Here is a 115,343-nt window from a genome sequence, read left to right on the forward strand (position 1 = left end):
ATATTCTGCCTGAAAAAAGAAAACGGCCCAAGAGTAGGACCGTTCGGATATCAAAAACTCGGTACACCATTCAGTCTAAACACGCTTAACTGAATGGTGTTAGCCCTGAGGCGCCTTTTTTGCGATGAGTATCGCTTACTTCTTGCTTGCAAGCGCACCAAAGCGCTTGTTGAAACGGTCAACGCGGCCGCCGCTATCAACCATTTTCTGCTTACCAGTGTAGAAAGGGTGGCAAGCGGAGCAAACGTCCAGGTTCAGGCTTTTACCTAAGGTAGAGCCAACTGTGATTTCGTTACCACAAGAACATTTGGCAGTAATATCTTTGTACTCTGGGTGAATACCGTTTTTCATGGGGACAACCTCTGAATGTGTAGGCCGTGTCGCTATCTGATCCGATGCCAGACACCACACGAATGATTCACGTTTTGTGAAGGGTGCGAATAATATAGTATCGCTTTTTTACAGGCAAGGATAACCGGAGGATAAATCACCAATGTCGACACCGACAGAACTTGCGTTGCTGCGGGTTGTGCTGCCCGTTCCGCTACGGCGAGAATTTGATTACCTCTGCCCTTTGCCCTTGCCGAAACCCGGCTGCAGAGTATCGGTGCTGTTTGGCAATCGAGCCTTGACCGCACTGGTGTTATCGCACCCCGAGGCTTCAGACATAGCTCTGACCAAGCTCAAGCCCATAGTAGCGGTGCTGGACGACACCCCCATACTGGCCGAGGCCGAGCTTAAATTACTGGCCTGGGCCACCCAGTATTACCTGCATGCACCGGGAGAGGTCTATTTTCAGGCCTTGCCCACGCTGTTGCGCAAGGGCGAAGCCGCCGCCTACCGTAGCGCACCTTATTGGCATTTGCTGGACGCTCAAGCCGAAGCATCACCCCAGGCCATCAAACAACAGCAGGCGCTCACACTATTGCGTCAGGGCCCTCTCAGCAGCGGCGAACTGCAGATCAGAGGCATTAGCAGCGCCATTTTGCAGGCACTTGCCAAAAAGCAGCTGATAGAAAAACGCGAACAGGTACCCGCAGCCAGTGACTGGCGAGGTACAAGACTGCTGGTTGCCGAAAACGACAAACCGCGCCTCACCACAGAGCAGGCACTGGCCGTCAGCGTCATTCAAAGTACGCAAGGATTCAGCCCCTTTCTGCTGGAAGGGATCACCGGCTCGGGTAAAACCGAGGTGTATCTGCAAATTATGGAAACAGTCTTGCAGGCCGGTTTGCAGGTATTGGTGCTGGTGCCGGAAATTGGCTTGACGCCTCAGACCATAGCGCGCTTTCAGCAACGTTTCAGCTTGCCGATCAGTACCCTGCACTCGGGTATGAACGAACGCGAGCGGCTGGATGCCTGGCTGTCGTGTCGAGACGGCAGCACCGCCATCGTCATCGGCACCCGCTCTGCCCTGCTGACGCCCTTTGCCCGCCTGGGGCTGATCATTATCGATGAAGAGCACGACACCTCGTTCAAGCAGCAGGAAGGGTTTCGTTATCATGCTCGGGATTTGGCCTTGCTGCGGGCCCATCAGCTCGATATTCCGATTGTACTGGGTTCGGCCACCCCGTGTTTCGAAAGTCTGCAGAATGCGGCCACCGGCAAATATCAGTTACTGACCCTGAGTCAACGACCGGGCACGGCCACCGTGGCCGAGCATGTATTGCTGGACAGCAAACACGTGCAAATGCAGGCGGGATTGTCCCCGCAGTTGATTGAGTTACTGGGGCAGGAGCTGGGCAAGGGCAATCAGGTGATGCTGTTTTTAAACCGCCGCGGCTATGCTCCGGCGCTGTTATGTCACAGTTGTGGCTGGCTGGCCGATTGCGAACGCTGTGACGCCCACTACACCTGGCACCGTCACCCTTCTCGCCTGCACTGTCATCATTGTGATCATCAGCGCGCTCTACCGCCGGTATGCCCCCATTGCGGTAGCCAGCAACTGATCGGCACCGGCCTGGGAACCGAGCAGGTCGAGCAAGCCTTGACCGGGCTGTTTCCACAATATGGCATTATTCGTATCGATCGCGATAACACTCGCCGCAAGGGCAGCCTTGCCCAGCATCTGGAAGGCATTCGCAACGGGCAATATCAGATATTGATTGGCACCCAGATGCTGGCCAAGGGGCATCACTTTCCCGATGTCACGCTGGTGGCCATGCTGGATGCCGACGGCGCCCTGTTTGCCAGCGACTTTCGTGCCACCGAGCGTTTTGCCCAGCTGTACATTCAGGTAGCAGGCCGGGCGGGCCGGGCCAGCAAACCCGGGCGTGTGATATTGCAGACCCATCAGCCGGAACACGCACTACTGCAGGATCTCGCCAATCAGGGATATCGCCACTTCGCCCACAGCGCATTACAGGAACGACAAGCCGCCGCCTTGCCGCCCTTCAGTTTTCAGGCGCTGTTTCGCGCCCAAGCCACGGACGCTCGTCAGGTACAAACATTTTTACAGCAACTGGCACAGCAGCTACAGCCCCAGCTGCCGGCGACCGTTTTGTGCCTGGGACCACTCAGCGCACAGATGGAGCGCAAGGCGGGTCAGTATCGCTACCAGTTGTTGTTACAGGCCAGTAATAGACGAGCACTGGCGGCCGCCTGCCGGTTGGCACTGGCATTAATTGATACCCAGGTATCCGCTCGCAAGGTGCGCTGGTCACTGGATATCGACCCCGTTGAACTGTGGTGAATGCGCTCCCTTTGCCTTGACGGTAGTTTTCTGCACCCGATATGAGTAGAATTTCTTCCCCTGGTTAGCTCCAACCTTGTCTTTAATTTGGTGAACTGATAATGAAAGAACATATTCAAGCTCTGCTTGAGCAAACGGTCTCTACTCTGAAACAGCAAGGCAAACTGCCTGCAGAACTGGCCCCTCGCATTCAAGTAGACAGAACCAAAGACAAGGCCCACGGAGATCTGGCAACTAACCTGGCTCTATTGCTGGCCAAACCGGCCGGGCAAAATCCCCGCGCCCTGGCACAATTGCTGGTAGACAACCTGCCCGCTTCCGAGCTGGTGGCCAAAACCGAGCTGGCAGGCCCCGGCTTTATCAACTTTTTTCTCGACAGCAACTGGCTTGGCGGTCAGGTAGACGCCATGGTCGCCAACGACCGCGCCAATGTGCCCGTGGTAGACCAGCCCAAAACCATAGTCGTGGATTACTCGGCCCCCAACGTGGCCAAGGAAATGCACGTCGGCCACCTGCGTTCCACCATTATTGGTGATGCCCTGGTACGCACTCTGGAGTTCCAGGGCCACAAGGTGATCCGCGCCAACCACATCGGCGACTGGGGCACCCAGTTCGGCATGCTGATTGCCCATCTGGAAGAACTGGAGAAAGCAAACCCAGAGGTTGCCAACTCGGGCTTGTCGGATCTGGAACAGTTTTATCGCGAGTCCAAGCAAAAATACGATGCAGACCCGGTGTTTGCCGAACGGGCCCGCAACTATGTGGTGAAGCTTCAGGGCGGTGACACCTATTGCCTGGCCATGTGGCAGAAACTGGTCAACATTACTCTGCAGCATAATCAGGCCGTGTACGATCGACTCAATGTGTCTTTGACCCCGGATAATGTGATGGGCGAAAGCATGTATAACCCCATGCTGGCCGGCATCGTCGAAGACCTGCTGCAGCAAGGGCTGGCGATAGAAGACGAAGGTGCCATAGTGGTGCGCCTGGACGAATATAAAAACAAAGACGGTGACCCCATGGGGGTGATTATCCGCAAGAAAGACGGCGGTTACCTCTATACCACCACCGATATTGCCTGTGCCAAATATCGTTATGAACAGCTGGGTGCCGACCGCGTGTTGTACTTTATCGATTCGCGTCAGCATCAGCACTTGATGCAGGCCTGGAGCATAGTGCGCAAAGCCGGTTACGTTCCAGAGTCAGTCAGCCTGGAGCACCATGCGTTTGGTATGATGCTGGGTAAAGATGGCCGTCCGTTCAAAACCCGCTCCGGTGGTACCGTGCGCCTGGTCGATCTGCTGGACGAAGCACAGGAAAGAGCCGCCGCCCTGCTGGCCAAGAAAGACACGGGTTTAAGCGAGGCAGAAAAAAGCGAGATTGTGCGTCGCGTGGCCATGGGTGCCGTCAAGTATGCGGACTTGTCCAAGAGCCGCACCACAGACTACATCTTCGACTGGGACAACATGCTGTCGTTCGAGGGCAATACCGCCCCGTATCTGCAATATGCCTACACCCGCATTCAGTCTATTTTCCGCAAGTCCGGTATCGTCACCGACGCCAACCTTCAAGGCCAGGTGATTATTCAGGCCCCGGCAGAAGAAGCGCTGGCACAAAAGCTGGTGCAGTTTAACGACACCATTAAATCCGTGGCCGACAAAGGCTTGCCGCATTTGATGTGTCTGTATCTCTATGAGCTGTCTGGCGCCTTTATGAGCTTTTATGAAGCCTGCCCCATCAACAAGGAAGGGGTGAGCCCTGAAGAGCGCAGCAGCCGCCTGCGATTGTGTGCCGCCACCGCCAAGGTATTGCAGCAGGGCCTGTCACTGTTGGGTATTGATACCATGGAGCGCATGTAATCCATGGCCAGGGATTACGTTAGGCGCAGCAAACCCACCGCCAAGAGCAAAAAACGCCCCGCCAAGGGCGGTAACCGCAGTCGTGCACCGCAGCCGCGGCGGGTCCCCGTGCTGCCGATTATTTTGCTCATTATGGTCGCGGGGGCCCTTGGCTACCTGATCTATATCATAAAGGGAGCGGCCGACAGCCGCCCTTCTGATGGTGTGCCTGTGGCAACACAGGCCCCGGCCTCCACGTCGCAGGCACCGCGCCCAATCGTAAATCCTATCGATCAGAAACCGGTCGAGAAATGGACCTACATCGAGCAGCTGGAAAACAAGGAAGTAGTGGTACATGTGCCTGAAGCTCAGGAATCCACCCGCCCTTATCTAGTACAGTGCGGTTCTTTCCGCTCTGCGGCACAGGCCGAGCAATTGAAAGCCAAAATTGCCTTTCAGGGGCTGGTGGCTGAAGTTCGCCATAAAAGTGACAGCTCCTGGTACCGCGTAATCCTGGGTCCTTACGACAGCAAACGACTGGCTGAACAGCACAGACACAAGCTGATCAAGGCAAAAGCCGTGAGTGATTGTGCAATCTGGTTCTGGGAGGGTTGATCTCGCTTACTGCCGTCCCCATTTCGTTGTTAGTGACATTTTTGCCAGCCAGGCTGGCTACACAGTCAAGTGAGGTTTTTAGTGACAACGATCGTTTCAGTACGCCGTAATGGCAAAGTGGTTATCGGCGGTGATGGCCAGGTTTCTCTGGGTAACACCGTAATGAAAGGCAATGCCCGCAAGGTACACCGCCTGTTTAATGGCAAGGTGCTGGCCGGTTTTGCCGGTGGCACCGCAGATGCCTTTACCCTGCTGGAACGCTTTGAGGCCAAGCTGCAGGCCCACCAGGGCAACCTGGAGCGGGCTGCCGTAGCGCTGGCGAAAGACTGGCGCACCGATCGCTCCTTGCGTCGGCTAGAGGCACTGCTGGCAGTTGCCGACGACAAAAACTCCTTCATCATTACCGGTAACGGCGACGTGGTGCAGCCCGAGCAGGATTTGATTGCCATCGGCTCCGGGGGCTCGTTTGCCCAGTCTGCGGCTCGCGCCCTGCTGGAGAATACCGAGCTGGAAGCCGACGAAATCGTCAAAAAAGCGCTCACTATTGCCGGCGAAATCTGCGTGTTTACCAACGGCAACCAGACCATCGAAGAGCTGGATTACAACCACTGATTTGCTTCGGACAGCATGCTGTTGCTGTCCGCACCATAGGATTTGATTATGTCTGACATGACACCAAGAGAAATCGTCCACGAGCTGGACCAGCACATTGTTGGCCAGTCTGACGCCAAGCGCGCGGTGGCCATCGCCCTGCGTAATCGCTGGCGTCGCATGCAGCTCACTCCCGATCTGCGCCAGGAAGTCACGCCCAAGAACATTCTGATGATAGGCCCGACCGGGGTGGGGAAAACCGAAATTGCCCGTCGCCTGGCCAAACTGGCCAATGCGCCCTTTATCAAGGTAGAAGCGACCAAGTTCACCGAAGTCGGCTATGTGGGTAAAGAAGTAGACAGCATCATTCGCGATCTGACCGATGTGGCCATGAAAATGACCCGCGATCAGCAGATCAAGAAACATCGTCATAGCGCCGAAGAAGCCGCCGAAGAACGCGTGCTTGATGCCTTGCTGCCTAACCCCCGCAACAGCTGGGGCGAAGAAGAAAAGGCTGATAACAGCAACAGCCGTCAGATATTTCGCAAGAAACTGCGCGAAGGCCAGCTGGACGATAAAGAAATAGAAATTGACGTGTCGGCCCCCCAGATGGGCGTGGAAATCATGGCGCCCCCCGGCATGGAAGAAATGACCAATCAATTGCAGGGCATGTTCCAGAACCTGTCCGGCAACACCAGCAAACAGCGCAAGATGAAAATCAAAGACGCGCTCAAGCTGCTGATCGAAGAAGAAGCCGCCAAACTGCTGAACCCGGAAGAGCTGAAAGAACAGGCCATTCATGCGGTAGAAAACCACGGTATCGTCTTTATCGATGAATTTGACAAAATCTGCAAACGCGGCGAAAGCTCGGGCCCGGACGTATCTCGTGAAGGGGTTCAGCGCGATCTGTTGCCGCTTATCGAAGGCAGCACCGTCAATACCAAACATGGCATGGTGCGCACCGACCATATGCTGTTTATAGCGTCGGGCGCGTTTCAGGTGGCCAAGCCATCCGACTTGATCCCCGAGTTGCAAGGTCGTTTGCCGATTCGAGTCGAGCTGTCTTCGCTGAATACCGATGACTTTGAACGTATTCTGACCGAACCGAATGCGTCCTTGACCGAGCAGTACAAGGCATTGCTGGCCACCGAAAACGTGACGGTCGACTTTACCAAAGAAGGCATTCGTCGCCTGGCAGAAGCCGCCTGGCGGGTAAACGAAAGCACCGAGAACATTGGTGCACGTCGCCTGCATACGGTCATGGAACGCCTGCTGGATGAGCTATCATTCGAAGCCTCCGACAAGCCAGGTACCACAGTGGTGGTTGATGAAGCCTATGTGGATCGTTATCTCAAGAACCTGGTGGAAGACGAAGACCTGAGCCGTTACATCCTCTAACTTTCCCTGGTTACGGGAGCGGTCACACGATTGTGATTGAAAACCGCTCCCATCGCTTTATACTTGAAGTCACCTTGTTTCCAGATGTGGCTGATTCCATGGAATACAATACTTCAGAATTGTGCGATACCTATATTGATATGGTGGACGTGGTTGAACCCATGTTCTCCAGTTTTGGCGGCCGTAATTCGTTCGGCGGCACTATTTCCACCATCAAATGCTTTGAGTCCAACGGCCTGATTGCCGAGGCGGTCAAGGAAGACGGCGTGGGCCGGGTGTTACTGATTGATGGCGGTGGCTCGCTGCGTCGCGCACTCATTGACGCCAACCTTGCCGAAATCGCGGCCGAAAACGGCTGGGAAGGTATTATCTGCTATGGTTGCGTACGCGAAGTGGATGCGCTGGAAGACGTGGACATTGGTATTCAGGCACTGGCTTCCATTCCCGTGGGTGCCGATGATAACGATATTGGCGAACAGGAAGTACCGGTGAATTTTGGCGGTGTTACCTTTTTACCTGCCGACCATGTCTATGCCGATACCACGGGCATTATTCTGTCACCCGAATCATTGGATATAGAATAAAAAACAGCGGTCAGCCGCGCATAACAAAAAGGCCAGCCCCAAGGGGCTGGCCTTTTTGTCGTTATCAACCCTGGGTTACGGCTGATACAGATTACGCCGGCATTGTCGACGCTATAATTCAAGCGCTCTCTTCTACCTGATCAATCTTGCCCAGCAACACACGCAGGCGATCTTGCCAGGCTTCATGCTGCTGCTTCAGCTGCTGGTTTTCCTGATCCAGCTGGCTGTGGTTTTGCTTGAGCTGCTGGTTTTCTTCACCCAGTTTGCCATTCAGCTCTTTCAGCTCTTCCACTTCCATTTGCAGCAAGTCAATGGCATCGACGGCAGCTTGAATTTTTGTTTCCAGTTTTTCCAATACATCAAAAGACATGCACTCACCCCTAACTCACGGTTATCCGGCCCACTGGCCCCTCAGCGATCGAGGATACAGCGGCCTTTGTCAGACAACAAGTAGCCGCTACCATTGCAACGTCGATTAGATTAAATTTATTTCGATTGCGTCAGTTAACGTCTCAGATATTCTGATTCATATCCAGTGATGGCTTGTCCGAACAGGGTCTGCCTACCACTCGAGCCGGTACCCCAGCCACTGTGGTATGAGGAGGTACTGCCTCCAGTACCACGCTGCCGGCGCCAATTTTAGCCCCGCAGCCCACCTCGATATTGCCCAGAATCTTGGCACCGGCACCAATCATGACCCCTTGTCGTATCTTGGGATGACGATCGCCGCCCGCTTTGCCGGTTCCTCCCAGAGTGACGCTCTGCAGAATAGAGACATCGTCTTCAATCACGGCGGTTTCTCCCACCACTATGCCGGTGGCGTGATCAAACATGATTCCCTTGCCAATGCGTGCCGCCGGGTGCACATCAACCCCGAACACCACCGATATCTGATTTTGCAGATAGGTGGCCAGGGCCCGACGGCCATGACGCCACAACCAGTTGGCAACCCGATAACCCTGCAAGGCATGAAACCCTTTTAAATACAGCAAGGGCGTCGAAAACAGATCCACTGCCGGATCCCGCTCCTGTACCGCACAAATATCGGTGGCGGCCATATCAAGAATACCCGGCTCCGCATCCACCACACTTTCTATGACTTCACGCAGGCTGATGGCCGGCATCACCGAGCTTTCCAGCTTGTTGGCCAGAATAAAGCTCAGTGAGCACTTAAGGGTGTCATGATTCAGAATGGTCGAATAATAAAAGCTGCCAAGCATAGGCTCTTCCACGATCATCCACCTGGCTTCTTCGCGGATGCGTAACCAGGTACTCGCTTGAATGCCGTCTTCCATGGGTTAAACCTTGTCTTTTATGAATTGAGGTTCGCTCATATGCTGAGCTGCAAACTGTTGGGGTGTAACCGATATCGGGTCCATATGAATTATAATATCGGAACGAGAACGTAACTGATCGGCGCGAATGGCGACCGAGTCGGTTTTTCTGATCACATAACTTTGGAACAAAACCAACCCCAAAGTCAATAATAACGACACTCCCATCAGACCCGCCACCGCGGTAGCAGCCACGGCGGCGATAGTGACCAGTCGAGCATAAGAGGCGGTTGACTGATCGACATCTTCTTTCATTTTTTACTCCCCAAGGCCTTACTGGCCGCCAACGAAATCCTGCTGGCGCCATGCTTCATAACTGATGATAGCCACGGCGTTGGAGAGATTCAGACTACGACTGTCTGCCTGCATCGGAATACGAATGCGCAGCTCTGGGGCTATCGCTGCCAGTACCTCGTCCGGCAGGCCACGGGTCTCGGGCCCGAACAACAGCACATCCCCCGCTTGATAACTTGCCTGGTGATGAGGCTGGCTGCCCTTGGTAGTACAGGCAAAAATGCGCTGCCCGGCGACGGCTTGCAAAAAATCGGCATAATTCTTGTGCTGAAAGATGCGGCCAAAATCCGCATAATCCAACCCGGCTCGACGCAGCCTTTTTTCTTCCAGGGTAAAACCCATGGGCTCGATAAGATGTAGCCGACAGCCGTTATTACGTGCCAGGCGCATAATGTTACCGGTATTGGGAGCAATTTCAGGTTCATAAAGCGCAATATCAAACATGGGGTTCTCTGTAATGAGTGAAGAGTAAAGGGTGAAGCGGACAAGATCATACCCAACACTCGATCTTAAAGACTAGGGGTTTTTCTGCCACGGAATACACGGAAAAAAGACCATTTCAAGGGGTGAAACGTAGCGCGATCGCCCGGTATTCCGCGGCAAGAACAGGTTTAGGTGTTATCTCGTCCTCTTTACGCTTCACTCTTTACTCTTCACCGCGTTCCGTCGCTGATAATAAATCCCTGCCGACGTTCCACTCGCCACCAGGCCCAGCCAAGAGTCACTCCCCGAGCCAGCATAAAACACAACATGGCCAACCACAGACCATGATTACCCAGCGACTGGGCCAAAAACCACACCGGAAAAAACACGCCGGCAGTAGACAGCAGCATCATGTCACGCATATCGCTGCCGCGAGTGGTGCCAATGAAAATCCCATCGAGAATAAAACACCAGCAGGCGGCAAGCGGCATGAGTATCAGCCAGGGCAGATATTCGCTGGCCTGCTCTCTTACCGCCTCTATGCTGGTAATCCAGCTGATCAGGGTATTGCCGCCCAGCGCAAAAAACAGCACAAACAGTATCGCCACCACGCCGCCCCAAAACACATTCAGGGCACAGGCAAGGCGAAATGCAGCCCGGTTTCGTTCGCCAACCGCCTTGCCCACCATGGCTTCCACCGCGTAGGCAAACCCGTCCAGGCCAAAAGAAATAAACATCAAAAAGTTCATCAGTACCGCATTGGCGGCCAGTACATCATCGCCGAGGCGGGCGCCCTGAAACGTCATAAAGGCAAAGGTCAGCTGCAGACACAAGGCACGGATAAAAATATCCCGGTTCAGCCCCAGCAATCTTTTAAATGCCGCCACATGCAGAACCCGCTGCCAAAAGCCTGCCACAGGCCGGAGGTGACGCTGTTTCATCGTGCGCCATACCAGCCAGGCACCCAGTGCCGAGGCCAGGTAATCCGCGAGCACAGACGCGGCCGCCGCCCCTTTCACCTGCCACCCCAGGCCCAGCACAAACCAGACGTCGAGCAGAATATTGGCCCCGTTACCCAGGATCAACAACAACATGGGTGCCCGGGCATTCTGGTTGCCCAGTAGCCACCCCAGTAACACCAGATTGGTCAGCGCAGCCGGGGCGCTCCAAATCCGGACCATGACATATTCACGACCATAAATTTGCACCTCGGCGCTGCCGCCCACCAACCAGAATGCCAACTCGGTCAACGGCTGTTGCAGCAGTAAAATACCAAGCGCCAGCCCCCAGGCCAGCAAACAACCTCTTGCCAGCACCTGCAATAGACGTTCGTTGTCTGCGGCGCCCACCGCCTGAGCGGCCAGCCCGGTAGTCGACATCCGTAGAAAACCCAGCAACCAGAATATCAGGCTGATAACGGTGGCCCCAACTGCAACGCCACCTAAATAATAGGAATGCTCCAAATGACCAATGACAATGGTATCAACCAGCCCGAGCAACGGCACTGTGATATTGGATAACACCATGGGCAACGCCAGCACGAACACCTGACGATGACGCGCGGCGTTAAAGAAAGAGGACCACATAATTAACTCTTACAAAAGATGGTTAAGTGCGAAGGGAAATCGGTGAAGAGTAAATAGTGAAGAATAACGAGGCCAACAGCCATCTTCAGATGCGGCGCACTTTCTGGAGTCTTGGCATCATATCGTCCTCTTTCCCCTTAACCGTTCACCCTTCACATAGATGAAGCTAGTCGCGCCAGCGCGCCACTATGCCCGAGAAGTTTTTGACCAGTTCGGGGCCATTGACCAGGGGCATTTCACTTTGCTCATCGAAATCGGGTCTAAAGGAGGCATGCAGCTGCCCATTGGGATTGATCAGGGCAACAGAAGCAGAATGATCAACCAGATAGTTGTCGGCATCGCGATTGAAAATACCGTAAATCAGCCCCAGTTGCTGTACTGCGGGCATTAACCGATCATGTTCTGCGGTGACCGCCACAAAGTCTGGATTGAAATATCGGGTATAGGCCTTGAGCCGTTCGGGCGTATCCCGGGCGGGGTCGGCGGATACAAAGACAACCTGTACCTTGTCGCTGATTGCCGTTAGCTCGGGATAAATCCGTGCCAGATCCGACAAGGTGGTCGGGCAGATATCGGGGCAATGAGTATACCCCACGAAAACCAGACTCCAGTGATCGTTCAGATTTTGCTCGGTAAAGGGTTGTTCATCGGTATCGGTCAGGGTAAACGGGGTCAGGCTACGGGGCTCGGGATAGATCACCACCGCCTCGGTCAGATTATTCTTTTTATCTGCGTACCAGTAGGCACCACTCAGGGTGCCCGCCACCACGAGAGCCGCTGCCAATAACCATATCCATCTGCTTGTCTTAGCCATAATCTATCCAGTGGTCCGCCAGTAGCAACACAAACAGCCACATCAGGTGACTAATTGAGAAATGAAAGCATTGTAGAGCGGTTTGGGCAGAAGGTCTAAACTTCAACCGCCAGGCCCACTGGAGAAAGCGTAAATTAAGCAGACTGACCCCCACTAGATAAAGTGGCCCCGACATGCCCACTACCCAGGGCAGCAAACAGACCAGGGTGAGCAGCAAGGTATACAGCAGCACACAGGTTTTACTGAACTCGATGCCATGGGTTACCGGCAACATAGGGATACCGGCCTTGGCATAATCATCTCGCCGGTGAATGGCCAGCGCCCAAAAATGCGGCGGCGTCCAGGCAAAGATAATCATCACCAGCAACAGTGCGTGGCCATGAAACTCGCCGGTAACGGCCGTCCAGCCCAGCAGAGGCGGCATGGCCCCCGCCAGGCCTCCGATTACGATATTCTGCGGCGTGGCACGCTTGAGCCATACCGTATAGATCACCGCATATCCCAGTAAAGAAGCCAGCGTTAGCCAGGCAGTCAGTGCATTTACCCATACCAGTAATATCGCCAGCCCCAACCCCGACAAGGCAAAGGCAAATGCCAGCGCCGAGCGGCTTTGTACCCGCCCCTGTGCCACCGGTCTGTGATGGGTGCGCGCCATTTTAATATCGATACGCCGGTCCAGCACATGGTTGATGGCCGCCGCCCCTCCTGCCATCAGGCCAATGCCCAAAGTAGCGGTAAATACCCGCAGCACGCTCGGCACCGTATCGGTAAGAAACATGCCCACCACGGCGGTAAGTAAAATCAAGGCCACTACCTTTGGCTTGGTAAGCGCAAAGTAATCCTGCCAGCCTAGGCTCCAACGTGTGGAAAATAACGCGCTTCTAGCCATACCCCCTCCCTTGCATACCAGACTCGTTCTGCCACTCCCGTTAATGTTAATAACAAGAGCGCGGCACCGGCGTTATGGGCTACCGCCACCGGCAACGGCAAGTGCAACACCACATTCGCTACCCCCAGCGTCAATTGCAGCATCACCCCCAGCGCCAGAAGCACGCCCCAGCGTCGTAACAAGGGTTGCCGCCATAATCGCCAGGCCAGAGCGAACAATATCAGCGCCGTTACCACAGCCCACAATCTATGAGTAACATGAATGGTGATGCGCTCTGCAGCACTCAGCACACCGTATTGATAACTCTCGGCGGGTACGCCATGGGGGTGAAAGGCACTCCACTGCCACTGATTCAGCCAATCTCCCTGGCACACCGGCAGCTCAACGCAGGCCATGGCCGCATAGTTGGCGGCAGTCCAGCCGCCCAGGGCGATTTGCAACAGTAACGCCATCAGGCCCAGCAACAAGCAGCCGCCTACCTCAGATCCGCGATACACTGCTTGCCGGTTTCCAGTGCGCATCAACAACCAGAACAGCAGCGCCAGCAAGGTAAAGCCGCCCAGCAGGTGCCCCATGACCACAAAAGGCAACAGATTCAGGGTAACCGTCAGCATGCCTAAGGTGGCTTGCCCACACACCAGCGCCAGCAGCCCCCAGGTCAATACTCTGTAGCGTCGATTGGCAGTGCGCAGCGACCACAGCGCCATCAGCAAGATAGTGATCCCCAGAGTACCCGCCGCATAGCGGTGTACCATTTCGTTACGCGCCTTGATGAACTCGACGGGCTTGTCGGGAAAACGTAGTGCCGCCACATCATGCTCTTGTGCCGAACTGGGAACATAATTGAAACCGTAGCAGCCCGGCCAGTCGGGGCAACCCAGGCCGGCATCTGTGAGTCGGGTATAGGCTCCCAACACCACCACCACCAGGGTAAGAACAAAAGCAAACAGAGTCAGACGACGCATGGTGCCCTCCTAGCCCGCACGTGAATATTTAAGCAGACGTCGCAAGTCGCTCAGCAACGCCTTGCCCATCACCGCCTGCGCTTTATCGGCATCTACCTGGGTATCGGGCAACGCATAGCGCATGATCAGCAACCCCGGCGGATCGGCTATATACACGTACCCCGCCTCCAGGTCTTGGCTGGCAGGCAGCTGTACTACGGCTACTCGGTCACCATCCCGGCCCAGGGCAGTATCAATATTGTTCAGCAAGGGAACAGCGGCTATGCATGTCATGCAATCCGGGGTGATCGGCAATATCAAACGCCACTGCTTATCGTCGCTTATCTGCCCCTGCACCCATTCACCGTGGCTGTTGACGCCAGGCGTAAACCAGCCTTGCTTCAAGGTCAGCCAGGCCAATACCACCGGCAGTAAAAACACCGCCAGCAAGGCCAGCACGGTTTTCCTGGGGCGGGAATGATGACGGGGTTCAAGTTTCTTATGCTTCATCATGCTGCCTCCAGTAATACCAGGCAGCGGCAACCCACACCGCCAGTGTCATGGCAAACCACTGAACCGCATAACCAGTGTGTCGCTCAGGGCCCATAACCACCGGCTGCCAGCCACCTTGCTCAGCATCCATCTTTAATACGAAAGGCAATACCGGCTCCCCCCAAATCTGCGCCAGCAAGCTGGGGGCAAGTGCCGCAACCACGGGATGAGAGGGATCAAACAAGACTTCGCCCAAAGCCAAAGGGGGAGCATAGGGGCGAACAATATGCCCGGTTAACTGTGCTGCTGCCGGGAGGGGAGCCACCGAGGGTAATTGCTGTCTGCTCGGTGGCGCCGGCCACCACCCCGAGTCTACCGCCAACAGGCCATGACGGGTTTGCAGCGGACGAACCAGACGATAGCCCGCTCGGCCTCCCTCAATCTGATTATCCAGCCAGATATCTCCGCCAGCCAGAAAGTGTCCATTGACGGCAAGTTGATAGCCAAAAGGAGCCTCAATAGCCAGGGCGTCACTCAAGCTTAATTCAAGATCATGGCGCTGCTGCCACTCCAGTAACAACAATCTTTTTTCATCGGCGCGCGATAACTGCCATATCCCCATGGCAATCATCAGCAAAGAGATCATCGCCGTCAGTACCAGCAAACCGCCACTTTTTCCTATACTCAACATTCAGTCTCTCCCGGAATGCATCCATGCTATTCAAGCTACTGATTGTATTGTTACTGCTGTTCATGATCGGCAACCTGTTCTGGGGGCTTAAAGCCATGCTCTCGCAACAGGATCCACGATTGATGAGTCGCTATATCGGTCGGCGTTTAATATTTGCCGTACTCATAGTGCTGCTGTTGATCATTGCCCTGGCCGCAGGATGGGTGGTCCCTCACTCCCCCCTGATGAAGGTTTCATAAGAGCCTTTATAGAATATAGACAAAAATAAACAGACAGAGCCAGACCACGTCCACAAAATGCCAATACCAACTGCTGGCCTGAAAACCAAAGTGCTGCGCCGGCGTAAAATGCCCCTTGCGCACTCTTAACCACATAATGCCCAGCATCAAGGTGCCCAGAGTCACATGGGCACCATGAAAGCCGGTCAGCAAGAAGAAGGTATTGCCATAAATACCCGAGTCCAGTCGCAGGCCCAGTTCCTGGTAGGCATGCACATATTCCCACACCTGCAAGGTCAAAAAGACCATCCCCAGCAGCACCGTCAGCCCCAGCCACTGGCTCAGCCGTGACCGTTTATTATCAAGCAGGGCCAGATGCGCCAAATGCGCGGTCACCGACGAGGTGAGCAGAATAAGGGTGTTGATCAGCGGCAGGCCGAACCAGCCCATGGCCGTAGTTTCTATGCCACCCGGCGTGCTCAGCAATGGCCAGCTGGCGCTAAAGTCCGGCCACAGCACGGCATTGGTCATGGCATTGTTGCCCGCCCCTCCCAGCCAGGGCACTGACAGCATTCGCGCATAAAACAAGGCGCCGAAGAAGGCACCAAAAAACATCACCTCCGAGAAAATAAACCAGCTCATGCCCAGGCGAAATGAGCGATCCAGCTGCTTGCTGTACAGCCCGGCGCCCGACTCTTCAATCACATTACTGAACCAGCCAAACAGCATCACCGTCATTACCAGGGTGCCGGCAGCGAATACAACAGGCCCGGCAATGCCACCCAGTTCGGCGATCCAGAGACCTGCCCCCCCGGCCAGCAAAAACAACCCCAACGCCCCCACCAACGGCCAGGGACTTTGGTCCGGCACATAATATGGCTGAAACTTGACCGACATGTTCGCCTCCTTGGCTCAGCTGCTGCTGGCGCGTTCCGTGATGTCATAAAGGGTGTAGGAGAGAGTAAATATCTCTATATCCGCCGGCAGGGCCTGATCCACATAAAAACGCATCGGCATCACGGCTTCACTCCGCCCTGCAAGAGGCTGCTCTTGAAAGCAAAAGCATTCTGTTTTGCGCAAGTGATTGGCCGCTCGCCCGGGCGAGACCGACGGAATCGCCCGCAGTATGATGTCGCTACTGCCGGGATTGCTGACGGTAAAATCTACCTGATGCATCTCGCCGGGGCGCACCTTCAAGTGGCGCACCGAGGGTGTAAACTCACCGCTCAGGCCACTGCTTTGATAAGTAACGAATTCCACCGTAATCAGTCGCTGATCATCCACCACCAGAGACTCGGCCACGGGCCGGTTGGCGGTTTTGCCATTCAGGCCCGTGATGTCACAAAAGACGTCATACAGGGGCACCAGCAAAAAACCGAAGCCGAACATGGCCACCGCCAACAGCGCCAGCTTGAGCGCCTTGTTACCGTGTATCATGGTCTGTTACCTCCGGTGGGGTGCTGAAGGTGTGATAAGGCGCGGGCGAAGGGACTGTCCATTCCAGACCGTGAGCACCTTCCCAGGGACAGGGTGCGGCTTTTTCTCCGCCACGAATGCACTTGACCAGCAAGACCACAAAAATCAACTGCGACAGGCCGAAGGCAAAGCCACCTATGCTGACCAGGGCGTTAATATCGGCAAACTGCAGCGAATAATCGGGAATTCGTCTTGGCATGCCGCCCAGCCCCAGAAAATGCATGGGGAAAAACAACAGGTTTACCGAAATAACCGAGCACCAGAAATGCCATTTTCCCAGCCGCTCATCAAACATGTGGCCGGTCCATTTCGGCAACCAGTAGTACACTGCAGACAACACCGAGAAGATGGCACCCGTCACCAGTACATAATGAAAATGCGCCACCACAAAATAGGTATCGTGGTACTGAAAGTCTGCCGGCGTAATGGCCAGCATCAAGCCGCTAAAGCCGCCGATGGAAAACAGCACGATAAAGGCAATGGCAAACAGCATGGGCACTTCAAAACTCAGCGAACCCCGCCACATGGTGGCTACCCAATTGAATACTTTTACCCCCGTTGGCACCGAAATCAGCATGGTGCAGTACATAAAGAACAACTCCGCCGCCACCGGCATGCCCACGGTAAACATATGGTGCGCCCACACCAGAAAGCTCAAGCCGGCGATAGATGCGGTGGCGTACACCATGGAAGCATAGCCAAACAGGGGTTTGCGGCTAAAGGCGGGAATAATGGCCGAGATAATGCCGAAGCTCGGCAATATCATGATGTACACCTCGGGATGACCAAAAAACCAGAAGATATGCTGGAACATCACGGGGTCGCCACCCCCAGCGGCATCAAAAAAGCTGGTACCAAAGTACTTGTCGGTCAGCACCATGGTGACGGCCCCTGCCAACACCGGCATGACGGCAATCAGCAAAAAGGCGGTAATCAGCCAGGTCCAGCAGAACATGGGCAACTTCATCCAGGTCATGCCTGGCGCCCGCATGTTCCAGATGGTCACTATGACGTTAATGGCGCCCATGATGGAGCTGATACCCATAATATGAATGGCGAAAGCAAACAGGGCCGTGCTGTCGGGGGAATAGGTCGTAGAGAGCGGCGCATAAAAGGTCCAGCCAAAGTTGGGGCCGCCACCCGGCATGAACAAGGATGACAACATCAGCACAAAGGCAAAGGGCAGGATCCAGAAACTCCAGTTATTCATCCGCGGCAGTGCCATGTCCGGTGCCCCTATCATCAAAGGCACCATCCAGTTGGCCAGGCCGACAAAAGACGGCATCACGGCGCCAAAAATCATGATCAGACCGTGCATGGTAGTCATCTGGTTGAAAAAATTCGGCTCGACCAGCTGCAGGCCAGGTTGAAACAGCTCGGCCCGGATCAGCATGGCCATCAGGCCACCAATAAAAAACATGCACAGACTGAACAGCAGATACAGGGTGCCGATATCTTTATGGTTGGTGGTAAACAACCAGCGTTTGATGCCTTTGGCCGGACCATGATGCGCCTGCGCCTCGTTGTGGCTCAGATGATCATCGGCGGTATTGGTTCTGTTTAACGGTGTCATCCCTGCCCCCTATTGTCCTTGTCTGGCTTGTTCAATATCGCTGGGCTGTATGACATCTTTGGTGTCATTGCCCCAGGCGTTACGCTCATAGGTGATCACCGCCGCCAGCTCTTTCAGTGACAGCTGCTTGTTGAAACTTTGCATGGCGGTGCCGGCTTTACCGTACAGTACGATATGAATATGAGCCGCTTTATCCTTTAAGATCAGCTCACTGCCTTTAAGCGCGGGAAAAGCGCCAGGTATGCCCTCACCATTGGCCTGATGGCAAGCCGCGCACACCTTTTGATAGGTCTGCTCGCCCAAGGCCATCGACTCATCCATGGACATTTGCATGGCCAGCAACTCCTGCTCGGCGGCCTTGGCTTCTGCCTGCCTGGTCTGGGCGTTCGCCAGCCAGTCATCAAACTCGGCTCCGGTGCGGGCATCCACCACTATCGGCATAAAACCATGATCTTTACCGCACAGCTCGGCACACTGACCGCGATAAATGCCGGGCTCGTTAATTCGGGTCCAGGCCTCGTTGATAAAGCCGGGAACCGCATCTTTTTTCACCGCGAACGCGGGCATCCACCAGGAGTGAATAACGTCATCGGAGGTAATCAAAAAGCGGATTTTTCGATCGGTGGGCAGCACCAGGGGGTGGTCGACTTCCAGCAAGTAGTTTTGGCCCTTGGCAACCTGCCCCTGAATTTGCTGCGGCAAGGTACCCAGCAAGCTGTAGAACTCGACGCCCTGGTCAAAATAGCGATAATGCCACTTCCACTGGGAGCCGGTAATTTGCACCGTAAGGTCAGACTCGCTGGCGTCTTCCATCGCGATCAGCGTTTTGGTGGCGGGCACCGCCATGGCAATCAGGATCACGAAGGGAATGATGGTCCAGAGAATTTCGATTTTGGTACTTTCATGAAATTGGGCGGCCTGGGCACCCTTGGACTTTCGATGGTGAATGATGGCCCAGAACATGATGCCAAACACCACAACTCCAATAACGGCGCAGATAATGAGTATGGTCATGTGCAGCCCATACACCTTCTGACTGATATCGGTGACCCCTTCGGTCATATTCAAACGCGTTTGCGCTTGTATTGGCAGGGCTGTCAGCAAAGACAGCAGCAGAAGAATCGGCTTCACCACGCACCCCCAAGTTTCATCCTGAATTTTGGCGTACTTTTCTTGTAAGACTGTGCTGAGCGGACTCATTCATCATCGATCCGGCTCACAATAAGTAAAGCACCGAAAATGGAAAAGGAAAGAAAAAGACGGCAGACAAAGCGGTAAGCCCTCAACCGTTGGCTGTCAGAGTGGCTCCACACTTGAAGTGAAGGTGATTTTGGGGAATGAATTTATTCGATAGAGGCAGCAGCCCCTTTGAACAACGGGCCGCGGAAGAACTGCAGCTCAACAGACAGAACAGTGAGGCAGCCAGGCTACCTCATTCAGAATACGACAAAAAAACTTAAAAATCGGAATTGCGGATCACGCCCACCGCCAAGCCTTCGATGATCAATTCCTGGCTGCGCAAGTCGATTTCTATAGGAGAAAGCTCTTCGTTTTCGGGAAGCAGACTCACTTTGCTGCCTTTACGCTGAAAGCGCTTTACCGTTACTTCGTCGTCCAGTCGCGCGACCACTACCTGACCATTGCGTACTTCCTGGGTTTTGTGTACTGCCAGCAGGTCACCGTCCATGATGCCGATATTCTTCATGCTGGTGCCTTTTACCCGCAACAAGAAATCGGCCGCAGGATGAAACAGTGCCGGATCCAGCTGATAATGGCTTTCAATATGTTGCTGAGCCAGTATCGGCTCGCCCGCCGCGACCCGGCCGATCAACGGCAACCCCAGATCTTCTTCTTCCTCGGCCAGACGAATACCACGAGACGTGCCCGGCATCATGGTGATCACGCCCTTTTTGGCCAGCGCCTTAAGGTGTTCTTCGGCGGCGTTGGCCGATTTAAAGCCCAATGTGCGGGCAATTTCGGCACGTGTCGGCGGCATGCCGGTTTGCAGAATATGCTCTTTGATAATGTCCAGTACCTGAGACTGGCGAGGTGTAAGGGCTTTCATATCGGACCTGTTTTTTTATACAGTTAACTGTCAGTATATCCAGTAAATTCAACAGAGCAAGTACAAAATCCCGCGGCTGCAGCCTCAAGACATCCGAGGTCTGATCTGATAATCTTGCCCACCGCATAAATATTGGGGTTTCAGTTATATGATGTTCGGCTCTGCTGTTATTCGCCGCATGTTTCGTCCGTTGATTGCCGCCTTGGTCAATCATAAAAGTCTGCCTGTCGATCCCGTGACCGAGTTGGCCATCGAGCTTGGGCAGCCTATTGTTTATATATTGAAAACGGCGTCTATTTCGGACCTGCTCACCCTGGAGCTGAGTTGCGAAAAATTAGGTCTGCCCAGCCCTTATTCGCCCTTGCAGATTGCAGGCCACTCCCTGCCCCGTGTTATTTGCCTGGACAAGCCGGCCGGCCTCAGTCGCCGCTCACGCACGGCGACCCCTTATCTGGCGGAGTTCAACCAACTGCTGGCGGCACAAAAACAGCAGCCCACGGCCATTCAACTGGTGCCGGTCAGCCTGTTCTGGGGCCGAGCTCCGGGTCGAGAAGGTGACACACCCTCTTCACTCAGCATAGTACGCAGTCGCTCCCCTAATGCATTACGCAAGGCATTGATTGTCTTACTAAAAGGCAGAGAAAACCGGGTGCGCTTCAGTGCGCCGCTTTTATTGCCCCAATTGCTCGATCGCTCGATGGCCGACCCCAGGCTGGCCCATAAGCTGGCCCGTATTGCCCGCATCCATTTCAGTCGCCAGCGACTGGCCGCCACCGGCCCCAAACTGCCAAACAGAGACTTGCTGCTGAACCAATTGCTGCAAACCGACGGGGTGATGCAAGCCATAGAGGAGCACAGCCAGCAGCAGCAACAAGACGCCACCGTGTCTCGTCGCCAGGCTCAGGGATATATGAATGAAATTGCCTCCAATTTTTCCTATCCGCTGATCCGCTTTGGCGACCGGCTACTCGGCTGGCTGTGGCACAAACTCTATCGCGGCCTGTCGGTAACCGGTGCCGAACGGGTGCGGCAACTGGCTCAGGAAGGACATGAGCTGGTTTATTTGCCCTGCCATCGCAGTCACATGGATTATCTGCTGTTGTCTTATGTCATTTATCACCAGGGCATGGTGCCGCCCCATATCGCCGCCGGCATCAATCTGAACTTTTTTCCTGCCGGCCCCTTGTTCCGTCGCGGTGGTGCCTTCTTTATTCGTCGTACCTTTAAAGACAACAAGCTTTATGCCTGCGTGTTTCGGGAATACCTCAACTTGCTGTTTCGACGAGGTTATGCGGTGGAGTATTTCGCCGAAGGCGGCCGCTCTCGCACCGGTCGCTTGCTGCCTGCCAAGCCCGGCATGCTGTCGATGACCCTGGATGCCGCCATGCAACACAACGAACGCCCCATCACCTTGATCCCTGTTTACCTGGGCTACGAACACGTGATGGAAGTGGCCAGCTACCATAAAGAACTGCAAGGCGGCAGCAAACAAAAAGAAAGTGCCTGGCAGCTGCTGGGCATCCTTCGCAAGCTGCGTAACTTTGGCCGCGGTTTCGTCAACTTTGGCGAGCCACTGCCACTGGCCGAATGGTTAGCTAAAGAAAGCACTCCCCAACATACCGCTCGCGAGCTGGTGGCCCCGCTGGCGCGCGAAGTCATGACCCGTATCAACGCCGCCGCCGCAGTAAACGGCCTGACGCTGAGTGCGACGGCACTGCTCACCTCGGATCGCCATGCCCTCACGCGCCAGCAACTGCAGCAGCAAGTACAGGTTTATCTCGACTACCTGCGTCTGTGCCCCTATAGCCGGCAGGTGGTGATACCGGAGCAAGATAGCGAGCAGTTATTGGAGCAGGCGTTAGAACTGGGCAAGTTTGAGCGGGAAAATAACAAGCTGGGCGAAGTTATCTACCTGGATCGGCGCCAATCGGTGTTGTTGAGTTATTATCGCAACAATATTCTGCACCTGTTCGCGCTGCCGGCATTGTTGGCCACCGTGATAGAGCGCCACGAAGGCATAGTCACCAGCGAGTTATTGCGTCGCTTGCAGCGCCTGTATCCACTGCTGAAAGCAGAACTGTTTCTTAATGTGCCATGCGAGGCGTTATCGGCCCAAATCGAGACTCAGTTAGCGGCATTAGAGCAACTGGGTCTGATCCGGTTTCACCATCAGGGCTGGTGGGTTGATCCCCAGCAGCAACTGCAATTGCTGTTGCTGGCTCGTATTATTCGGCCTTCATTGCAGCGCTACGGCGTAGTGGTAGCCTGCCTGAAATACGGCGTAGCGCGCCAGCAACTGCAGGATGACAGCCAGCAGCTTGCCGAATATCTGGCCATGCTACACGGTATTCAGGCACCCGAGCTGTTCGACAAGACACTGTTCAAGATGCTGGCCGATGCCCTGGAAGCCGAAGGCTATGGGTACCAGCATCAGACCGAAAATGATGAGCTGGAGCAGCTGCGCAGCGCACTGTATCCCTTGTTACCCAGTGCCGTGCGCCGCAGCCTGCAGTAGGGAAGCATTACAGCAGCGTGAGTACGATGCCGGCAAACACCAGCATGCCCACGTAGTTGTTGTTCAAAAAGGCACTGAAACACGGCATGCGTTCCCGGTCGCGGATCAGCCGCTGCTGATAAACAAACAGGCCCGCAGCCCCCAGCAGGCTCCAGTAGAACAATGCCCCAAGCGCAAAGGCCTGACCGGCGCAAACCAGTAATATCAGCGTGGCTAACTGCAACAGGCCAACCATTAACTTGTCGCGCCGGCCAAACAGAATGGCGGTGGATTTAACGCCGATGCGCAAGTCGTCGTCCCGGTCGACCATGGCATACATGGTGTCGTAGGCAATGGTCCAGGTGAGGTTGGCGGCAAACAACAGCCAGAGCCCCAGCGGTAAACTGTTGCTTTGCGCAGCAAACGCCATGGGAATGGCCCAGGAAAAGGCGATACCCAGAAACAGTTGCGGCAAATGGGTATAACGCTTCATGAAAGGATATAGCGCCGCCCAGCCCAGGCCCGCAACCGACAGCGTGATGGTCAGGGCATTGGTGGTCAGTACCAGCAAGAAAGAGATGAGGACCAGCAGGACAAAAAAGCCCAGCGCCTGGCGCTCGGTCAACTCCCCCGTCGGCAGAGGTCGCCCCTGGGTTCGTTTGACATGACCATCAATATGGCGGTCGGCATAATCATTAATCACGCAGCCGGCAGAGCGCATGGCAAACACCCCCACCACGAACACCAGCAATAACCAGAGAGAGGGCTGGCCGTTACCGGCAATCCAGATAGCCCATAAGGTTGGCCACAATAGCAATAAAGTACCGATGGGCTTGTCGAGCCGGGCCAATGCCATATAGGCACGCCAACGAGGGCGCGTTGCAGTTGTTGTCATTCGTTTTACTCTCTGTATATCTGAGCGGCGGGTAAAAACAATTCGGTAACCAATACGCTGGCCTGAGGAATGGCCAGCAATGAGCGCCTTGCCCAGGGCAAAGCCGCCGGGGAAAATGTTTGGGGGCACATAGATGACAAGGACACTCCAGGCGTCTCTTGCCCCGCACTTTGCTGCTGCCCCAACTGCTGCCATTGGCTGGCAGTTAACTGGGCAAACTCAAAATCACTGCGGGTAAGGCGGGGGTGTTCAAACAACAACTCGCCCAGGGCGCGCTGGCCCAGGCCACCCAGAGCAGGAACGGCCTCTGCGGCCGAAGAAGAATACAGCGAGCTGGCGTAGATCCAAGGTTGTTCGTCGCACAATAACAGCACTTCACGACAATGAGCCTGCTCCACACCCAGCCAGTCGGCTTGCTCGGGCGCTAAGCTCACCTGCGCGCGCGTACGCTGCAACTGAACGCGAAAATGCCGGCAGCACAGGCGCAGGCGTTCGGTCAAAGAACCGCTATCCTGCAGCCAGTGGCACAACTCAGGCTGAGATTCGGGCAGCCTGGTAGACCAGTTCCAGCCAGCATCTTCGGTCAGGATCACGACGGCGTCCTGTTGTTGGCGTTACCAGCGCCATCTTTTAATTGCAGCTTTAATCCTGAAAAACACGTATTCACTTGACCGGCCCACACTTTGTTTAAACAATACCCACATTATTCTGTTAAAAAGGCGTATTAATGCTTCGTTTACTCGTACTTTGTATCTTATTCACCGCAGGCCTTGTTCAGGCACAAGAAGCGGCTCCCGAAGGGCCTTTATATTACACCATAGCGCCCGATATTATTACCAACTACCAGAATTCGGGGCAAACCCTGGGCTATGTGCGGGTAACGGTAGATTTGATGTTGGAAAGTGCGGATAAGATGCCGTTGGTGGAGCAGCATATACCGCTGTTGCGTGATGCCATCAATAACCTGCTGGCCGAACAGAATGAGCAGGAAATCCGCTCACTGGAGGTACGCGACCAGTTGACAGAGCAAGGTTTGCAACGGCTTAACGACTTGTTGCTGAAAGAAACCGGTGAAACGCCGCTTCGCCGCCTGCTGTTCACCAAGTTTCTATATCAATAAGCCACCGCTGACAGGCAAGGGCTCGACTCAAGTCACCGCTCTGGTTCGATCAAACCAGGCTTGCAGCAGACCAATCAAGCCCCCTCCCAGGTGAGCCAGATTGGCGACCGGCCCCAGGGCACCGGCAAACCCCAGTATCAGCCACACCACCATGAAAACCGCCATGCCATCCGGCAAGCCGATACCACCCGCGGGGTTGAGACGACCCGAGAGCCAAACATAGGCAAGCAGCGCATATACGACGCCAGACAAACCGCCAAACTGCGGGCCACTGGCCAAAAACTGCATCAAGTTGGGCAACAGTGCCGATATAAGCAGTAATAACAACAGCTTGCCATGCCCGCGTCGCCGCTCCACCATGCCAGCCAGATACCACCACCAAAACAGGTTGAATACCAGATGCATCAGGGAGAAATGCAGCAAGGCGGGGGTAAAGCCACGCCAGAATTCGGGGCCCAGCAATAACGATAACTGTGGTGGAAAGGCCAGCAGCCCAAACATGGGCAGCCCAAGCCAGCTCAGGCCGTAGACCGTCAAACAGGCAAGTAGTACCAGCATATTCAGCGGGCCGGTACGGCTAAGTACATCGCGCAGCAGACCGGGTTGTGCAGGTCCCTTGGCAAACTGCACCTGGGTATCGCCCTGTCGCCAGGCGGCATCTTGATAGCGAGGATGCAACGGCTCGGCAATAAAACGCTTCACCTCTAGCTGGGCCTGCTGCCAACGAGACTCGTCCACCAGCCAGAGGCTGACATTGTGCTCGTCATCCAGCGTGAGCTCGCATTTCAGGCCCATGCCGGCCAGATAATCCACAAATGACTGGGCGCGGCGCGGGTCATCCAGCACCAGCAGCAGCTTCATTACTGCGCTACCACAGGTTGGGTGCGTCGCCAGGCTTCAAAACCGCCATCCAGGCTATACACTTCTTCAAAGCCTTGATTAATCAGATACTGGGCCGCGCCCTGGCTACTGACGCCGTGATAACACATCACGATAACCGGCGTCTCGTAATCAACCTCATTGGTGAAGGTGACCAGACTGTCGTTGGTTAAATGAAAAGACTGTTCAACATGCGCCTGAGCAAATGACTGGGGATCGCGAATATCCACCAGTCGGGCCTGACCTTCCGCCAGCAGGCGATCGGCCTCGGCAACAGAAATATGAGCAAACTGCTCCATGGGTAACTCCTTACATTAATTTTGGCCAGTTTACCCAATCTCATCCCACTTGGCATTAGGCGGAGTTTGGTTATTGGCACTCGGCCTGACGACGGGCGATGGTACGCTTTAAGCCGTACATGTAAGTCAAAGAAAGACGGAGTGCTTAACTTACGGCGAACTGCGTAAGGCTGACCGCTATGTTTTATACTTAGCCCCCCAGGTATGCCTGTCGTACTTGTTCGTTTACCAGCAGGGCGGCACCGGTGTCGGCCAGAATGACGCGGCCGTTTTCCAGCACATAACCCCGGTCGGCCAGTTGCAGCGCCTGATTGGCATTTTGCTCGACCAGAAAGATAGTCATGCCCTTTTCGGCACGCAGCCGCGCTATGGTGGTAAAAATCTGCGCAATGATAATGGGCGCCAGACCCAGTGAGGGTTCATCCAGCAATAACAATCGGGGCTTGCTCATCAGGGCCCGGGCAATGGCCAGCATTTGCTGCTCGCCCCCCGACATGGTACCGGCCCGCTGATGCATCCGCTCCTTGAGTCGCGGAAACATTTCATACACCTCGGCCAGCAAACCCGCATGTTCGCGCTTATCAACGAAAAAAGCGCCCATATACAGGTTTTCTTCCACCGAGAGCCGCGCGAAAATTCGCCGCCCTTCCGGCACTATGGCGATGTCTTTACGCATAATGGCCGCCGTATCCAGGCTGGTGAGATCCTGTCCCTCAAACATCACCCGTCCCTGAGACGGCTTGGGATCACCACAAATGGTCATCATCAGGGTGGTTTTTCCGGCGCCATTGGCCCCAATCAGGGTCACTATTTCCCCCTGCTCGATATTGATGGTGACCTTTTCCAACGCCTGAATTTTGCCATAACCGGCAGTCACATTATCCACATGCAGCATATTCAGGTTTCTCCCAGGTAGGCTTTGATCACATCCACATTATTCCGCACCTGCTCTGGCGTGCCTTCTGCCAGGGGCCGCCCCTGATTCACCACATAAATATAATCGGAGATATCCATCACCAGCTTCATGTCGTGTTCAATCAATAAAATGCTCACCCCTTCGTTATCTCGCAGGTCGCAAATCAGCCGATTCAACTCATGAGTTTCATTCGGATTTAGCCCCGCCGCCGGCTCGTCCAGCATCAGCAATTGCGGCCGCGCCGCCATGCAACGGGCAATTTCCAGCCGCCGCTGCTGGCCATAAGACAGGTTATCTGCAGTACGATTGGCAAACTCGGTGAGCTGGACTTTTTCCAGCCAGTAATGCGCCAGCGCCAGCCCTTCCCGCTCCGAGCGGCGAAAAGCGGGGGTTTTAAACAGCCCCGCCAGAAAGCCGGTATTAAGATGATGATGCTGCGCCACCAGCAGATTTTCGAGCACCGTCATCTCCTTGAACAAGCGCACATGCTGAAAAGTACGCACCATGCCCAGGCGCGCAATTTTATGGCCGGGCATGCCGGCAATGGCCTGCCCCTTGAATTGCACACTGCCGCCGCTGGGCTGATAAAAACCCGACAAACAGTTGAATACCGTGGTTTTTCCGGCACCATTTGGGCCTATCACCGAGACAATCTGTCGCTCCTGCATGCTCAGCGCCACTTGATCCACCGCCACCAGACCGCCAAAGCGCATGGTGAGATCGGAAACCGTTAATAAAGCCGTCATGATTTTAGCTCCATATGTGGCCGGTGCATCGGCAACAGCCCCTGAGGCCGCCAAATCATCATCAGCACCATCAACAAGCCAAACAGCAACATGCGGTATTCGTTAAATTCGCGGGTCAGCTCCGGCAATATGGTCATCACTATGGCCGCCAGCACCACCCCAATCTGGGACCCCATGCCCCCCAGCACCACTATGGCCAATATGATGGCCGATTCGATAAAGATGAAGGACTCGGGGCTGATAAAGCCCTGACGGGCCGCAAAGAAACTGCCGGCAAAACCGGCAAAAGCCGCGCCTATGGTAAAGGCACTGAGTTTGATCAGCGTTGGATTCAGCCCGAGCGAGCGGCAGGCAATTTCATCTTCACGCAAGGCTTCCCAGGCTCGCCCCAAGGGCATGCGCAGCAAGCGGTTGATCACGAAGATGGTAAATATCACCAGGATCAGCGCCAGCAAATACAGAAAAATCACCTTGTGGCTGGAGTTATAGGCAATATCAAAAAATGCATGAAAGGTATTGTCGCCGCGACGCTCAAATTCCAAACCGAACAAAGTGGGTTTGGGAATACCGGCAATGCCGTTGGGGCCACCGGTGATCTCGGTCATGTTGTTCAGCAGAATACGGATGATTTCGCCAAATCCCAGGGTAACGATGGCCAGATAATCGCCCCGCAGCCGCAGCACCGGAAACCCCAGCAGAAAACCGAATAACGCCGCCATACCACCGGAGATTAACAGGCAGGTCCAAAAATCCAGCCCCAGATAGGCATTAAGCAGTGCATAACTGTAGGCACCCACCGCATAGAAGGCGACGTAGCCCAAATCCAGCAAGCCAGCCAACCCAACCACCACGTTAAGCCCCAGTCCCAGCATCACATAAATCAGGGTCAGGGTTGCCAGATCCACGGCCCCGCGCGATCCCATGAAGGGCCAGACAAGCAGGGTGGCCAGCACCAGTACGGTCACCATGCGGTACAGCCCGGGCCGCTCTTCCGGTGCTGGCAAGGCAAAACCGCCCTTGCGCTGTGACCAGTACTGAAACGGTTTGCGCAACTGATGGTGAAACAGCTGCACCAAAAACACCAGACCAGCGCCCAGCGCCAACCATTCCCAGGCCTGGTCCATGCGATTGCTGACGATGAGTCGGGTGCCCTCGGTTTCCAGTCGAAAACCCAGCAGCCAACCGGACAGTAATAAAAACAGCAGGGCGGCAATAACCGCCGGTTTTAATCTGCTCATACTTTTTCTACCTCCGGCTTGCCTAAAATGCCGGTCGGCATAAACAGCAGCACACCAATCAGCAGCCCGAAGGACACCACATCTTTATATTCGGTGCTGAAATAAGCGCCGGTCATGGCCTCGGTCACGCCCAGCAAGAGGCCACCAATCACGGCCCCGGGAATGCTGCCAATGCCACCGAGTACGGCGGCGGTAAAGGCCTTCAGCCCAGCCATAAAGCCAATATAGGGATTGATCACGCCGTAGTAAGAACCCAGCAAGACGCCGGCAACCGCAGCCAGGGCGGCACCAATCACGAAGGTAAGCGAAATGACCATATTGCTGTTGATGCCGAGCAGGTTGGCCATTTTAAGATCTTCGGCACAGGCGCGACAGGCGCGCCCCATACGCGAGCGCGAGATAAACCACGACAGCAAGGTCATGGTGATCACGGTCACCACAAAAATAACCAGCTGCATGTAAGACAGCGAGGCCTGAAAGCCGCTATCGCCAAAGGTCCAGCCACCGGAAATCAGTCGGGGCATGGCGATATCTCGCGAGCCCTGGAACAGACGCATCATGTTCTGCAAGAAAATCGACATGCCGATGGCGGAAATCAGCGCTATCAGTCGCTTGCTGCCACGCAATGGGCGATAGGCCACGCGCTCTATGGAGTAACCATAAACGCTGGTTAAAATAATACTGACCAGAAAGGCGGCGGTGAGTAACAGCAGGGTGCTGTCGATGCCCACCATCATGAGCCCCGTCATCACCATGAAGGAAGCGTAGGCACCAATCATGTACACCTCGCCATGGGCGAAGTTGATCATGCCGATAATGCCATACACCATGGTGTAACCGATGGCGATGAGTGCGTAGGTGCTGCCTATGGTCATGCCATTAAGCAACTGCTGAATAAAATAAAGTGCAGGCTCAGACATACAACCTTCCTTGTCGTAAGAGCGAGAGAGACCCTTGATTTCAGGGTAGTACTGGCACCCTGGTTGGTGCACGAATATATAAATAAAATAGTGCCGGCTCGATAACAGCGACTCGAGCAACCCATGGCTGAGCCGCTTAATCGAGGACGAGATAATGCAAACGCGTCCAGGTTTACATCTGAGTTGAAGTACCGTCTTTATGCCATTCAAATACACCAAATTCGAATCCCATAAGGTCGCCTTTTTCATCCCAGGACAAAGGCCCCATCACGGTATTGACCGGCTCGGCGCGCAGCGCTTTTGCCACGGCCGCCGGATCGGTACCGGCACGCTTAAGACCTTCGGCAATGGCTTCCACCGCCGCATAGGTAGTCCACACAAAAGGACCACTGGCATCTTCACCCTTGGCCTGAATGGCCTGCACGACATCCACGTTTGCCGGATCCAGGTCATACTTTTTCGGCAGGGTGACCAGCAGCCCTTCCGAGGCTTCACCGGCAATAGAGGTAATGTCTTTGTGCCCCACGCCTTCCGGCCCCATGAAGCGGGCGTTAAAGCCTTTTTCGGCAGATTGGCGCAAGATCAGCCCCAATTCCGGGTGATAGCCACCGTAATAGACAAAATCGACTTTATCGCGTTGTAGCTTGGCCACCAGAGTAGAAAAATCCTTGTCGCCCGAGGTCACCCCTTCGTAGGCCACCACGTCTACACCCGCTTCTTTCAGTGCATCGCGCACGCTGGAGGCCAGGCCTTCACCGTATTGTTTTTTATCGTGGATAATGGCGATGCGCTTGGGTTTGACCTGCTCCATGATGTAGCGCGCCGCTGTTGGGCCCTGATCACTGTCCAGCCCTATGGTGCGCATCACAAATTCCAGATTACGCTCGGTGATCACCGGGTTGGTAGAGGCTGGCGTGATCATGAGAATGCCTTCGTCGTCGTATACATCCGAGGCCGGCAAGGTACTGTCGGAGCACAGGTGACCGACCACAAACTGGATGCCGTCGTTCACCACCCGGTTTGCCACCGCTACCGCCTGCTTGGGGTCACAGGCGTCATCATATTCCACCGCCTCCAGGGTATAGTCCCCGAGCGTGCCAGACTTGTTGAGCATTTCGACCGCCATACGGCCGCCGGTAAATTGCATGTCACCATATTGCGCCACCGCGCCGGTAATGGGCCCGGCAATACCGATTTTAACGGTCTCTGCCGAGGCCGAAAATGCCACACCATAACCCAGGGCAATCGACACCGCCGCGGTCACCGCTTTTTTGTTCCATGTGATCATTTCGCTTCCCTCTGTCCATTGAGTTGTTGCGCCGAAGAACTTCGGACTGTTCTTTTTCTAACCTGAGTGTGCCACTTTAACAAGCAAAATGTGCTGCGTATGACACCGGTTAGAGCAGAAATAGAAGAAGTGTGAAGCAAGGCGCAATTACAACAAGGATAGCCAAACGGTCAAGCACGACAAGTCAGCGCGATAAATACAAAAGGCCGGCTAAGCCGACCTTTTGTCATCAACATAAGAGAGCAGATTTTCAGGTCCAGTCGAGGATCACCTTGCCGGACTGACCCGAGCGCATGGTGTCAAACCCCTGCTGAAAATCATCCACCTTGAAGTGGTGGGTGATCAGGGGGCTTAAGTCCAGGCCTGACTGGATCAGACTGGCCATCTTGTACCAGGTTTCAAACATTTCCCGGCCATAAATACCCTTAAGTACCAGCCCTTTGAAAATAACCTGGGTCCAGTCAATCGCCATATCCGATGGCGGGATCCCCAGCATGGCCACCTTGCCACCATGGTTCATTTTATCGAGCATGTCGCAGAAGGCTGCCGGTACACCAGACATTTCCAGCCCCACATCGAAGCCTTCGGTCATGCCCAGTTCAGCCATCACGGTATCCAGCTTTTCATTGGCCACATTCACTGCCCGGGTCACGCCCATCTTGCGCGCCAGATCCAGCCGATATTCGTTCACATCGGTGATCACCACATGGCGAGCGCCCACATGGCGAGCCACCGCCGCCGCCATAATACCAATGGGGCCGGCACCGGTAATCAACACATCTTCGCCCACCAAATCGAACGAAAGCGCGGTGTGTACCGCATTACCAAAGGGGTCGAAGATGGCGGCCAGATCGTCGGATACTTCGTCCGGCAGTTTAAAGGCATTGAATGCCGGGATGACCAGGTACTCGGCAAAAGCACCTTCGCGGTTAACACCTACACCCACCGTATTACGGCACAGATGAGTACGCCCGGCGCGGCAATTACGGCAGTGGCCACAGGTAATATGCCCTTCCCCCGAGACACGATCGCCTACCGCAAAGCCCCGCACTTCCTGGCCCAGAGCGACCACTTCGCCAACATATTCATGCCCCACGACCATGGGCACGGGTATGGTGTTTTGCGACCATTCATCCCAGTTATAGATATGAATATCGGTACCGCAAATAGCGGTTTTGCGAATTTTTATCAATAAATCGTTATGACCCAGCTCCGGCTCGGGTACGTCTGTCATCCAGATGCCGGGTTCTGCCTTCAGTTTTGCTAATGCTTTCATCATGGTTTCCTTAAATCACACCCAGCTCTTGGCCGACTTCAATAAAGGCGGCAATGGCCTTGTCCAGCTGTTCGCGACTGTGCGCCGCCGACATTTGGGTACGAATACGAGCCTGGCCTTTTGGTACTACCGGGAAGGAGAAACCAATCACGTAAATGCCGCGTTCGAGTAGCTTGTCGGACATTTGGGCGGCCAGGGCCGCATCACCCAGCATGACCGGAATAATGGCGTGATCTTCACCCGCCAGGATAAAACCGGCCGCGCTCATCTGCTGGCGGAAATAGGCGCTGTTTTCTCGCACCTTTTCGCGCAATTCACCGCCGTTTTTCAGCATGTCGAGCACTTTAATGGATGCGGCCACAATCGCCGGCGCCACCGAGTTGGAGAACAGATAAGGCCGTGAACGCTGGCGCAGCCAGTCGATCACTTCTTTTTTACCCGAGGTATAACCGCCAGAAGCGCCGCCCAAGGCTTTACCCAGGGTGCCGGTAATAATATCAACCCGATCCATCACCTGGCAGTATTCGGGAGTACCGCGCCCTTGCTCCCCGACGAAACCAACGGCATGGGAGTCATCCACCATCACCATGGCATTATATTGCTCGGCCAAGTCGCAAATGGCACTCAGATTGGCAATCACGCCGTCCATCGAGAACACACCGTCGGTGGCAATCAGTTTAAAACGCGCACCGTCGGCCTCGGCCTGCTGCAGCTGTGCTTCCAGCTCGGCCATGTTGTTGTTGGCGTAGCGATAGCGTTTCGCCTTGCACAGACGCACGCCATCGATAATGGAGGCATGGTTGAGCGCATCGGAAATAATGGCATCATCAGGCCCGAGCAGGGTTTCAAACAGGCCGGCATTGGCGTCAAAACAGGAGGTATAAAGAATGGTGTCTTCCATCCCCAAGAAGGCAGACAGATCGGCTTCCAGTTGCTTGTGCAAATCCTGAGTGCCACAGATAAAGCGCACCGACGCCATGCCGAAGCCATGACTGTTCAGCCCTTGCTTGGCCGCTTCGATCAACTCGGGATGATTAGCCAGCCCCAGGTAATTGTTTGCACAAAAGTTGATGACCTCTTGCTGCCCCACTTCTATGGCAGCACTTTGGGCCGAGCTGATGATACGCTCTTGCTTGAAGAGTCCTTCTGCTTTGGTTTGCGCTAATTGTTCGGATAAATGAGCATAAAATGCCGCTGACATAGTGAACTCCCGCTATCAATCTGGCTATCTGAGGGTTAATCAGACCATTTTACTTCTTAATAACCAAACTATCACAGCAAATTCTGTCATCAACCACTATTTGTGAAAGGGATCACTGGGTTTGGCTGCCAGCGCCTGATAATGTGCCATCAGCTTTGCCAGTTCGAGTCCCTGCTCGGGATGAAAATAAGGCTTGAGCAGCAGCAACACCCGGGACACACCTTCATAGAGCACAGACTGACTGATATGAGGGGTAAGCGATTGTGCAGACTGATAGCTCACCCAGAACGACACCAACATGCGAAGCATCTCGGTAATGGGCTCTATTTCACTGTCGGGAATAGCCAGCACCTGTTGTTTGTTCAGCTCGCGCAGTAACGACTGCAGATTGAGGGCCAGTTCCTGCTGCACTACCAGATATTGCCGATGCAGTTCGGGATCACGCTGCAAAATATCGTTGAGATTGGCGTAGAAAAAACGAAATTCCCACATCACATAGAAAATCGCATCCAGATAATGAAACCATACCGCCGGACTGGCGCTGGCAGGACCATTGATCGGGGTGAATCCCTTGCGTAAATGTTCGCTATATTGCAGAAAAATACGGTGAATAATGTCGTTTTTATTACGAAAATGGTAATAAAGGTTCCCAGGGCTCATGCCCAGATGAGCGGCAATATGATTGGTGGTGACATTGGCTTCACCTTGCTCATTGAATAACTGTAATGCGGCAGAAACGATGCGTTCTTTGGTTTTCATCAGCTTAACCAAATGCTTAAAAGTTGTTTACTGAAGCATAACACAGGCTGGCGGGTTAGTTTTCTGCCTGGTAAGCGTGATAAACTTTACGTTCAATTTAGTTCGTTTTGCCGGACAGCTTCCGGCCAACAAGAGGCATACAGCGATGATCATTGTGACTGGCGGCGCCGGCTTTATCGGCAGTAATCTGGTAAAAAACCTTAACGATCAAGGACGCACCGATATAGTGGTTATCGATGACCTCACCGATGGCACCAAATTCGTTAACCTGGTCGACCTCACCATTGCCGACTACCTCGACAAAGACGAATTCATTCAGCGCATTTTTTCCGGCGACGAGTTCGAGGAATGGGGCGGCATTGAAGTCATCTTTCATGAAGGCGCCTGCTCGGCCACCACAGAGTGGGACGGCAAGTTTATGATGGAAAACAACTATCAGTATTCCAAAGACTTGCTGCATTACTGTGTTGAGCGGGAAATTCCGTTCATTTATGCCTCTTCTGCTGCCACCTATGGTGGACGCAACGACAACTTTATTGAAGAACCACAATACGAGCAGCCGCTCAACGTCTACGGCTACTCCAAGCAACTGTTCGACCAGTATGTTCGCCAGTTGCTGCCCGAGATCAGTTCCCAGGTCGTAGGGCTCAAGTATTTCAACGTCTATGGCCCTCGCGAACAGCATAAAGGCGGCATGTCTAGCGTGGCCTTCCACCTCAATACCCAGCTGCATAAAGGCGAAAATCCCAAGCTGTTTGAAGGTTGCGACGGCTTCCCTGACGGCGGCCAGATGCGCGACTTCATCTATGTAGAAGATGTGTGCAAGGTTAACCTGTGGTTCTGGGAAAACCCAGAAGTGAGCGGCATTTTCAACTGCGGCACCGGCCAGGCCGAACCTTTCCAGAACGTCGCTGAAGCGGTCATCAAACATCACGGCAAGGGTAGCATCGAATACATCCCCTTCCCCGAGCAGCTAAAAGGTCGTTACCAGAGCTTTACCCAGGCCGACCTCACCAAACTGCGCGCCGCCGGTTACCCCCACAAATTCAAGACAGTGGCAGAAGGTACCAGTGAATACATGGCTTGGTTGAATAAATAAGGATCAATATGAATAGTCATCGCCACAGTGTTGCCCATATCTGTCTCTCTAAAGGCTGGGGTGGATTGGAAATGTATCCGGCACGTGTCAGCAAGTACTTACCAGAACAAGGCTGGCAAGCGGTGGCTATTTGTCTTAAAGGCGGCAAGGTAGCACAATCCTTTCATAACTTGGGGATCGATGTTTTTGAAGTCAATAGCCAGGCAAATGCTTTTATCAGTCTCAAAAAGATAGCTAATTGGCTTAGAAGTAAAAAGATATCGGTACTGCATTGCCACAAGTCCAGCGACCTGCGACTGGCGACCTTGCTAAAAAAGCTCACTGGTTGCCGGATCATTTTTACAGAACATATGGGTGTTACACGTCCGAAAAAAGACCTACTGCATCGTTGGATATATAGCCACGTAGATCAAGTGCTGTCTATCAGCGACGTCACTTTGGCTCGCAACCTTAATGCCCTTCCTGTTCAAGCAGATAAAATACAACGACTTTGGCTAGGAACAGAATTTCAAGCTCCAGATAGAGAAATAAACGACATCAAGCAAGAACTTGGACTATCTGAGCAGCGGCCCATCATTGGTCTCCCAGGGCGGCTCAGTCCAGGCAAAGGCCATTTGGTACTGCTTGATGCCTTTAAGTTATTGCACGACGACGATGAATTTAAAGATGCAAAACTACTGATTGTTGGTGGATTAACCGCACAAGATGGAGCCGATGAAAATTTTGTCAAAGAGCTGAATAGCAGGATAGACAGTTATAGTTTAAATAATAAAGTCGTTTTTTCTGGCTTTCGGTATGATATGCCTAATCTGCTGGCGATCATGGATGTGGTATGCATTCCTTCGCAAAATGAGGCTTTTGGTCTAACCGCTATTGAAGCGATGGCTGCCGGAAAGAAAATCGTTGCAGCTAACTCAGGGGCTCTGCCGGAAATTATTGCCGATACAGGCCTGTTAGCATCCCCCGACTCGGCCGAAAGCTTTGCTTCGGCAATTAAAGACATTCAACAAGAGAATCATCATGAGATCGCTAACCTTGCTCAGAGTAGAGCTAAAGAGATATTTAGTATACATGCTCATGTGCAGGCTCTATCCAAAATTTATATTAATTAGCCCATCATATTCCATATAAGAATCACTAAAGCAACACCACTGACACTAAGAATATATTAACTAAAGTCTAAGATAAGTTAATCATTACTTAGTATAGATAAATTCACATTTCAACGTATATCACCAGTACGAAACACAATAATTATCAAAATATGTTATATATCCAATGAGAAACGCAATATGAACATCAATCAATGTGACGTTGTGGTTTTGTGCTTATCACACTTTGCTGGTGGCATGGAACTCGATGCGATAAAAATGACTAAAGGGCTTACTCATGCTGGCATTTCAACACTACTAGTATGTAAACATGGCAGTTTTATTTCTCAGCAGGCAAGTCTGGCTGGCATTAACTATCAAGAAGTGAGATTCAAGACTAAATTCAGCATCGGTTTAATATCGAAATTACGAGAAATAATAATAAAACAAAAAATTAAAAATATTATATTTCTCGGCACCTCAGAAATAAAATCAATTTATTTTTCACTGATAGGGTTAACTAAGGTCAAGTTAATAGTAAGATATGGAACTACTAGATCCAGTAGTAAAAAGGATTTATTGCACCGCTGGCTTTACAGTAGGGTAAACTATCATTTATGCATTAGCGAACACTTACTTAAAAATGTAGAAAAAATAATCCCTATATCTGATAAAGCTAATTCAGGTGTCATTTACACTAGTACTAACTTTATGTCAACGCCGCCGCAAAAACCAACAAAAAAAGCCATACATATAGGTAGGATAGCACACGGGAAGGGCCAAATTGATGCTTTACAGGCAATTGAAAACACAGACATCCCCTTAAAACTGGTCGGCACAGGAGATGATAAAAATTACCTATTAAAGCTGAATAATGAAATAAAAAACAGAAACCTAGAGGGTCAAGCAGAGCTAATTGGGTACCACCCACAACCACAAGAATTATTTCATGATGCTTCTATTTTTTTATTCCCAAGTCACGGAGAGGGGCTATCCAACGCCCTTATAGAAGCTTTAGGCAACGGCTTAATATGTATTGTATATGACAACACGGTCTTCCCAGAGTTTAAAAAATTAGGGTTTCATATACACTTAGCCAGAGACAGGGATATTGAACACCTTCGAGAACTATTTAATATAATCTTAATTAATTTCAATCAAGAAATTGAGCTAGCATCTAGCAACATTTTATTGGCTAGAGCGATTTTTTCTCAAAAAAATGAAATTAAGAATCTTTCAGACATTCTCATATAATAGTATCGTGTCTGCCTGATTATCTGTATTACATAATGCTGGTACTCTATGAAAATTTTGATTGTAGGCCCTTCCTGGGTCGGAGACATGGTGATGTCCCAAAGTCTGTACATCACCCTAAAACAACAGCACCCCGAGGCAGAGCTGCATGTGATGGCGCCGGCCTGGTGCTGTACGCTACTGGAGCGGATGCCTGAAGTAGACAAAGCCATAGTGATGCCACTGGGACATGGTGACTTCAAGCTCGCCGAACGCTTCCGCCTTGGCCGGCAACTGGCCACCGAAGGCTATGACTGGGCCATAGTACAGCCCAACTCCTTGAAATCGGCGCTAATACCGCTGTTCGCAGGCATCAAAAAGCGCACAGGCTGGAAAGGCGAGTCACGTTACGGATTACTGAATGATCTGCGCAGCAACAAAACCGACTTTCCGTTGATGGTCGAACGCTATGCGGCACTGGCTTATCCCAAAACAGACATGAAAGACAGCCATTGCATACCGGCGATACCCTGGCCAAAATTACAAATCGATCTGGATAATCAGCAGCAAGCTTTGAGTGAGCTAACGCTAGATGTTCAAAAGCCCATCGTCAGTCTGTGCCCGGGCGCTGAGTTTGGTCCCTCTAAACGCTGGCCGGAACAACACTACGCAGAGGTTGCCCGGCACCAGATAGAGCAGGGAAAGCAGATATGGATATTTGGCTCGGCCAAAGACATTCCGGTTGCCGAGGCCATTCGCCATTATTTACCCGCAGCACTGCAAACGCATTGCCACATTCTGGCAGGCAAGACCTCGCTGCATCAGGCCATTGATCTGATGGCGTTAAGCGCCACTGTCGTGTCTAATGATTCAGGCTTGATGCATATCGCAGCCGCATTACAACGTCCTTTGGTTGCGATTTATGGTTCAACTTCACCTAAATACACCCCGCCGTTGGCAGAAAGGGTGGCGATTGTTCATACCGATATTGAATGCCGCCCCTGCTTCAAGCGAGAGTGTCCATTGGGCCATTTAAAGTGTCTGAAGGAGCTGCCCGCAGAAAAGGTCCTTGCCGCTATAGCACGACTGACGTCGCCAGAACATATGATCGACAGCCTTCGGTAACCTCATGATTTATCGCTTTATATATAATCTGCTAATACATCTGTTCAGCCCTTTACTACTGGCACTGCTGTATTGGCCTAAAAAAGGCAAGCCCGGCTTTGGTAGCCGCTGGCCGGAACACCTGGGCTGGGTGCCCGCCTCACGGCAAGAGCGACCCGTTTGGTTACATGCGGTCAGCGTGGGCGAGATGATTGCCGCCACCGCCGTGATTAAAGCGCTTAAGGCCGAACAGCCAGAGCTGCCTATTTTGGTCACCACCACAACTCGTACCGGCGCCGATCTGGCGGAAAAGTTGGGGGATGTAATCGAGCACCGCTATGCGCCGCTGGACTTTCCTTGGGCTGTGGCCTTGTTCTTGCGCCGCATTCGGCCGCGGGCACTGCTGATTATGGAAACCGAGCTCTGGCCCAACTGGCTGGCAGCCTGTGGAAAGCGGCACTTGCCGGTCATGGTGTTGAATGCCCGACTGTCGGCGCGCTCTGCGGCGCGATACCAACGTTTTCATGGCATATTCCGGCTGTTATCAACCAATATCAGCCACATAGCCTGTCAGCACCAGGATGATGCCGAGCGCTTTGTCGCTTTGGGTCTCTCCCGTGAAAAATTGAGCGTGACTGGCTCTATCAAGTTCGATATTGATTACGACGACGATATTCGTCACCAGGGACAACTGCTGCGTGAACAACTCGGTGTTGAGCGACCAATATGGATTGCCGCCTCGACTCATGAAGGGGAAGACGAGCAATTGCTGCGGGCACATAAGATGCTACTGCAAAGTCAACCTGAAGCCCTGTTGATACTGGTGCCACGCCATCCGCAGCGGTTCGACCAGGTTGCGGCATTGATTACGCAGCAACAACTCACCGTGAGCCGGCGAACACAGGCAACGCTTGCAGACGTTCAGGTCTATCTGGGTGATACCATGGGCGAGCTACCGATCATGCTGGCGGCAGCCGATGTGGCGTTTGTAGGCGGGAGCCTGATCGAACGTGGCGGTCATAATCTGCTGGAGCCTGCAGCACTGGGCAAGCCCGTAATCACAGGGCCTTCGGTGTTTAACTTCAATGATATCTATCAGCGACTGTCAGAAAATAACGGGCTGATTACCGTGCATGACAGCCATACGTTGGCCGAGTCATTGGCCCACCTTTTTAAAGACAAAGCGTATCGTTTGCGCGTAGGTCAACAGGCATTGCATGTGGTAAACAGCAACAAAGGAGCGATAGATAAAACACTCCTGCAGATCTCACGTTTTACCTAATCACAATGAGTGGAGATATCTCCACTCATTGTCGGTTTCTGCCGTTCGATAAAGAGCGGCTTGCTTAAAGCTGTTTTGACTTGTAGCTATTCAACAGCGTACGCCAGTCGGCTTCTTGCCAGTGAAATTCAGGGTGTAGCCCTTTCTCTTTGCGAAAAGAGCGTAACAGCCGATCCATGTTTTCCCGGGTCCAGGTACTGGGCTGGCGAAAGTGGCATTTATCGAAGTCGATCAGCCAGACCTTACCGTCATCATCAAGCAATATATTGTGGCTATTCAAATCGGCGTGATACAGACCGGCTTCATGGAATTGGCGAATGGTTTTACCCACGGTTTGCCATTCGCTCTTGCTCAGCGCTCTTTCTTTTAAAATAGCCACCAGATCACGAGAGTTATTGATGCGGCTCAAGATGATATCGGCACGATAAACGAGGTTGGAGCGCACCATACGCGCCGCACAAGGCCGGGGAACGGGCAAGCCACGACGATACAGCTTGGCCAGCACGGTAAATTCGGCCATGGCGCGGCTTTTAGACTCGGCAACGTGCAAGAAGGTATCTTCCATTACCCGGCCAATCATGCCGCCACGGTAGTAATGACGAAGTACCTTGTGCCCCACGGCATCTTCGACAAACCAGGTGGTATTGCGCCCAACGGCCTTGCCCCTGATAGCATTCTGTTCACGCCAGTAATCAATCTCAAAAAAATCACGATTAAATGCGCCAAAACACTCCGGGTCGTACCAGATAATTTCAGAACCGTGCTCTATTCGTTCCACTGCCGTCTCCGCCCAAGCCGAAAAGACAGATTTTACATGGCACGTCAGCCTTTGCATAATGCTGGGATCAGATCCTGGAGATTTAATATGGCATTGCTAAGCTCGGCTCCCGCCAGCCTTTGTTTATTACGCTTGTCCGCCATTGGCGATTGCTGTCATGCCATTGCTTTGGTGCAGGCAATACAGCGCCAGTGGCCTGACACTCGCATTACCTGGATAACCGGTAAAATTGAGGCCAAATTGCTGCAGTTAGTGCCAGGTGTCGAAATCATCGTATTCGATAAAGCCGCCGGTATGGGCGCCTACCTCGATCTCTGGAAGCAACTGCGCGGCCGCAAGTTTGATGTGCTGCTGCACATGCAGGCCGCGCTGCGGGCCAGTATTGCCAGTCTGGGCATTCGCGCCACACATAAGTTAGGATTTGATCGCCAGCGCGCCAAAGATGGCCAGTGGCTGTTTACCAATCACCAGGTGACCGCCACCGGCGAACATGTGGTGGATGGATTTATGGCTTTTGGTCAGGCGCTGGGGTTGACCGATGTTAAGCCCCGTTGGTCGCTGACTGCTCCCGAGGAGGCACAGAGATGGGCGCAAACCTATGCCCAGCAGCAACCGCTGCTACTGATATGCCCCGCCGCAAGCAAGGCGTATAAAAACTGGACCGCCGAAGGCTACGCCGCTCTGGCCGATCATGCGCATCATTTGGGTATAAAAGTGATATTAATTGGCAGCCCGGCACGACAAGAACGGGAATTAGCCGCCAGCATCGAGCAATTAACGCATAATATCGCTCATAACCTGGTGGGTAACACCAGTCTGCCGCAACTGCTGGCCTTAATTGAGGTCGCTCGCCTGGTGGTAGCGCCGGATACCGGACCTACTCATATGGCGACCTTAATGGGTACCCCCGTACTCGGCTTGTACGCCCATCACAACCCCAAGCGCACTGGGCCCTATTATTGTCGCGACTATGTGGTCAGCGCATACGACGAGGCCTTGCTGGCAGAAAACGGCAAAACCGCCGAGCAGCTCCCCTGGCGTACTAGGGTAAAAGACGCCAACGCCATGCAACGCATCGGTATCGACCAGGTAACAGCGCAATTTGACCGTATAATCCATGATTTTAACTTGCTGCAGGAGCCTTCTTGATGAGTACTCGCCCTACCCTGGCCGCCGTATTGATTGTTAAAAATGAAGCAGAAAATCTAGCCGATTGCCTGGCCACTCTGGATTGGGTGGATGAAGTAGTAGTGCTGGATTCAGGCAGCACAGATGACACCCAGGTGGTGGCAGAAGCCGCCGGCGCACGCTTTTTTGTGAATGACAGCTGGCCCGGCTTTGGTAAGCAACGACAAATTGCCCAGGCCCATGTGCAGTCGGATTGGGTACTCTGGGTCGATGCCGACGAACGCGTTACCCCAGATCTTAAAACCAGCATAGAAGCCATTCTGGCCAAGCCAACCGTCAATACAGTTTACTCGGTAGCGCGGCTATCCTGGGTCTTTGGCCGCTTTATACGCCATTGTGGCTGGTATCCGGATCGGGTGTTACGCCTCTACCCCAAGGCACTGACCGGCTATAACGATGCCTTGGTACATGAAAAAGTCGAGATCAGGAAAGGGATGAAAGTAAAGAAGCTCAAAGGCGACTTGCTGCACTATACCTATCGTGATTTAGAGCATTATCTGGTGAAGTCTGCCGGCTATGCCGCCGCCTGGGCCGAACAACGCCAGCAAAGAGGTAAACAAGGCTCTCTGGGCCGGGGCCTGTTGCACGGCGTGGGCTGTTTTATGAAGATGTATATTCTTAAAGCCGGTTTTCTGGATGGCAGGCAAGGACTGCTATTGAGCCTGCTCTCGGCTCATTCCACCTTCGCTAAATATGCAGATTTATGGATCAAGACAAAAACCCGCGGGCCCAGGGAGTAACGGCAGCGGCCACCTCGGCGATATCCACCTGGCTCATATCTTCTACTTCGACATTCGCTGGGGGATGAAACGCCAGGTGGCGTCCTTCACTGTTTAATGGCCGCCAGCGTAATGGAGTGGCAGAGCGGCGCAGTGGGAAAAAGCCCACGGTCGGCACATCCAATGCCGCCGCTATGTGCAATGGCCCCGTGCTGCCGGCCACAAACAGGCTGCCACAGGCCAGCAGCCGGCAGAAATCGGGCAACGCCAGATCATGTGCCAGTGCCACGCGCTGCCCGACCTGGTCCACCACCTGTTGCGCCAACGCCTGTTCACCTGGGCCGGCGGTCAAAATCGGCTGTAACCCGGGGTAAGTCTCCCACAAGCGCGCCAGCAAGTCGGCATATTGCTCCACAGACAGGTTATTGGCCGAGCCGCCACTGCCGGCGTGTATCAACAACCAGGGCTTGCTGGCATCCACATCCAGCTGCCGTGCCAGCTCGCTCTTGAACCGGGCGAGCTCAGCCTCATTAAAGGTGAGATATGGGGGCTTTGGCTCTATTATCGTTATTCCGTTGTGCTGTAAAAAAGCCCGCACCAGATCCAGATTGTATTCATATTCCGGCTTGGTCGACTGGGAACGACGCTGAGTGACTCTGTGGTTATACAGCAGCTGGGCCAGCTTGGTCGCCGGTGCCCAGCGCTGCACTATACGCGCCTGCCACATCAGCTTGGCGTTGCGAAAATTGGAGAACAGGCAGATAACGGCATCGAAGTCACCGCATTTAAGCTGTTCGAGCAAGTTTTGCTGAGCCGCCGAATTGGCTGATTTGCCGGGATCTATCATCACCTGATCAATACTGGGGCAAAGCTCGGCCAATGCCTGGGTATACCCGGGCACCAGAGCGGTAACATGGCAGTCGGTAGAGGCTTTAAGCATGGCAAATGCCGGCCACGCCAGCATAAAATCACCAATTTTATCGTTACGCACTACCAAGATTCGTTTCATCACTTCGCTCTCCCACTGGCCGTTATGCGGTACTATTCTACCCTAATCTTTCTCTCTGTCGTTTGTTAATAAGGATGCAATATGAGTACCAGGGTCATTTATCCCGGCACCTTCGATCCCATCACCAATGGTCACCTGGATTTAATTGAGCGTGCCTCGCTGTTGTTTGACGAAGTCATTGTGGGCGTGGCTTTTAGCCCCAGTAAGCGCCCCATGTTTGACTTGGAAGAAAGAGTGACGCTGGTAAAGCAGGTAACGCAGACACTGGGTAATGTAAAAGTGGTGGGGTTTTCCGGCCTGCTGGTCGACTTTGCCAAGCAGCATCAAGCCAGGGTACTGATCCGGGGCTTGCGGGCCGTCTCCGACTTTGAATATGAGTTTCAACTGGCCAATATGAACCGGCGCCTGATGCCGGAACTGGAAAGCGTGTTTCTGACTCCGGCAGAAGAAAACTCGTTTATTTCTTCTACCCTGGTCAAGGAAGTGGTGATTCACGGCGGCGACATCAGCCAGTTTGTACCCGAGGCCGTCACCCAGGCCATCGCCTTGAAGATAGCGCCCAGCGTCTAGCATAGAGGCGGACAAGTGCGAAATAGCCCTGGTTTGAGTCTATGATCTTGTCTCGCTCTCTTTGCCCCTTACCCATAACTCTTCACCGTTTCGGCTGACACAGCGGACAGAAGACGGTGCTGCGCCCACCCATGCGCACTTCTTGCAGCATGGCGCCGCAAGCAGAGCAAGGCTGGTCGACTCGGCCATATACCTGCAGCTCTTGCACGAAGTAGCCGGGCTTGCCGTCGCTGCCGGTAAAGTCTTTCAGGGTGGTGCCGCCCTGAGTAATTGCCCGTGCCAGCACCTTTTTAATTTCGCCCGCCAATGCCAGATACTGGGCAGGCCCTACCTCATTGGCGGCGCGCTGGGGGTGAATACCGGCGCTGAACAAGGACTCGTTGGCGTAGATATTCCCCACCCCCACCACTACATGGTTATCCATAATAAACTGCTTGACCGCAATTTTACGCTTGCGACTGCGCTGATACAGATAATCACCATCAAAGTCGTCGGTCAGCGGCTCAGGCCCCAACTTGGCCAGCAAGGGGTGCTGTTCTACCGGTTCTCTGGTCCATAACAGGCAACCAAAACGACGGGGGTCATTCAGGCGCAGCAGCTTGCCGTTACCCAGCTCTATATCGACGTGGTCGTGCTTGCCGACCGGGCTGCCGTGCGGCAATACTTTTAAATTGCCCGACATGCCCAAATGCAAAATGGCGGTACCCCAGTCGGTTTCCAGCAGCAGATACTTGGCACGACGACGGACTCCGGTAATGGTCAGCCCGACCATGTCCTGAATTTCACCCGGAATCGGCCAACGCAAGCTGGCATTACGCACCACCACTCGCATCACTGTTTCGCCCAACATGAAGGGAGTGATCCCCTGACGACTGACTTCTACTTCTGGTAACTCAGGCATTCACACTCTCCTATCGGCTCAATGGCAGTATATCCAAGATTGCGGGCATAAAAAAACCCGGCCGGAGCCGGGTTTTCAAGAACACAAAATCTTATTTGATTTTGCCTTCCTTGTAGATCACATGCTGACGTACAACGGGATCAAACTTCTTGATTTCCATTTTTTCAGGCATGTTGCGCTTGTTCTTGGTCGTGGTGTAGAAGTGACCAGTACCAGCGCTTGAGTTCAGGCGGATCTTCTCGCGAATACCTTTAGCCATTGGTTAACTCCTTAAACCTTTTCGCCACGGGCACGCATGTCAGCTAAGACAACGTCGATACCCTTTTTGTCGATAATACGCATACCTTTAGTGGTAACGCGCAGTTTTACAAAACGCTTCTCGTTTTCAACCCAAAAACGGTGAGTTTGCAGGTTAGGCAGGAAGCGACGCTTGGTAGCGTTTTTGGCGTGTGAGCGGTTGTTACCAACAGCTGGCCGCTTACCAGTTACTTGGCATACTTTAGACATGTCAGTCTTCTCCAAAACTTACTTTTGCTCGAGCAATTAATCACCCCGTTGGCCGTCTATCGGGGCAAAATAAGGCGGCAATTTATACAGCATACTGAGCGCAAGATCAACAAAAAGCCAAAAACGCGACCATTAAAGCCAGCCACGTTCGGCAAAAGAAACGGTTTCGCCATCACCCACCACTAAATGATCCAGCACGCGTATATCTAACAACCCAAGGGCCGATTGAATGCGTTCGGTAATCATGCGGTCGGCCCGACTGGGTTCGGCGACGCCGGATGGGTGATTATGCACCAAAATGACCGCCGCAGCACCCCGTTTTAGCACCAGTGAGACAATTTCACGCGGATACACGGCGGCAGCGTCTACTGTACCAAAAAACAGTTCGTGAAACTCCATCACGCGGTGTTGATTATCGAGCAATAACAGGGCGAATACTTCTCGGGGCTGATCCCGTAATCGCGATTGTAAAAATTGCCGGGTCAGTTCGGGACTGGTCAGGGCATGCTCGCGGATCAGTTTTTCATCCAGAAACCGGCGCATCAGCTCCAGACTGGCCTGCAATTGCACGTATTTCGCCAGCCCCAGTCCCGGGCCGGAACAAAAACTGTGCTGATCCGCTAATAACAACTGGCGCAAAGAACCAAATTGATTCAACAAAGCACGAGCCAGCGTCACCGCATCCATGCCTTTGGCGCCGGTGCGTAAAAAAATGGCCAGCAATTCGGCATCCGACAGGCTGTCCGGCCCTCGATTGAGCAATTTCTCTCTCGGTCGCTCTCCCTGAGGCCAGTCTTTAATGCTCATATCACCTCCTTGTCGCAATAATGGTTCAGCAACAGTCTCGGCCTGTCGCTTTGTCATGATTACGACTAAGCCTAGCCTAAAGCCAAGCCGGCGCCGCAAAGGCTGTTTTTATGATAATCTTGCCGCTCTGTCAGCAGGTGGAAAACAGTGATGTATTTAACAGGAAAACGCATTTTAATAGGGATTAGCGGCGGCATAGCGGCCTATAAAAGCGCCGAGCTGGTGCGTCGCCTCAAAGAACGTCACGCCGAAGTACGGGTGGTCATGACAGAGTCAGCCAAGGCATTTATTACGCCGCTGACCCTGCAGGCCGTCTCGGGTGAGCCGGTATCCGATGCCTTGCTCGATCCCGCAGCCGAAGCCGGTATGGGACATATCGAACTGGCCAAATGGGCCGATCTGGTACTGATAGCCCCTGCCAGCGCCAATACCCTGGCTCGACTCAGAGCCGGGCTGGCCGATGATCTGCTGACTACGCTCTGCCTGGCCACACCGGCAACCCTGGCCGTGGCGCCGGCCATGAACCAACAGATGTACCGCCACCCCGCCACGCAAGAGAACCTGAGCGTGCTGGCCCAACGACAAACACGAATATGGGGCCCCGCACAGGGCGCCCAGGCCTGTGGCGATGTGGGTCCGGGTCGCATGTTGGAGCCCATGGAGCTGGTGGCGCTTATCGAGCAGCATTTTGCTCTCGAATTCCCGCCACAGACGCAGCCATTGGCCGGCATAAAACTGATGCTCACCGCCGGCCCCACGCGGGAAGCGCTGGACCCGGTGCGTTTTATTTCCAACCATAGCTCGGGCAAAATGGGTTTCGCACTGGCTCACGCTGCCGCACGGCTGGGCGCCGAGGTCACGCTGGTCAGTGGCCCGGTTGCATTAGCCACGCCGACGGGGGTAACCCGTATTGATGTGGAAAGTGCCGCCCAGATGCATGCCGCCGTGATGCAGGATATCGCCCGGCAGCACATTTTTATCGCCTGTGCCGCCGTGGCAGACTATGCCCCCAAAACGGTGGCCGAGCATAAAATTAAAAAAACGCAGTCCGACGCCATGGTCATAGAACTGACCAAAAATCCCGATATTGTGGCCGACGTTGCGGCACGGGAAAACAAGCCATTTACGGTCGGCTTTGCGGCCGAGACCCGGGATCTGGAACAATACGCCCGTGACAAGCTCAACCGCAAAAAACTGGATATGATAGCGGCCAACAACGTGGCCGCGGCCGGGCAGGGCTTTAACAGCGACAGTAATGCGCTGACCGTGCTCTGGCCAACAGGGAAAACCGAATTACCACTGGCCGGCAAATCCGAGCTGGCTATCCTTCTTCTCACCTTGATTGCAGAAAAATATCATGACACCCATAGAGCTTAAAATTCTTGACCCTCGTGTAGGCACCGACTTCCCGTTACCGGCCTACGCCACCCCAGGTTCGGCCGGTTTGGACTTGCGCGCCTGCCTAGACGCACCCCTGACCCTGGAACCCGGCGACACCCAGCTGTTGCCTACCGGCATGGCGATTCATATTGCCGATCCCGGCCTGTGCGCCACCATACTGCCACGCTCGGGCCTGGGCCATAAGCACGGCATCGTACTGGGCAATCTGGTGGGTCTGATTGACTCTGACTACCAGGGCCAGTTAATGGTATCCTGCTGGAACCGTGGGTCGGCGCCTTTCACCATAGAGCCGGGTGAGCGCATTGCACAACTGGTTATTCTGCCCGTGGTGCAGGCCCAATTTACGCTCGTGAACGAGTTTGACCAAAGCGAACGGGGAGAAGGCGGTTTCGGCTCTTCCGGTCGCCAATAACCGAGTGACGCGTATCCATGGCCAACATCCAAGTCAAAAAAAATCGTCGTGAACAAATCCTGCAAGCACTCGCCCATATGCTGGAAACCAGCCCGGGGCAGCGCATTACCACCGCCAAACTGGCGGCCGAGGTTGGCGTATCCGAAGCGGCGTTATATCGTCACTTTCCCAGCAAGGCGCGCATGTTTGAGGGATTAATCGACTTTATTGAAGAGACACTGTTCTCTCGAATCAATCTGATCCTGCAGGATGAAAAAGACTGTGCCTTACGGCTGCGCTACATCATGCAGCTGATACTGGGCTTTTGTGAACGTAATCCCGGCATCACTCGGCTGCTGAATGGTGATGCCCTACAGGGTGAACACGAGCGGCTGCTGGCACGTATTAATCAATTGTTTGAACGATTGGATGTCCAGCTCAAGCAAGTGATGCGCGAGCGGCGATTATACGAAGGCGAAGGCTTTGCTACCGACGAAAAAGTGCTGGCCAATCTGCTGCTGGCCTACCTGGAAGGCCGTATCAACCAGTATGTACGCAGCCAGTTTCGCCTTAAGCCCACACTGAATTTTGACAGCCACTGGCAGCTACTGCTGCCACAATTATCCACACTGACCACCCAGTCTTAATGGTCGGGCACTCTATATAACAAGAGGTAAACCGATGGAAACTGACATTCTCAGCCCAGATATCGTCAATCAGGCTCAAAGCTGGATCAGTAATAATCAGGAGCTGATTATTCACTATGCGGTAAACATTACCGCGGCAATTCTGACTCTGGTGATCGGCTTTATCGCGGTGGGCATACTCACCGGCGGTGTGAACTCGGTCATGAAAAAGCGCAATGTGGATAACACCATTTCTGATTTCGTGACCAGCCTCATCAAGTACGGTCTGCTGGCCTTCGTGATTATCGCCGCTCTGGGCCGAGTCGGGGTACAAACCGCCTCTTTTATCGCCATTATCGGTGCTGCGGGTCTGGCCGTGGGCCTGGCGTTGCAAGGCTCACTGTCCAACTTTGCCGCCGGGGTATTATTGATCGGCTTTCGTTTCTTCAAAGCCGGTGACTATGTGGAAGCCGGCGGCACCGCCGGTACCGTACATTCGGTACAGATTTTCACCACCATATTGATGACCCCCGACAATCGCATGATAGTGGTACCCAACGCCAAGATCCTGAACGACAACATCATCAACTATTCCAAAGAGAAAACCCGTCGACTCGACCTGGTCATTGGTGTGTCTTACAGCGCCGATTTGAAGCTGACCAAAGAAGTGCTGACCCGCATCATCAACGAAGACCCTCGGGTACTCAAAGAGCCAGAGTGTCGTATTGCGGTCAGTAACCTGGGCGCGTCTTCGGTCGATTTTATCGTTCGCCCCTGGGTTGAGGCCGGTGATTACTGGGCACTCAAGTTCGACTTGTTGGAGAAAATAAAGAACGAGCTGGACGCCAACAACATCGGCATCCCATTCCCGCAGATGGATATACATGTAATCAATGACAAGGTGGCATAAGCCTTAGCTCACCACATCAAGTAAAAAAGCCGCGAGTTTGCGGCTTTTTTTATGAAATATTTATTATAATGACCGCTTGATTTTCAGCCTGAGTGACCTATGTACCAACCCCGAATTCGCCTGCTGTTTCGCCTGCTCTGGGTACAAATAGCATGGCTGACACTGATTTTACTGGGTGCTCGCTACCTCATGTTTCAGCAGTTTACCGACCCCCAGATGCTGGCTGAACGGGCTGATGATGTCCGGCGCATGTGGATAACCGGGATCAGGTATGATTTACGCATTGCCGGCATGGCATTGGCACCCTTGTTACTGACCGGTTTATTGCTAGCTGCCTGGCATAACGGCTGGCAAGTCTGGCGGCGCCTGGTTCCTTTCTTTATCGCACTGATCAGCCTTATCGTGGCGGCGGCGGCCATCGGTAATTTCTATTATTACCAAACCTATCATCATCATTTTGACGTGTTCGCCTTTGGGCTGTTTGAAGATGATACCACAGCGGTGCTGGCCAATATGGGCCAGGACTATCCAGTATTGGAAGCCAGCCTGGCCGCCTTGCTGGCAGCCCTACTACCCAGCCTGCAGGCTCGGTTCCAGTTGCGCTCGGTGCCGGCCAAACGCTCTTGGCCCTGGTCGCTGTTTGTGGTGTATTGCCTAGTTGGTATCAGCATCGTATTTGTGTTTGCCCGTGGCAGCATAGGCACCTTTCCACTGCGCCGTGGCAATGCTCAGGTTTCCGAATTAACGGTGCTGAACCAACTCACGCCCAATGCACTGATGGCGCTGGACTGGGCCAGAAAAGATAAAAAAAGAGACGTCGCCTTTACACCTGCCAGTATTGAACAGGGCCAACAGCTGCTGCAGACGTTGCATTTTTCTTCTATTGATAACCAGACTCCAGCCAACGATTATCTGGCTCGGCATAAACCCCATGTGGTGATGGCGCTGATGGAAAGTCTGGGCAGCAACATGCTGGCGTTTGATCAACAAGGTGATAATGACCTGCTGGGCCGGCTGCGCCCCCACTTTGCTCAAGACTTTTTGTTCAAACGGTTTCTATCGCAAGACAATGGCACCGCACCTTCGCTGGCCGCCCTGTTTTTCAACAGTCCGGTACAGAATATCAGTCATTCTTCCGCCCAGCATGTCGATCTGGATACCCCCTTCGATATCTACAAGAAAGCCGGTTATCGCATTATTTTCATCTCTCCCGGCAACATGATGTGGCGTAACCTGGTGAATTATCTGCCGTTGCAGGGGGTGGACAAGGTTTACGATCAGAATTCACTCTTGCAGCGTTACCCAGAAGCAGAGCAATTCATGACCGACTGGGGGCTGCCAGATGAATATGCCTATCGCCTGGCCGAAACCCTGCTGGCCGAAGCCGAGACGGATCAGCCGCTGTTTATCAGCATCTTAAGCGTGACCAATCATCCGCCCTACGTCACCCCCAATACCTACCGCCCGCAGCCCGTGGCCGTGACGGCGAAATACCGGCAACACATTGAAGACGGCGCCATTGAGCCACACAACATTTTAACCACCTTCCAGTATGCGGCGGATGCACTGGGTGGCTTTATCGACCATATCAAAGGCTCGCCTCTGGCGCAGCGCACCCTGATTGCCGCGAGCGGCGATCATCAAATGCGCCGCGTGAAGGCGTTTTATCCCGATGAACAGGTGCTGGATCGGGGAGTGCCTTTTTATCTCTATGTGCCGGAGGCCATTCTGGCGCACAGTAACTGGCATTTTGATCCGCAACGCGTGGGATCCCACAAAGATATCATGCCCACCTTGTATCATTACAGTCTGTCGCAACAGCCTTACTTGGCGTTAGGCGGACGTAACATACTGGCTCCTGTTGACGACCCGGCACGGGCCTTTGGTTACAACGTACTGCTATGGATTGATCAGGAAGGGGGGTATGTCTTGAACAAGCAGCCGGTGTTTTACCCCTGGCAACAAGGCGAAGCGCTGCTGTTAGACAATGAGCTCAGTCAGCCGGTGACCGCCAAGCAGGCGGCGCGCCTTGCTGCTTATCCGCAGCTGTTGCGCTGGCACATTAATCAGCAAGTAAAAGGCAGTACGCCTTAAGCGACACGAACAAAAGGGTTCGCGATAAGCGACCGTCTGGCAGCAGTATCAGTCATCTGTCTGAGCTCGCCGCCAATCCGATTTCATAAAGTGTTATTCAAGCTGGTAAAGTCGGCCACGGGTTGGCCCTTGCGTAAAAAAATAAAAGGTTAGCGCGGCTCTACTGACGGCTAAACGTATTTAACTCGAACAAGATGTCACCGCGTAAGGTCACCAGACCCTGGGTATCCATTTTGCCAATTAAAAGGGTATGAGAATGTATGAGTAAACATCCCAAGCAACTGCAAAAGCTGTTGTTGTTCCAGCTGGCAGGCCAACGTTTGTTTGCCTTGGGCACACTGAAAATTCGCGAAATCATGCCACTTCCCCGGTTAACCCGACTGCCCAGCAGTCAGCACACTGTGATTGGCACGGCCACCTTTCGCGGCGCAGCTGTCCCTGTTATCGATATGGCCGCCGCCATAGGCTACCCGCCGCTGACGGGTGAAGATCGTGCCAACGCGTCGGTCATAGTGACCGATGTACATCGCAAAGAAATCGGATTTCTGGTACGTAACGTACAGCGTATCGTTGAAACCGACTGGAAAGAAGTATCCCCCCCGCCCAAGGCGCTGGGCAGAAATGCCTTTATTACCGGGCTGGTGAACATAGACGAACAGCTGGTTCAGCTATTGGATTTGGAACTGCTGCTGGCCAGGGTCTATCCGGAATCTCTACGCAGCCAGGATGTACTGTTGAATGATATGGAAGTTGAAACCCTGCGCGGATTATCCATTTTGCTGGTAGATGACTCGGTCGTTGCCCGAAAACAGCTGTGCGATGTGCTTGATCGTAAAAACATCGATTATCAGGTCACTCACGATGGTAACGATGCCTTGGCACGCATGATCACCGCCAATGACAACGGTAATCCCATCGATATTTTGGTGAGTGATATTGAAATGCCGGGGCTGGATGGATACGAGCTGGCGTTTCAGGTGCGTAACAACGCTCGACTGCATCAACCCTGGATTATCCTGCACTCATCGTTAAGCAGCGAGATGAGCCTCAGCTATGCCGAACAGGTGGGCGCCAACCGGGCGTTAACCAAATTCGATGCCCACGAATTGTTACACACCATGCTGGCCGCCGCAGCCGGACGAAAAAAGCAGCAAGAGTAACGTGTGAAGAGCAAAGGGGAAAGAGTGAAGAGGACGAACCTAAAACTGACACAATTTCTTTGAAGTAACTGTGTCCTAGTTTGTTCCCTTCACCCTTTACACATCACCCGTTACAGTATTTGCTAGTTAAATGCCGTATTGCTGACGATACGCCTGAACTTGTTCAAGGTGCTTAACCATGGCCGGCTGTTCACCTAAATACTCGACCAGATCAGCCAGGGTAATAATGGCGGTCACCTCGGCGTTGTAATCGCGTTCCACTTCCTGAATGGCCGACAGCTCGCCCTTGCCCTTTTCCTGGCGATCCAGTGCAATCAGCACTCCAGCCAGTTCAGCACCGTTGGCCTGAATAATATCCATCGACTCACGAATCGCCGTGCCGGCGGTGATCACATCGTCCACCAGCATGATACGCCCCTGCAGGGGGCTGCCGACCAGATTGCCACCTTCACCGTGATCTTTGGCTTCTTTACGGTTAAAACAGTAGGGCACGTCCTGATCGTGTACTTCGGCCAGCTGCACTGCCGTGGCGCTGGCAATGGGAATGCCTTTATAAGCCGGGCCAAACAGTACGTCATACTGCACATTGGCATCAACCAGAGCGGCGGCATAAAACCGGCCCAAACGCGCCAGATCACGGCCACTGTTAAACAAGCCGGCATTGAAGAAGTAAGGACTGCTACGGCCCGACTTAAGAGTGAATTCGCCAAATTTAAGCACTTCTTTGGCCATGGCAAATTCAATAAACTCACGCTGATAGGCTTTCATCAATTTTTCTCTCAATTATTTAGCCAGTGTCTCATACGACCATCACGGGCTTTAAACATTAGGTGAAGAGTAAAGGGTAAAAAGGACAAACCCTAATCAAACCCAAAACCTGTTTTTGCCACGGAATCCACGGACGAACACGGACCAAGAGCGAGATACTTATCTTTAATCATCTCTTATCAAGCCAACGTTCTTTTCGGTTTTAATCTTAATTTTTCCGTGGGTTTCGTGGATTCCGTGGCGAATAAATCTTTAGTCTTATCGTTAACTTATCGCTGGCCCAATCGCCTGACGCTGATGAGCCACCAACTCGTCAATGGACTTGCGAGCCAGAGCCAGCATGGCCAGCAACTGCTCATGAGTAAAAGGGGCCGCTTCTGCCGTGCCCTGCACTTCAATCATGTGGCCTTCGGCAGTCATGACCACGTTCATGTCGGTTTCGGCAGTGGAGTCTTCGGTGTATTCCAGATCCGATACCGCCAGACCGTCTACCATGCCTACCGAAATAGCGGCGACCAGGGTTTTCAATGGATTGGTTTTGATCATGCCCTGCTCTTGCATCCAGCTGATGGCGTGGGCCAAGGCCACACAGGCACCGGTAATGGCCGCGGTGCGGGTGCCGCCGTCGGCCTGGATCACGTCGCAATCCACGGTAATGGTGTATTCACCCAGCTTGTTCAAATCCATGGCGGCGCGCAGCGAACGACCGATCAGACGCTGAATTTCCATGGTACGACCGCCCTGCTTGCCCTTGGCGGCCTCACGATGCATACGGCTGTGCGTGGAACGGGGCAACATGCCATATTCTGCGGTCACCCAGCCCTGGCCTTTACCGCGTAAAAAACGGGGCACGCCTTTTTCTACCGAGGCGGTACACAACACCTTGGTGTGGCCAAACTCGACCAGCACAGAGCCTTCGGCATGACGGGTATAATTAGAAGTAATGGTAACGGGTCGGATTTCATCAACCGCGCGGCCGCAGGCTCGTGTAGACATGGCATTCTCCAATAGGGGTAAAATCGTGCCGCCCGGCGGGCGAAACGCCGCCATTATAAAGAAACTGCCCGCCCATTGCATGCGGCCAACCATTGGCGCTTGCCTGTGGCTGTGTCAAACTCGGGCTATTAATGGGCAACACACATCGAGAGCCACATGATCCACAGCATGACCGCCTATGCGCGACAAGAATTCAAACAAGACTGGGGTACCGCCGTCTGGGAAATTCGCTCCGTCAACCAGCGCTACCTGGAAACCTACACACGTTTACCCGAACAGTTTCGCAGCCTGGAGCCTTTGGTTCGCGAAAAACTGCGCGCGCGCCTGCAACGCGGCAAGGTGGAGTGTGGCCTGCGTTTTGAGAGCAACCTGGCCAACCAGGGCCAGCTGCAAATCAATAAATCACTTGCCCAGCAGCTGATTGCAGGTGCCGACTGGGTCATGGAAGAAGCCGGCCAGGGGTCGCTGAATCCGGTAGATATTTTACGCTGGCCAGGCGTGATGGAAGCCCAGGCCCAGGATATGGATGCCTTGAGCAACCAACTGATTGCCTGTCTGGACAAGGTCATCGATGATTTTCTGGCGGCCCGCGCCAGCGAAGGTGAAAAGCTGAAAGAGCTGATTGAGCTGCGCCTGGCGGGTATCGAGCAAGAAGTGGACAAGGTTAAAACCGAGATGCCGGCCATTATGGCCTGGCAGCGCCAACGCCTGCAGGACCGCTTTGAAGAAGCCAAAATTGAACTCGAACCCCAGCGTCTGGAGCAGGAAATGGTTTTGCTGGCACAAAAAGTCGACGTGGCCGAAGAGCTGGATCGCCTGGTCACCCACATTGGCGAAACCCGCAAGATCCTGAAAAAAGGCGGCGCCTGTGGCCGGCGTCTGGATTTCATGATGCAGGAGTTCAATCGCGAGTCCAATACCCTGGGCTCCAAGTCGATCAGCACCGACATCACCAACTCCGCGGTCGAGCTGAAGGTACTGATCGAGCAGATGCGAGAACAAATTCAAAACATCGAATAGTTTTTTCACCCGTCCAAGAATGTCTTAGAAGCCCTGTTATTTGCTTGTAAATACAGGGCTTTTTTATTTTTCCCGTCCAAATCGGTTTGCAGATGTCCGTTACCAACTACCTGTTTAGTGGTGGGCAGAATGGTGGGCAGCCCCCTCATTTTGGCTCAATAAGCGTTTTGCGGTGAGCAAATTGGTGGGCAGTAAGTTACCCAATTTTCGCATTTAACTCGCCACCACAACAGGTTAGCTGCTGATTCAATAAGCAAATCGGTGGTGGGCAGCCATTATTGCCCCCTCCATTATTTCAGCAACTATGGAGTAAACATGGGAAAACTCACAGCAAAACAGGTTATTGCATACAGCAAAGCCGACCCAAAAAAATATTCAGATGGTGAAGGGTTATACTTTTGCGTCCGCAAACAAGGCTCGCCTTATTGGATGATCCGCTACACCACAGCCAAAGGAAGACGAGAAGCAACCTTGGGGCAATTTCCTTTAATGTCGTTGGCAGACGCTCGAATTGCCGCTGCTTATTTTCGAAAAGAAGTACGTGACGGCATAGATCCTCTTCTAGAAAAACAGAAAATCGAGTTACCTGACATTGAAACCGTAGATCAACTGTTCCATGACTGGTATCGAACCGATCTGAGTAGACGACTGAAGCATCCCAAGATTCCGTATCGGGTTTACACCAAAGACATAAGCCCTGTCATTGGCATTAAGTGTATTGCTGAGGTAACTGCACGTGACGTGCGCGAAGTATTAGAGCGCATTCGAGAAAGTAACCGCCCTACCATTGCCAACGATACCTTGATGTACATGAAGCAGCTGTTTCGACATGCGATAAAGCTCGACTTAACGCTGAACAACCCCGCCGCAGCCTTTACCGTGGACGATGCCGGTGGCGTGGAGTCCAGTAAAGACAGGATGCTTAGCAAAGAGGAAATTCACTACGCCTTTAGTGTGTTTCATACCCATATCAATAGCTTTGGCCGCGACAATTACCTCGCTTGCTGCCTGTTTTTGGTATTGGGCGTGCGCAAAAGCGAACTTTGCGAAGCCATGTGGCGTGAAATGGATTTAACCACAGGCGTGTGGGATCTGCCCAAAGAACGCAGCAAAACCGGCGTGCCAATTAGCATCCCTTTACCGCGCCAAGCCATTGCCTGGTTTAACGAGTTGCAAATCCGCGCTTGTGGCTCGCCTTATGTTTTCCCTGCCAGACGAGCAAGCCATCGTCCACATATGGGGCCAGATACACTGAACCGTGCCATTTCTAAACTCTTTGGTCGCGAGCCAGGGCGCAAAAAACAGCCACCCAATAAAATGGGTAAACTTGAACACTTCACCGTACACGATTTACGCCGTACCTTTCGCAGCCTTGCCGCCTCTTTAGGCATTGCAGGCAACGTGGCCGAACGCTGTCTTAACCATAAGCTAAAAGGCGTTGAGGGTATCTACGACCGCCACGATTACTTTGAAGAGCGCCGTATTGCCCATCAAACCGTGGCTGATGTGATCGAACCGCTGGTGAACTTTGAGCACCCTTCACAGCACAACACAGGAGGGCATTAACATGCAATTTATGATGCGACTCGCCCCCATTACCTTTCCAATAGCCATGCTAGCAGGCCTTGGCTGGTGTATTGGCATTGCCCTACTCGAACAGTCTCATGGCATAGGCTACGCACTTACTCGATATTGCCTGACTACATTGGTGGTACTCGCCCCTTGGCTTTCGCTAAAACTCACGTTCTACGTGATTGTCAGCCTAGGACGCAAACTGGGGCTCATCCCGCCTACACGCCCAACGTACAGCCTAGATTATGAAGAATCACTCTATTGGTTCAGAGTATTGGCCTTCTTCGATGGCAAACGCAGCCGCATGCCGAAAAAGCCCATCAGGCGAAACTAACAAACTCCCCCATTTGCTCACTTACCGTGGGCAGTTGGGACAGTGGGGCAACACTTGATATACAAGCTTTAGAAGATGAACAAAAGTAATTTGAGCCGCCCCAAGGGATGGGGCAATCAGGGCTTGGATTAACAAAACAAGCCACCAAACATCAATATGACTGACGCCTCTGCATTTTTGTACGCGTCGGTTCTCATTTTAGCGTAGCGGTATGCTTCGCAAATGTGTTTCGATTGCTTCAATCATCGACTTGGTAAGTGGTAAATGCGCTTTTTCTTTCGCCCAGATTTCATGAAAGCCTGCTACAGTTTGCTTTGCAGTATCTAACACCAATTTTTCTGGCAACATGGCTTTAGCGGCTAAGTGTGATAACTCATCCAGCGTGAAATCACTGAATTTCTTGCTACGGCTAACCTTTAACGACGCACTATCATCGGGGATATAGGGAATGGTCGAAACAAAGTCATAAGCGGGCGCAATGGATGCCGTGCGCTTGTCTTTGTAAATCACAGACCAATTCTTCAAATGCATATCGGCATTGCCAATTAACGTATTGAACACCAATCTGCGTGTAAATTCTGCGATGTCCTCGTCTTGACCTTCGATGCCGATAACCTGAGCAATATTGCGCATACTCGCTTTTTTGTATTTATCTTGAGGATAGACACCAAACACTTGTGCAAAATCTTCAATGTGTACGGCTTGATCATCTGCACGATCAAAGCGCTTAATCACAAACGCCTGAGCATTTTTAAAAGCATCACCAAATTTACCAATACCCTCTGGGATATTAGCAATCTGGTTAATGGGGAGTAGCCGCGTTTCTGGTACATCCATTCCCAACATGCGAGCCAATTCCATCATCGAATATTCATTTTCTGGCACTGCGTCAAATCGAGACGACGGCAACTTCACAATCCAAGAGCCACCTTTACCGGTTGCTGGGATGGTCAAACCGCCGTTTGCTTGTTGTACGGCTGAAAACTTCAACTGCACACCCGCCAATGAAAAACGCATTGGCGATTCAATTTTCGTTTTATCGTCAATACCTTGATGCACATTAGGTGGTAAGGCTTCACCATCCGCTGGTTCAACCGTGATCGCGCCTGCTAAATCCTGCCCTAGCACCCACAATAGAAAAAATTCTCGCGCGGGGTTCACTCCGGCACGCTCTGCCAGGTAATTCCGCATCGTTTCTTCTGGTAAAAGGTTGGAGAAAAACGGGGTTAACTTGGTTTGGGTCGGTTTGAAGTTAGTCAGTAAGCCACCCAGTGCATCTTTAAAACCCAGCCCTAACACGGGCCGCGATTCGTCATGAATGTACGAATCCATAAATGCAAAAAGCGTTCTGTCATTGCCCACGTTGGTGATCGTTGCGATGGGCTCACCGTAGAGCAACACGTTGAGCGTAGAAACATGATTAGTCATCGTCGTCTTCCCCTAACTGATATGCCGGTGACATCTGCTCAGCTTCATCGCTGATACCGTTAATACCTTGGCTGCTTCGAATGATCGACTTGATGGCAGGAACTGACTTTTTAGGCGCAACCAATAGCTCTAGGTCGAGTACACGGGCAAGTGCAATTAAACTGGATATTCTTAAATCAACACCGCCAGACTCGATTTTCGAAATATGGCTTTGCGGTACACCCGACCGTGCGCTTAACTCTCTTTGGCTAAACCCCTTGCGTACCCGAGCTTCTCGAAGACTTTCTAGTATCTGCGATGTTACATAGCTCATTACGATAGGCCTTAATGCATCATTTGATAAAAATTATATATAAAAACATATCACCGTAATCCCACAAACACAAGAATGATCAGCTATTACATATCAAAAATCGCTTTTTGATATGTAATAGCTGATAAACCGTAACGCACGAGCTCACTTACTGTGGGCAGTTAGGACAATGGGGCAGCACTTGATACAGCGAGCTTTAGAAGATGGATAAGAGGAATTTGAACCGCCCCAAGGAATGGGGCAATTGGGGCCGTGCCAACAACTCCTTTCAGTCAATCAAACTACAAACTTGCAAAAGTCCCAATATGGGACTAACATCTGTTTATGAGAATTATCGCACTATCAACCTTAAAAACATTTTGGGAAGACAGCCCAGAATACATTGACGCGAAAGAGCCAACTTTAGCGTGGTATAGGCATGCATTAAACGCTGATTGGGGATCACCGTCGGATGTGAAACAGGACTTTAGAAATGCCAGCATCCTCAAAGATGGGCGTGTCGTGTTTAACATTGCCGGTAATAAATACCGATTAGTCGTTTGGATCAATTATGCCTACAAGGTGGTTTACATACGGTTTATCGGCAGCCATGCACAATACGATCAAATTGATGTGCAAACGATTTAAAGCCAAAAGGTAGTAACAAGAGGTAAATATAATGGACATCAGACCTATTAAAACAGATGCCGACTACCGCGCGGCATTAAACGACATCGAAAACCTAATGATGGCGGAGCCAGATACCATTGAAGGCGAAAAGCTGGACATTTTGGTTACGTTAGTCGAGGCCTACGAAGCAAAGCATTTTCCAATGGATTTGCCAGATCCTGTTGAGGCAATAAAGTTTGAGATGGAGCGCAAAGGATTAACGGTTAAAGATCTTGAACCCATGATAGGTAAAAGCAATCGTGTTTATGAAATCCTAAACCATAAGCGATCACTCACGCTAAAAATGATTTGGAAACTTCATGAAGGGCTAGGTATTCCAGCAGAGTCGCTCATCAAACCGCCGCAAGTTCGCGCTTCATAGCGCTGCGCATAAAAGTTATGTTGTCATGAATGACGCTCGCTACCCAAACATTTCTGCTATTGATAACAGGCTAGCTGAGCTTGAAAACGAAAAGCAGCAGCTTCTCGCATTAAGAGAGGCTTTGCATAGCGCTCAAAACGAGTGTTCACCCGTTAGTCCTTACAGAGCGCAGAGTACATACACTCACAACTTACCAAGATGGGTATAAGCACTGTCGTACTCAAAGGCGCCATGAAATCTGCCGAACGCAAGAACGCTGACAATCATCTGCAATCGGCTCAAATTGTCGTCGCAACAGGAAAATATGTGGGTGAAGGGTTTGACCTACCAAGACTGGATACGTTGTTTTTGGCCATGCCAATCGCATGGAAAGGTACATTGGCCCAATATGCCGGTCGAATTCATCGTGAATCGGAAGGAAAAACACAAGTCACCATTCACGACTATGTAGACTGCGCCCTCCCTATGCTGCAACGCATGTTTAAAAAACGCGAGAAAAGCTACAAGGCTATGGGGTACGCCCTTGAGTACATTGATGACAACAGTAACAAGCAACCTTCACTGAAGTTAGAAAACGTCCCTTCATCAAATACCAAGCCAAAATAAACAGCAGCACTTCATTAAACACTTCCCCATGCCTTTACCCCCATACGCCAAAACCACTATCCGTTTGGCTTTTGGATCGAAACGCCAAACAGGGAAATTAGCCCATTCACTGTTTGGCGTCTCGATTGAAGTCCAAAGCCGGCAGGCCTTGCCAGTACTGGTTCAAAGCAAGGTTTGGCACTTTTTATACTCTAAACCAACCTCGAATCCAAAGTACAAACCGTTTGATTTTTTAAACCCAGAATGCAAACGATCGTTTGGCGTCTCGATTTTTTTGCACTTGGCGAATGCCGCCAAACAGAGCCGCATTGGACGATATATTTCAAACAGTTAGCCGCGCACAGGTCATCATAAAAAACCGATTTGACTGGTGAGTTTGATGGCCATTTCTTTCATCTAATTCACCACTGAGTCTGCACCCGACGACTGAAAATAGACGGCATGATGAACCAACAAGGTGATAAGTGACGTGTTATGGGCAAGTGGTAACGATTGGGATAGAGAATGGATACAGCAGGTGGTCGCTTTACTGGTTGGGCATGGCGCGTTTACTCTCTACCCAGCATTAAGCCAGTGCGAGAATGCCGCCGAACGCTTAACCCGCTGGCTGACCTATCAGTTACCGCGCGTTAAACAAGCACACGCAGGCTGCCCGATTCATCAATGGCTAAATAGCATTGGCGCACAAGTGATCTTAGAAAAATGGCAAAGCCCCGAGCAATGGCCAAACCTGTATTGGCTACCTTTACCTGAGGTTGATGGCCACGCGCAAGGCGGGTTAGTTTTGTTACCAGCGCATTTATTACCGGCAGATTTTTTATCGGTATATGTGGATGGCACAATTCAAACCAGAACATTGCAAGCAAACACGCCCGCCAACGCCTGCATCTTTTGGTGCATTTCGCCTTTATCTAAAACAGGAAAGCGCGCTACCTTGCACCCCAAACAGCAAAACCGAGCTTTTTGCCTGCCCAGTTCGTCGGAGCAAATGGGTAAATCGTGCATGGGGTTATTACTGAGCGGTTTAAGAAAAGAAAGCCAAAAACGAAACGGCAGCGTGATCAGCCACCAGATTAACCTAGCGCTGCTGCACCACCTTTGTGGGCCGGAGAATGATGTGTGGATTACGAGCAAATGCTTTGGTAACGAGAACGAAACTCAACAACAAGGCTAAATAACTTGATATTTGTTTTGAAGAAAACCACAATTTCACTCAAGCTATTTAAAGCTGGTTGAGCCTTTACCTAGCGTTTTGGCTCGTGGCTGCGCCTCAGTCGCCGTTAAGACTGGGGCTTATCTCTTACAAACTACCCGAAATCACAATCTCAAGAAACGGGTAGCGGGAGGGGTGTTGTTGGTGCGATTTTAATATTAATAAAGCTGAATGGCCATCTATTCGCACCATCTCGTGTAGAACCACGAAATGGTCAGCAATACCCGTTAATACCCCTGTTCACCTGCATTAAACAAAACCAAACTTTAATAAATCCAATTATTATGTGCTAAAGGCATTCGGTTTAACAAATCACGGCGCTCTCGCCAATCGGGAAGTAGCTTGTCCATATACCCCTTGAAGCGTTCATTGTGATTACGCTCAAGCAAGTGCACCAATTCATGCACTAGGATGTACTCCAAACACTCCGGTGGCTTTTTAGCAAGTTCTAAATTCAGCCATATACGCTTCGCCTGCGTGTTGCAGCTGCCCCACTTGGTTTTCATCTTTTTGATTCCCCAATCGGCAGCTGTAACGCCGATCTTATCTTCCCAAACAGGCAATAACTCAGCGATTCGCGCTTTAAGCGCATCTCGATAATATGAGCTCAGTACCAGCGCCTTGTTCTCAAGCGTTGTTGCGGGATTGACATATAAATGCAATCGACCACGACCTAGCTTGACTTCATGCTTTCCGGAACGCTCGATAAGATTCAGACGGTAACGCCTGCCCCACAGGTAATGACATTCACCGCTAACCATTGCTCGATCAGATTGGCGAGGTTGTTTGGCAAAATCACTCTGCTGTTTCTTGATCCAAGGAATGCGGCTGATCACTGCCATACGGATTGCGGTTTCTGTCATAGATTCAGGAGCAGAAACACGCACACGCCCATCAGGTGGCAACACGCTGATATGAAGGTTTTTAATTGCCTTACGATTTAACTGCATCGCAATAGAACCAATTTCTACCTTAGGCATCAATGGTACTCTTTTTGCGCTTTTGCCAATTCCATTACACCCTGAATATCCACCTCATACCCCGTCGTTTCTTCTCGCACCGCATTGGCAATTTCTCGCTCCTTAAATCGATCTCCCACCCAATCCGCTTTTTTGGTATAACGAATGGCACTATCTATTTTGGTAGCCAGCAATTCATCTTGACCAAAATTATCGTAAAACGCGCGTTTTGGATTAGAGTCCATCGATGGCGGATATTTAGCCGCTGTCTGCTCCGGACGTACAACCTTACGAGATAGCTCGCGGATTTTTTCCAGATACTCTTGATATTCAATCGCTTTTTGGCGACGAAGCTCAATCAGCTCATCCAATAACACCGACATTTGCTCGTAATACTTAGGGTTAACCGGGTTTTCATCAACGATGGTTTTACGCACGTTATTTTCGATGGTTTCGGCCATGGCTTCCTGATTCTTGCGAATACTATCAGGCAAAGCCTCCACGGCATCAGCGCCTTTTTCGACAATGAGCTCAATAAGCCCCAGCTCTTCAAAATCCATCAGTACTTCGCTGTCATCCGCACGAATATACATATCTAACAAATGGCGCATCGCAGGCTCAAAGCGTTTCATTTCTACCAAATCGCCACTGGCCAGTTTTACTTCGTCACGTACTTTTTCAAAATGAGCCACTTCAGCTCTTATCAAGTCTACATCTTGCGCGCAATAGCCTGCATCAGGCATTTCATTGGCGATATTGGCGAACGCACGCAGCAGTTTGGCAACGTTCTGATAAAGCGTTAAACGCAGTGCTTCTTTCTCGGTGAGCTCGTCTTGGTTCAGACCTGACTTACCACAAAAATAATAAATGTAGTCTTCCGTATTGCGTGGCGCTTTTACCGGCTCACACAAGGCGCGCACCATTTCCAGCGCATTATCCAAATCGAGCTTGGCTTGCTCTAAACGATCTTTCAGCAGCCCTGCAACGTCTTCCTTGTCATAACCATCAAATGCGCCTTGAGTATAATCAGAAATCGCTTTATCCAACGAGCGGAACAGATCTTTGTAATCAATGATGTAACCATATTCTTTATCATCGCCATCCAAGCGGTTCACGCGGCAAATGGCCTGAAACAGATTGTGATCAGCCATCTGTTTGTCGATATACAAATAGGTAGCCGAAGGGGCGTCAAAGCCAGTCAGCAATTTATCGACCACGATGAGCAAACGCATTTGTCCTGGTTCATCAATAAATTGCTTTTTAACTTCTTTTTCAAACTCTTCAACCCGGTTTGCAGCCTTGTCTTCCGGTTGCTCGAAGTAATCCGCAAGCATTTTGCGGTAAATATCGTATTTAAAGAGCTTTTCCGTTAAACCTTCACCGGTTTCTTCCCCTTTAATGCTTGCAGCAGTCGGCTGAAAACTGGTGACAATAGCCACCTTACCGGCTAAATCTGTTTGGCTGAACATTTCATAAGCTTTACAAGCTTGATAGACACTAGAGCAGACCAACATCGCATTGCCGTAGCCATCCATCAGGCGTGGCTTGGTGTCCATATCCAGCAAAATGTCATTCACAATCTGCTGTAAACGCGATTTACTGGACAGCACCTTTTGCATGGTGCCCCATTTCTGTTTCAACTGGGTTTTCGCTAATCGAGATAAGCCGCGAGTTTTGGCTTCAAACCATTCATCGACCTTTTTCTGCGAAGTGACGTTTTGGTCGATGTCTCGTGCTTCATAGCGCAAGTCGAGCACAACACCATCGGCCACGGCTTCATCAAACTTATAGGTGTGAATGTAAGGGCCAAATACCTCAACCGATTTTTTCTTGTCTTTCTTCATCAAGGGGGTGCCGGTGAAGCCGACAAACATGGCTTCTGGCAGGATGGACTTCATCGCTTCGTGCAACTTGCCCGATTGAGTACGGTGACACTCGTCCACAAACACAAACAAATCGCCTTTGGCTTTAAAGTCCGATGGTAGCGATTTCTTTAACTCGGCAATAAACTCATCTGTCGCGGTATCGTTTTCCGAATCAGACTGCCGACCAAATTTATGGACTAAAGAGCACACCAACCAAGGGTTGGGCTGATTGAGCGTCGCCACCAAATCGGCACCGCTTTTGGTGCGATAAATATCTTCCTCAACACCAGTGAACACTTTTTCAATCTGCTCATCCAGCTCGGTACGATCAGTCACGATCAATACACGGGCGTCTTTGACATTTTCACGTATCCATTTGGCCAGCCATACCATAGTGAGGCTTTTGCCAGAACCTTGCGTATGCCAAATAATGCCGCCTTCACGCCTTGCGATATGGCGTTTTGCCGCTTCAATACCAAAGAATTGATTGTGGCGACAGGTCTTTTTTATACCCGCATCGAAAACAATAAAATCATGGATAATTTGCAGCAAGCGCGCTTTGTTACACACGCGGCTCAGGTGAAAATCGAGTTTGTGGCCATAAGGATTGGCAATGTCTTCCTTCCACTCAAGGTAGTGTTTTTCAGGCGTTTCAATGGTGCCGTAACGCAAGCCTTGCGTGTCGTTACCCGCCATCACCAATTGCATGGTGGTAAAAAAGTTACGGATAAAGTCTTTCTTTTGATTATCGAGATTCTGCCGAATACCCTCTGAAACCGACACCGAAGAGCGTTTTAATTCGATAACGCCCAGCGCGATACCGTTTACATAGAGCACAATGTCTGGGCGCTTTTTGTTTTCGCCTTTAATCGAGACCTCTTCAGCAAGGGCAAAATCGTTCGTCTGTGGATTCTTCCAGTCAATCAACCATACCGTCTCATTGAGATGGCCAGCGCCTTCTTTGTCTTTCACGCCGTAGCGCAGCAGGCGGTACACCTCTTTGTTGGCGTAGTAGAGCTTTTTGCCTTCGCCCAGCGCTGCTGCTGTATCCAATTGGCGAATGGCACGGTTAATCAGTGATTCGCTGACACCGCGTTTTTTTAGCCAATCGACTAAGATTTCAACTTCAATGTTTTTATTATTGGCACGATCCTGCCAATCGCCTAGGTAGCGATAGCCCAAATCGGTTTGAAAAAACTGAACGATACGGTTTTGGGTAGCTCGTTCGCGCTGGCCTACGTTACTCATAACGGCGTCCCCTGTTTAGAATCATCTTCCAGCAGCCTGAGCATTTGCTGTTCATGCGCTGCTATCTGCGCTTCATCCCAAACGCCTGCACTTTCCATAAGCTGAATCATTCTGTAAAGTTTCAAAGAGTCGATGCTCTTATCCTTAATCGCTGCCTGAAAATAACCACGTTTCTGATCTGGCTGGAAATTACTCAGGCGTGAGTTTTTGCTGTGACTGATCAAACACAAATTGCCAAAGCGGTGTAAGACCTGCTTATCCAAAGGCTCATAGGCTTCCATTGGATTTTGTGGTGAGAAGTGCTCGACAGAGCTTCGAAAAGTAAACTCAAACCGCTGAATTACCTCATCCGCACTGCGGCCTTCTGCAGTAGCTTCTCGCCAAATCAGGTAGTCAAGGTAGTTAAACACCAGGTTATTTTCGATGTTGCCATATTTAAGTCGGTCTAAGGCCTCTGCATTTTCAGCATTAAACACCGGATAGCCAGCTTCCTGAAAAATCATCTGATAGTACTCTAAGCCACCTGAAGTATTTAAAAAGCGCCCGTACACGAACTGACGTGCCAAGTCCTCCAACTGCTGCAAATAAGCGGGGGCAGTGACCTGCTCCATTTGATAAAGCAGATTCAACGCACCATTGAGCCAGTGCTTATAAACCTGTGTAGGGGTGGAAACATGAAGTGCGCTGAGTAATAGCAAAATACGGCGGTTAATTCCCTCATAGCCCCCTTCCGCTTCCTGATCAAAGGTGTTGATATAGCTTTGGCTTTTTTCATTGTAAAAATGCAGCCGCTTCAAACTCCAGCTGTCATCACCATCGGAGAACTCACGCTTGATTATGTACTGGTCAAACAGGTATTTGGTTTTAAGCAGGGCAAAAACAAAACTCTGAACATGCTTTGCTGATGGCCTCACATGCTCATCAAACTGTTTAATCAGCTGCTTGTCATCCAGTGGGATATCTTGGCCCGTCCAGATTCTCAACACATGGAGTAAGAAGTTTGAAAAGTTGATCACGCTGTTAAAGCGCTCTGGTGCTGGTTCGTTGCTACTCTGCTTTGCTGGTTGCTGATAGGTACTTGCTAAAATTGCAGCTAGGTTTTTTTCCTGATCACTGTGTTCTGTACCCTTGGGCTTATCTGAATCGTTTTTAAGGAGTTGGCAAAGCTCAGCAAAATTTGATGGTTTAAATTGCCCCCATTCATTCTTGCCAAAAATTCGGTGCCGCTCAAATGGTGTAAAGCCATATTGAATATAGCGTTCCATGTTTGCTGCTGCGTCCCAAACCTTGGTTAGCGCATTAAGGCTAGCGGCTCTTTCTTCTTTCTCTTCAAGGCGATAGAGCACATCCATCAGCCGCGCTTTTACCACTTCGTGCTTTTCAAGTTGCTCACCACGGCTGTTCATCACCTCAAAATAATGGTTCAGATCCGTATCTTGGGGGACAGGTACCCGCGTAATCTGAACCTGGTCGAATAGGCATATACAAAAGTCGTTGAGCTGAGTACCCAGTGCAAGCAAACGCTTTTCAAGCAGCTTGTAACCATTGAGTAAACTAAGGTTGCAGTCTTCATTATTCAGCTCATGCAGCGCCACACCTTGCATCAATCGATCCAAAGTGCGGGAAGAACGGGGCCTACTTTCAAAAAGCAAGTTAGGATTTTTAAACCAGTCCATGTCGACTGTTATATCGCCAGCCTTGGTCAAGCGTTGCAGGCAAATCGCCAGCAAAGTCAGGGTTGTAAATCGCTGCTGTCCATCGATCACCTCAAAGCTTTTATCCGAACGGTTAAAAACGACAAGAGTCCCAATGTAATAGGTCTTTTTAGCATTTCCATGCTGCCCCAATCCAAAATCCTGAACATCCTGAATCAATTGGTGTATTTCACCTTCTTCCCACGCATAGTTACGTTGATACATGGGCACGCAATAGCGATTCTGATCGGCCATCAATTCACGAACACTGAAGCTCAACAACTCATTATTCATAGTATTTCAGCTCCTTGAACAGGCCGACAATGGCATCCAGCTTAGTGCCCTTTACATTCTTGATGGTCTCCAAAGGATGATTCAGAACATCAACAGGATGAATGGCATTCTTGATCAGTTTGAACAGGTTGTTTTCACGAGCGTGATTGTCCATGGTGGCCAACTGCACGACCTGCATCTGCAAGCGGCAACCATAGGCCCAAACAAACAGCTTCTCGACCGCTGCTGAAATATCCTGAGTGCCAAACTTATCGATGTAGTAAATCAGCGCACAGTCAAACAGGTTGCGGATGTACTTGTCACCTGTTCGGTAGCGCGACGGATAGTTGTTGAGGACATGAATAATCGTGCTGGCTCGTTCGTCTAATACCGCACCCATAAGGGTTATCTGCTTGCCATTGCTGCCGTGATGCTCGTCATCAATCACTTGGCAGATGAGCTGCTGATAATAGTTGATCATTTCAAAAAACCGGCGACCATTAATGACCATTTGGTCCAAGTGAAACGGAAACCTCATTTTCTGACGGTCAATTTGCCGCTGATACTGGCTGTTATAATCATCGACAAAATAATGAGCGATCCGCAGTGACTCTGTATAGGGGTAAACCCCGATAGAGTCCAGATTTACCCCCTTGAAAACGGCTACCTTGTTTTTGTTAAAATGCTGGGCAGACTTACCCTCAGCCCACTGACGAATGCGATACAGGTAATTTGCGAAGGTGTTGCTAAGCGCTGTACTGTCCAGACTTTCCCAATGACTGACCGTTATTGCTTTCAGGTCAGCTTCTGCTTCAGAAAATTCCCGCAGATGGAAAGCTTTGAGCAGGTCATGTGGGTCAAGGTCACGCCCGCGCGCATTTTGTGAATCAAAAAACTGGAACGCTTCTGAAACATCTTTCAGCACAAAGCAGACCAGCTGGCAGTCATTCAACAAGAAGTATACATCCTCCTCGCTAAACGAGGATTGTGACACCGCCCGACGAGCGGCCAAAAAATTCTGATGCAGGTTGTGGTGGCTGATGTCGCTATTGAATGTTTGGCGCTCCATAAAGGCATCAATTTGAGGTGCTAACAGGTCAAGCTTTTTGTTGACATCCTCACGCACCAACTTAATACCATCCTGTTTACGCTCCACCAGAATGGCCTTGACTAACAACAACAAAGTTAGCGTCCGTTGTTGACCATCGACAATGTCCAGCGTATCAGTAGGCTTACTCTCTTGATCACCATAATGATGGTGAAAAACCACTGTCCCTAATCGGTAAGCAGACTTATCCCTATAACGACGAAGATCAGCCAGCAGGTCATTCAGATTTTTCTGCGTCCATTTGTACGGCCGCTGGTACGCAGGAATACGCAGCTCGGGGGTTGCCAGTAAATCCGCTACCGAGATGATCTTTTGATTCAGTCTGTGCATTTAACAATCCTTGTTGTTGCGTATACCGGTTCAGCTAGAACAGATTTAATCTGCATGACAAACACCCGTTAAAGACGGCTGCACTAAGCGCGTCTTACCCGTCAGCAGTTCTTGCATCATGCCTTGTTTGATTTGGCGGGTTTTGCTGAGGCGTTGTTCCAGTGCCTGAATCTCTTCGTCCATATCGGAGAGGATGGTAGCGATGGCGGTTTGTTCCTCTCTTTCACTAGGAATGGAAAGTTTCATTTTTTCAAAAGTTGTTCTTTTTATACCTTGCGCAGTAGACCCTGTGGCACTATCAGAAATATAGTCAGCAAATTTAGGCGACATAAACACTTGAAAAATAAAGAGAGGAGAATACCTTTCTTTATTTATTTGAAGCAGAATTGTCCTTTGACTAAGTATGTATTTCTTGTCATCTGGAATTAATGCGACGTTTCCTAACGGTGCTTCCATAGTAAATGCAATATCGCCTTTTTCTGGCTCACCAGAAGTCATCCAGCGCTTATAAAGCTCCTCTGAACCCAGATAGCATTCTGCACTAAAGTCAATGTATCCCTTTTTCACGTTTCCAGCTGAAAGTGCAACAATATTGCCACCTCCCCACTCCAAACCAAGTTTCTTAGGGGTGCGCCCCCTGTAGTCAATAATATTTTTAGTTAAATCGAAAACTGAAGGAGTAGCCCAATCCTCCGGTATTTCCCCCAACTCACTTGGCTTGGTGCCTTTTGGCGTCCCATCTTCACGCAAGGCGAACTGCGGCAGGCGGGTGCGGCCTGTGAGAAGTTGTTGCATGGTGGCGATTTTGATGGCCTGTTTTTTGGCGATCAGTTTTTCCAGCTCGCTGATTAGCGCATCAACATCGGATAGGGCATTGGCGATGGCGGTTTGTTCTTTTTTGGGCGGAACTAAGACAGGGCAACGATTGATAGCACCTTGATCAATAGTTGTCATGGTGGCCGTTTTTGCCTCTGCTATTAAGGCAGTTCTAGAGTGTTTCGCAATACAATTTAGATAGAGATATCTCGGTTCTAGAATCTCCGTATTTGGTCTTACTCTAATTAAATGGCTGTCAAAAACCACGTCTTCTCGTTCTGAATCGAAGATATTACAGTATGCAATTCCACTAGGAACTACAGAAGATCGTGTGAAAAAGAGGTCACCACGCTCTACTCTAAATACCTTTATTTCACCGGCGGTTGCATTGAAAAGCTCCAGGGAGTCAACATCTACTGGAGCTGCTGTATACATATCACCAACATTTATGAGGGGGACACCTTTACCCTTTCTCTTGGGTTCATAAAACAGACCATTTTGCATTGGTATTGCGGATACATCTCTAATGTTGGATAGCTGCCAATCTTCCGGAATCACCCCAACTTCCGTCTGCTTATATCCAGTTGGTACGGCATTCTTAGCCGCTTCCACCAAATATTTTGTACACACGTCTGCAACCTGATCACTCATCTTTTAACTCCTGCTGTTGCAGTTGCGCTAGGGCCTGTTCGCGTTCGCGCTCCAGCTCTCGTTTCAGCTCTTCTTCTGTCGGTAGGTAAGGCAAATATTTAGCCGCGAACAGTTGTTTCTGATCGGCCAGTACCGAGTATTTCACCACGGCTTCGCTTTTTTCGCTGCATAGCACCAAGCCAATGGTGGGGTTGTCGTCATCGCCTTTGCGCTGCTCGTCATAGAGGCGCACATAGGTATCCATTTGGCCGATATCTTGGTGTTTCAGCTTGCCCAGTTTTAAGTCCACCAGCAGAAAGCATTTAAGTTTGAAGTTGTAGAACACCAGATCAATATAAAAGTCTTCATCCTCAAAGCGGATACGCTGCTGGCGCTCCACAAAGGCAAAGCCTTTGCCCAGTTCCAGCAGGAATTGTTGCAGGTTGCTGATGATCGCCTGCTCCAGCTCGCTTTCTTGGTAGCTGTTATCTTGCAGGTTTAAAAAATCGAGAATGTAAGGGTCGCGCAGGTAGTCCTTGGCGCTTTCTGCCAAGGGTTGCGTATTGGCCTGGGCTTCGTGTTCAACCGCTGCTTTCTCTTGGCTGGCTAACAGGCGCTCGTAGTACAGCGTGCTGATTTGGCGTTCCAGTGCACGGGCGCTCCAGCTTTGGCTGATGGCCTCTTGCAAGTACCAATCACGGGCGGCGGGGTTGTCGATTCGCATTAAGGCACGGTAGTGTGTCCAACTCAATTCACTACGCACTGCGTCGTGAATTGGAAAGGTGATATAAAATTGGCGCATATTACGCAAGTTGCCAACATCAAAACCTTTACCCAAGCGTTCTGTCAGTTGCTTTGACAGCTGCTGCAACTGCTGTTTGCCGTAGGCGGCTCGGTTTTCCCCCTGTTGCTCCTCCTCAACAATCAAACGGCCAATTTGCCAGTAGCTTTGTACCATAGCGCTATTCACTGATTGGCGAACTTGGTTTCTGGCTTGTTCAATTTGCCCAGCAATCGCCTCCACCAGCTTGCTCAATCCCCTGGTGTTTAATGCTGTCATACCGCCCACTCCAGCCCCATGGCTTTTAAGTGGCCTGCCACTTTATCACTCAGGTTTTCTACCGATTGGGTGATGGTTGGCAGTGGTTCGCTGTAGCGCTCTTCCAGCTCTTTGACACGATTGGCCAGTTGCTGGGTCACGCGCTCGATTTCAGCGACGATATTGCTTTCAAGCGTTGCCAGCCATTTATCATCCACAATCAGGGATTTGATCTCTTCGATGCTGAGTTGGGGGTATTGCTTACATACCGCTAAATCGAGCGCGTCTTGCGCTTCTTTGAGGGCTTTTTTGGCTTCAAACTCGGCATCAAACAGTTTTTTAGCTTGTTTTAGCGCGGCTTTTTCATCGGGATCGGTGGCCAGTTTCAAACGTGCCGTGACTGTGGCTTTGGTGACTTTGTCTTTGTCGTTCAGCGCATCATTCAGCAAACCGTCTTCGCCACCGCCGGAGCCTGATGAAGAGTTTTCTTCCAGATAGGTTTCTAGCGCTTGGCTAGCACTATCAAGTAGCGATTGCAGGTGATCCACTTTGGCTTGTTCTTCGGCAAAAAAGCGCGCCACGATTAACGCAGGCGGGATAAGTTCAGCTTTGTATTTGGCTTTGCCAATCACTAGATCAGGTGTTTCTTTGAGCTTTTCGCCTTTATTCACCACCAATTCACGCAGTACCTTGCCCGCTGGCCAGCCGTCTTGCACTAGCACGTATACATCGTCTTGCATGGACTCCGCCCAGTAGTCCATCAGGATCTGGTAGATATCGTATTTACTCAGCAGTGAATTGTGGGAATAGCTTTCTAATAGATCTTCGCTGATACGGTGAATAATTTGTTTAGGCAATTCACTTTGTTCAATGCCTTGCAGGTTTGAACGCTGCGCCCACTCGGTAAAGGGCACTAGGCTTTGTGCGGCAAAGGTTTTGAACTCGTTATGGTTAAGGATGGTGCTTTTCACCTCGGAGGCTTTCACCAAGGCTTGGCTATAACCTTCACGGGCATTTTCAAATAACGTTGCTCGAATACTCGGGAATACTTGCCAGAAGCACTCTAAGGCATCGATGTCGCGGTTTGGAATGCCGCCTTGCAGATGGGCGCTTAAATCGTGCAGGTCTTCCGGCTCGCTGGAGTCGATATAACGGGGAATATTCAGGTTGTAGTCGTTACCGGCGATTTCACTGAGCGGCACCATGCGCGAGTAACGCGGCAGTTCTAGCTGCTTGGTAAAGACATCGACAATTTTATGAATATCTTGGCTGCGCAGGCGGTTTTTATTGCCGTCTTTGGCAAAACCTTTGCTGGCATCGACCATAAAGATTCCTTTCCTTGCCTGCGCGTGCTCTTTGTCGATGACGATAATACAGGCAGGAATGCCGGTGCCGTAAAACAGGTTTGCCGGTAAGCCGATAATGCCTTTGATATAACCTTGTTTAATCAGGTTTTCACGAATACGCGCCTCGGCATTGCCACGGAACAAAACACCATGAGGCAGAATGACTGCGCCTTTACCCGTACTTTTTAGGCTTTTAATGATGTGCAGCAAAAATGTGTAGTCGCCGTTTTTCTCCGGCGGAATGCCCCAATTGAAACGGCCAAACTCGTCGTCGTTCGGGTTAATGCCACTGGTCCAGTTTTTGTTGGAAAACGGCGGGTTGGCTACCGCAAAATCAAAGGTCTTTAATTGGCCGTTTGCCTCTTTCCACTGGGGGTCGGCAATAGTATTGCCTTTCCAAATTTTGGCGGTGGCGTTGTTGTGCAGGATCATGTTCATACGCGCCAAGGCACTGGTGGCGTTGTCCATCTCCTGGCCAAAAATACTCAAGCCACGCGGCGCTTCATCACTGGCTTTTAGCAACAGCGAGCCCGAACCACAGGTTGGGTCGTAGACGGTGGCATCTTGCGAGGTATTGCTATCAATACCAATCACTTTAGAGAGGATGCGCGATACTTCCGATGGCGTATAAAACTGGCCTTTGGATTTGCCCGATTCGGTGGCAAAGTGGCGCATCAAGTATTCGTAAGCATCACCCAGTAAGTCATCGCCATCGGCGCGGTTATCACCAAGGTTTAGCCCTTCAAAAATGCCGACTAACTTGCCCAGCCGATCAACCATCTCTTTGCCTTTGCCAAGCTTGTCTTCATCGTTGAAGTCGGCAACGTCTATCACGCCCTTTAGGTCGTTTTCTTCGGCCAAGGCGCTGATGACTTTGTTGATTTTGTCGCCAATTTCTTTGTCGCCTTTCAGGGCAACCATATCGTCAAAGCTGGCACCTGGCGGCACTACAATCATGCCGTAAGGGTCGCCTTTGTACTTATCAGAGACATACTTCATAAAGAGCATGGTCAGCACATAGTCTTTGTACTGGCTGGCATCCATACCGCCGCGCAGCTCGTCACAGCTAGCCCAAAGGGAAGAGTAAAGTTCGGTTTTCTTAATGGCCATTTGGGTTCCTTAATCTTTCATCGTCTGGCTTTTGGCCGGAATATGTTCCAATAATTGGTTTAACTCGCAGTTAAACAAACTGCACAGCTTATCGAGCGCCTCTAAGTCCACCTTAAGCGCGGTTTCTTTGTACAGTAGCGTGACGGTGGTACGGCTGAGGCCGGTTTCTCGCATCACGTCGCTAATGCGCATTTTTCTCTCACCCATTAATCGGGCTAGGTGGCAGCGGATCATGCTCTCTCCACGGTGTTTTCTTAACCATAAACTTGGGGATTTTTCACTGTTGCTTACCCTACCACGATTATGATTATTCTCAACTTATTTGAGTTAAAACCAAATAATTGAGCGAATTTGTTATTCGTTCGGTGCTGGTTGTTGGTACGCTAACGGTTCACGGGAATGCCTCTAGCGGTATTGTCTGTGTTGGACTTCAAGCATCGCTAGCTATTTATGTTGACTGGCGGTGCACTGCAAGGCGACAAGCCCACGCAGGGGTCATCGCCTTTTTAGTCATCCAAGATGCTGCCTTTCACACAGTACATTCGTGGGCGTGTGTTGTCGGGCAGGCTGACTTTGCGCTGTGGTCGGTTGCCATCGGGGACTAGGTAGCCTGCGGCCATCAGTGCTTTGGCAGCGCGATCTGGGCTTAGGCCTTCGGTGGCTTCACGCCAGCCAGTTGGGTAAAACAGGTAGAGGGTTTGTGGGCCTGTAGAATCAAGCCAACCCGCGCGTTGGCGTACTTGACTGCTGTAACCGGTTTGTTTGGGCGTAAAGCGGCTTTCGCCATGCTGCTCAATAAAGCTGCGCACCTGGCGAATCGCTTGTTGGTCTTCATTGGCGGCCACGCCACCGCGGGCAAGTATCCATTGGTTAAGCTGGCTTAAACAGGCAGCTTCGACACTTTGGGTTGGCCAATCGAGCACCTTGGCCTGAATCGCTAACAGGCCTGCACTAGCCAGTAAGGCAAACTTTTCGGCGACCCGGCGCACTTGGCCGTCGGCCTCGTCAGGCAAGCTGGCTAAAAAGCGTTGGCGTACATTTTGGAAAACGGGTCGCACCTGCGCGCTGTGCTGCGTTAAATACCGTAACCAGTCCAAGGCCAAGCAGCCGTAGTGTTGGCGACTTTGCTGTTTTAGGTGATCGGCTAAATCGGCGGCGTTCATACCATGACTCTGGTTAAACACGCCCATTTGCGCTCCGGCATCGGCACTGAGATCAATCACGCGCACTTGCTGCCCCGCTTTTACGCGCTTGCCAATACTGGCAAGGTGGCTTTCAAGCGTCACTTCGCCAGTAGATAAAAACACCAAACGCCAACGCACGGGTAAGCGCATTTCACCGTATTTGCCTGCACGGGTTTTACCTTGGCCATTGGCAAGCATGTAAGCGACATCACCTGCCTCTTTTGGGTCAACTTCGCCCATTTCATCGAGCGCCAGCAAGGCATCGTTATGCGCTAATGCTGTGCCTTCTAAACCGTTGGCCGTGGCGCGCCAACTGTGGCGCAGCTGATTAGGCTCGCCCCACACCGATAATGCCGGATACAGCGCCGCAGTTTTACCAGTACTGCTGGCACCGTAGAGGTGTAAACCAAAACCATCCACCCCACATAAATGCAATAAAGGTGCGGCCAGTGCAGCACAAACACCAACGATTAATAACGGGTTATCCAGACAATAACGGCCAACGTGCTGCCGCCAACTGTCGCTACTACCTTGTTGAATAAAGCCTTCTATCGGGTGCATGGTTTGCAGCACCATGCGCGGGTTGTTACTGTGTTCGCTTGGGTAAAAGGTGAGGCGCGGATGCACATAAGCGTGGTGATGCCAGCCAATGCAGTTCACGCTGATGGCCTTTTGCGTGGCCAGTTCGCCCATTTGTTGAATAAATAGCGAGAGCAACTGCCGCGCTTTGACACTGTTGCTTAGCCGCATGCCTCGGCTGAGTAGAATTCGGCGGTACTCGCTGCCATCTCCGGCCAATAGTTCTGCGGGCATAGCCCAATAGCGATGGCGATTGTCATCGTCTAACCAGTGCAATAAATAGCCGTAGTTGTCCCCTTGCGGATCGCGGGTGCGAGCAGCAACTTGCAGCCAAGAGCAGATTTTGACTGGGCTATCTTGCCCTGCCGGTTGCATCACCAGCCAGTTTTGCGCGTTATAGGCAAAACCAGCCGGTAATGTTGGCACTTTGCTATGCATATCACTGGAAGGTAGTTGGTTTGATGCTGATGGTTTATCCACGGCCATAAGCAGCACCGATACGGCGGGTTTCAATCCACTGGTCGATATCGCTTTCTAACCAGCCCACGGCACGCGCACCAATACGAATGGATCGCGGAAATTCACCGTTGGCCATCAGGGCATAAATGGTGCTGCGGCCAAAGCCTGTTTTGGCCTTTACCTCGGGCAAGCGCAAAATCCGCTGCTGACGCGCTGGGTGCACTGAGTTTGTGGGTGACTGTGTGGTTGGGTTCATCGTTTGCTTCCTCACTGATCTGTTAAGTTCAGTTAGGAGTTTGCCAGTGCTAAACGGACGCAGTAGGCAGATAAATGCTCAGATCGTGCAGCTTTCTGAGGGTACAGGTCGCTACTTGCCCCAGTATTTACATAATGCCCCAAGTCATAAATACCCTGTGGGCAGGGTTAATGTGCGGCTAAGTGGCGTGAATTAACGCTTTGCCCAGACTGCCCCAAAAGCCCAAAGAACAGCGTACTGCTTTGAAGTTTCCTACTCAAAACTCGGTTTTGGTGAGTCGTATGGATGGAGTGTTTATATGTCGAGTGTATCGACACACAAGAAAGACATGTCGAAAAAACAGTAAAAATCGACATGACCAGCTCAGATCTTGGCTCACATTACTTCGAGGGATGGCAATTTATTGCTTTACAACTTGAAGATAAAAGTGAAACTATAATTTCACTAAATTAATATTTAAGAAAATATAGTTTCACTATGGATACTGTCGAGCCAAAATCAAAACGCACTGCGGTCATATTCCCTAGACAAAGGAAGATGTTAAACATCTTGGGCGAAAACTTAACATTGGCGATGAAGAGACGCGGCATTACTCAAGAAATGATGCATAGTAGGACAGGGATTTCTAAGCCAACACTACGTAAAATATCAAAAGGTGATCCTTCCGTTTCACTTGGTCACTACGTTAAGGTTTTGGCAGTCCTAGGCTTGTTAGACGACCTAACCAAGGTTGCCCGTGATGACGAGCTGGGAAGAAAGCTGCAAGACATCCAATTGCTGAATAAAAAATAAGTGCAGTAGTAGCCCATATCCACATGACTAAAACTTGGCCAGCAAGGTCAGCTTCAGAGAAGAAAGATAGCTATTAAAGGGCTGTTTTATACTCAATAAGAACCAAATTACACTTTTATGCGCATAAAAATGTAAAATTCCGCACTTTTATGCGCGTAAAAGTGTGCAATACAAGTTGAGTACTCGTCTATGCGTTTTACCGAACGGGGGAATGCAGAGGTTGGAGGTCTACACAAAGTGACTTTATAGGTAACAACCTGTAGACCTTGTATTTATTGTGAATTGAAAAGTTTGTTTTACTTTCATTGAAAAAGCGCTGCATTTTCCTGTTTGCGCTGATCCAATGTCTTAGCAATTGCAGATACTGTGGTTTTGCTAACCCCTTGCTGCTGTGCCAGATACGTAAATTGGCTGATGGCTTCTGCGACTTCTTCAATGACTTGCCTTGCATCATTCCAATTCGAAAAGCCAGCACTGGTAGCAAGTTTTTGCATCACCTTAAGTGGTGGCGCTTTGCCATAACCGCCGAATGCAGTGGCGTGTTCGTTGAATGGATGTGGGCTGTAAGTAACATCGTAAAAAGGTGCAGGGTTCCATTGACCGTCATCCGCTTGCAAAAACGCCCAGTTTTTACTGTGGTCGTCTTGGTTAGACGACAGCAGGTTAAAAACGGCACGGCGAAATTGCAGCTGTCCAGCCGCTGGCGATTTACACAACTGACGGCTAGCTTTAATTAAATCAATGTAATCTAAACTTGGCGTTCGAAAGTCTGCATCCATCAGCCCGCAAGCGCTGTGCATATGCAATCGACCTGAACTGCGATTGCCGCTTAAATTGGTCTGCTCCGTGACATAATCAAAACGCTTAAGCGCCAACCAGGCAGACGCACCGCTGGTAGGTGGTGCTTCAATGAGTTGCCAAACTGGTGGTTGACACTTAGCAAGTTCTGCCATTTGTAAATAAACCGCCTCGCACACACCTTCTTCATGGCCGAGCGCGAGATTTTTCGAGGTAAATTTAATCAGCCACGCCTCATCACTAGGCTTTGCAACGGTTCGACAATGCTGAGTTTCCCCAGCAGGCATATAAATCTGTGCCTTGGGTCTTGCCCCACCCGAACTACCACCCGCGACTAATGCAGCCAACACCTGTTGAGTATGCCCATCTAACTCATCGTGATTATCATCCATATAATCTGACATTGAAGCATCGAACAGCGTTTGCGCTGCTAAGCCTAAAGTAGCTAGATCAATATCGGTGTTCGTCGTGGTTGAAAACTCAGACACCGGAGAAAAAGACAGCGACCCCATGCCTTTATCACCGACAAAGGCCAGCCGGTCCATCGCCGTTAATTGATTTGGCAAAATGCCCTTTTGCCGGAAAATACGATCTTGCAACAGCATGCCCCAGCCATCGGGCAAACAATCTCCAAATACGCCATGTACACCTTGGTGCGGCGCTTTAGGTGCGACTTGAACTTGCACGTTCGCTTGCAAGGTAAAAGGTGATAAGTTGCCAAACTGCTGCAAATAGCTGTCTGCATACTGAAAAAAAACGCCTTGTCGATTCTGCGCCAAGACCCCTACTACAACCTGCTCACCTGAGCTTAATGTACGAGTTACCATGAGTTTTTGAATGGGTTTAAAAGGCATCTTTTAGCACCTCATCAATACTAGAGGGCATAGTGACCCGTTCTTTGCTAGGTTGTGTGAGTTGATAGAGCCTCTCTAGCGAGTCAAGTGTTTGCCAAAGCAACAACAATTGGCGAAATGAAATTTGCCCGGTCAACTCAAACTTCTTAATGGTGGCCGCAGGTACGCAGCTTCGCTCTGCCAGTGCAGCGCGTGATAGCTTTGCTTTGTGGCGTAACTCCCGCAAATAAGCCGCATAAGCTTGGCTTACATCGGTATCATCAAGTAAGGTAAAATTCATCCGCAAAGACCAAATGGACACAGTTATATCCATTATAGCGAAATAAAGCAGAAAGTGGACACTATTGTATCCATAAACAAGTAGAGTGTTGAAAAATCACTCGATAAAGCCCTTCAAAACTGCTATTTTTAGACCCTAACAGCAGCATAAAAACGGCACTGTTTTTCCATTGCCAACCACTAAGATTCAGTAAAAGCCAGAGGCAAATGGTGGGCAGTTTGGTGGGCAAACAGGCATTTTTGAACGGTTTATTCTCGGTAAGTTATTGAGTTTGTTAGGGTCTAGGCCGCTACTCAATGAGCAGATCCAGAATATCGAGTGATTTATCACAATGTCGCTATGTTATAGACTCTTGCAAAGCCCTTTGACCAAGGGCTTTTTTATTGCCAATCGGCTGCAACACCTTAACTTACCGAGATAAAATCGTGTTTAACAACACCCTCCGCATACTATTACTGCTGCTGGCCACCGCTCTGCTCAGCAAGTTTTCCATTACCGCGCTTAATCCTTATTTGGCCACGCAACTGTTCAGTAGCGAAGGAGCTTACAGTTTATGGTGGGGATTACGCCTGGACATGACCGCCGCCACCGCTTTGGCCACGCCCGTCATATTACTGTTGCTGGTTATTCATCTTGGTGGTAGCCGGCCCAGCCTTGTTAAACCCCTGCTGTTTGTAGCCGGATTATGGCTGATATTGACCACCACGGCCGATGCCATCTACATGCTGGAAGCTGGCCGACACGTCACCTTTGAAGTCTTTACCGGCAGTGGTCTGGAGCAAGGGCTGATTGCCACCGCCTTGACGACCTATATTGCGCAGACGCTCACCGGATTGGGGTTAACGTTACTGCTGGCCGTCGCAATCTGGAAATTACCGCTTGGTGCCACTCCCGGCCAGGTATCGCAACCTCACGCCGCAAGGAAGGCGCGCTGGCCTGCTGCCGCTGGTTTATTGCTGGTGTGGCTGGCGGTTACCGCCACTGCCGTGCGTGGTGGCTGGAGCGATGCGCCGCAGTCGCCGATGAGCGCCTATAAAATAGGCGATCCCAATCAGGCTGCCCTGGCATGGAATGCGCCTTACGCCATTACCTATTACCTGACCAAAGGCAAAAAACGCGCCGCTCAACAACAGACTCCCCCGCCCAGCAGCCAGGACATGGCCTTGCTGGCCGAGTACCTGCGTAGTCATCACCAGCAAGCTCTCGAGTTGCCCACCAAGCAAGCCAATGTGCTGATAGTGCTACTCGAAAGCTGGCCCGCCGCCGATTTGGCAAGTTATGCCCAATCCATTCCCGGTGCGGCTCCGCCCTCGGCGGCCCCTTACTTTGATAGCTTGCGCCAGCAAAGCCTCACCACCAATGCCTTGTATGCCGATGGTTACCGTACCGTCGAGGGGATGTTTGCTTCCTTCTGCTCGTTTCCCAACCCGATTGGCGGAGGCGTTGCCGGCACTCAGCTGCAAGGTGCCGACTACTATTGCCTGCCTCGTTTGCTCAAAGAACAAGGCTTTGATACCCACTTTATTCAAGGTAGCGGCAAGGGCATAGTGGGCTCCTTTGCTCAAAGCCTGGGTTTTACCCATTCTTACGGTAAGTCCGACTATGATTTTGCCGGTACCGAGAATTACTGGGGTTATATGGATGATGACATTTACCGTTTCACCCTCGACAAGCTCGCCTCTCTCACCGGCCCTTATCTGGTGACCGTGAATACCGGCACCACTCACGACACCTATCTGCCATCCGAAGACGACTATATTTTTGGCAAAGAGAATAGAGCCGCGCTACGCCGTAACGTAATACACAGTGCCGATGGCGCCTTGCAGCGTTTTTTAACGCGACTGCCTGAAGTCTTAACCGAACCCACCCTGGTGGTATTGATGGCCGATCACACGGCATCGGTAGAGCCCAATGATCTGGAACGCAATGCCATTCCGTTTTTAATGTTTGCCACCGATGGCTCAGTGCCCACGCAAACTCGCCCCATCAGTGCCGGCCAGCTGGATATAGCGCCGACCATTATCGACTGGCTTGGCGGTCAGGTGCCTTGGTTTACCGGTCAATCATTATTGGCTGAACAATATAACGGCTTTGCGCACTATTCCGATGGCCAGACGGTGCACTGGATTGAAGGCAAGCATCTGGTGCAGTTTAACGCCACCGCCATCGACCTGGAGCACAGCAGTACCACGTGCTTTGAGATTGCAAACAATGGTTTGGCTCTGACTCCGGACAGTTGCGCCAATGAGGATTACGGTAATATGCTGCGGCGCGCACAGGCATACACCCGATATACGCAATCATTGCTATTTGCCGGTAAAACCCGTGACTTTGCAGAGTTATTGTCGAAAACTACGGAGCAATAGCCATTCGGTATTAACCGTGTTTTTGGTACATCAAGGCGGCAGAGTACAGTTTGTCTGTCGCCTTCCGCCGTATTAAAGTAACTGCCAGCCTTTCAGCCTTATCAGTATCAGAGTAGCGACCATGCACTTCACTCTCAACGATATCCAACACCTCACCAGCCCGGCGGCGTTCAAGCGGGGTGAGACCTATTTTCGCCAGGGCAAGGTGATGTATGCCAATCTGGACGAGGTGCATGAGCAGGTTATTGCCAAGGTAAAGGGCACAGAGCCTTACCCCTATGAAGTGTTCCTGTTCTGGGAAGGCAAGGCGCTGGCCTCGGACTGCAGCTGCCCGGTGGGCTACAACTGCAAACACGGGGTGGCGGCGGCACTGCAGTGGCTAAGCGAACAGCAAGCCACTGCAAACGCCGGCAACAGCTCACCCCAGTCGGCTTTGGAAAAATGGTTGACGGCATTACCCTTCGAGGTCGAGCCCCCTCTGGATGAGACTGCGTTGCAGCCGGGCCGGCATTATCTGCTGTATCAACTGGAGCAAGATCAGGGCCAGCATCGTCTTTCGATATACAAAGCCTACCTTAAAAAGAATGGCGACTGGAGTCAGCGTAAGCCCTATCTGGCCCCTTATTACGCCGCCTGGAATGTACCGGATTTTTATCTGCCGCAAGACAGCAGCGTAATGCAGCAGCTGCAACAACCGGGGCTGCAATCCTGTCATGATTTGCTGCTGACTGGGACCGCAGGCGCCCAAGTGTTAAATCAACTACAGCTTAGTCGGCGCTTGATATTGGCAGACGGTCAATTCCTGCACACGGCGCCACAGCGTACGCTCCATTGGCAATGGCAAACATCGGACACGGAACAACGCCTGCTCGCCGAGCTGGAAGGCGTAACCAACTGGGAGCCGATTGCGGTAACACCGCCTTACTATCTGGACCGAGATAATGCCATCATCGGTGAGATAGCGACCCCCTTGACCGGCTCCCAGCTCGCTCACCTATATAACATGCCACCGGTACCCAACGAGCAAATGCCCATGGTCTCCGCCCAGTTGCGTCGGGTATTTAAGCCTGAACAGCTGCCGCTGGCCAAAGAGCCGACCCTGATCACGGAAGCTACCCCCGTACCACACCTGACCCTGACGATGACACAATCGGAACACGGCGCGCCGCTCCCCGCAGCGCAGCTGCATTTCGACTATGGCCCCATTGCCCTGGCGCCTCTCTATCACGGCGCCTTCAATACCGAGTCATTACTGCAACAGCACGACGGGCAGGCCTATCTGATCGAACGCCAGGACAGCGCCGAAAAAGAGTACGCTCTCCAACTACAGGATCTGGGCCTCTGGCCGAGCGCCGCGCTCAACGATATCGGGCTAAAAGATACCTGGATGCCGAATACCGGCAATGCCGCGCAGGCACTGCGGCATTGGCAGGAATTGCTGGAGCAAGACTTTCCCGAGCTGGAACGTCGGGGCTGGCGAATCAGTGAGGCAGCGGATTACCGGTTCGAGATCCACGATGCCCGCTTCGATATCGAACTACAAGACAGCCACCATAGCTGGTTCGATTTCTCGCTCGGGCTGCAGCAGGGCGAGATCAAACTCGACACCATGGAGGTGATCGGCGCCTGGCTGCAGGCCGACATGCCAGCCGAACTGCTGCTGCCGGTCGGCGACGACTGGCTGCGGGTGGATACCCAGCCGCTATGGACCATACGCGATTTGCTGATCGAGCTGTTCGACCAGAAACTACTCGACCGCCCCATCACCCTGCCCGCCTTTCAAGCGGCGCAACTGCAGGGCCTGGAGCTGGACGATCGCCAGGCGCCGTTAACCCGGAACATGATGGCACAGCTGCAGGACTTCACCGGCCTGCAACCGGTGCCGGTGCCAGCCGGACTGAATGCCGAGCTGCGCCCCTATCAACAGCAGGGGCTGAACTGGCTGGCCTTTCTGCATCGTTACGGCTTGGGCGGCATTCTGGCCGACGACATGGGATTGGGCAAAACCCTGCAAACCCTGGCGCTGATCCAGCACCTCAAGGAAACCGACCAACTGCAGCAACCGGCCATGATACTGGCGCCTACCAGCCTGGTGGGTAACTGGCAGCATGAGGCCAGCCGCTTTACCCCCGACCTAAGGGTGCTGATTATTCACGGCCCCCAGCGCCATGCGGCCTTCGAGCAGATAGCAAACCATGATCTGGTGATCACCACCTACCCGCTGCTGCTGCGCGACGGCGAACACTACGCCCAGCAGCACTTTGGTGTGCTGGTACTGGATGAAGCCCAGGCCATCAAAAATCCCACCACCAAGGTCGCCCAACGAGTGCGTGAGCTCAAGGGCGGCTTGCGGTTATGCCTGAGTGGCACACCGCTGGAAAATCACCTCGGTGAGCTGTGGGCACTGATGGACTTCGTACTGCCCGGCCTGCTTGGTGGTCGTAGCCGTTTCAATCACAGCTATCGCCAGCCCATCGAAAACGACGGCAACCGACAGCGCCAACAAGAGCTGGGCCAACGACTGGCCCCCTTTATGCTGCGCCGCACCAAGGCCGAAGTAGTGAAAGAATTGCCGGAAAAAACCGAGATTATTCAGTACGTGGAATTGCAGGGCAAACAGCGCGCGCTGTATGAAAGCATTCGTGTGAGCATGGAAAAACGGCTGCGTACTTTAGTTGCGCAAAAGGGCATGGCCCGCAGTCACATCGAGTTTCTCGATGCCCTGCTCAAGTTGCGTCAGGCCTGTATCGACCCGCGATTGGTCAAGCTGGAAAAAGCCGCCGACATCAAGGAGCATGCCAAGCTGGACTGGCTGGCGGATGCCATTCCTCGGTTACTGGAGGAAGGCCGTCATATTCTGGTGTTCTCCCAGTTTACCGAAGTGCTGAGCTTGATCGAAGTCGAGCTCCAGCTGCGTAACATTGACTACAGCAAGCTCATCGGCAAGACCCGCAACCGCCAACCGGCCATCGACCGTTTTCAGCAAGGCAAGGTGCAGGTATTTTTAATCAGCCTCAAGGCCGGTGGCAGCGGCCTGAACCTGACGGCGGCGGATGTGGTCATTCACGTCGACCCTTGGTGGAACCCGGCGGTAGAAAATCAGGCTACCGACCGCGCCCACCGGATCGGGCAGGACAAACCGGTGTTCGTGTACAAGCTGGTGGCCGCCGACACGGTAGAAGAACGTATTCAGCAGATGCAGCAACAGAAACAGGCGCTGGCCGACGCCCTGTTCAGCGACACCGGCAGTGCCGGCCTGCCCTCGGATTCAGACAGCCTGCTGGCGCTGCTGAGCTAATACAGGGGCGAAGGAGGCAAGTTCTGGCTGCACTCCTTCCCCTCACACAGTACATTACCCCATCCCATAACCGGCCTGATGCAGGGCGCGGCGGAAATTCTGTTCTCGGTGGGGCTCAATCAACAGCCGGTTATCGCCCGCCGCCAGACACAAGCCAGCGGTCAACGGATGAGCGGCAATTGCCGCCGCTGTGGGCTCATCCCGACAATGCAGCAACAGCATGGTACCGGCCGGCATCACCGCCCGGGCATTGGCTTCGCAGCTGGCCAGCAACTGTTCGCTGTCTTGCGGTAAAAAGGGCTGGGGATCGCGCCTGGCAATAAAGTCACGCAACGGCGTCAGGCTGCCGCCGTTTTCCAGCAGGGTCAGTATTTTCTCCACCGACAACTGCCAGCCCTGCTCGTCCAGGCCATCCGCATAGCCCTCTATCAGCAACAGCTCGGCCTCACTCGGCGGTTGGTTGAACTGCAGTCGGTAACCTTTTTGCATGGTCAGCGGTGTTTGCTGGCTGGCTGACGGATCCTCATAGTCCTTGCTCAGTCCCAGACAATAGGCACCAAACGCATTCAGCCGCACATAAAGCAGGCCGTCGTACCGGCTAAGACATTGGAGATCCTCGCCACACCACACATTGTCATAGTCAGGCTCTGGGTGATCGGGGGGAGCCAACACCACATCAATCAAGCCCAGGGTGGCCGCGTATTCCAGCAACACACAGCGCAAATAGCGCCCTTGCAACATCTCCCAGTTGGCATTGTGTAGCGCGCCATAATGGCGGTCAAATATATACAGGGCCCCCATCTCCTCGGTGATCTCGAACTCATGGCCTGCGGTCAGCATAAAGCGGGAAAAATCCGGATAAGACACCCAGCCAGCCACCGGGCTCTCGGCGAGCGCCGCTGCAATCGCATGGCGGCGGTCGGGCACAGAGGTTAACCATTTTGCCCCCTTGCCGGTTTGCCCCTTGATAATATCGATGCGAGAGAACTCGTCCAGCACCTGACTATCCAGCCAGTCCAGCCACAATTGCCTCTGGATCTGATGCAGTGGGGCCGACAGTTGCTTAAGCCCCTCGGCAGTCAGCACCAGCCGACCGGCTTTTCGTCGCACCCAACGAGAGGCCTGCAACAGCATGATCCAGCCAAAGGCCTTGATATGAGCTCCCCCTGGGGCGTCTTCGCAGGGATCGTCCGGGTAGTATTCCTCCAACCGGCTCGAGAGCTTTTGCAGCAATGCTTTACCCGGCAGGCCGGTTTTATCGCTGACCTTGAGCTCTCCCTCCTGCAGCAGTACCAGCATCAATCGCAACTCTCTTGCCGCCGCTCGCTCCCGTTCAACTATTACCGTATTGGCGGGCAGCGGGGTTGGCAACTCATCGGGCTGCAACTGCGCCACTGCGGGCGGCAACACCAGTGATTTGAGCCGCTGCTGAAGCCAGTCCGGAATACGCTGCCCACCCTGATAACGTGCCGGCGGATAGAAAAACCACCCCAGTTTGTACTGCTCGGCCGGGGTGTGGTAGTAGTGATAACGCTCGGTAAACCAGGCTGGCAAGGTGCCAAACTCGGCGGCAAAGCGGCGTTCGTCAAACCAGCCATCGCTGCAATAAAGGCTGGTGCGTACCGCCTGCTGCTCCAGCGGAGAAAGAGATTGCCATACCAGGGCCAGGCCATCTCCTGATAACCAGGCCTTGATGGCTCTTGTCAGCTCCGCCTTGCGGGTCGGTGCCGTGCCGGCTGCTGGGCAGGATTTGAAGCGGGGCTTAAGCTGATCCACCGTCAGCAGATTCAGAATATCCAGAAAAGCCTGATCATTATTGTTGGCCGACACGAAGATCTCCTGTTAGTTTGGGTTATGCCATCGTTGTCGCTGCGAGAGGCCACTCAGCAGGCAGGCATGCTAAAATAAACCGAGAGCTAACTCCACAACTTGCCACAGGAGCTCCAGTGACGGCGCACAAAATACTGGCCAACCGGTTGATCAAATTCTTTGCCAACATGACCAAGATGCTGAGCTACGGCTTTCATGCCCTACTGCCCAACAAGCGCTTTACCCTGCCGGAACGATCCGGCGCTTTGATAAAAGGCAAAGACAGGCCTGTTCCCCGCATCATCTGGCAGACCAACTTCACCAACAAGGTCACCCTGCCGGTTTACCTTAATTATCTGTTCAATCGCATCCTGTCGCCGACCTTCGCGTATCGCTTCATGATCACCGAAGCCCGCGCCGATTTCATCAGCGCCAACTACTCACCTGAGATATTCAACGCCTATTCCCGTCTGCAAATAGGGGCCGCTCAGGCGGATTTCTGGCGGCTGCTGGTGCTGCAAAAGTACGGCGGTGTCTATCTGGATATTGACGCCCACGCGGTCTGGCCACTGGGCTACACCATCAAGCCAGAGCACGAAGAGCTGTATATCATTCGTCAAAAAAACGAGCTGACCAACTACTTCATCGCCAGCAAGCCCGACAATGCCAACCTGGCCAGACTCATCAGGCAGGTAATGCAGAATATTGAAGAAGACACGATTGCAGGGGTCTATGACATGACAGGCCCTGGGGTGTTCAATCAGGTGCTGGACTATCAGAACATTCCCACTACCTTTTATCGCATCACCTGTAATCAGGGCAGCTTTACCAACGAACACTTTCAATACATCGACAAACCCCAGGGCAAGTGGACCAAGGAGCAGTACAAGGTCGACGTGGTCCGGAAAACTCCCCCAGAGAGCTAAACCTTCAGCCTGCCTCGGCCAGCACAAACGGTGGCAGTATTCAGTAAAGGTATCGATTCCTTTGACAGCTTGGCTGTGCTTTTATCTTGATCAAATTGGTTAACAACTCGGTTTTAACGAGGTATTGATCAGGAAAAAACTGATAGAGCCGAAGCCACTACCTGATCATAATGAAATTTGCGTGGAGGGCACTTCCGCAGCAAGCTATAGTTACTTTTGACTGGTCGTTGTATTTACAACGGCCATTTTTTTATTCCTCATCTTCTGGTAAGATTTGCCGCCCTTGGTTCCAGCCCATGCTCGGCGCTGGCAGATAATCCCGAATGGGCACGACACATATGGCGCACTGCGGTACCTTATTTATTATTTCTTCTCCTAGTGGCGCAGGCAAATCCAGCCTGATCAAAGCCCTGCTAGAGCGTCCCAGCGCCGATGGCAAGCTACAGGTTTCAGTTTCCCATACCACCCGAGCCGAGCGGCCAGGGGAAGTGGACGGCATTCATTACCACTTTATCGACCAGCCCGAGTTTAAAGCGCTGATTGAACGCGGTGCCTTTTATGAGTGGGCCGAAGTCTTTGGTAACTACTATGGCACCTCGCGCGAATGGATTGACGAGCAGTTGGCACAAGGCATCGATATTCTGCTGGATATCGACTGGCAAGGCGCCCGCCAGATCCGCGCCCAGTCTCCCAGCGCCAAATCGATCTTTATTCTGCCTCCCAGCCGTATAGAGCTGGAACGCCGCCTGAATGCTCGGCAACAAGACAGTGCCGAAGTCATCAAAGGCAGAATGGATAAAGCCGTCTCCGAGATGTCCCATTACAACGAATACGATTACTTGCTGGTCAATGACCATTTTGATCAAGCATTAAATCGCCTGAGTGCCATTATAGAGGCCGAACGTGCCAATACTGACAAACAGGCGATACGTTACCAGGACTTGCTTTGCGGCCTACTGGCGGAATAAGCTAAGATCCATTAGAATTTTGCACCTTTTTTAATCATTGGAGTCCTTTATGGCACGCGTTACTGTTGAAGATGCTGTTGAGCAAGTTGGCAACCGTTTTGATTTGGTTCTGGTTGCTTCCCGTCGCGCCCGCCAACTGGCTACCCAAGGCAAAGATGCCCTGGTTCCGCTGGAAAACGACAAGCCGACCGTTGTTGCACTGCGTGAAATCGAGCTGGGCCTGGTTAACCATGCCGTGATGGATGTACAGGATCGCCAAGAGCAGCAGGAAATGGACGCCGCCGAGCTGGCTGCGGTTGCCGCCATTGCCGAAGGCCGCCTGTAAGCTTGCACCAATGAGCCCGTTCAGACAGAGCGGGCCCTACCTCAGAATTGCGTATTAACGATATCGTTTATCGAGGTAATATTGTATCTATTTGAATCTCTTAAAGAGCTTGCTACCAGTTATTTGCCGGCCGAACAGGTAGAGCAGCTAAAGTCTGCCTATGTGGTCGCCAGAGATGCACATCAGGGGCAAACTCGCTCTAGCGGCGAGCCTTATATCACCCATCCGGTGGCAGTGGCACGTATTCTGGGAGAGATGCATCTCGATCATGAAACCTTGATGGCCGCGCTGCTGCACGACGTTATCGAAGACACCCCCGTTACCAAGGCGATGCTGGCCGAGCAATTTGGCGACGCGGTTGCCGAACTGGTAGAGGGCGTGTCCAAGCTCGATAAAATCAAGTTCCGGGACCATAAGGAAGCACAAACCGAAAACTTCCGTAAAATGGTACTGGCCATGACCCAGGATATTCGGGTCATCTTGATTAAACTGGCCGACCGCACCCACAACATGCGCACCCTGGGTGCACTGCGACCCGATAAACGACGTCGTATTGCTCGGGAAACCCTCGAAATTCACGCCCCCATCGCCAACCGTCTCGGCATTCACAGCATTAAAAACGAGCTGGAAGAGCTGGGGCTCGAAGCGCTGTACCCCATGCGCACTCGCGTACTGCGTGAGTCGGTGCGCCGTGCTCGTGGCAACCGACGCGAAATTATTCAATCGATTCTGGAAGAAATCAGTGGCCGGTTGGATGACTCTCACATCGAGTGTGCGGTGGCGGGCCGCGAAAAGAACATGTTCTCCATCTACAACAAGATGGTGAAAAAAGAACTGCAGTTTCACGAAGTCATGGATATCTATGCCTTTCGTGTCATCGTAAAGGACATCGACACCTGTTATCGGGTGCTGGGCCAAATGCATACCCTGTACAAACCCAGGCCCGGTCGCTTCAAAGACTACATCGCCATTCCCAAGACCAACGGATATCAGTCGCTGCATACCTCTCTGGTAGGGCCCCATGGCGTGCCGGTAGAAGTACAGATCCGCACCGAATACATGGATCAAATGGCCGATAAAGGGGTGGCCGCACACTGGGCGTACAAACAAGACTCTGAGCGCTCCAACACCACCGCTCAGGTGCGTGCCGAGCGCTGGATGCAAAGCCTGCTCGAACTGCAGCAAAGTGCCGGCTCCTCGTTCGAGTTTATTGAAGGGGTTAAAACCGATCTCTTCCCCGACGAAATTTATGTATTTACTCCGGAAGGCCGCATTCTGGAGCTGCCTTCCGGCGCCACGCCCGTCGATTTTGCCTATGCGGTACATACCGACATAGGCCATGCCTGCGTAGGCGCCAGAGTGGATCGCCAGCCATTTCCGCTCAGCCAGCAACTGCATTCTGGCCAGTCCATCGAAATCATTACCGCGCCCAGTGCCCGGCCCAACGCCGCCTGGCTTAATTTTGTGGTCACCTCTCGTGCGCGCACCAAAATTCGCCAGTTCCTGAAAAACCTGCGCACCGAAGAGTCGATATTGCTCGGCAAGCGGCTGCTGAACCATGCTTTGGGCGCAAAGAATCTGGAAGATATCGCAGTAGAACGGGTAGAGCAGGTACTAAAAGACACCAAACACGCTTCTATTAATAGTCTGCTGGCCGATATTGGCCTGGGCAATGCCATGAGTGTGGTGGTGGCTCGCCGCCTGTTAACAGACTCAAACGAAGTGCCCGTAGAGCGCAGTAAAGCGCTGAAGAAAATGCCCATTCGTGGTGCAGACGACATGTTGCTGAACTTTGCCAACTGTTGTCGCCCCATCCCGGGCGATCCCATAGTGGCGCACATCAGTCCGGGCCGTGGTTTGGTAGTGCATCTGGAGTCGTGCAAGAATATTCGTGGCTACAGTAAAGAGCAGGACAAGTATCTGCCGGTGCAATGGGATATGGAGCAGGACTTTGATTTTGAGTTTAAAACCGAAATCGGTATCGAGCTCATTAATCACCAGGGTGCGCTGGCCGAGCTGGCCAACGTGATTGCCGCCACCGGGGCCAATATTCACAGCATAGCCACCGAAGAAAAAGATGGTCGCGTCTATCTGGTTGAGTTGTTGATCACCACCAAGAGCCGCATTCACCTAGCCAATATCATGCGCAAGATCCGTGTTACGCCTAACGTACTCAAGATCTTCCGGCTGCGTAAATAACCGCCAATACGCATTGAGTGCCACCCCGGGTTCGATGCAAGTTTCTTCGGGCTTAAGTGCTACACTGGCTGCTGTGTTGTTTTATCGTGAACCGTTCGGAGCCTTCTATGCTAACCCGCCTGTTGCTGATCGGAATTTGCCTGTTTATGAATGTCGCCATTGCCGCCCCGGACTTCACCACCGAATCTGAACTCAGCGATTTGGGAGGCTCGGGGCTCGCGGCCTATTGGCAGCGGCAAGCCGTGCAGGGCCAGTTCGACAGCCACGACGGTTTAAAGCTTCCCTACGCCAAGCTCTTCAACAGCCAGCACCAACAAGCCATCATACTGGTGAATGGCCGTACCGAGACCTATCTGAAATATCAGGAACTGGCCCGGGATTTATTCAACAACGGCTACAACGTATACCTTTACGACCATCGCGGCCAGGGGCTGGCTCCCCGGCTGCTGGACGATACCCAAATAGGCTATGTGGCCGACTTTGATGACTACGTGCAAGACCTTGAGCAATTTGTGCAGCAAATTGTCTTGCAAGACCCCGTCGATAATCTCTATTTACTGTCCCACTCCATGGGCGGCACCATTTCGGCGTTGTGGCTCAGCCAAACCCGGGTTCGGCTGCAGGCAGCGGCGCTGTCATCCCCCATGATGGGTATCTATCACAAGCCTCTGCCCCGCTGGCTGGTCAATGGCTTGCTGACCTTGTTTGATAACGGCTGCCGCTGGCTGAACCATAGTGCTTGTTACGCGCCGGGCCAGGCCACTTATCAAGACGAGCCGTTTAAAGATAACGTGCTCACTCACAGCGAAGTGCGCTATCAGGTGTTTCGGGATTTATACGAGCAACAGCCTCAGCTACAACTGGGCGGCGCGAGCGTTCATTGGTTAAAACAGGCCTTGCTGGCCGGTGACAACGCCATCCATCAGGCGGGGCGCATTACCATTCCGTTGTTGGTATTGCAGGCCGGTAACGATGTGGTGGTGGACAACACCGCGCAACACACCTTTTGTCAGGCGCTGGCCCACTGTGATGGCGGGCAACCCAAGGTCATCAAAAACGCATCCCATGAACTATTTATAGAGCGTGACCGTTATCGCCGTCCCGCTCTGGAAGCCGTATTGTCATTCTTTGCGCAATACCCTTAAACATAGCTGAAAGCGCTAAGCTGTCAGCGATCAGTAAAAGACAAAACAAGATAAATACTCAGCCGGGCTGATCGTTTAAAGCTGACCGCAGCCCAAAGGGCCTGGTTGTTATCTTATTATTTATGGAGCCATCTATCATGCGTCACACTGCATATTGTTCATTTTCTGTATTGGGTCTGGCACTGGCCTTAACCGCCTGCGGTACTCCCCCACCACCGCCCAAACCCACTCCCGTCGTCGTCGCCACACCCAAGCCGAAACCGGTTGAAAACGAGGTGATCAGCATTCCCGAAAGCCCCATTCAAACCTTGCCCAGCGACTGGTAATACGAGGTTCAGATATGGAACTGTTTATCGGCATTATGTCCGGTACCAGCCTGGATGGTATAGATGCCGTGCTGGTCGCCACCAATGGCCAGCAGGTTGAGCTGAAAGCCGGCACCCGCCGGCCGTTTGCCGCCTCTTTGCGCCAGCGACTGCTGAACCTGGCGGCCGGCGGCACCATTACCGCCAAACAATGGGGCGAGCTGGATACCGAGCTGGGCCAGGCCTATGCCGATATTGTGCTGCAATTGCTCGAAGAGTCGGGCACCCGGGCCACGCAAGTGCGCGCCATCGGTTGTCACGGTCAAACCGTATGGCACCAGCCTCTGGGGCCGCTGCCGTTTTCACTGCAACTGGGTGACGCCAACCGGCTGGCCGCGCAAACCGGCATAGTGGCGATTAATGATTTTCGCCGCAAAGACATGGCCCTGGGTGGTCAGGGCGCCCCTCTGGTACCGGCCTTTCATCAGCAGGTGCTGGGCAACAGCAACCAGATGCGCATCCTGGTCAACATCGGCGGTATCGCCAACATTACCGTACTGGCTCCCGGGCAGGCGGCACTGGGCTACGACGTTGGCCCAGGTAATATGCTGATGGATGTATGGTGCAAGCATCATACTGGCCAACCCTATGACAAAGACGCCGCCTTTGGTTTGCAAGGCCAGGTTGACCCGAGCTTGTTGGCGAGGTTACTGGCCGAGCCCTGGCTGGCATTACCGCCCCCCAAAAGCACCGGTCGTGAGCTGTTTGACGAAGCCTGGCTTGCTGCGCGCCTGCCCGCCACCCTAGCGCCTGCCGATGTACAGACCACCCTGGCCGAATTTACCGCCAGCGCCATTGCCAACGAGGTCAACAAATGGCCCGCCGGCGAGCTGCTGGTGTGTGGCGGAGGGGGGCATAATCCGTTATTGATGCGCCGCCTGGCCGCCCTGTTACCCCATTGGCATGTAGATACCACCAACAGCGCAGGGGTGGATATGGACGCCATGGAAGCCATGGCCTTTGCCTGGCTGGCCCATCAAACCTGGCATGGCCTGCCCGGCAACCTGCCCGCCGTCACCGGCGCCAGCCGCCCCGCCATTTTAGGTGCCATCCACTTGCCGGATTAAAAGCGGTGAAGGGTAAAGAGTGAAGCGTGAGGGATTACCCATAACACTACTCCTTCAGGTTTTGGTATTCCCCTTCACTCTTTACGCCTTGCTCTTCACATCCTGATAGGAGTATTTAATGCCCACCCCAAACTTGCTGAGTGATCTGGCCAGACTGGCTTCCGAAGGGCGTAATCCCGATACCTTGCATATCGATCGCCAATCGACGCTCGATATGCTCACCACCATGAATGCACAAGACAAGCAGGTGCCGGAGGCGGTTGCCCGCGTGTTGCCCGCCATTGCCAGTGCCGTCGATCACATAGTAACGGCGTTTCAACAGGGCGGACGGCTGATTTACATGGGGGCCGGTACCAGTGGTCGTTTGGGCGTACTGGATGCCTCCGAGTGTCCGCCCACCTTCAGCGTGCCCGCCGATAGGGTGATCGGATTGATTGCCGGCGGACCCGAGGCCATGTTTCGCGCTCAGGAGGGGGCTGAAGACAATGCCCAGCTGGGCGCCGACGATCTACAACAACTGACGTTGTCGGCCAAAGATGTGGTGGTGGGCATCGCCGCCAGTGGCCGCACGCCTTACGTGCTGGGTGGGCTGCACTATGCTCGAAGCCTGGGAGCCACTACAGTGGCACTGGCCTGTAATAGCGGCTCGGCCATTGGCCTTGCCGCCGACATTGCCATCGAGCCAGAAGTCGGCCCGGAGGTGATCACCGGCTCAACGCGCTTGAAATCCGGCACCGCACAAAAGCTGGTGCTGAACATGCTCACCACCGCCAGCATGATCCGCATTGGCAAGGTTTATCAAAACCTGATGGTGGACTTGAACGCCAGTAATTTGAAGCTGCAGGCCCGAGCGCAGCGCATAGTAATGCAAGCCACAGAGGTCAACGAAGTACAGGCGGCCGAAGCGCTGACGGCGGCAGATAACAACGTAAAACTGGCGATCTTAATGCTGCTCTCGGGGCTGGATAAAGCGGAGGCCCAGGCCCGGTTACAGCAGCATAAGGGCGTATTGAACGCAGCTTTAAGCCGTCAGCCGTAAGCTATCAGTTAAGGATAGCCATAGCGCCAAGCTCGACGTAAAACCAGCCGTCATCCTGACGCAAGTCAGGATCTTATTTGAGTGGCGTGCGCAAGCTCAGCAAGATGGGAAAATCGCGCCTCGAAGGGCGAGTGTTTCTGCTGTTCTGGTAGCTTACGGCTTACCGCTCTTTTTACGACTCCTGATCTTCGCCAAGCTGGGCGCGCAGCTTTTCTTCACGGCGCAAATACCAGCTGGCTTTGAACGAGGTCCACCAGTCGTGGGACAGCTCGCCACCGTAGGCTTCCAATAGCTCGATTACCCGCTCCAGCGTTAATACCGCCACATCGTACTCTATCTCGAGCCAATGCTTGCGCACCACTACCTTGGAAACGCCGGTTTCGTTGTTGAACTCATTGGCCAGCAGCTCGATTTGCAGCTGATTAAGATTATCCAGCCGCAGTCGCCGCCGTACCGGAACAAGTTCCGCATGGTCATCATGCTCTGAAATGGTCATCTGTTGCTCCTTGCTCTTTACGTGAGTGAGGTCGGTTGCCTGACGATAACTAAGCACCTTGTCTTTTATAAAAGCAAGGCCCAGGCGTTGCAATGCCCAGTTTGCTCAGTCAACATATTGGCTCAGCACTCGCAAAAGATCATCCACAACATTATCAAGAGGTTATCATGGACGCTACCGTTACCCTTAAAGCCACTACCACAGAGCCAGCCGTTACGCTGCCCGCCATTGGCCAGGGCTCCTGGTACATGGGCGAAGGGCTGGCCCCGCGCCGCGATGAAGTGCGCGCGATTCAGCAGGGGCTGGATTTGGGGCTGACCCTGGTGGATACCGCTGAAATGTACGCCGACGGTGGCGCCGAAGAAGTGGTGGGTGAAGCGCTGCAAGGCAGACGCGAACAGGCGTTTCTGGTTTCCAAGGTATATCCCTGGAATGCGGGCAAGCGCAGCGCCATTGCCGCCTGTGAAGCCAGCCTGCAGCGCCTGGGCACCGATTATCTGGATATGTACCTGCTGCACTGGCCCGGCAGCATTCCCTTGGAAGAAACCCTGCAAGCCTTTGAGCAGCTGCGGGCCGATGGCAAGATCAAACGCTTTGGCATCTCTAATCTGGATCTGGATGACGCTCAGGAGTGGCACGCCCTGAGTGGCCAGGACACCGCCGTCAATCAGGTGCTCTATCACCTGGGTTCTCGGGGCATAGAGCATTCGCTTCGCCCCTGGCAGCGCCAGCAAGGCATTGCCACCATGGGCTATTGCCCGCTGGCGCAGGGCGGCCGTTTACGGCGCGATTTACTGTCGCAGCCCGAGCTGCAGGCCGTGGCCAGCGAGCTGAACATCACGGTACCGCAACTGCTGCTGGCCTGGGCCATTCGCCCCATCGACGGCCAGCGTGACCTGATCGCCATACCCAAGGCGGTACAGCCCGCCCATGTGCAGCAAAACGCCGAGGCGCTCAACATAGTGCTGAACGATGACGTATTGGCCCGACTGGATAACGCCTTCCCGGCACCCAACCGCAAGACGTCACTCGATATCGTGTAACAAGCCCCTGCGGGTCGTTATACGCTTTACGCCGTACGCTGTAAGTTTAAAAAAGATGCTTGTCTTTAACTTACGGCGTATAGCTAATCATTAAACCACTTGCCCGGCGCACCAGCCGGCGCTCCAGGCCCACTGAAAGTTATAGCCCCCCAGCCAACCGCTCACGTCGACCACTTCACCGATAAAGTACAAATTAGGTACTTTTTTAGCCATCATGGTTTTGGACGACAATTCGTCCGTGTCGACGCCGCCTAAAGTTACCTCGGCGGTGCGGTAACCTTCGGTGCCGCCGGGCTTCAGTGGCCAGGCCGCCAGCAACTGCTCGATGGCCGCCACTTCTTTCGGCACATATTGCTTTAGCGGCTTGTTGGTGATTTTTTCTCGCTCCAGCAGCGTGTCTACCAGACGCTTGGGCAGATGACGGCTCAGCCAGGTTTTCAGCTCCTGATTGGGACTGTCGGCAATGCCTTGGGTCAATCGTCCGGCGGGCAGCAACTCGAAGTGTACCTGCTCACCAGCTTGCCAGTAGGACGAGATTTGCAGTACAGAAGGCCCGGACACCCCTCTGTGGGTGAACAGTAGATTTTCGGCAAAGCGGGTGCCGTCTTCGCTCTCGGCCACCACAGGTAAAGACACCCCCGCCAGCGGCTCCAGGGTCGCCTTGTCTTCCGGCTGCAGAGTAAAGGGCACCAAACCGGCGCGGGTAGGTAGTACCTTGAGACCAAACTGCTCGGCCAGCTTGTAACCAAAGGCAGAAGCACCGATTTTGGGCATCGACAAGCCCCCACTGGCCACCACCAACGACTGGCAGCTGTACTGATCGTTGTCGGTGGTGACCGCAAAACCTTCACCCAGCGAGGCCACGCTGTCGATATTGCTGCGCAACCTGATCGTCACGCCGGCGTCATCACACTCTTTTACCAGCATATCGACGATGTTCTGTGCCGAATCGTCACAAAACAGCTGACCCAGGGTTTTTTCGTGGTAGGCAATGCCGTGCTTTTCAACCAAGGCAATAAAGTCCCACTGGGTGTAACGGGCCAGTGCCGACTTAACAAAGTGCGGGTTCTCGCATAAAAAAGCGCCGGGCTCGATGAAATAGTTGGTGAAGTTACAGCGCCCACCCCCCGACATCAGGATTTTGCGGCCAATGCGCTTGCCGTGATCCAGCAACAGCACACGGCGGCCCCGTTTGCCCGCCTCGGCGGCACACATCAAACCGGCGGCACCGGCGCCAATCACTATCACATCCCACGCTTTCATTGAGTTCCACACTGTTATTATCGACAAAGCGGTATTCTAACGGTCGCACCGCCCCAACACCAAGCGGTACGCTTTACGCGGTACGTAAAAGAAAAAATATAAACTTTCTGCTTCGCAGAACCCACAGCTAAAACGTGGGGCTACAAAAGACGGTGCTTGCTTTTAAACGTAGCGCGTATGGCGCAGGGCTGTGCCCCGAGGTTATAATCTGCGCCATGAGTATACTCGCCGAACAATTTCAACAGCTCAGTACCCTGTTGCATCATACCCGCGGCGACTGGCAGCACACCCCTTTTAGCTGTAACCAACTGCCCTGGCCCGAGTTGACCCCCATGCTGATGGCGCTGACGGAAGCGCAAATAGACATCCTGGATGAAGACGAGGCCGCCGCTCTTGCCTGGCTGGCTCCCATGCGTCCACAAACGGTGGCGGCCCATGACCTGACCTTGCCCGAGCTTGCACGCGCCGCAGACTATGCCACGCCTCGCTGGAGTAATGGCATAGGTGGGCGAAAATGGGCGCAAATAAAGGATTTTGCCGCCAATGTAGCGATAGATCATCCGGTTCTGGAATGGTGTGCCGGCAAGGGGCATTTGGGACGTTTGCTGGCACAACAGGGCGCGCCTTCGGTCACGAGTCTGGAATGGAATGCCGATTTATGTGCCCAGGGCGAGCAACTGGCACAACAGCTGAAGCTCAAACACCACTTTCACTGTGCCGATGCGCTAGGCTCTGCGCCAACGACCTTGTTTCAGCCTCAACAACTGGCGGTGGCCCTGCATGCCTGTGGTGAACTGCACCTGCGTTTTTTACGCCAGGCAGCACAGGCGGGCACCCGGCAACTGGCGCTTTCTCCCTGTTGTTATCACCTGATTGAACACGATCATTATCGCCCGCTTTCCATCGCTGGCCAGCAGCACGATTTACAGCTGGACCGCCATAGCCTGCGTCTGCCCCTGCAGCAGCAGGTAACGGGAGGAGAGCGGGTGCGCCGCCTGCGCCATATCGAGCTCAGCTGGCGTTTGGCGTTTGATGAACTTCAGCAACAGATCACCGGCCAGCCTCGTTATTTACCGCTGCCTGCCTTTCCCAAACGGCTGCTTAGCGACGACTTTGCCGGTTTTGCTCGCTGGGCCTGTGCCCAAAAAGGCCTGGAGACTCCCGAATTTATTGATAGCCAGCACTGGTTGGCTCTGGCCGAACAGCGCCGATTATTGGTGAAGCGTATCGAGCTGATCCGCCATCGTTATCGCTACCTGCTGGAATTATGGCTGCTGCTGGACAGGGCACTGTTTCTTGAAGAACAAGGCTATCAGGTAACCCTGGGCACCTTTACCGCCAGCAGCAACACCCCGCGACGATACTTGTTACAGGCCAGCCTGGCATGACTTGTATCGCTATTTTAAGCATAAAACAGCGACGTTGAACGACTCTCTCTTTTCACTTGTCTTTACCGTCATTCAAAACGGACAGGAGCGCCCGTGAACGCAAAAATACGCATCTTACCGCCCAGTGCCTTCGATCTGGTGATGATGGTGCTATCCATTATCTCTGTGGTCATCATAGTCCTGCACCAGTTTGGTCCGTTTGACGCGGCAGAAAAAGAGCTGTTGCTCAAGCTCGATACCAGCATTTGTGTGGTGCTGTTGAGCCATTTTTTTTATGGCCTCTTTACCGCCCGCAGCAAAAAACAGTTTTTAGCCACCCACTGGATTGATTTTATTGCCTCTATTCCCGCCATTGATATTTTCCGCTACGGCCGGATTTTTCAGGTACTGCGCGTGTTGCGTATGCTGCGGGTGGCCAACCAGATTATTCGCCACTTGTTGAAGCACAGCGAAAGCACCATGCTGGCCTCCATGCTGCTGATTTTGCTGGTGGTATTAGGTGGCAGTGCCATTGCCATTTTAATGACGGAGGCGGGCCATGAAGGCTCGAATATAGAAACGGCCGAAGATGCCATCTGGTGGGCACTGGTGACCATTTCCACCGTCGGCTATGGTGATTATTATCCCATTACCACCGCAGGGCGCGTGATTTCCGCTGTGGTTATTTTTACCGGCGTGTCTATCTTTGCCGGTATCTCTGGCCTGGTAGCGTCTACGTTATTAACGCCCAAGGCCGAAGAAGCGGAAAAACAGCAAAGAGCCAATCAGCTGCAATATCGCAAAGACGTCAAAGGCCAGCTGGGCGCATTGCAGCAGGAAGTTAGCCAGCTCAGAGAAGAAATCGGCTCGCTTAAAGCTTTAATGCAACAAAGCGTCAAGGGCAAAGAGTGAAGGGTAAAGAGAAAAAACGGCGCCTAGCACTGTTTATCAGACTATTGGACTAGCCGGTTTTGCTTGTCTAATGGCCATTTTTTAGCCTATGCTGCGGAAGGTGTAAACTTCCATACAGCTCACGGTTTAACTGCCAATGGATTGATAGGCTTGTAAAAAAGGAGAAGCGCTATGACAGAACCCTACAAGTATAAACATATACTTGCGGCGGTCGACATGACCGAAAGCAACCGCAAGGTCATCGCCAAGGCGGTAGACAGGGCGAGGGCAAACAATGCCAAGCTGTCGGTCATTCATGTGGATGTGGATCTTAAAGACCTCTACACCGAAATGATCGATATCGACATCGACAACATTCAGGATCAGGTGGTGGCCGACGCCAAACAGCGGCTCGAAGAATACATCGGCAATATCGACTATCCGATCGAGAAAAAGCTGGTCATCTGCGGCGATCTCACTTTAAAAGTGAACGAAGCGGTCGAGCAGCACGGCGTAGACTTGCTGATCTGCGGCCATGAACAGAGCTTCTGGAGCCTGCTCACTTCGTCTGCTCGTCAGCTGATGAACACGGTGCCCTGCGATTTGCTGGTGGTTCCGCTACCCAAAAAATAACCGCTATTCAGGGCGATTGGCGCAGCCGGTCGCCCACTTCGGTTAACAACTGACGAAACCAGCCCAATGCCGGGTCAAACTCGGTTAACGGATGCTGTGCCAGTATGTAAGTACTGCGTAACGACTCGCTCAGCCGATGTTGCTGCAATGGATAATAATGGCAAAAATCCCGCGCTATCAGCTCGGGCACCATGGCCAGATAACGGCCGGTGGCCAACAGCTTGGGCAAGGCTTCAAAGCTGGGAACCCACACCGCAATATGCCGCTCCAACCCTTTCTTCTTTAGCCACTGCTCTACCAGCGTTTGATTATGCCCCCAGGTAGAGGTGGACACATGGCTCCAGCTCACCAGCTGCTCGGCAGACAAACGATCGGGCAAACCACTGTCTTGTGACGATAAGCACACCATGGGGTTATCAAACCAGGGATCGACCCGCAACCTAGGCGAAAGGTGATCGCCGTCGGCAAACGCCACCACCAAATCCATGCCGCCCCGGGACAAGCTGTCTTCATAATCGGAGTGTACCAGCTCGGTCACCGCCAGCCGGCAAGCTGGGGCGCGTTGATGCAGCAACTCCACCAGCAGCGGCACGGCGCCATGCTCAATGGAAGACGGCACCGCCAGCCGAAAGGTACGGGCAGACACCGCCGGATCAAAACTCGCCGATTGCCGCACCCCCTGCTCCAGCAACATCAGCGCCTGGCGCACCGGGGCCGCCAGCGCCAGCGCCCTTTGGGTCGGCCGCATCTCTTTGCGGGTCATCACAAACAAGGGGTCATCCAGTGCCTGGCGTAATCGGGCCAGCGCATGGCTCACCGTAGACTGGGACAAATTGAGTTGTTCCGCGGCCCGCGTCACGTTTCGGCTGTGCATCAGCACGTCGAACACTCGCAGTAAATTCAGATCGAGCCGTTGATAAAGATTATCCATCGATATTGGCCATGGTTTTATGCTGATAATTCATTTTTTTCATAAGTGATCAGACCATAGAATAGCCCTTATAGACAAGTTTATCGTCGGCGTGGTGAAGTAATTCATCTGGCAGTCGGGTTAACAAGGTTCTGGGCACGGTGGCATCATGGGGGGTACTGCCTGTCTATCGTCATTCACGAATTATTCGAGGTAATTCGAGGGTGGCGATAACAACAGAATATTAACGGCCTGACAGCGTAAGTAATCACGCTGACAACCTCTTTACGGGCATCAAGCCTTAAAGTTCTGCGTGTGGTGTAAACCACCTTGTTTAGGGACGTCATGCTCTCCTTTATGACAAACCTGAAATTGGTCCCAGGCCGGTGCATTGCACCGGCTTTTTTTATGTCTGCTTTTTAAGGTCGCTGTAAGCCTTACGCTGAAAGCTGACGGCTTACAGCTGTTGCAGGCCTTTTTTGCTATTATCGTGCCCATCTTCACTAACATCAGTCTATTCTTCATGCCTTATTTAGTTGCCGTTACCCTGCTATGGGCTTTTTCCTTCAGCCTGATTGGCGTGTATCTTGCCGGTGCCGTGGACAGCTACTTCTCGGTATTCAGCCGTATTTTAATGGCCGCCCTGCTGTTTATGCCCTTCATGTCGTGGCGTCAACCGCCTCGTCTGGCCCTGGGGTTGATGGGCTGCGGTGCCCTGCAGTTGGGGCTGATGTATCTGTTTTACTATCAGTCATTTTTGCTGTTAACGGTGCCAGAAGTGTTGATCTTCACCGTACTGACCCCCGTCTACGTCACCCTGATTTACGATCTGCTGCACCGCCGCTTTAACCCGGGTTATTTACTGACTGCAGCCCTGGCCGTTGTGGGCGCACTGGTGATCCGCTTTGACGGCTTGACCCAGGATTACCTGTTGGGTTTTGTGGTGGTACAAGGCGCCAACCTGTGCTTCGCCCTGGGTCAGGTAGGTTACAAGGTATTGATGGAGCGACACCCCCATCACTCACCGCAACACAGGCTGTTTGGTTACTTTTACCTGGGTGCGCTGGCGGTCGTCATCCCTGCCTGGCTGATGTTGGGAACCGACCAGTATCCAACTTCCAGTCTGCAGTGGGGTATTTTGCTGTGGCTGGGCCTGGGTGCCTCGGGCCTGGGGTATTTTCTGTGGAACAAGGGCGCTACCCTGGTTAACGCGGGGGCGCTGGCCATTATGAACAATGCGCTGGTACCTGCCGGTCTGCTGGTTAACCTGATCATCTGGAACCGAGATGCCGATATATTGCGGCTGGGGCTGGGGGGCCTGATCCTCCTCGCCTCGCTCTGGCTGAATGAGGCATGGATCAAACCCGCCGCCACGGAACACGACTGAAGCTCGACAAGCTCACATAATCACAACTTTGCCCGTTTTCACCATGGCAATTGGTTGCGCTGCCCTTACACTGGTTGTCAGGAAATCGTGCCAGGAGAATAATCATGTTTAAAGCACTGCTATTAGAAGAATCAGGCAAAGAAACCAAAGCCAGTGTGCAACGCCTTAACGAAAACCAGCTCACCAACGGTGATGTTCTGGTCAAGGTGGACTATTCCAGCCTCAACTACAAAGATGCCATGGCCATCACCGGCAAGGGTAAAATCGTGCGTCAATGGCCCATGGTGCCCGGCATCGATTTTGCCGGTACCGTGCTGGCCTCGGATAATCCCGCGCACAGCATTGGTGATGAAGTCATTCTTACCGGTTGGGGTGTGGGTGAAAAATATTGGGGCGGCATGGCAGAAAAAGCCTGCGTCAAAGGTGAATGGCTGGTGCCTCTGCCCGGCACCATGAGTGCCAAACGCGCCATGGCCATCGGCACCGCTGGCCTGACCGCCATGCTGGCCGTGACGGCCCTTGAAGAGGCCGGTATCAAACCGGATCAGGGCCCTATTCTGGTCACCGGCGCCACCGGCGGCGTGGGCTCCATCGCGGTACGACTGCTGGCCAAAGCCGGCTTTGATGTACATGCCGAAACCGGACGCCGACAGCACTGCGACTGGCTGAGAGAGCTGGGTGCCAGCGAAGTCATCGACCGTGCCGAGTTTGATAAAGAACCTGCGGCGCTGGAATCTCAGCGCTGGGCCGGTGCCATCGACGCCGTAGGCGGACGCACCCTGGCCAGAATTTTGAGCCAGACCCAGATGAATGGCGCCGTTGCCGCCTGCGGCCTGGCAGGGGGTGTGTCGCTGAACACCACTGTGATGCCCTTTATTCTGCGCGGCGTAAAACTGCTGGGTATCGACTCTGTATATGTTTCCAAGGAGAAGCGCATTAGCGCATGGCAGCGACTGCAAACCAGCCTGCCGCTGGACTTTGAAGAGCAGAGCGAGGTATACACTCTGGACCAAAGCATCACCGCCGCCCACGATCTGCTGAACGGCCAGCTCAAGGGCCGGGTGCTGATCCAACCCTAAAAAAGCGGTAAGCGGTCAGTTAAAAGCCAATAAAACAAAAACGTGCAGATTGGGATGAATATCTACAATCTGCACTTACTGCTGAGCGCTTCACGCTGATGGCTTACAGCTCTGTTCAGGTTTGTATGACAACCTCAGTGCAAGTGTTATAAGATAACAAAAAACTTGTTTCACGGATTACACCATGACCACTCCTGTTATCACCCATCTCGTAATGGGCTTTCTTGGCACCGGTAAAACCACGCTGCTGCGCCATCTACTGGCCAATAAACCCGACCACGAACGCTGGGCGATTCTGGTGAATGAATTTGGCGAAGTAGGCATAGATGGCGCCTTGCTGACCGAACAAGGCGCCATGATTAAAGAAGTACCCGGTGGCTGCTTGTGTTGTGTGTCTGGCCTGCCGTTTCAAATTGGCTTGAACGCCCTGCTGCACAAGGCAAAGCCGGACCGGCTGTTTATTGAACCCAGCGGCCTGGGTCACCCCAGCCGCATATTAGAGACACTGACCGCCGAGCATTATCAGAATGTCTTGCAGCTGGGAGCGACCTTTTGCGTGGTCGACCCACGCCAGTGGGTTGATCGCCGCTATCAGGAACACGACACCTATCAGGATCAGCTTGCGCTGGCCGATGTGGTAGTCGCCAATAAAACCGACCTTTGCCAGCCAGCACAGCTGGAAGCCCTGCAAGCCGGCATTAGCCAGGGACTATTCGCCGAGCAGCCCGCCCAGCAACTGGCCATGGTGAATCAGGGTCAGCTTGAGCTCGACTGGTTGCAAGCCCGCCACAACACACTACGTCACGCCGCCCAGCCCCAGGCCCATGCCGCAAACAGCCCAAAGCCGCTGATCGCCGACTCGGCTCCGCGTTTAACCCAAGCTCAGCCCTGGCGCCGTTACAGCAATCACGGTCAGGATCATTATTCCATAGGCTGGCGTTTTCTCGATGCAGTCTGTTTCGATCTGGCTGCCGTAGAAGCCTTTTGCCGGGCACACAAGGTGGCAAGGCTAAAAGCGGTATTACGCACCGAAGACGGTTGGCGCGCCTTTAATAAAGTGGACGACCAGCTCAGTGTGTATCGCCTGGCTGCGCAAAAAGAAGGCCGCATCGAGCTGATTGACGCACACCCCCTGTCCGCCCAGCAATTGCATAAAGACCTGATGCAAACCTTGCTACAGCTGTAAGCGGTCAGCTTTAAGCTGACCCATCATAAAACTGTCACTTGTTTGCCTTACCCTGCCGAGTACAAGGATGTCATTAGGGTCTGGTTGATGAGAGTATCGTTATTTTCGTGGTTGTCTTCGCTGCTGCTGATGACTCTTGCGTTGATTCTGGCCGCCAGTCTGTATTTGGCCGATCAGCGGTTGCAACAGGGGGAGCAACACCGGGCCGAAATAGAGCAGCTGCGCCGTACCGCCAACATTGACCTGTATCGTACCATCAGCGCCTATTTAACCACCGGCGATAGCAGCCTGCTGACCACAGCCGAACAACAGCTCGCCAGCATCAGCTCGGTGCTGGCTGAAGATGAAAACGCCGAGTCGGCGCAACAGGCGGTGACCCATCTTGAACAGCAACTGGTCCTGGACTTCAGGGCCGCAGGCAAACTGTCCGGCAACAACCAGCAACTGCTGCAACACGCCGAGCAGGAACTGGCCGATCAACTGAGAGCCCTGCTCCGTTATGCCGATTTGCGTGAAGCCGACAATAATCCCGCCCTGGCGGCCCAATATCAGCGTATCACCTCCGCCATGCTGGCTGCCCTGCCCAAATTGATTCACCTGCGTCAGAGCTATATCAACAGCACCAGCCCAGCCCAAAAAGCCGCCCTCGATTTTCAGCTCAACGAACTCAATCAGCTGGCCAGCCAGCTGGAGACGCTGCCGTTGCTGGGCATTTATCAGCAACCCGAGGCCGACGAATTTGCACTGCGCCAGCCCAAATCGGTAGAGGCAGGAGAGGCCCCCAAGCGCGAAGTACTGAGCCTGCTGCGCCGCTACCCCAAAGAGCTGAACAATACCGGTGATAATCTGGTGTTGCGCAATCAGGCCGCCAATGCCCTCAGCGCCAGCCTGACCACCATAGAACAGGCACTGGATTTGCTGGTGGCCCAGCAAGAAGCCACGCGCCTGGCCCATTATCGCCAGTTAACCGTCTTGCTGTTTGGCCTGTGCCTCACCCTGCTGTTGTTTGCCCTGCTGAGCTATGTGTTTCAGCGCCAGCTGGTGGTTAAACGACTGCATCAACTGAGTGATGCCTTTGCCCGCCTGCTGCAAACCGGACAACTCACCCCCCTGAGCGTCAGCCATCCCAACAGCGAGCTGGGCCAGATTGCCACCAGCTTTAATGGCCTGATTGAACAACTGCAAGGCCAGCAGCAGGCTCGAGCCGATCAGTTGCGGCATGTGTCGGCGGCGCTGGAACAGATGGTGGAAGAAGTACAGGATATTCAGCAGCATACCCAAACCACAGATCACACCATGAGCGGCAGTGTCCACATGGTGGACGAGCTGAATAATCTGGCACAACAAATGCGCCAGGCCAGCGACGACATCGCCCTGACCGCTCGCGACAATTTACACGCCATGGGAGTGAGCAAGGAAAAGGTCGAGCAGCTGGTGCACACCGCCAAACAAAGCCAGCAGGCGGCCCATACCGGCCAGCGTGCACTCAACAGCCTCACCACCTCGGTGAATGATGCGGCGACCATTATTGGCGTCATTCAGCAAATTGCCGAACAAACCAATTTGCTGGCACTCAACGCGGCCATTGAGGCAGCCAGAGCCGGTGAGCAGGGCCGCGGCTTTGCCGTGGTGGCCGATGAGGTGCGCAAATTATCCGGCAATACCCAGGGCTCGCTCAGCGAAATCAGCGATATTATGGAGCGACTGCGCCTGGCCAGCGGTGAGCTCAATCACACCATCAGCAACATGATGCACGCCGCCGAAACCCAGCATGAGCAGGCACAAACCCTGATGGCGGTCACCGAACAGGTGCGCGCCACCTCTCAGGCAACCACCTCGGTCGCCGAGCAGGGCGCCGGCCATGCCGATAGTCAGGCCGCCGAGCTGAATCGTTTCATGAATTTGATGGATGAGCTGAAGCTGCAGTCGGCCCAGGTCTCGCAGCGAGCAGGCCAGGTGGTGGAGCGAATCCGCGGCCAGGCCAGCACCATTACCGAGATGCTGCGCTGACGGCTTAACGCTAATAGCTGTGCCTTATAGCGCATTAATCGGCAGTTTAAGAAACACCTTGCCTTGCTCATCCGCAGGCGGCAGCCCGCCGGCACGAATATTGACCGGAATCGCCGGTAAAATCAGCTTCGGCATGCCCAGGGTGGCGTCTCGTTTATCACGCATGGCCATAAAGCCGGCTTCGTCTATGCCGTCGTGCACATGAATATTGCCGGCTCTTTGTTCGGCCACCGTAGTGCGACACTGATGATCACGCTCGCCGTTGGGGTAATCGTGGCACACATAGATATCTGTCTCTGGCGCCAAGGCCAGCAGGCGACCAATTGACTGAAACAGCCGCTGGCTGCTGCCACCGGGAAAATCACAGCGTGCCGTCCCCTTGTCGGGCATAAACAGGGTATCGCCCACAAACAGTACCTGTTCGTTTATCAGGTAAGCAATGTCTGCCGGCGTATGACCCGGACTGTACAGCACCCGGATTTGCAGCTCACCCACGTTAAAGGTATCCCCCTCGGCGAACAGGCCATCAAACTGCCTGCCATCGGCCGTAAACTCCGGATCCAGAGCAAAGATGTCACGAAAAATCGCCTGTACCTGAATAATATGCTCGCCAATGCCAATGCTGGCCTGCAGTTGCTCCCGCAAGAAGGGCGCCACCGACAGATGATCGGCATGGGCGTGGGTTTCCAGTATCCACTGTATCGTCAGCTGCTGCTCACGCACAAAATCGATTTGCTGTTGCGCCAGCTCGGTATTGGTGCGCCCGGAAGCCTGATCAAAACCCAGCACCGGGTCTATGATGACGCCCTGGCCACCCTGATGGTCGTAGACCACATAACTGAATGTTTCACTGTTATCGTCTAAAAACGCCTTCACCTCGGGCTTGAGTGCTTGTCTCATGATATTACCTCGCAAGTATCGTCAATAAACATTAGCACAATCTAAACTAGATATTAGCGCAAAGCGGTCCGCAGAGCCGGGCGTAAACAAAAATGCCGAAGCGTGAGCTTCGGCAATGGGGACTTATCTGTATACGAGTCTTGAAACTCGGAGGAGATTACTTGGCGTTGGCACCAATAAACCAGGCATCTTTATCGATGATACGGCTGGCTTCGGTAAACAGGTCGGCGGTGTCTTCGTCACCCGCGTCGCCGGCGGTTTTAATGGCTTCACGCAGGGTCTCGGCGACTTTTTTATAGCGTTCGGTCAGCGCATTAACATGGTCGTTGACCGCGGTAATACCGGTGGGATAAGTCTCCAACACAGAATCTTTGGCGACTCGCCCGGCAAGGCCATTGGGCTCGCCGCCCAGAATAACCACTCGCTCGGCAATCGTGTCCGAAATCTCGAGAATCCGAGTCGTGGTTTCATCCAGCAACTGGTGCACGCCAATAAAACCCGCGCCTTGCAAGTTCCAGTGGCACTGCTTGCCGGCCAGCGTCAAATCAATGACATTGGCCAGGTTGGCGTTTAGTAGTTCGATCATTTTTTGGGCAGTGTCGTCGTTCAGTCCGCTTGCGTAACGTTCTCTCATTTTTACACTCCGTATCGAAAAATGGTGATAAAACTTGTACTGCTCAGCTTATCAACCTTGGTTTTAACCTCTTGAGTCGATTCATATTAGATTACAATTTCATCCTAACAGCTTATAGCTGCATGTGAACCCCTACTACGTCATCAATATGATTCTCCTGCCAGACTGGATTTTTGGCGCCTGTCTCTTGGTCACAACTATTTGTTAAAGTTAATGTGGCTTGTCAGGCAGAGGGCACTCCTCCTCCGACTCGCCGTGGGACGTGCCATTCACCGCTTTAGCCTACTGCGAACATTCACTGGATATTCGGTCAGACTAAAGCTGTTCGTCACGGCAGCAAGCTGCCCCCTCTAGGCTCAACCGCGCCATCTGACCGCCAGGGAAGGCGGGAATGCCGATACGGCAGGAGCATTTATCGGCCCTGGCGCGGATGGTCGGCTGAGCAGACACCCTCTGCCTTCCCATTGAAACCGGTGCCGTCTGTCAGTGATGCTCACTGACAGACTCGGAGCCTAAAAAGAGGCGGCTGGGATAGTCTCAGCCGACCATCACATGACAGGTCAGCAAAGGCTCCTGCAATGCTGACACTCCCGCCATCCTTGGCGGTCGGACGTCATGTGCTGAGCGTCGCATGGATGCAGTTTAGCGTGTCGGAAGAGGCTACCCAGTTGTATCTGAGTTCTAAGCTGAGTTGTGACTAAGAGAAAGGCTGACCGCTTAAAGCTTACCGCTCCCCCGCAGGGGTAATCGCCTGCTTTATGTAAAGATCGAAGCGATTGTTCTTGGTTTCAATTTGCGCCGATGGCGATACGTCGTTCAAAAAACCGGCATAACCCGGCCGCTTGACCACCACCCGGGCACGGGCAAGTTGCAGCGCCTGGGGCAAGAGGGCATCCGCATCCAGATCCGGCCCCACCAGTGAGTGGAACACCCGCATCTCTTTTTTAACCAGCGCGGCTTTTTTCTTGTGTGGAAACATGGGGTCAAGATAGACCACATCAGGTTGCTCGGTTACATCAGCCAGCGTCTGGCCAAAGGGCAGCAGCCGCAGCCGTTCACCGACCCAATCGCCAATTTCCGCATCCTGCACCGCTCGGCGCAGGCCATCGGCCAGCAAGGCATGCACCACGGGATGACGCTCGCACAGGGTCACGGTGCACCCCAGCGAGGCCAGCACAAAGGCATCTCGCCCCAGCCCTGCGGTGCCATCCACCACGCTGGGGTTATGACCATGCTTCAAGCCCACAGCCTTGGCAATAGACTGGCCCCGGCCGCCGCCAAACTTGCGCCTGTGTGACGCAGCCCCCTCGGCCAGGTCCACATACACACCGCCCAGCCTGGGCTCATCCAGCTTGCGCAGCTCCAGCCGCCCTTCAACCAGCACCAGGGCAAACGGCGCCTCGGCACTCACACCTTGCATCGCCACCTGGAGTTGCTCGGCCTCATGCTGCAAACGGGCGTCAAGCAGCTCTATTTGCAGCGGGATTAACTGTTCAGACATACTGAATTACCATGAAAAACGGCTGGCACCTGGCCAGCCGTTATAAGCGTTAATTGAGCCTTATCGGCAACCTTAAGCTGTAAGCCATCAGCGATAAGTTAAAGCCAAAGATTAAACCCCTTGCTTCGCAGAATAAACGAAACCTGGATTTTTTCTTGAGCTGATAGCTTACGGCTGACAGCTTATAGCGGCCGAAGGCCTGAACTATTACGCAGTAATGCCGGAATGGCGTAACAGGGCATCGATCTTTGGCTCACGGCCACGGAACTGCTTGAACAACTCCATCGGCTCTTTGGACCCCCCTTGCTCCAGAATGGCATGCAGGAAGTCGCGACCGGTTTTGGCCGAGAATATACCCTCTTCTTCAAACCGTGAGAAGGCATCGCTCGACAGCACTTCTGCCCACTTGTAGCTGTAATACCCCGCCGCATAGCCGCCGGCAAAGATATGGGCAAAGCCATGCTGAAAGCGATTGAAGCTTGGCGGTGGCAATACCGATACCGACTCGCGCACCTGATCCAGAATGGCTTGCACGCGGCCTGGCTCGGCGCCGTCTTTGGCCATGTGCAGACGAAAATCGAACAGTGAAAACTCCAGCTGGCGCAGCATCATCAACGCAGAGTGAAAGTTACGGGCCGCCAGCATACGCTCCAGCATATCGGCAGGCAGCGGTTCGCCGGTTTCATAATGGCCGGAAATAAAGGCCAGCGCCTCTGGCTGCCAGCACCAGTTTTCCAGAAACTGACTGGGCAGCTCAACCGCATCCCAGGCCACACCGTTAATACCGGCGACACCCGACACGTCGACCTTGGTCAACATGTGATGAATACCGTGGCCAAACTCGTGGAACAGGGTTTCTACTTCACCGTGCGTAAACAGCGCCGGCTTGTCACCGACCGGGCCATTGAAGTTACAGGTAAGATAGGCCACCGGCTTTTGCAGGCTGCCGTCTTCACGATAACGGCGGCCCATGCAGTCGTCCATCCAGGCGCCGCCCCGCTTGTTGGCACGGGCATACAGGTCGAGATAGAAGCTGCCACGCAGCTCGCCATCTTCGCCGTAAATATCGAAAAAGCGTACATCCGGGTGCCACACTTCCACGCCAAAGCGCTCGGTGACTTTTACGCCGAACAAGCGTTTTACGGTTTCAAACAGCCCGTGAATCACCTTGTTGGCCGGAAAATAAGGGCGCAGCTCTTCATCGGAGATGGTGTATTTATGCTGCTTGAGCTTTTCGCCGTAATAAGTCACATCCCAGGCATTCAGCTGCTCAACGCCATGGTGTTCGCGGGCAAACTCGGTCAGCTCTGCCAGCTCGGCTTTGCCTTGCGGGTAAGAACGCTTGGCCAACTGGTCGAGGAAATCCAGCACCTGCTGCTCGTTGTCCGCCATTTTGGTGGCCAGCGACAACTGGGCATAGTTTTCAAAGCCCAGCAGCTGGGCCAGCTCTTGCTTGAGCGCCAAGGTTTCTTCAATCACGGCGGTGTTGTCAAATTCACCGGCGTTGGGGCCCTGATCCGAGGCGCGGGTACAATAGGCGCGATACAGCTCTTCACGAAGGCTGGCATCGTCGGCGTACATCATCACCGGCAAATAAGACGGAATATCCAGGGTGAATACCCAACCTTCCAGCTCGCGAGCCTCGGCCTGTGCCTTGGCGGCCGCCTGGGCCGACTCGGGTAAACCGGCCAGCTGGCTTGAGTCGGTGACCTGCTTAATCCAGGCCTGGGTCGCATCCAGCACCTGGTTGGAAAAACGTGATCCCAAATCCGACAGGCGGGATTTAATGGCGCCAAAGCGCTCTTTCTGTGCCGCTTCCAGCGCAATGCCCGACAGGCGGAAGTCACGCAGCGTATTGTTCACTTCTTTTTGCTGGGCAAGGCTCAACTTCTTGAAGTTATCGCGCTTGGCCAGGCTCTGATACGCCTCAAACAGCCCCTCGTGCTGGCCCATCCAGGTGCTGTATTCAGACAGCAACGGCAGGCACTCTTCATAAGCCTGGCGCAGTTCTTCGCTGTTCAGCACGCTGTTCAGATGACTGACCGGCGACCAGATACGACTCAGGCGATCGCCCACTTCTTCTAACGGCGCAACCAGGTTATCCCAGGTAAAGATGTCATCGCCGCTCAGCACGGTCTCCACGCGCTTTTTGCAATCGCTGATCGCGTGCTCCAGTGCCGGCTTTACCTGTTCGGGTTTGATCTGGCTAAACGGCGGCAGGCCGTCCATGGTCAGTAGCGGGTTCGTCATCTTGGTACCTCTTCGTGTTTTGGCCATCGACTTGCTGAAAAGCAAACGAGGAATACCTCTAAGATGGTGATAGTGACCGCAATGTTCAAGCGTTTCATGGTTATTAAGGCCAAAAGCCGGTGGAAGCGGTCAGTTAGTGACCACCTCATTCGAGGAAACATGGTGTACAATCGTGCGGTAGCTTAGGGTGTAGTCATTTCGGTCTTATCACATATCCACAATCTCACTCTTCAGGAGCATATAAATATATGGCACAGCATTTCGATTATATCGCCATCGGCGGCGGCAGCGGCGGTATTGCCTCGGCCAACCGTGCCGCCATGCACGGTAAAAAAGTCGCTTTAATAGAAGCCAAAGACCTGGGCGGCACCTGCGTAAACGTGGGTTGCGTACCTAAAAAAGTGATGTGGTACGGCGCTCAGGTGGCCGATGCCATCAAGCTGTATGCCGAAGATTACGGCTTTGACGTTAAACTGGAAGGCCACAGCTGGAGCAAGCTGGTTGAAAGCCGCCAGGCGTACATTGGCCGCATTCACCAGTCTTACGACCGCGTGTTGGGCAACAACAAGATCACCGTGATCAAGGGCTTTGCCAGCTTTAAAGATGCCCATACCCTGGTCGTTAACGGTGAAGAATACACCGCCGACCATATTCTGATTGCCACCGGTGGCGAGCCGGTTATTCCACAGATCCCAGGGGCCGAATATGGTATCAACTCTGACGGTTTCTTCGAGCTGACCGAACAACCCCAGCGCGTGGCCGTCGTAGGCGCCGGTTATATTGCCGTTGAGCTGGCGGGCGTGATGAATGCACTGGGTTCAGAAACCCACTTGCTGGTGCGCAAGCACGCACCCCTGCGCAGCTTCGACCCCATATTGACCGACACCCTGGTTGAAGCCATGGCCACCGAAGGCCCGCAACTGCATACCGAATCGGTGCCGAAAAGTGTCGAAAAGAACAATGATGGCAGCTTGACGCTGCATTTGGACAACGGCGAACAACTCACCGTGGATTGCCTGATCTGGGCCATCGGTCGTCGCCCAATGACCGCCAACCTGAATCTGGACGCCGCCGGCGTTGCCACCGATGAGCGTGGCTACATCAAGGTCGATGAATACCAGAACACCAGCGCCCAGGGCGTGTATGCCGTGGGCGATAACATCGGCTACGTAGAGCTGACGCCGGTGGCCGTCAAGGCCGGTCGCCAGTTATCCGAGCGCCTGTTCAATGGTAAAACCGACGCCAAAATGGATTACAAGCTGATCCCGACCGTGGTATTCAGCCACCCGCCCATCGGTACCCTGGGGTTGACCGAGCCCGAAGCCCGTGAGCAATATGGCGATGACCAGGTCAAGGTGTACACCTCGACCTTTACCTCCATGTACACCGCCGTAACTGCCCACCGCCAGCCCTGCAAGATGAAGCTGGTGTGCGTAGGCGAAAACGAAACAGTGGTTGGCGTACACGGCATTGGGTTTGGCATGGACGAAATTCTGCAAGGCTTCGCGGTGGCCGTGAAAATGGGCGCCACCAAAGAAGACTTCGACGCCTGTGTCGCCATACACCCGACCGGCGCGGAAGAATTCGTGACCATGAGATAAGCCATTGATTTATTGACTTAAAAGCCGAGCAATTGCTCGGCTTTTTATTTTTACCAACACCATAAAACCAAGATGATATTTCGTTGCACTGTTAAAGGTTGAATAAATAATCTTTTTGCCAAACCGATTTAGAATACGCCCCCTTCCATTTTTAAATCTATGCTGCCTATAATAATAGAGCCTCATATGGATTTAATTGTGACGCCAATGTAAAAATAATGGATGCTGACGGCATCAGATTCAAGGCCGAAGTTCAGTTTGCATTGCCATTTAATCAGTGAATTAAATAACACTTTTTCAAACCAACCTTACAGCAGGCCATTAAACACAACTAATACACGGGATAATAAAAAATGGAAAATAAAGA

At 52.8% G+C, this 115,343-nt stretch carries 109 protein-coding genes (1 of these 109 running past the window's edge); 51 read left to right on the forward strand and 58 right to left on the reverse strand.

Features of this window, described 5'->3' with window-relative positions:
- Positions 1 to 135: 135 nt before the first annotated feature.
- Entirely contained in the window at positions 136 to 351 is a 216-nt protein-coding gene (rpmE, locus tag IEW52_RS06900; RefSeq protein ID WP_188629340.1) for a 50S ribosomal protein L31, read from the reverse strand.
- A gap of 142 nt (positions 352 to 493) precedes the next feature.
- Between rpmE and priA the strand changes: the two genes are divergently transcribed.
- The 6 genes from priA to rraA all read left to right on the forward strand — a co-directional run bounded on the left by priA (position 494) and on the right by rraA (position 7,718).
- Positions 494 to 2,692, forward strand: coding sequence for a primosomal protein N' (gene priA, locus IEW52_RS06905; protein WP_188629341.1), 2,199 nt, complete (start codon positions 494 to 496; stop codon positions 2,690 to 2,692).
- A 101-nt stretch (positions 2,693 to 2,793) separates the two neighbouring features.
- Positions 2,794 to 4,551, forward strand: coding sequence for an arginine--tRNA ligase (gene argS, locus IEW52_RS06910; protein WP_188629342.1), 1,758 nt, complete (start codon positions 2,794 to 2,796; stop codon positions 4,549 to 4,551).
- Between the two features lie 3 nt (positions 4,552 to 4,554).
- Complete coding sequence (locus IEW52_RS06915) at positions 4,555 to 5,145, forward strand: SPOR domain-containing protein (protein WP_188629343.1); 591 nt, start codon at positions 4,555 to 4,557, stop codon at positions 5,143 to 5,145.
- 81 nt (positions 5,146 to 5,226) lie between these two features.
- On the forward strand, positions 5,227 to 5,757 hold the full coding sequence (hslV, locus tag IEW52_RS06920) for an ATP-dependent protease subunit HslV (RefSeq protein WP_188629344.1): 531 nt from the start codon (positions 5,227 to 5,229) through the stop codon (positions 5,755 to 5,757).
- 48 nt (positions 5,758 to 5,805) lie between these two features.
- On the forward strand, positions 5,806 to 7,134 hold the full coding sequence (gene hslU / locus IEW52_RS06925) for an ATP-dependent protease ATPase subunit HslU (RefSeq protein WP_188629345.1): 1,329 nt from the start codon (positions 5,806 to 5,808) through the stop codon (positions 7,132 to 7,134).
- Between the two features lie 98 nt (positions 7,135 to 7,232).
- Entirely contained in the window at positions 7,233 to 7,718 is a 486-nt protein-coding gene (gene rraA, locus IEW52_RS06930) for a ribonuclease E activity regulator RraA (protein WP_188629436.1), read from the forward strand.
- A gap of 118 nt (positions 7,719 to 7,836) precedes the next feature.
- Here the strand turns inward: rraA and zapB are convergent, their stop codons facing one another.
- The 10 genes from zapB to IEW52_RS06980 all read right to left on the reverse strand — a co-directional run bounded on the left by zapB (position 7,837) and on the right by IEW52_RS06980 (position 15,185).
- Positions 7,837 to 8,088 (reverse strand): cell division protein ZapB, encoded by a 252-nt coding sequence (gene zapB, locus IEW52_RS06935; protein WP_188629346.1) that lies wholly within the window; start codon positions 8,086 to 8,088, stop codon positions 7,837 to 7,839.
- A gap of 142 nt (positions 8,089 to 8,230) precedes the next feature.
- Positions 8,231 to 9,013, reverse strand: a complete 783-nt coding sequence (gene cysE / locus IEW52_RS06940) for a serine O-acetyltransferase (RefSeq protein ID WP_188629347.1) — start codon at positions 9,011 to 9,013, stop codon at positions 8,231 to 8,233.
- A 3-nt stretch (positions 9,014 to 9,016) separates the two neighbouring features.
- Positions 9,017 to 9,307: a hypothetical protein gene (locus IEW52_RS06945; RefSeq protein ID WP_188629348.1), complete on the reverse strand. Its 291-nt coding sequence runs from the start codon at positions 9,305 to 9,307 to the stop codon at positions 9,017 to 9,019.
- An 18-nt stretch (positions 9,308 to 9,325) separates the two neighbouring features.
- Positions 9,326 to 9,790: a tRNA (cytidine(34)-2'-O)-methyltransferase gene (locus IEW52_RS06950; protein WP_188629349.1), complete on the reverse strand. Its 465-nt coding sequence runs from the start codon at positions 9,788 to 9,790 to the stop codon at positions 9,326 to 9,328.
- 209 nt (positions 9,791 to 9,999) lie between these two features.
- Entirely contained in the window at positions 10,000 to 11,355 is a 1,356-nt protein-coding gene (gene dinF, locus IEW52_RS06955) for an MATE family efflux transporter DinF (protein WP_188629350.1), read from the reverse strand.
- Between the two features lie 166 nt (positions 11,356 to 11,521).
- A complete protein-coding gene (locus IEW52_RS06960) occupies positions 11,522 to 12,139 on the reverse strand; it encodes an SCO family protein (protein ID WP_229667835.1) in 618 nt (205 codons plus the stop codon).
- Positions 12,140 to 12,161: 22 nt separating this feature from the next.
- Entirely contained in the window at positions 12,162 to 13,058 is an 897-nt protein-coding gene (gene cyoE / locus IEW52_RS06965) for a heme o synthase (protein WP_188629352.1), read from the reverse strand.
- Positions 13,019 to 14,023 carry a COX15/CtaA family protein gene (locus IEW52_RS06970; protein WP_188629353.1) on the reverse strand — a complete coding sequence of 335 codons (1,005 nt, stop codon included), beginning with the start codon at positions 14,021 to 14,023 and terminating at the stop codon, positions 13,019 to 13,021. Before IEW52_RS06970 ends, cyoE begins: the two co-directional genes overlap by 40 nt.
- A gap of 9 nt (positions 14,024 to 14,032) precedes the next feature.
- Positions 14,033 to 14,515, reverse strand: coding sequence for a hypothetical protein (locus tag IEW52_RS06975; RefSeq protein WP_229667836.1), 483 nt, complete (start codon positions 14,513 to 14,515; stop codon positions 14,033 to 14,035).
- Entirely contained in the window at positions 14,502 to 15,185 is a 684-nt protein-coding gene (locus IEW52_RS06980) for an SURF1 family protein (protein WP_229667837.1), read from the reverse strand. The genes IEW52_RS06975 and IEW52_RS06980 overlap by 14 nt, the downstream gene beginning before the upstream one ends.
- A 23-nt stretch (positions 15,186 to 15,208) precedes the next feature.
- Between IEW52_RS06980 and IEW52_RS06985 the strand changes: the two genes are divergently transcribed.
- Entirely contained in the window at positions 15,209 to 15,424 is a 216-nt protein-coding gene (locus IEW52_RS06985; protein ID WP_188629354.1) for a DUF2909 family protein, read from the forward strand.
- A gap of 6 nt (positions 15,425 to 15,430) precedes the next feature.
- On the opposite strand, the gene IEW52_RS06990 is transcribed toward IEW52_RS06985, so the two are convergent.
- The 5 genes from IEW52_RS06990 to lexA form a co-directional block, all read right to left on the reverse strand.
- On the reverse strand, positions 15,431 to 16,300 hold the full coding sequence (locus IEW52_RS06990; RefSeq protein ID WP_188629355.1) for a cytochrome c oxidase subunit 3: 870 nt from the start codon (positions 16,298 to 16,300) through the stop codon (positions 15,431 to 15,433).
- Between the two features lie 15 nt (positions 16,301 to 16,315).
- A complete protein-coding gene (locus tag IEW52_RS06995) occupies positions 16,316 to 16,840 on the reverse strand; it encodes a cytochrome c oxidase assembly protein (protein WP_188629356.1) in 525 nt (174 codons plus the stop codon).
- Positions 16,827 to 18,452, reverse strand: coding sequence for a cytochrome c oxidase subunit I (gene ctaD / locus IEW52_RS07000; RefSeq protein WP_188629357.1), 1,626 nt, complete (start codon positions 18,450 to 18,452; stop codon positions 16,827 to 16,829). The genes IEW52_RS06995 and ctaD overlap by 14 nt, the downstream gene beginning before the upstream one ends.
- 9 nt (positions 18,453 to 18,461) lie before the next feature.
- Positions 18,462 to 19,583 (reverse strand): cytochrome c oxidase subunit II, encoded by a 1,122-nt coding sequence (gene coxB / locus IEW52_RS07005; protein ID WP_229667838.1) that lies wholly within the window; start codon positions 19,581 to 19,583, stop codon positions 18,462 to 18,464.
- 325 nt (positions 19,584 to 19,908) lie between these two features.
- Entirely contained in the window at positions 19,909 to 20,517 is a 609-nt protein-coding gene (gene lexA / locus IEW52_RS07010; RefSeq protein ID WP_188629359.1) for a transcriptional repressor LexA, read from the reverse strand.
- Between the two features lie 148 nt (positions 20,518 to 20,665).
- Here lexA and plsB point away from each other — a divergent pair, with 148 nt between their 5' ends.
- Positions 20,666 to 23,032 (forward strand): glycerol-3-phosphate 1-O-acyltransferase PlsB, encoded by a 2,367-nt coding sequence (gene plsB / locus IEW52_RS07015; RefSeq protein WP_188629360.1) that lies wholly within the window; start codon positions 20,666 to 20,668, stop codon positions 23,030 to 23,032.
- Between the two features lie 7 nt (positions 23,033 to 23,039).
- Here the strand turns inward: plsB and ubiA are convergent, their stop codons facing one another.
- Positions 23,040 to 23,906, reverse strand: a complete 867-nt coding sequence (gene ubiA / locus IEW52_RS07020; RefSeq protein ID WP_188629361.1) for a 4-hydroxybenzoate octaprenyltransferase — start codon at positions 23,904 to 23,906, stop codon at positions 23,040 to 23,042.
- Positions 23,907 to 23,911: 5 nt separating this feature from the next.
- On the reverse strand, positions 23,912 to 24,499 hold the full coding sequence (locus IEW52_RS07025) for a chorismate--pyruvate lyase family protein (protein ID WP_188629362.1): 588 nt from the start codon (positions 24,497 to 24,499) through the stop codon (positions 23,912 to 23,914).
- Positions 24,500 to 24,633: 134 nt separating this feature from the next.
- Here IEW52_RS07025 and IEW52_RS07030 point away from each other — a divergent pair, with 134 nt between their 5' ends.
- Positions 24,634 to 25,026 carry a flagellar basal body-associated FliL family protein gene (locus IEW52_RS07030; RefSeq protein ID WP_188629363.1) on the forward strand — a complete coding sequence of 131 codons (393 nt, stop codon included), beginning with the start codon at positions 24,634 to 24,636 and terminating at the stop codon, positions 25,024 to 25,026.
- Between the two features lie 27 nt (positions 25,027 to 25,053).
- On the opposite strand, the gene glpG is transcribed toward IEW52_RS07030, so the two are convergent.
- From glpG to IEW52_RS07080, 10 genes are all read right to left on the reverse strand, one after another.
- On the reverse strand, positions 25,054 to 25,887 hold the full coding sequence (glpG, locus tag IEW52_RS07035; RefSeq protein WP_188629364.1) for a rhomboid family intramembrane serine protease GlpG: 834 nt from the start codon (positions 25,885 to 25,887) through the stop codon (positions 25,054 to 25,056).
- Complete coding sequence (gene glpE, locus IEW52_RS07040; RefSeq protein WP_188629365.1) at positions 25,887 to 26,204, reverse strand: thiosulfate sulfurtransferase GlpE; 318 nt, start codon at positions 26,202 to 26,204, stop codon at positions 25,887 to 25,889. Before glpE ends, glpG begins: the two co-directional genes overlap by 1 nt.
- A gap of 190 nt (positions 26,205 to 26,394) precedes the next feature.
- Complete coding sequence (locus tag IEW52_RS07045; protein WP_188629366.1) at positions 26,395 to 27,099, reverse strand: ABC transporter ATP-binding protein; 705 nt, start codon at positions 27,097 to 27,099, stop codon at positions 26,395 to 26,397.
- A gap of 2 nt (positions 27,100 to 27,101) precedes the next feature.
- Positions 27,102 to 27,866 (reverse strand): high-affinity branched-chain amino acid ABC transporter ATP-binding protein LivG, encoded by a 765-nt coding sequence (gene livG, locus IEW52_RS07050; protein ID WP_308424523.1) that lies wholly within the window; start codon positions 27,864 to 27,866, stop codon positions 27,102 to 27,104.
- A complete protein-coding gene (locus IEW52_RS07055; RefSeq protein ID WP_188629367.1) occupies positions 27,863 to 29,104 on the reverse strand; it encodes a high-affinity branched-chain amino acid ABC transporter permease LivM in 1,242 nt (413 codons plus the stop codon). The genes livG and IEW52_RS07055 overlap by 4 nt, the downstream gene beginning before the upstream one ends.
- Positions 29,101 to 30,024: a high-affinity branched-chain amino acid ABC transporter permease LivH gene (livH, locus tag IEW52_RS07060; protein WP_188629368.1), complete on the reverse strand. Its 924-nt coding sequence runs from the start codon at positions 30,022 to 30,024 to the stop codon at positions 29,101 to 29,103. The genes IEW52_RS07055 and livH overlap by 4 nt, the downstream gene beginning before the upstream one ends.
- A 172-nt stretch (positions 30,025 to 30,196) precedes the next feature.
- The gene (locus IEW52_RS07065; RefSeq protein WP_188629369.1) at positions 30,197 to 31,312 is read right to left on the reverse strand and encodes a branched-chain amino acid ABC transporter substrate-binding protein; all 1,116 of its coding nucleotides are present in this window, start codon (positions 31,310 to 31,312) and stop codon (positions 30,197 to 30,199) included.
- Positions 31,313 to 31,562: 250 nt separating this feature from the next.
- A complete protein-coding gene (tdh, locus tag IEW52_RS07070; protein ID WP_188629440.1) occupies positions 31,563 to 32,588 on the reverse strand; it encodes an L-threonine 3-dehydrogenase in 1,026 nt (341 codons plus the stop codon).
- A 10-nt stretch (positions 32,589 to 32,598) separates the two neighbouring features.
- On the reverse strand, positions 32,599 to 33,789 hold the full coding sequence (locus IEW52_RS07075) for a glycine C-acetyltransferase (RefSeq protein ID WP_188629370.1): 1,191 nt from the start codon (positions 33,787 to 33,789) through the stop codon (positions 32,599 to 32,601).
- A gap of 96 nt (positions 33,790 to 33,885) precedes the next feature.
- Positions 33,886 to 34,548, reverse strand: coding sequence for a TetR/AcrR family transcriptional regulator (locus tag IEW52_RS07080; RefSeq protein ID WP_188629371.1), 663 nt, complete (start codon positions 34,546 to 34,548; stop codon positions 33,886 to 33,888).
- 145 nt (positions 34,549 to 34,693) lie between these two features.
- Here IEW52_RS07080 and rfaD point away from each other — a divergent pair, with 145 nt between their 5' ends.
- From rfaD to waaA, 5 genes are all read left to right on the forward strand, one after another.
- A complete protein-coding gene (rfaD, locus tag IEW52_RS07085) occupies positions 34,694 to 35,647 on the forward strand; it encodes an ADP-glyceromanno-heptose 6-epimerase (RefSeq protein WP_188629372.1) in 954 nt (317 codons plus the stop codon).
- 8 nt (positions 35,648 to 35,655) lie between these two features.
- Entirely contained in the window at positions 35,656 to 36,759 is a 1,104-nt protein-coding gene (locus IEW52_RS07090) for a glycosyltransferase family 4 protein (RefSeq protein WP_188629373.1), read from the forward strand.
- A gap of 180 nt (positions 36,760 to 36,939) precedes the next feature.
- The gene (locus IEW52_RS07095; RefSeq protein ID WP_188629374.1) at positions 36,940 to 37,992 is read left to right on the forward strand and encodes a glycosyltransferase; all 1,053 of its coding nucleotides are present in this window, start codon (positions 36,940 to 36,942) and stop codon (positions 37,990 to 37,992) included.
- 48 nt (positions 37,993 to 38,040) lie between these two features.
- Positions 38,041 to 39,096: a lipopolysaccharide heptosyltransferase II gene (gene waaF, locus IEW52_RS07100; RefSeq protein WP_188629375.1), complete on the forward strand. Its 1,056-nt coding sequence runs from the start codon at positions 38,041 to 38,043 to the stop codon at positions 39,094 to 39,096.
- 4 nt (positions 39,097 to 39,100) lie between these two features.
- Positions 39,101 to 40,357 (forward strand): lipid IV(A) 3-deoxy-D-manno-octulosonic acid transferase, encoded by a 1,257-nt coding sequence (waaA, locus tag IEW52_RS07105; protein WP_188629376.1) that lies wholly within the window; start codon positions 39,101 to 39,103, stop codon positions 40,355 to 40,357.
- A 64-nt stretch (positions 40,358 to 40,421) separates the two neighbouring features.
- Here the strand turns inward: waaA and IEW52_RS07110 are convergent, their stop codons facing one another.
- Positions 40,422 to 41,135, reverse strand: coding sequence for a 3-deoxy-D-manno-octulosonic acid kinase (locus IEW52_RS07110; protein WP_188629377.1), 714 nt, complete (start codon positions 41,133 to 41,135; stop codon positions 40,422 to 40,424).
- 87 nt (positions 41,136 to 41,222) lie between these two features.
- On the opposite strand from IEW52_RS07110, the gene IEW52_RS07115 reads away from it, so the two are divergent.
- Entirely contained in the window at positions 41,223 to 42,284 is a 1,062-nt protein-coding gene (locus IEW52_RS07115) for a glycosyltransferase family 9 protein (protein ID WP_188629378.1), read from the forward strand.
- On the forward strand, positions 42,284 to 43,063 hold the full coding sequence (locus IEW52_RS07120) for a glycosyltransferase family 2 protein (RefSeq protein WP_188629379.1): 780 nt from the start codon (positions 42,284 to 42,286) through the stop codon (positions 43,061 to 43,063). Before IEW52_RS07115 ends, IEW52_RS07120 begins: the two co-directional genes overlap by 1 nt.
- Here IEW52_RS07120 and IEW52_RS07125 read toward each other — a convergent pair.
- Positions 43,032 to 44,051, reverse strand: coding sequence for a glycosyltransferase family 9 protein (locus IEW52_RS07125; RefSeq protein WP_188629380.1), 1,020 nt, complete (start codon positions 44,049 to 44,051; stop codon positions 43,032 to 43,034). The two genes, IEW52_RS07120 and IEW52_RS07125, sit on opposite strands and share 32 nt — an antisense overlap.
- 81 nt (positions 44,052 to 44,132) lie before the next feature.
- Here IEW52_RS07125 and coaD point away from each other — a divergent pair, with 81 nt between their 5' ends.
- Positions 44,133 to 44,621 carry a pantetheine-phosphate adenylyltransferase gene (gene coaD, locus IEW52_RS07130; RefSeq protein WP_188629381.1) on the forward strand — a complete coding sequence of 163 codons (489 nt, stop codon included), beginning with the start codon at positions 44,133 to 44,135 and terminating at the stop codon, positions 44,619 to 44,621.
- 82 nt (positions 44,622 to 44,703) lie between these two features.
- Here the strand turns inward: coaD and mutM are convergent, their stop codons facing one another.
- From mutM to radC, 4 genes are all read right to left on the reverse strand, one after another.
- Positions 44,704 to 45,522, reverse strand: a complete 819-nt coding sequence (mutM, locus tag IEW52_RS07135; RefSeq protein WP_188629382.1) for a bifunctional DNA-formamidopyrimidine glycosylase/DNA-(apurinic or apyrimidinic site) lyase — start codon at positions 45,520 to 45,522, stop codon at positions 44,704 to 44,706.
- Positions 45,523 to 45,613: 91 nt separating this feature from the next.
- On the reverse strand, positions 45,614 to 45,781 hold the full coding sequence (gene rpmG, locus IEW52_RS07140; protein WP_071472289.1) for a 50S ribosomal protein L33: 168 nt from the start codon (positions 45,779 to 45,781) through the stop codon (positions 45,614 to 45,616).
- Between the two features lie 11 nt (positions 45,782 to 45,792).
- Positions 45,793 to 46,029 (reverse strand): 50S ribosomal protein L28, encoded by a 237-nt coding sequence (rpmB, locus tag IEW52_RS07145; RefSeq protein WP_188629383.1) that lies wholly within the window; start codon positions 46,027 to 46,029, stop codon positions 45,793 to 45,795.
- A gap of 132 nt (positions 46,030 to 46,161) precedes the next feature.
- Positions 46,162 to 46,836, reverse strand: coding sequence for a RadC family protein (gene radC / locus IEW52_RS07150; RefSeq protein WP_188629384.1), 675 nt, complete (start codon positions 46,834 to 46,836; stop codon positions 46,162 to 46,164).
- A gap of 150 nt (positions 46,837 to 46,986) precedes the next feature.
- Here radC and coaBC point away from each other — a divergent pair, with 150 nt between their 5' ends.
- From coaBC to IEW52_RS07180, 6 genes are all read left to right on the forward strand, one after another.
- Positions 46,987 to 48,213 (forward strand): bifunctional phosphopantothenoylcysteine decarboxylase/phosphopantothenate--cysteine ligase CoaBC, encoded by a 1,227-nt coding sequence (coaBC, locus tag IEW52_RS07155; protein WP_188629385.1) that lies wholly within the window; start codon positions 46,987 to 46,989, stop codon positions 48,211 to 48,213.
- Positions 48,191 to 48,649, forward strand: coding sequence for a dUTP diphosphatase (gene dut / locus IEW52_RS07160; RefSeq protein WP_188629441.1), 459 nt, complete (start codon positions 48,191 to 48,193; stop codon positions 48,647 to 48,649). The genes coaBC and dut overlap by 23 nt, the downstream gene beginning before the upstream one ends.
- Positions 48,650 to 48,666: 17 nt before the next feature.
- Positions 48,667 to 49,275, forward strand: a complete 609-nt coding sequence (slmA, locus tag IEW52_RS07165) for a nucleoid occlusion factor SlmA (protein ID WP_188629386.1) — start codon at positions 48,667 to 48,669, stop codon at positions 49,273 to 49,275.
- 34 nt (positions 49,276 to 49,309) lie between these two features.
- Positions 49,310 to 50,164, forward strand: a complete 855-nt coding sequence (gene mscS, locus IEW52_RS07170; protein WP_188629387.1) for a small-conductance mechanosensitive channel MscS — start codon at positions 49,310 to 49,312, stop codon at positions 50,162 to 50,164.
- 99 nt (positions 50,165 to 50,263) lie between these two features.
- On the forward strand, positions 50,264 to 52,258 hold the full coding sequence (locus IEW52_RS07175) for an LTA synthase family protein (RefSeq protein WP_188629388.1): 1,995 nt from the start codon (positions 50,264 to 50,266) through the stop codon (positions 52,256 to 52,258).
- Between the two features lie 260 nt (positions 52,259 to 52,518).
- On the forward strand, positions 52,519 to 53,418 hold the full coding sequence (locus IEW52_RS07180) for a chemotaxis protein (protein ID WP_188629389.1): 900 nt from the start codon (positions 52,519 to 52,521) through the stop codon (positions 53,416 to 53,418).
- A 126-nt stretch (positions 53,419 to 53,544) separates the two neighbouring features.
- Here IEW52_RS07180 and pyrE read toward each other — a convergent pair whose 3' ends face one another.
- Together pyrE and rph are read right to left on the reverse strand one after the other, a co-directional pair.
- Positions 53,545 to 54,186 (reverse strand): orotate phosphoribosyltransferase, encoded by a 642-nt coding sequence (gene pyrE / locus IEW52_RS07185; protein ID WP_188629390.1) that lies wholly within the window; start codon positions 54,184 to 54,186, stop codon positions 53,545 to 53,547.
- Between the two features lie 264 nt (positions 54,187 to 54,450).
- Positions 54,451 to 55,182: a ribonuclease PH gene (gene rph, locus IEW52_RS07190; protein WP_188629391.1), complete on the reverse strand. Its 732-nt coding sequence runs from the start codon at positions 55,180 to 55,182 to the stop codon at positions 54,451 to 54,453.
- 156 nt (positions 55,183 to 55,338) lie between these two features.
- Between rph and IEW52_RS07195 the strand changes: the two genes are divergently transcribed.
- The 3 genes from IEW52_RS07195 to IEW52_RS07205 all read left to right on the forward strand — a co-directional run bounded on the left by IEW52_RS07195 (position 55,339) and on the right by IEW52_RS07205 (position 58,108).
- The gene (locus IEW52_RS07195) at positions 55,339 to 56,202 is read left to right on the forward strand and encodes a YicC/YloC family endoribonuclease (protein WP_188629392.1); all 864 of its coding nucleotides are present in this window, start codon (positions 55,339 to 55,341) and stop codon (positions 56,200 to 56,202) included.
- Positions 56,203 to 56,517: 315 nt separating this feature from the next.
- A complete protein-coding gene (locus IEW52_RS07200) occupies positions 56,518 to 57,768 on the forward strand; it encodes a tyrosine-type recombinase/integrase (protein WP_188629393.1) in 1,251 nt (416 codons plus the stop codon).
- 1 nt (position 57,769) lies between these two features.
- Positions 57,770 to 58,108 (forward strand): hypothetical protein, encoded by a 339-nt coding sequence (locus tag IEW52_RS07205; RefSeq protein ID WP_188629394.1) that lies wholly within the window; start codon positions 57,770 to 57,772, stop codon positions 58,106 to 58,108.
- A gap of 198 nt (positions 58,109 to 58,306) precedes the next feature.
- Here the strand turns inward: IEW52_RS07205 and IEW52_RS07210 are convergent, their stop codons facing one another.
- Positions 58,307 to 59,536 carry a type II toxin-antitoxin system HipA family toxin gene (locus tag IEW52_RS07210; protein WP_188629395.1) on the reverse strand — a complete coding sequence of 410 codons (1,230 nt, stop codon included), beginning with the start codon at positions 59,534 to 59,536 and terminating at the stop codon, positions 58,307 to 58,309.
- Entirely contained in the window at positions 59,529 to 59,849 is a 321-nt protein-coding gene (locus IEW52_RS07215; RefSeq protein WP_188629396.1) for a helix-turn-helix domain-containing protein, read from the reverse strand. Before IEW52_RS07215 ends, IEW52_RS07210 begins: the two co-directional genes overlap by 8 nt.
- Positions 59,850 to 60,173: 324 nt before the next feature.
- Here IEW52_RS07215 and IEW52_RS07220 point away from each other — a divergent pair, with 324 nt between their 5' ends.
- The 4 genes from IEW52_RS07220 (at position 60,174) to IEW52_RS07235 (ending at position 62,659) form a co-directional block, all read left to right on the forward strand.
- Positions 60,174 to 60,476 (forward strand): type II toxin-antitoxin system HigB family toxin, encoded by a 303-nt coding sequence (locus tag IEW52_RS07220; RefSeq protein ID WP_001219936.1) that lies wholly within the window; start codon positions 60,174 to 60,176, stop codon positions 60,474 to 60,476.
- Positions 60,477 to 60,507: 31 nt separating this feature from the next.
- Complete coding sequence (locus IEW52_RS07225; protein ID WP_000354813.1) at positions 60,508 to 60,879, forward strand: helix-turn-helix domain-containing protein; 372 nt, start codon at positions 60,508 to 60,510, stop codon at positions 60,877 to 60,879.
- 177 nt (positions 60,880 to 61,056) lie between these two features.
- Positions 61,057 to 61,485 (forward strand): DEAD/DEAH box helicase, encoded by a 429-nt coding sequence (locus tag IEW52_RS07230; RefSeq protein ID WP_373286220.1) that lies wholly within the window; start codon positions 61,057 to 61,059, stop codon positions 61,483 to 61,485.
- 469 nt (positions 61,486 to 61,954) lie between these two features.
- Positions 61,955 to 62,659 (forward strand): hypothetical protein, encoded by a 705-nt coding sequence (locus tag IEW52_RS07235; RefSeq protein ID WP_188629397.1) that lies wholly within the window; start codon positions 61,955 to 61,957, stop codon positions 62,657 to 62,659.
- Positions 62,660 to 62,964: 305 nt separating this feature from the next.
- On the opposite strand, the gene IEW52_RS07240 is transcribed toward IEW52_RS07235, so the two are convergent.
- The 10 genes from IEW52_RS07240 to IEW52_RS07285 all read right to left on the reverse strand — a co-directional run bounded on the left by IEW52_RS07240 (position 62,965) and on the right by IEW52_RS07285 (position 77,594).
- Positions 62,965 to 63,678 carry a M48 family metallopeptidase gene (locus tag IEW52_RS07240; protein WP_188629398.1) on the reverse strand — a complete coding sequence of 238 codons (714 nt, stop codon included), beginning with the start codon at positions 63,676 to 63,678 and terminating at the stop codon, positions 62,965 to 62,967.
- The gene (locus IEW52_RS07245) at positions 63,678 to 66,770 is read right to left on the reverse strand and encodes a type I restriction endonuclease subunit R (protein WP_188629399.1); all 3,093 of its coding nucleotides are present in this window, start codon (positions 66,768 to 66,770) and stop codon (positions 63,678 to 63,680) included. Before IEW52_RS07245 ends, IEW52_RS07240 begins: the two co-directional genes overlap by 1 nt.
- The gene (locus IEW52_RS07250; RefSeq protein WP_188629400.1) at positions 66,767 to 68,758 is read right to left on the reverse strand and encodes a DUF262 domain-containing protein; all 1,992 of its coding nucleotides are present in this window, start codon (positions 68,756 to 68,758) and stop codon (positions 66,767 to 66,769) included. The genes IEW52_RS07245 and IEW52_RS07250 overlap by 4 nt, the downstream gene beginning before the upstream one ends.
- Entirely contained in the window at positions 68,751 to 70,175 is a 1,425-nt protein-coding gene (locus IEW52_RS07255) for a DUF262 domain-containing protein (RefSeq protein ID WP_188629401.1), read from the reverse strand. The genes IEW52_RS07250 and IEW52_RS07255 overlap by 8 nt, the downstream gene beginning before the upstream one ends.
- A gap of 45 nt (positions 70,176 to 70,220) precedes the next feature.
- Complete coding sequence (locus tag IEW52_RS07260; protein WP_188629402.1) at positions 70,221 to 71,642, reverse strand: restriction endonuclease subunit S; 1,422 nt, start codon at positions 71,640 to 71,642, stop codon at positions 70,221 to 70,223.
- Positions 71,635 to 72,681, reverse strand: coding sequence for a PDDEXK nuclease domain-containing protein (locus IEW52_RS07265; RefSeq protein WP_188629403.1), 1,047 nt, complete (start codon positions 72,679 to 72,681; stop codon positions 71,635 to 71,637). The genes IEW52_RS07260 and IEW52_RS07265 overlap by 8 nt, the downstream gene beginning before the upstream one ends.
- Complete coding sequence (locus IEW52_RS07270; RefSeq protein ID WP_188629404.1) at positions 72,678 to 75,116, reverse strand: type I restriction-modification system subunit M; 2,439 nt, start codon at positions 75,114 to 75,116, stop codon at positions 72,678 to 72,680. The genes IEW52_RS07265 and IEW52_RS07270 overlap by 4 nt, the downstream gene beginning before the upstream one ends.
- Positions 75,117 to 75,125: 9 nt before the next feature.
- The gene (locus IEW52_RS07275; RefSeq protein ID WP_039422734.1) at positions 75,126 to 75,350 is read right to left on the reverse strand and encodes a helix-turn-helix domain-containing protein; all 225 of its coding nucleotides are present in this window, start codon (positions 75,348 to 75,350) and stop codon (positions 75,126 to 75,128) included.
- Between the two features lie 272 nt (positions 75,351 to 75,622).
- Complete coding sequence (locus IEW52_RS07280; RefSeq protein WP_229667840.1) at positions 75,623 to 77,305, reverse strand: DUF927 domain-containing protein; 1,683 nt, start codon at positions 77,303 to 77,305, stop codon at positions 75,623 to 75,625.
- Between the two features lie 46 nt (positions 77,306 to 77,351).
- A complete protein-coding gene (locus IEW52_RS07285) occupies positions 77,352 to 77,594 on the reverse strand; it encodes a helix-turn-helix transcriptional regulator (RefSeq protein ID WP_017043889.1) in 243 nt (80 codons plus the stop codon).
- A gap of 477 nt (positions 77,595 to 78,071) precedes the next feature.
- Between IEW52_RS07285 and IEW52_RS07290 the strand changes: the two genes are divergently transcribed.
- Positions 78,072 to 78,386, forward strand: coding sequence for a helix-turn-helix domain-containing protein (locus IEW52_RS07290; protein ID WP_012518681.1), 315 nt, complete (start codon positions 78,072 to 78,074; stop codon positions 78,384 to 78,386).
- Positions 78,387 to 78,688: 302 nt separating this feature from the next.
- Here IEW52_RS07290 and IEW52_RS07295 read toward each other — a convergent pair whose 3' ends face one another.
- Together IEW52_RS07295 and IEW52_RS07300 are read right to left on the reverse strand one after the other, a co-directional pair.
- Positions 78,689 to 80,038, reverse strand: coding sequence for a type II toxin-antitoxin system HipA family toxin (locus IEW52_RS07295; RefSeq protein WP_188629406.1), 1,350 nt, complete (start codon positions 80,036 to 80,038; stop codon positions 78,689 to 78,691).
- The gene (locus IEW52_RS07300; protein ID WP_229667841.1) at positions 80,028 to 80,339 is read right to left on the reverse strand and encodes a helix-turn-helix domain-containing protein; all 312 of its coding nucleotides are present in this window, start codon (positions 80,337 to 80,339) and stop codon (positions 80,028 to 80,030) included. The genes IEW52_RS07295 and IEW52_RS07300 overlap by 11 nt, the downstream gene beginning before the upstream one ends.
- 404 nt (positions 80,340 to 80,743) lie before the next feature.
- Between IEW52_RS07300 and IEW52_RS07305 the strand changes: the two genes are divergently transcribed.
- A complete protein-coding gene (locus tag IEW52_RS07305) occupies positions 80,744 to 82,684 on the forward strand; it encodes an LTA synthase family protein (RefSeq protein WP_188629407.1) in 1,941 nt (646 codons plus the stop codon).
- 121 nt (positions 82,685 to 82,805) lie between these two features.
- Positions 82,806 to 85,982, forward strand: coding sequence for a DEAD/DEAH box helicase (locus tag IEW52_RS07310; protein ID WP_188629408.1), 3,177 nt, complete (start codon positions 82,806 to 82,808; stop codon positions 85,980 to 85,982).
- Positions 85,983 to 86,036: 54 nt separating this feature from the next.
- Here IEW52_RS07310 and IEW52_RS07315 read toward each other — a convergent pair whose 3' ends face one another.
- On the reverse strand, positions 86,037 to 87,812 hold the full coding sequence (locus IEW52_RS07315) for a hypothetical protein (protein WP_188629409.1): 1,776 nt from the start codon (positions 87,810 to 87,812) through the stop codon (positions 86,037 to 86,039).
- Between the two features lie 116 nt (positions 87,813 to 87,928).
- Here IEW52_RS07315 and IEW52_RS07320 point away from each other — a divergent pair, with 116 nt between their 5' ends.
- The 8 genes from IEW52_RS07320 (at position 87,929) to murQ (ending at position 95,825) form a co-directional block, all read left to right on the forward strand.
- Complete coding sequence (locus IEW52_RS07320; protein WP_229667842.1) at positions 87,929 to 88,717, forward strand: glycosyltransferase family 32 protein; 789 nt, start codon at positions 87,929 to 87,931, stop codon at positions 88,715 to 88,717.
- Positions 88,718 to 89,055: 338 nt separating this feature from the next.
- Positions 89,056 to 89,685 carry a guanylate kinase gene (gene gmk / locus IEW52_RS07325; RefSeq protein WP_188629444.1) on the forward strand — a complete coding sequence of 210 codons (630 nt, stop codon included), beginning with the start codon at positions 89,056 to 89,058 and terminating at the stop codon, positions 89,683 to 89,685.
- 49 nt (positions 89,686 to 89,734) lie between these two features.
- Positions 89,735 to 90,010, forward strand: coding sequence for a DNA-directed RNA polymerase subunit omega (gene rpoZ, locus IEW52_RS07330; protein ID WP_188629410.1), 276 nt, complete (start codon positions 89,735 to 89,737; stop codon positions 90,008 to 90,010).
- An 81-nt stretch (positions 90,011 to 90,091) separates the two neighbouring features.
- Positions 90,092 to 92,209, forward strand: a complete 2,118-nt coding sequence (gene spoT, locus IEW52_RS07335; protein ID WP_188629411.1) for a bifunctional GTP diphosphokinase/guanosine-3',5'-bis pyrophosphate 3'-pyrophosphohydrolase — start codon at positions 90,092 to 90,094, stop codon at positions 92,207 to 92,209.
- 107 nt (positions 92,210 to 92,316) lie between these two features.
- Positions 92,317 to 93,354, forward strand: a complete 1,038-nt coding sequence (locus tag IEW52_RS07340) for an alpha/beta fold hydrolase (protein WP_188629412.1) — start codon at positions 92,317 to 92,319, stop codon at positions 93,352 to 93,354.
- Positions 93,355 to 93,491: 137 nt separating this feature from the next.
- Entirely contained in the window at positions 93,492 to 93,680 is a 189-nt protein-coding gene (locus IEW52_RS07345) for a hypothetical protein (RefSeq protein ID WP_188629413.1), read from the forward strand.
- 14 nt (positions 93,681 to 93,694) lie between these two features.
- The gene (locus IEW52_RS07350; RefSeq protein ID WP_188629414.1) at positions 93,695 to 94,786 is read left to right on the forward strand and encodes an anhydro-N-acetylmuramic acid kinase; all 1,092 of its coding nucleotides are present in this window, start codon (positions 93,695 to 93,697) and stop codon (positions 94,784 to 94,786) included.
- Between the two features lie 118 nt (positions 94,787 to 94,904).
- Positions 94,905 to 95,825, forward strand: a complete 921-nt coding sequence (gene murQ / locus IEW52_RS07355) for an N-acetylmuramic acid 6-phosphate etherase (protein WP_188629415.1) — start codon at positions 94,905 to 94,907, stop codon at positions 95,823 to 95,825.
- A 172-nt stretch (positions 95,826 to 95,997) separates the two neighbouring features.
- Here murQ and IEW52_RS07360 read toward each other — a convergent pair whose 3' ends face one another.
- Entirely contained in the window at positions 95,998 to 96,321 is a 324-nt protein-coding gene (locus IEW52_RS07360; protein WP_188629416.1) for a hypothetical protein, read from the reverse strand.
- 167 nt (positions 96,322 to 96,488) lie between these two features.
- Between IEW52_RS07360 and IEW52_RS07365 the strand changes: the two genes are divergently transcribed.
- The gene (locus IEW52_RS07365) at positions 96,489 to 97,364 is read left to right on the forward strand and encodes an aldo/keto reductase (protein WP_188629417.1); all 876 of its coding nucleotides are present in this window, start codon (positions 96,489 to 96,491) and stop codon (positions 97,362 to 97,364) included.
- 90 nt (positions 97,365 to 97,454) lie between these two features.
- On the opposite strand, the gene IEW52_RS07370 is transcribed toward IEW52_RS07365, so the two are convergent.
- The gene (locus tag IEW52_RS07370) at positions 97,455 to 98,627 is read right to left on the reverse strand and encodes a BaiN/RdsA family NAD(P)/FAD-dependent oxidoreductase (RefSeq protein ID WP_188629418.1); all 1,173 of its coding nucleotides are present in this window, start codon (positions 98,625 to 98,627) and stop codon (positions 97,455 to 97,457) included.
- Between the two features lie 215 nt (positions 98,628 to 98,842).
- On the opposite strand from IEW52_RS07370, the gene IEW52_RS07375 reads away from it, so the two are divergent.
- From IEW52_RS07375 to IEW52_RS07385, 3 genes are all read left to right on the forward strand, one after another.
- Positions 98,843 to 100,015, forward strand: a complete 1,173-nt coding sequence (locus tag IEW52_RS07375) for a methyltransferase (protein WP_188629419.1) — start codon at positions 98,843 to 98,845, stop codon at positions 100,013 to 100,015.
- A gap of 93 nt (positions 100,016 to 100,108) precedes the next feature.
- A complete protein-coding gene (locus IEW52_RS07380) occupies positions 100,109 to 100,906 on the forward strand; it encodes an ion transporter (protein ID WP_188629420.1) in 798 nt (265 codons plus the stop codon).
- A 171-nt stretch (positions 100,907 to 101,077) separates the two neighbouring features.
- The gene (locus IEW52_RS07385) at positions 101,078 to 101,518 is read left to right on the forward strand and encodes a universal stress protein (protein ID WP_188629421.1); all 441 of its coding nucleotides are present in this window, start codon (positions 101,078 to 101,080) and stop codon (positions 101,516 to 101,518) included.
- Between the two features lie 7 nt (positions 101,519 to 101,525).
- On the opposite strand, the gene IEW52_RS07390 is transcribed toward IEW52_RS07385, so the two are convergent.
- A complete protein-coding gene (locus IEW52_RS07390) occupies positions 101,526 to 102,449 on the reverse strand; it encodes a LysR family transcriptional regulator (RefSeq protein WP_188629422.1) in 924 nt (307 codons plus the stop codon).
- Between the two features lie 502 nt (positions 102,450 to 102,951).
- On the opposite strand from IEW52_RS07390, the gene IEW52_RS07395 reads away from it, so the two are divergent.
- The 4 genes from IEW52_RS07395 (at position 102,952) to IEW52_RS07410 (ending at position 108,090) form a co-directional block, all read left to right on the forward strand.
- Positions 102,952 to 103,815: a carboxylate/amino acid/amine transporter gene (locus tag IEW52_RS07395; RefSeq protein ID WP_188629423.1), complete on the forward strand. Its 864-nt coding sequence runs from the start codon at positions 102,952 to 102,954 to the stop codon at positions 103,813 to 103,815.
- A gap of 104 nt (positions 103,816 to 103,919) precedes the next feature.
- Entirely contained in the window at positions 103,920 to 104,894 is a 975-nt protein-coding gene (gene acuI / locus IEW52_RS07400; RefSeq protein ID WP_188629424.1) for an acrylyl-CoA reductase (NADPH), read from the forward strand.
- A gap of 184 nt (positions 104,895 to 105,078) precedes the next feature.
- Positions 105,079 to 106,080, forward strand: a complete 1,002-nt coding sequence (locus tag IEW52_RS07405; protein ID WP_188629425.1) for a CobW family GTP-binding protein — start codon at positions 105,079 to 105,081, stop codon at positions 106,078 to 106,080.
- A gap of 87 nt (positions 106,081 to 106,167) precedes the next feature.
- Positions 106,168 to 108,090 carry a methyl-accepting chemotaxis protein gene (locus IEW52_RS07410; RefSeq protein ID WP_188629426.1) on the forward strand — a complete coding sequence of 641 codons (1,923 nt, stop codon included), beginning with the start codon at positions 106,168 to 106,170 and terminating at the stop codon, positions 108,088 to 108,090.
- A 24-nt stretch (positions 108,091 to 108,114) separates the two neighbouring features.
- Here IEW52_RS07410 and IEW52_RS07415 read toward each other — a convergent pair whose 3' ends face one another.
- From IEW52_RS07415 to prlC, 4 genes are all read right to left on the reverse strand, one after another.
- Entirely contained in the window at positions 108,115 to 108,990 is an 876-nt protein-coding gene (locus IEW52_RS07415) for an MBL fold metallo-hydrolase (RefSeq protein WP_188629427.1), read from the reverse strand.
- Between the two features lie 157 nt (positions 108,991 to 109,147).
- Positions 109,148 to 109,624, reverse strand: coding sequence for a DNA starvation/stationary phase protection protein Dps (dps, locus tag IEW52_RS07420; RefSeq protein ID WP_188629428.1), 477 nt, complete (start codon positions 109,622 to 109,624; stop codon positions 109,148 to 109,150).
- 724 nt (positions 109,625 to 110,348) lie between these two features.
- Positions 110,349 to 111,125, reverse strand: a complete 777-nt coding sequence (locus IEW52_RS07425; RefSeq protein ID WP_188629429.1) for a class I SAM-dependent methyltransferase — start codon at positions 111,123 to 111,125, stop codon at positions 110,349 to 110,351.
- Positions 111,126 to 111,332: 207 nt separating this feature from the next.
- Positions 111,333 to 113,375, reverse strand: coding sequence for an oligopeptidase A (gene prlC, locus IEW52_RS07430; protein ID WP_188629430.1), 2,043 nt, complete (start codon positions 113,373 to 113,375; stop codon positions 111,333 to 111,335).
- 248 nt (positions 113,376 to 113,623) lie between these two features.
- Between prlC and gorA the strand changes: the two genes are divergently transcribed.
- On the forward strand, positions 113,624 to 114,976 hold the full coding sequence (gorA, locus tag IEW52_RS07435) for a glutathione-disulfide reductase (protein ID WP_188629431.1): 1,353 nt from the start codon (positions 113,624 to 113,626) through the stop codon (positions 114,974 to 114,976).
- Positions 114,977 to 115,329: 353 nt separating this feature from the next.
- Positions 115,330 to 115,343: the beginning of an RDD family protein gene (locus IEW52_RS07440; protein WP_188629432.1), read on the forward strand. 442 nt of this gene lie beyond the right edge of the window; the window shows 14 of its 456 coding nt (coding positions 1-14); the start codon lies at positions 115,330 to 115,332; its stop codon lies beyond the right edge, outside the window.

The organism is Oceanisphaera marina, from assembly GCF_014643915.1.
In the GTDB taxonomy this organism is placed as follows: domain Bacteria; phylum Pseudomonadota; class Gammaproteobacteria; order Enterobacterales; family Aeromonadaceae; genus Oceanimonas; species Oceanimonas marina.

What these genes read in the sequence shown, in the direction of transcription:
- rpmE (WP_188629340.1), bottom strand. Translation starts at nt 351, where the DNA reads ATGAAAAACGGTATTCACCCAGAGTACAAAGATATTACTGCCAAATGT.
- priA (WP_188629341.1), top strand. Translation starts at nt 494, where the DNA reads ATGTCGACACCGACAGAACTTGCGTTGCTGCGGGTTGTGCTGCCCGTT.
- argS (WP_188629342.1), top strand. Translation starts at nt 2,794, where the DNA reads ATGAAAGAACATATTCAAGCTCTGCTTGAGCAAACGGTCTCTACTCTG.
- IEW52_RS06915 (WP_188629343.1), top strand. Translation starts at nt 4,555, where the DNA reads ATGGCCAGGGATTACGTTAGGCGCAGCAAACCCACCGCCAAGAGCAAA.
- hslU (WP_188629345.1), top strand. Translation starts at nt 5,806, where the DNA reads ATGTCTGACATGACACCAAGAGAAATCGTCCACGAGCTGGACCAGCAC.
- rraA (WP_188629436.1), top strand. Translation starts at nt 7,233, where the DNA reads ATGGAATACAATACTTCAGAATTGTGCGATACCTATATTGATATGGTG.
- zapB (WP_188629346.1), bottom strand. Translation starts at nt 8,088, where the DNA reads ATGTCTTTTGATGTATTGGAAAAACTGGAAACAAAAATTCAAGCTGCC.
- cysE (WP_188629347.1), bottom strand. Translation starts at nt 9,013, where the DNA reads ATGGAAGACGGCATTCAAGCGAGTACCTGGTTACGCATCCGCGAAGAA.
- IEW52_RS06945 (WP_188629348.1), bottom strand. Translation starts at nt 9,307, where the DNA reads ATGAAAGAAGATGTCGATCAGTCAACCGCCTCTTATGCTCGACTGGTC.
- IEW52_RS06950 (WP_188629349.1), bottom strand. Translation starts at nt 9,790, where the DNA reads ATGTTTGATATTGCGCTTTATGAACCTGAAATTGCTCCCAATACCGGT.
- dinF (WP_188629350.1), bottom strand. Translation starts at nt 11,355, where the DNA reads ATGTGGTCCTCTTTCTTTAACGCCGCGCGTCATCGTCAGGTGTTCGTG.
- cyoE (WP_188629352.1), bottom strand. Translation starts at nt 13,058, where the DNA reads ATGGCTAGAAGCGCGTTATTTTCCACACGTTGGAGCCTAGGCTGGCAG.
- IEW52_RS06970 (WP_188629353.1), bottom strand. Translation starts at nt 14,023, where the DNA reads ATGCGTCGTCTGACTCTGTTTGCTTTTGTTCTTACCCTGGTGGTGGTG.
- IEW52_RS06975 (WP_229667836.1), bottom strand. Translation starts at nt 14,515, where the DNA reads ATGATGAAGCATAAGAAACTTGAACCCCGTCATCATTCCCGCCCCAGG.
- IEW52_RS06980 (WP_229667837.1), bottom strand. Translation starts at nt 15,185, where the DNA reads ATGTTGAGTATAGGAAAAAGTGGCGGTTTGCTGGTACTGACGGCGATG.
- IEW52_RS06985 (WP_188629354.1), top strand. Translation starts at nt 15,209, where the DNA reads ATGCTATTCAAGCTACTGATTGTATTGTTACTGCTGTTCATGATCGGC.
- IEW52_RS06990 (WP_188629355.1), bottom strand. Translation starts at nt 16,300, where the DNA reads ATGTCGGTCAAGTTTCAGCCATATTATGTGCCGGACCAAAGTCCCTGG.
- IEW52_RS06995 (WP_188629356.1), bottom strand. Translation starts at nt 16,840, where the DNA reads ATGATACACGGTAACAAGGCGCTCAAGCTGGCGCTGTTGGCGGTGGCC.
- ctaD (WP_188629357.1), bottom strand. Translation starts at nt 18,452, where the DNA reads ATGACACCGTTAAACAGAACCAATACCGCCGATGATCATCTGAGCCAC.
- lexA (WP_188629359.1), bottom strand. Translation starts at nt 20,517, where the DNA reads ATGAAAGCCCTTACACCTCGCCAGTCTCAGGTACTGGACATTATCAAA.
- plsB (WP_188629360.1), top strand. Translation starts at nt 20,666, where the DNA reads ATGATGTTCGGCTCTGCTGTTATTCGCCGCATGTTTCGTCCGTTGATT.
- ubiA (WP_188629361.1), bottom strand. Translation starts at nt 23,906, where the DNA reads ATGACAACAACTGCAACGCGCCCTCGTTGGCGTGCCTATATGGCATTG.
- IEW52_RS07030 (WP_188629363.1), top strand. Translation starts at nt 24,634, where the DNA reads ATGCTTCGTTTACTCGTACTTTGTATCTTATTCACCGCAGGCCTTGTT.
- glpG (WP_188629364.1), bottom strand. Translation starts at nt 25,887, where the DNA reads ATGAAGCTGCTGCTGGTGCTGGATGACCCGCGCCGCGCCCAGTCATTT.
- glpE (WP_188629365.1), bottom strand. Translation starts at nt 26,204, where the DNA reads ATGGAGCAGTTTGCTCATATTTCTGTTGCCGAGGCCGATCGCCTGCTG.
- IEW52_RS07045 (WP_188629366.1), bottom strand. Translation starts at nt 27,099, where the DNA reads ATGCTGCATGTGGATAATGTGACTGCCGGTTATGGCAAAATTCAGGCG.
- livG (WP_308424523.1), bottom strand. Translation starts at nt 27,866, where the DNA reads ATGACGGCTTTATTAACGGTTTCCGATCTCACCATGCGCTTTGGCGGT.
- IEW52_RS07055 (WP_188629367.1), bottom strand. Translation starts at nt 29,104, where the DNA reads ATGAGCAGATTAAAACCGGCGGTTATTGCCGCCCTGCTGTTTTTATTA.
- livH (WP_188629368.1), bottom strand. Translation starts at nt 30,024, where the DNA reads ATGTCTGAGCCTGCACTTTATTTTATTCAGCAGTTGCTTAATGGCATG.
- IEW52_RS07065 (WP_188629369.1), bottom strand. Translation starts at nt 31,312, where the DNA reads ATGATCACATGGAACAAAAAAGCGGTGACCGCGGCGGTGTCGATTGCC.
- tdh (WP_188629440.1), bottom strand. Translation starts at nt 32,588, where the DNA reads ATGAAAGCATTAGCAAAACTGAAGGCAGAACCCGGCATCTGGATGACA.
- IEW52_RS07075 (WP_188629370.1), bottom strand. Translation starts at nt 33,789, where the DNA reads ATGTCAGCGGCATTTTATGCTCATTTATCCGAACAATTAGCGCAAACC.
- IEW52_RS07080 (WP_188629371.1), bottom strand. Translation starts at nt 34,548, where the DNA reads ATGAAAACCAAAGAACGCATCGTTTCTGCCGCATTACAGTTATTCAAT.
- rfaD (WP_188629372.1), top strand. Translation starts at nt 34,694, where the DNA reads ATGATCATTGTGACTGGCGGCGCCGGCTTTATCGGCAGTAATCTGGTA.
- IEW52_RS07090 (WP_188629373.1), top strand. Translation starts at nt 35,656, where the DNA reads ATGAATAGTCATCGCCACAGTGTTGCCCATATCTGTCTCTCTAAAGGC.
- IEW52_RS07095 (WP_188629374.1), top strand. Translation starts at nt 36,940, where the DNA reads ATGAACATCAATCAATGTGACGTTGTGGTTTTGTGCTTATCACACTTT.
- waaF (WP_188629375.1), top strand. Translation starts at nt 38,041, where the DNA reads ATGAAAATTTTGATTGTAGGCCCTTCCTGGGTCGGAGACATGGTGATG.
- waaA (WP_188629376.1), top strand. Translation starts at nt 39,101, where the DNA reads ATGATTTATCGCTTTATATATAATCTGCTAATACATCTGTTCAGCCCT.
- IEW52_RS07115 (WP_188629378.1), top strand. Translation starts at nt 41,223, where the DNA reads ATGGCATTGCTAAGCTCGGCTCCCGCCAGCCTTTGTTTATTACGCTTG.
- IEW52_RS07120 (WP_188629379.1), top strand. Translation starts at nt 42,284, where the DNA reads ATGAGTACTCGCCCTACCCTGGCCGCCGTATTGATTGTTAAAAATGAA.
- IEW52_RS07125 (WP_188629380.1), bottom strand. Translation starts at nt 44,051, where the DNA reads ATGAAACGAATCTTGGTAGTGCGTAACGATAAAATTGGTGATTTTATG.
- coaD (WP_188629381.1), top strand. Translation starts at nt 44,133, where the DNA reads ATGAGTACCAGGGTCATTTATCCCGGCACCTTCGATCCCATCACCAAT.
- mutM (WP_188629382.1), bottom strand. Translation starts at nt 45,522, where the DNA reads ATGCCTGAGTTACCAGAAGTAGAAGTCAGTCGTCAGGGGATCACTCCC.
- rpmG (WP_071472289.1), bottom strand. Translation starts at nt 45,781, where the DNA reads ATGGCTAAAGGTATTCGCGAGAAGATCCGCCTGAACTCAAGCGCTGGT.
- rpmB (WP_188629383.1), bottom strand. Translation starts at nt 46,029, where the DNA reads ATGTCTAAAGTATGCCAAGTAACTGGTAAGCGGCCAGCTGTTGGTAAC.
- radC (WP_188629384.1), bottom strand. Translation starts at nt 46,836, where the DNA reads ATGAGCATTAAAGACTGGCCTCAGGGAGAGCGACCGAGAGAGAAATTG.
- coaBC (WP_188629385.1), top strand. Translation starts at nt 46,987, where the DNA reads ATGTATTTAACAGGAAAACGCATTTTAATAGGGATTAGCGGCGGCATA.
- slmA (WP_188629386.1), top strand. Translation starts at nt 48,667, where the DNA reads ATGGCCAACATCCAAGTCAAAAAAAATCGTCGTGAACAAATCCTGCAA.
- mscS (WP_188629387.1), top strand. Translation starts at nt 49,310, where the DNA reads ATGGAAACTGACATTCTCAGCCCAGATATCGTCAATCAGGCTCAAAGC.
- IEW52_RS07175 (WP_188629388.1), top strand. Translation starts at nt 50,264, where the DNA reads ATGTACCAACCCCGAATTCGCCTGCTGTTTCGCCTGCTCTGGGTACAA.
- IEW52_RS07180 (WP_188629389.1), top strand. Translation starts at nt 52,519, where the DNA reads ATGAGTAAACATCCCAAGCAACTGCAAAAGCTGTTGTTGTTCCAGCTG.
- pyrE (WP_188629390.1), bottom strand. Translation starts at nt 54,186, where the DNA reads ATGAAAGCCTATCAGCGTGAGTTTATTGAATTTGCCATGGCCAAAGAA.
- rph (WP_188629391.1), bottom strand. Translation starts at nt 55,182, where the DNA reads ATGTCTACACGAGCCTGCGGCCGCGCGGTTGATGAAATCCGACCCGTT.
- IEW52_RS07195 (WP_188629392.1), top strand. Translation starts at nt 55,339, where the DNA reads ATGATCCACAGCATGACCGCCTATGCGCGACAAGAATTCAAACAAGAC.
- IEW52_RS07200 (WP_188629393.1), top strand. Translation starts at nt 56,518, where the DNA reads ATGGGAAAACTCACAGCAAAACAGGTTATTGCATACAGCAAAGCCGAC.
- IEW52_RS07205 (WP_188629394.1), top strand. Translation starts at nt 57,770, where the DNA reads ATGCAATTTATGATGCGACTCGCCCCCATTACCTTTCCAATAGCCATG.
- IEW52_RS07210 (WP_188629395.1), bottom strand. Translation starts at nt 59,536, where the DNA reads ATGACTAATCATGTTTCTACGCTCAACGTGTTGCTCTACGGTGAGCCC.
- IEW52_RS07215 (WP_188629396.1), bottom strand. Translation starts at nt 59,849, where the DNA reads ATGAGCTATGTAACATCGCAGATACTAGAAAGTCTTCGAGAAGCTCGG.
- IEW52_RS07220 (WP_001219936.1), top strand. Translation starts at nt 60,174, where the DNA reads ATGAGAATTATCGCACTATCAACCTTAAAAACATTTTGGGAAGACAGC.
- IEW52_RS07225 (WP_000354813.1), top strand. Translation starts at nt 60,508, where the DNA reads ATGGACATCAGACCTATTAAAACAGATGCCGACTACCGCGCGGCATTA.
- IEW52_RS07240 (WP_188629398.1), bottom strand. Translation starts at nt 63,678, where the DNA reads ATGCCTAAGGTAGAAATTGGTTCTATTGCGATGCAGTTAAATCGTAAG.
- IEW52_RS07245 (WP_188629399.1), bottom strand. Translation starts at nt 66,770, where the DNA reads ATGAGTAACGTAGGCCAGCGCGAACGAGCTACCCAAAACCGTATCGTT.
- IEW52_RS07250 (WP_188629400.1), bottom strand. Translation starts at nt 68,758, where the DNA reads ATGAATAATGAGTTGTTGAGCTTCAGTGTTCGTGAATTGATGGCCGAT.
- IEW52_RS07255 (WP_188629401.1), bottom strand. Translation starts at nt 70,175, where the DNA reads ATGCACAGACTGAATCAAAAGATCATCTCGGTAGCGGATTTACTGGCA.
- IEW52_RS07260 (WP_188629402.1), bottom strand. Translation starts at nt 71,642, where the DNA reads ATGAGTGATCAGGTTGCAGACGTGTGTACAAAATATTTGGTGGAAGCG.
- IEW52_RS07265 (WP_188629403.1), bottom strand. Translation starts at nt 72,681, where the DNA reads ATGACAGCATTAAACACCAGGGGATTGAGCAAGCTGGTGGAGGCGATT.
- IEW52_RS07270 (WP_188629404.1), bottom strand. Translation starts at nt 75,116, where the DNA reads ATGGCCATTAAGAAAACCGAACTTTACTCTTCCCTTTGGGCTAGCTGT.
- IEW52_RS07275 (WP_039422734.1), bottom strand. Translation starts at nt 75,350, where the DNA reads ATGATCCGCTGCCACCTAGCCCGATTAATGGGTGAGAGAAAAATGCGC.
- IEW52_RS07285 (WP_017043889.1), bottom strand. Translation starts at nt 77,594, where the DNA reads ATGAACCCAACCACACAGTCACCCACAAACTCAGTGCACCCAGCGCGT.
- IEW52_RS07290 (WP_012518681.1), top strand. Translation starts at nt 78,072, where the DNA reads ATGGATACTGTCGAGCCAAAATCAAAACGCACTGCGGTCATATTCCCT.
- IEW52_RS07295 (WP_188629406.1), bottom strand. Translation starts at nt 80,038, where the DNA reads ATGCCTTTTAAACCCATTCAAAAACTCATGGTAACTCGTACATTAAGC.
- IEW52_RS07310 (WP_188629408.1), top strand. Translation starts at nt 82,806, where the DNA reads ATGCACTTCACTCTCAACGATATCCAACACCTCACCAGCCCGGCGGCG.
- gmk (WP_188629444.1), top strand. Translation starts at nt 89,056, where the DNA reads ATGGCGCACTGCGGTACCTTATTTATTATTTCTTCTCCTAGTGGCGCA.
- rpoZ (WP_188629410.1), top strand. Translation starts at nt 89,735, where the DNA reads ATGGCACGCGTTACTGTTGAAGATGCTGTTGAGCAAGTTGGCAACCGT.
- IEW52_RS07340 (WP_188629412.1), top strand. Translation starts at nt 92,317, where the DNA reads ATGCTAACCCGCCTGTTGCTGATCGGAATTTGCCTGTTTATGAATGTC.
- IEW52_RS07345 (WP_188629413.1), top strand. Translation starts at nt 93,492, where the DNA reads ATGCGTCACACTGCATATTGTTCATTTTCTGTATTGGGTCTGGCACTG.
- IEW52_RS07350 (WP_188629414.1), top strand. Translation starts at nt 93,695, where the DNA reads ATGGAACTGTTTATCGGCATTATGTCCGGTACCAGCCTGGATGGTATA.
- murQ (WP_188629415.1), top strand. Translation starts at nt 94,905, where the DNA reads ATGCCCACCCCAAACTTGCTGAGTGATCTGGCCAGACTGGCTTCCGAA.
- IEW52_RS07360 (WP_188629416.1), bottom strand. Translation starts at nt 96,321, where the DNA reads ATGACCATTTCAGAGCATGATGACCATGCGGAACTTGTTCCGGTACGG.
- IEW52_RS07365 (WP_188629417.1), top strand. Translation starts at nt 96,489, where the DNA reads ATGGACGCTACCGTTACCCTTAAAGCCACTACCACAGAGCCAGCCGTT.
- IEW52_RS07370 (WP_188629418.1), bottom strand. Translation starts at nt 98,627, where the DNA reads ATGAAAGCGTGGGATGTGATAGTGATTGGCGCCGGTGCCGCCGGTTTG.
- IEW52_RS07375 (WP_188629419.1), top strand. Translation starts at nt 98,843, where the DNA reads ATGAGTATACTCGCCGAACAATTTCAACAGCTCAGTACCCTGTTGCAT.
- IEW52_RS07385 (WP_188629421.1), top strand. Translation starts at nt 101,078, where the DNA reads ATGACAGAACCCTACAAGTATAAACATATACTTGCGGCGGTCGACATG.
- IEW52_RS07390 (WP_188629422.1), bottom strand. Translation starts at nt 102,449, where the DNA reads ATGGATAATCTTTATCAACGGCTCGATCTGAATTTACTGCGAGTGTTC.
- IEW52_RS07395 (WP_188629423.1), top strand. Translation starts at nt 102,952, where the DNA reads ATGCCTTATTTAGTTGCCGTTACCCTGCTATGGGCTTTTTCCTTCAGC.
- acuI (WP_188629424.1), top strand. Translation starts at nt 103,920, where the DNA reads ATGTTTAAAGCACTGCTATTAGAAGAATCAGGCAAAGAAACCAAAGCC.
- IEW52_RS07405 (WP_188629425.1), top strand. Translation starts at nt 105,079, where the DNA reads ATGACCACTCCTGTTATCACCCATCTCGTAATGGGCTTTCTTGGCACC.
- IEW52_RS07410 (WP_188629426.1), top strand. Translation starts at nt 106,168, where the DNA reads ATGAGAGTATCGTTATTTTCGTGGTTGTCTTCGCTGCTGCTGATGACT.
- IEW52_RS07415 (WP_188629427.1), bottom strand. Translation starts at nt 108,990, where the DNA reads ATGAGACAAGCACTCAAGCCCGAGGTGAAGGCGTTTTTAGACGATAAC.
- dps (WP_188629428.1), bottom strand. Translation starts at nt 109,624, where the DNA reads ATGAGAGAACGTTACGCAAGCGGACTGAACGACGACACTGCCCAAAAA.
- IEW52_RS07425 (WP_188629429.1), bottom strand. Translation starts at nt 111,125, where the DNA reads ATGTCTGAACAGTTAATCCCGCTGCAAATAGAGCTGCTTGACGCCCGT.
- prlC (WP_188629430.1), bottom strand. Translation starts at nt 113,375, where the DNA reads ATGACGAACCCGCTACTGACCATGGACGGCCTGCCGCCGTTTAGCCAG.
- gorA (WP_188629431.1), top strand. Translation starts at nt 113,624, where the DNA reads ATGGCACAGCATTTCGATTATATCGCCATCGGCGGCGGCAGCGGCGGT.